We start from the raw sequence: 115,104 nt of genomic DNA on the forward strand, positions 1-115,104 counted from the left end.
CCCCGAGATCGAGAACGTGAGGATCAGGTTGAAGACCAGCAGGGCCATCACCGGGCCGATCGGGCTGCGGGTCCTGATCTGCAGGACGAGCGTCGCCCCGAAGAGGCCGTAGATCGCCCCGGAGGCCCCGACCGAGTTCATCAGGTTGCCGGCCACGAGGAAGGCGAGGGCGCTGCCGGCCAGGCCGGAGAGCAGGTAGAGGCCGAGGAAGCGCGCCCGGCCGAGCACCGCCTCCAGCACCGGTCCGGTCCACCAGAGCGCCAGCATGTTGACGCCGACGTGCCAGACCTGGACGTGCAGGAAGGTCGCGGTCAGCAGCCGGTACCACTGGGCCGGGCCGTCGGCCACGCCCCCGGGGCCGCCCGGGATCGCCCGTCCGGCGCTGAACAGCGACCAGTCCTGGACCAGCCACGGCGAGAAGACGTAGGCGGCGAGCACGAAGACCGCGAGGTTGATCCCGATCAGGACCTTGGTGACGAGCGCGCCGTCGGCCGTCAGCGCCCCGCCGAAACGGGTGGTCGGCCGCCGCGTCTCGGCGTGCGCGCCGCTGACGCACTCCGGGCACTGGAAGCCCACCGAGGCCGGCACCATGCACGACGGGCAGATCGGGCGCCCGCAGCGGGTGCACGAGATGCCGGTCGGCGTCTGCGGATGGCGGTAGCACCCGGGCGGAACGGCCTCGGGCGTCGACGCCTGGACCCCATCGGCCGGCGGCCTCGGCTCGTCCGGGAGCATCAGCGGTTCCCCTTCCCGTACACGACCACCGGAGCCGCCCAGCCTACTGCGGCCACCCCGGCGGCGGACGTCGTCCCCACTCCCGATCCTGCCCCGCCGCTCCCCCTCCCCAAGCCCCGCAACCGCCCCCGCTCCGCCCTAGCCCCGGCGCCTCCCCGCGCCTCCCCCCAGACGACCCGCTCCGACGTGCCCCGTCCCGACCCCGGCCCCACAGACGGCCCACCCCGGGTGCCGTCAGACAAATCCGGATGCATGATCAGCATTCAGGTGGATATGTGCATATAGGACGCCACCGAGGAGGAGAGAACCCGTGACCCGTTTGGACTCAGCTCGTGAGACGGCCGTCAAGACCCGGGACACCGCCGCGCACCTCGCGGACGGCGCCAAGCAGCGCCTGGGCCCCGCCCTCGACGCGCTCGGGCCGAAGGCCTCCCAGGCCGCCCAGAGCCTCCGCGTCCAGTACGACCGGCACCTTGTCCCCCAGTTCGGCCATGCCTTCGCCAGCCTCCCGCCGGACGCCCAGGAGAACGTCCTGAAGGCCTTCCACCGGGCCCAGGAGGCCGCACTGGCCGCCCGCCTCTCCGCCGCCCGCGCCGCCGACCAGGCGCGCTCCACGGTCGCCCCCAGGGTCGTCCAGGCGGTCGGGGAAGCCCGCGCCGCCGTCGTCCCGGTCGCGCAGGAGGCCCAAGCCCGCGGCGCCGCCGCGCTCACCGCCCTCCAGGGGCACGTCAGCTCCGCCGAGATCAGCGACCTCGCCGCCCGCAACGTCCGGAAGGAACAGCACAACGGCTGGGCCACCGGCCTCGCCGTGGCGGGCGCGGTGGCGATCGGCGGCGGGCTCCTCGCCTGGCAGTGGTGGCGCCGGCACAGCAACCCGGAGTGGCTGGTCGAGCCGCCGGCGCCGCAGGCCCCTGAGCCGTCCGGCGCCCACGCCACGGGCGTGGCCGCAGCCCCGGTCAACGGCACCGACCCCGAAGAGGCCGCCGCCGAGCCCGCTCCCCCGGCCGAGGACCACCCCAAGCCGCACGACCCGCGCAAGCCGCACTGACGCCGCGAACGCCGATCGGCCGTTGACCCGGACTCAGGTCAACGGCCGATCGGCTGGTACTGCGAGCTGTGGAGCATAGGAGACTCGAACTCCTGACATCTGCCTTGCAAAGGCAGCGCTCTACCAACTGAGCTAATGCCCCTCTACGGCACCGCCGGTGCCGACGGGCACTAGCGTACCGGGTTCCGACGGCCTGCTGCCGCCGTCCCCCTGCGGGAATCGGCCGGCCCGGTCTGGGACCGGACCGGCCGACCCGAGGAGGCGCCGTGAGCGCCCCCGAAGATCGTCAGATCGCCAGGAGGTCAGCGACCGGCCGGAACCGGGTCGGTGGCCTCGGTCCACAGGTCCTGCTCGGCGCGGTCCGCCTGGACCTGACGGTAGACAAAGAAGCCGCCGAGGGCGACCAGGGCGACCAGGAGAAGCTTCTTCACCGCGGGACCTCGTCCTTCTTGCATAAGTGGACTCAAGAGCCGGGATCCGGCCGGATTGACCGGGTCGACGAGTCCAGTTCGTTTCGAACGCCTACGGGGCCGCCGGGTGCCAGACTGCCCTTGCGGCCGATGATACACACCGGTGTCCCAATCGTGACCAGCCACCGCTGCCGTCAACGCGGCGCCCGGGCGGCGGGTTTGACGCCGGGAAACGCCGAAGGGCCCGGAGTGATCCACTCCGGGCCCTTCGGGGAGGTGGGCCTAACAGGACTTGAACCTGTGGCCTCTTCCTTATCAGGGAAGCGCTCTAACCGTCTGAGCTATAGGCCCTCGCACACGCAGAGGTTACCGGAACCCGGCCGCGGAACGAAAACCGGGAAACGCCGAAGGGCCCGGAGTGATCCACTCCGGGCCCTTCGCGGTGGTGGGCCTAACAGGACTTGAACCTGTGGCCTCTTCCTTATCAGGGAAGCGCTCTAACCGTCTGAGCTATAGGCCCTTGCCGCACTGAAAGATTAGCGGACCGACGGCCGATCCCCCAAATCCGTTCCGGCGGGGATCGCGGCGGGGACCCCGGCGCCGGGGCGCGACGACCCGGCGGAGCGCCGCAGCAGCCACTCCTCGCGGGTCGCCGGCAGGCCGGCGGCGCCCTCCTCGGTGCTGCGGACGGCGAGGACCTGGTTGATCCCGATCCGGTTCTGCTCGAAGGCGAGCGCGGAGGCCGCCATGTACAGCCGCCACACCCGGGCCCGGCCGCGGCCGACCAGCCGGACCGCCTCCGTCCAGTGCGCCTCCAGGTTGGCCACCCATTCGCGCAGCGTCAGCGCGTAGTGCTCGCGCAGCGCCTCGACGTCGCGGACCTCGAAGCCCGCCTCCTCCAGCCGGGCCACGGTGGAACCGACCGGCGAGAGCTCGCCGTCCGGGAAGACGTAGCGGTCGATGAAGGGGCTGGTGCGGTGCTCCTCGCCGGGGTGGTCGGGGCGGCGCGCGATCTGGTGGTTGAGCAGCCGCCCGCCGGGCACCAGCAGCCCGTAGAGGCCCTCGGCGTACACCCGGTACTGCTCCTCGCCGACGTGCTCGGCCATGCCGACGCTGGAGATCGCGTCGAAGGGGCCGTCGACGACCTCCCGGTAGTCCTGGAGCCGGACCTCCACCCGGTCGGCCAGCCCGGCCTCCTCGACCCGTCGGCGGGCCAGTGCGACCTGCTCCTGCGAGATGGAGATCCCGACCGCCGTGACGCCGTAGTGCCGGGCCGCGTGCAGCAGCAGCGAACCCCAGCCGCAGCCGACGTCCAGCAGGCGCATGCCGGGCCGCAGGCCGAGCTTGCGGCAGATCAGGTCGAGCTTGGCCGCCTGGGCGTCCTCCAGGCTCTTCGACGCCGGCGTCCAGTAGGCGCACGAGTAGACCATCGAGGAGCCCAGGACGAGCCCGTAGAAGTCGTTGCCGACGTCGTAGTGGTGGCTGATGGCGGCGCGGTCCCGGCCGCGGCTGTGCCGCCGCCCCCGGGCCGCCACGGCCTCCTCGGGGGGCGGCGTGGGCCGCGGACCGACCGCGCCGGCCCGCAGGGCGGCGGCGAGCACCCGGCGGCCCTCGGGGCCGACGACGTCGCCCGGGCCGAGCTTCAGGGTGCGGATCCGCGGCAGCTCGGAGAACCGGCCGACGGCGTCGAGCACCTCGTAGAGGTCACCGCCGGGGGCGACGTCGAGGTCCCCCGAGACGTAGGCGCGGGCCAGGCCGAGCTCGCCGGGGGCCCAGAGGAGGCGGCGCAGCGCGCGGCGGTTGCGCAGGACGATCGTGGGGGCCCCGGGCGGGCCGGCGACGCTGCCGTCCCAGGCCTGGACCCGCAGCGGGACCGGGACCTCCAGCAGCCCTTCCAGGGCCCCGACCAGTTGACCCGCGAGCTGTGCCATCGAGCGCGCCTCCGTCCAGTCGTCCTGCACGACCCGGTCGGGCGGACCGGGGGCGGCCTGTGGCACTCCCTGCCGCGGAACGGGCGGCACCCAGCTAATCCCACCGCGGCCGGCCCGGATCCGGGCGGCACGCCGCGGGTGGCCGGCTGTCACCCGAAATGCCGACGGGCCCCGCACGCTGCAACAGCCTGCGGGGCCCGTCCATTCCGTCCGCGGACGGAGTTCTGACCGTGGATCAGGATCCAGGCCGGGTCAGTCCTCCTCGGCGAGGGTCAGCTCGACGCCGCCGGTGAAGCCGGCCGCGGCGTTGTAGATGAACGCGGAGAGCGTGGACAGTGCCGTCAGCAGGACGACGTCCACCACGGCGATCAGCGAGGTGAAGGTCATCACCTTGCCGAAGCCGATGTAGTCCATGATGTTGATGCCGCCGTTGGTGTCCGACCCCGTGACGTCCTTCAGGGTCTTGGACAGCGAGTCGAAGACGCCGAGCGAGTCCAGGGTCATCCACAGCACGGCCGCGGCCACGATGATGATGATCCCGACCGCCAGCGACAGCAGGAAGCTGACCTTCATCACGGACCACGGGTCGACCTTGGTCACCCGCAGACGGGCCTTGCGCGTGCGGCCCAGGCCCGGGCCGGCGGCCGGGGCGGTGCCGGGACGGCGCGGGGCCCCGGGCACGGGCGTGCCGCCGGGCGGCGTGTTGCCCGTCCGGGTGCCCCGGGCCGGGGTCGGCTGCCCCTTGGCGTAGGTGGTCGGCTGGGAGAACCCGCCGGCCCCGCCCTGGTTGCCCGGCGCCGGCGGCTGACCGCCGTACGTGGCACCGCTCTGGCCCGCCGCGCCGACCGGTGGCATCAGCGAGGTGGACGCGGCCGGGTGTTCGGCCGGCGGCTGCGGCACGCCGTACCCACCCCCGCCCTGCGCGCCCGGACGGCCGCCGGAGGCTCCTCCCGCAGCACCCGTGGCTCCACTCACCTGGTCCTCCCGCACTTCCCGCCAGGACGGGGGAACCGCCCTGCTCGTCACTCGACATCCAGCGCCCGGCGGGATTGCCCGGAACTGGTCGGCGGCCGGGGCCGCCGCATCCCCTTACCCAGGACGCGGCGGCACCGGCCGACGGTTCGGTCAGGCGCCGGCTTCGCCGCCGGCGGCCGTCTGCGCACCCTCGGCCGTCTCGGTGGACTCGGTGCCCTCGACCTCGTCCTCCGACATCTCCTCGTCCTCGGCCTCCGCGTTGCGGGCCATGCCCACGACCGCGTCGCGCTTCCCGAGGTTGATCAGTTGGACGCCCATGGTGTCACGTCCGGTTTCACGAACCTCGGAAACCCTCGTGCGGATCACCCCACCCGACAGGGTGATCGCCATGATCTCGTCGGTGTCGTCGACCACCAGTGCGCCGACCAGCGACCCCCGGCCCTCGACGATCTTCGCCGCCTTGGTGCCGTAGCCACCGCGTCCCTGGACACGGTACTCGTCCACCGCCGTGCGCTTGGCGTACCCGCCGTCGGTGGCGGTGAAGACGAACGTGCCCGGGCGGACGACGTTCATCGAGAGCAGTTCGTCGTCCTCGCGGAAGGCCATGCCCTTGACGCCCGAAGTGGCGCGGCCGGTGGGGCGCAGGGCGTCGTCGGTCGCGGTGAAGCGGATCGACTGGGCCTTCTTGGAGACCAGCAGCAGGTCGTCCTCGGCGGAGACCAGCTCGGCGCCGATCAGCTCGTCGTCCCGGCCCGCCTCGTCCTGGCGCAGGTTGATCGCGATCAGGCCGCCGGAGCGCGGGGAGTCGTAGTCCTTCAGCGCGGACTTCTTGACCAGGCCGGCCCGGGTCGCGAGCACCAGGTACGGCTTGTCCTCGTAGGTGCGCACGGCCATCACCTGGGTGATGTGCTCCTCCGGCTGGAAGGCCAGCAGGTTGGCCACGTGCTGGCCGCGGGCGTCGCGGCCGGCGTCCGGCAGCTCGTAGCCCTTGGCGCGGTAGACCCGGCCCTTGTTGGTGAAGAACAGGATCCAGTTGTGGGTCGTCGTCACGAAGAAGTGGTCGACGATGTCGTCCTGCTTGAGCTGGGCACCGCGCACGCCCTTGCCGCCGCGCTTCTGCGAGCGGTAGAGGTCGGAGCGGGTCCGCTTCACGTAGCCGCCACGGGTGATCGTGACGACGATGTCCTCCTCGGCGATGAGGTCCTCGATGGAGAGGTCGCCGTCGGACGGGATGAGGGTCGAGCGCCGCTCGTCGCCGTACTTCTCGACGATCGCGGTGAGCTCCTCGGAGATGATCTCCCGCTGGCGGGTCGGCGAGGCCAGGATCGCGTTGTACTCGTCGATCTTGCGCTGGAGCTCGTCGTGCTCGTCGGTGATCCGCTGGCGCTCCAGGGCGGCCAGGCGGCGCAGCTGCATCTCGAGGATGGCGTTGGCCTGGAGCTCGTCGATGGACAGCAGCTCCATCAGGCCGGTGCGGGCCGCGTCGGCGCTGGCCGAGGCCCGGATCAGCGCGATGACCTCGTCGATCATGTCGAGCGCGCGGAGCAGCGCGCGCAGGATGTGGGCGCGCTCCTCGGCCTTGCGCAGGCGGAACCGGGTGCGCCGGACGATGACCTCGACCTGGTGGTTGACCCAGTGCCGGATGAAGGCGTCGAGCGACAGGGTGCGCGGCACGCCGTCGACCAGGGCCAGCATGTTGGCGCCGAAGTTGGTCTGCAGCTCGGTGTGCTTGTACAGGTTGTTCAGCACGACCTTGGCGACCGCGTCGCGCTTGAGCACGACCACCAGGCGGGTGCCGGTGCGCGAGGAGGACTCGTCGCGGACGTCGGCGATGCCGGCGACCTTGCCGTCCTTGACCAGGTCGGCGATCTTCAGCGCGAGGTTGTCCGGGTTGACCTGGTACGGCAGTTCGGTGATCACCAGGCACTGGCGGCCCTGGATCTCCTCGACCTCGACGACGGCGCGCATGGTGATCGAGCCGCGGCCGGTGCGGTAGGCGTCCTCGATCCCGCGGTGGCCGACGATCAGCGCGCCGGTCGGGAAGTCCGGGCCCTTGATCCGCTCGATCAGGGCCTCCAGCAGCTCCTCGTTGGAGGCGTCCGGGTGCTCCAGCGCCCAGAGCGCGCCGGAGGCGACCTCGCGGAGGTTGTGCGGCGGGATGTTGGTGGCCATGCCGACCGCGATGCCGGTGGCACCGTTGACCAGCAGGTTGGGGATGCGCGCGGGCAGGACGGTGGGCTCCTGCGAACGGCCGTCGTAGTTGGCGGCGAAGTCGACGGTCTCCTCGTCGATGTCGCGCATCATCTCCATGGCCAGCGGCATCATCTTGCACTCGGTGTAGCGCATGGCCGCGGCCGGGTCGTTGCCCGGGGAGCCGAAGTTGCCGTTGCCGTCCACCAGCGGCATCCGCAGCGACCACGGCTGGGCCAGGCGGACCACGGTGTCGTAGATGGAGGTGTCGCCGTGGGGGTGGTAGTTGCCCATGACGTCGCCGACGACGCGGGCGCACTTGTAGTAGCCCTTCTCGGGCCGGTACCCGCCGTCGTACATCGCGTAGAGCACGCGGCGGTGCACCGGCTTGAGGCCGTCGCGGACCTCGGGGAGCGCCCGGCTGACGATCACGCTCATGGCGTAGTCGAGGTAGGAGCGCTGCATCTCGGTCTCGAGCTCGACCGGCTCGATCCGCATCGTCGCCTGGGCGGTGGCCTCGGCGGGCACGGGGGTCTCGGGCTGTTCGCCGTCGGGACGGTTGTCGTCGACCACTGGTGGTCAGTTTCCTTTCACGCGGACTGGTACGTGCGGCTGCCGGTCGGGCGGCGTCACACGTCCAGGAAGCGGACGTCCTTGGCGTTGCGCTGGATGAAGGAGCGGCGGGCCTCGACGTCCTCGCCCATCAGCACGGAGAACAGCTCGTCGGCGCGGGCGGCGTCCTCCAGGGTGACCTGGAGCAGCAGCCGGTGCTCGGCGTCCATGGTGGTGATCCGGAGCTCCTCGGCGTTCATCTCGCCGAGACCCTTGAAGCGCTGGATCGCGTCGTCCTTGGGGAGCCGGCGCCCGGCCTCCACGCCGGCCGCGATCAGCGCGTCGCGCTCGCGGTCGGAGTAGGCGTACTCGAAGTCGTCCTTGCCCCACTTGATCTTGTACAGCGGCGGCATGGCCAGGTAGACGTACCCGGACTCGACCAGTGGCCGCATGAAGCGGAACAGCAGGGTCAGCAGCAGGGTGCGGATGTGCTGACCGTCGACGTCGGCGTCGGCCATCAGGACGATCTTGTGGTACCGGAGCTTGGACTCGTCGTAGTCCTCCTGGATGCCGCAGCCGAAGGCCGAGATCAGCGCCTGGACCTCGGTGTTCTGCAGCACCTTGTCGATCCGGGCCTTCTCGACGTTCAGGATCTTGCCGCGGATCGGCAGGATGGCCTGGGTGCGCGGGTCGCGGCCCTGCTTGGCCGAGCCGCCGGCGGAGTCACCCTCGACGATGAAGATCTCGCACTCGGACGGGTCCTTGGACTGGCAGTCCGACAGCTTGCCCGGCAGCGACGCGGACTCCAGCAGGCCCTTGCGGCGGGTGAGGTCGCGGGCCTTGCGGGCGGCGACGCGCGCGGTGGCGGCCTGGATGGACTTGCGGATGATGTCCGCGGCCTCGTTGGGGTTGCGGTCCAGCCAGTCGTTCAGGTGCTCGTGGACGACCTTCTGGACGAAGGTCTTGGCCTCGGTGTTGCCGAGCTTGTCCTTGGTCTGGCCCTCGAACTGCGGCTCGCCGAGCTTGACCGAGATGATCGCGGTCAGGCCCTCGCGGATGTCCTCGCCGGAGAGGTTGTCGTCCTTCTCCCGGAGCAGCTTCTTGTCGCGGGCGTAGCGGTTGACCAGACCGGTCAGGGCCGAGCGGAAGCCCTCCTCGTGGGTACCGCCGCCGTGGGTGTGGATGGTGTTCGCGAAGCTGTAGACGCCCTCGGTGTAGGAGGTGTTCCACTGCATCGCGATCTCCACCGAGATCGACTTGTCCTTGTCCTCCGCCTCGAAGTCGATCACCGAGGGGTGGATGACCTCGCCCTTGCGGGAGTTGAGGTGGGCGACGAAGTCGGCGATGCCGCCGTCGTACTTGTACGTGACGGTGAGCGGCTTGCCCTCCTCGTCCACGTGCTCGGGGCGCTCGTCGGTCAGCGAGATCGACAGGCCCTTGTTGAGGAACGCCATCTCCTGGAAGCGCCGGGAGAGCGTCTCGAAGGAGTAGACGGTGGTCTCGAAGATGTCCGGGTCGGCCCAGAAGGTGACGGTCGTACCGGTCTTGTCGGTGGTCTCGCCCTTGACCAGGGGGGCGGTCGGCGCGCCCATCTTGTAGTCCTGGGTCCAGCGGTGGCCATCCTTGTGGATCTCCACCGACAGCCGGGTGGACAGCGCGTTCACCACGGAGACGCCGACGCCGTGCAGACCGCCGGAGACCGCGTAGCCGCCGCCGCCGAACTTGCCGCCGGCGTGCAGGACGGTGAGCACGACCTCGACGGCCGGCTTGTCCTGACCGGGGACGATGTCGACCGGGATGCCGCGGCCGTTGTCGACGCAGCGGATCGCACCGTCGGCCATGATCGTGACATCGATGGTGTCGGCGTACCCGGCCATCGCCTCGTCGACGGAGTTGTCCACGACCTCCTGCACCAGGTGGTGCAGGCCGCGCTCACCGGTGGAGCCGATGTACATGCCGGGGCGCTTGCGGACGGCGTCGAGGCCTTCCAGCACCTGGATGTTGCTACCGGTGTAGGAAGCCTGGTCGGTCTGGTCTGGGGTCTGGCTGGGGTTGCCGGAATCGGCCACGAAGCGCCCTCTCTGGCACAGCGCGGGCCGCATCCCCGCCCCGTGTGGGCGGGCGTGCGACCACGGCGTTTCGACTCGGTTGCCACTAGCAACAGTGTTTGGCTCTCAGTCTACCGGTACGACTGACAGAGATGGGCGTTTGGCAGCCCTTGAGGGCAGATATGCCGCCCTGAATCCCCTCTGCACATGTCCCGATACTCGACCGGGGGGCCCAGAGCGCCTGGAAGGGCCGTCAGGGGTTCCGGAAGATCGTGGTCCGGTCGGCACCGTTCCGGTGCGCGGCCGCGCCCGCGATCAGCCCCAGGTGTCGCCCGGTCCCTTGCTGCCCGGGGCGCGCAGCCGGCCGTAGCCGCGGGCCGGTGCGGCCGGTCCGAGCACCTTGATGGTGCGGACCGTGCCGTGGCCCAGCTCGTGGTTCAGACGGGCCACCAACTGCCTTGCCAGCCAGCGCAGTTGGGTGGCCCAGGCGGTCGAGTCGCACTGCACCGTGAGCACCGCGGCCTGGTCGTCGTAGGAGGACGGGTGGCAGTGCGCGGCGATGTCCGGGCCGACGATCTGCGGCCACCGGCCCATCACCCCGCCGACCGCGGCCGAGGACTCCCAGCCCCGCTCGGTCAGCAACCGGTTCAGCGCCGCGCCCAGCGGCACCGGGTCGCGGCCGTCCGAACGGGCCCCGCTGCGCAGGCCGTGCCGTTTCGCCTCGCGCTTCTGCTGGACCTGCTCGCCACGCTGGCGCGCCTGCGCCCGGGCCGCCCGGAGCGCCGAGCGTGCGAGGTCGGCACCGGTCGGCTGGGCCGTGCCGGGCTGCGGGGAGGTCTCCGCGGACTCGCTCACGGCGATCTCCTTTCCCCAGCCTGTGGACAACGGTCGAGCGGTCCAGCGTACGGGAGCGGTGGGACGGTCGGGATCCGCCCACCGGCGGGGTCGGTCGGGGGGCTCTACGGAGGAATCGTGAAGGTCCGGCGGGTGGTCGCAGCGGTGTGCGGGCGGCTCAGGCGTCGACGCGGCGCACGGCGCCGTCGGCCACCGCGAAGCGGGCGCCGGCCAGCGCCTTCGGCACGTCCTCGGCGACCGCGGCGGTCACCAGGACCTGCTCGCCGTCGGCCACCAGCTCGGCCAGCCGGTCCCGGCGGGCCGCGTCGAGCTCGGCGAAGACGTCGTCAAGGATCAGCACCGGCTCGCCGCCGTCGGCGCGCAGCAGCTCGTACGAGGCCAGCCGCAGCGCGAGCGCGAACGACCAGGACTCGCCGTGGCTCGCGTAGCCCTTGGCGGGCAGCGGGCCCAGTTTCAGCCCGAGTTCGTCGCGGTGCGGGCCGACCAGGGTGATCCCGCGCTCGACCTCCTGCCGGCGCACCGCCTGCAGGGCCTGGAGGAGCTGCTCCTCGGCCTGCTCGCGGCTGGTCGGCAGCTCGCCCTCGAAGGAGCTGCGGTACTCCAGCGCGGTGTCGCCGCCGCCGGGCGCCAGTTGCCCGTACGCGGCCGCCACCAGCGGCTGCAGAGCCGTCACCAGCTGGATCCGGAAGGCCGTCAGCTCCGCCCCGGCGCGGGCGAGGTGACCGTCCCACACCTCCAGGGTGGAGAGGTCGGCGCCCTTGCCGCCGCCGGCCCGACGGGCCATCGCGGCGGTCTTCAGGAGGGCGTTGCGCTGCTTGAGCACCCGTTCGTAGTCCTGCCGGACCCCGGCCAGGCGGGGCGCGCGGGCGGTCAGCAGCTCGTCGAGAAAGCGCCGGCGCTCGCCCGGGTCGCCCTTGACCAGGCTGAGGTCCTCGGGGGCGAACAGCACGGTGCGCAGCAGGCCCAGCACGTCGCGCGGGCGGACGTTGTCGGAGCGGTTGATCCGGGCCCGGTTGGCCTTGCCCGGGGTGAGCTCCAGTTCGACCAGGGTGGAGCGGCCGCGGTCCACCACGGAGGTGCGGATCACCGCGCGCTCGGCGCCCAGCCGGATCAGCGGCGCGTCCGTCGCCACCCGGTGGCTGCCCAGCGTGGCGACGTAGCCGATCGCCTCGACCAGGTTGGTCTTGCCCTGGCCGTTGGGACCGACGAAGGCCGTCACACCCGGGTCGAGGGGCACCTCGGCCCGGGCGTACGACCGGAAGTCGGCGAGCGACAGGTGCGCGACGTGCATGGCTGTGGACTGCGCTCGCCTTCTGGTGGGGGGACTACTTGGACTCGACCGCGTGGCCGCCGAACTGGTTGCGCAGCGCGGCGATCATCTTCATCTGCGGCGAGTCGTCCTGGCGCGAGGCGAAGCGGGCGAACAGCGAGGCGGTGATCGCCGGCAGCGGCACGGCGTGGTCGATGGCGGCCTCGACCGTCCAGCGGCCCTCGCCGGAGTCGGCGGCCCAGCCGCGCAGCTTCTCCAGGTGCTCGTCGTCGTCCAGCGCGCGGACGGCCAGGTCCAGCAGCCAGGAGCGGATGACGGTGCCCTCCTGCCAGCTGCGGAAGACCTCGCGCACGTCGGTGACCTCGGGGGCGGCCTCCAGCAGCTCCCAGCCCTCGGCGAAGGCCTGCATCATCGCGTACTCGATGCCGTTGTGGACCATCTTGGCGAAGTGGCCGGCGCCGACCTTGCCGGCGTGCACGTTGCCGAACTCGCCCTCGGGCTTGAGCGCCTGGAAGATCGGCTGGACCTTGGCGACGTGCTCGGCGTCGCCGCCGTACATGAGGGCGTAGCCGTTCTCCAGGCCCCAGACGCCACCGGAGACACCGCAGTCGACGAAGCCGATGCCCTTGGCCGCCAGCGCCTCGGCGTGCTTGATGTCGTCCGTCCAGCGGGAGTTGCCGCCGTCGACCACGACGTCCCCGGGGGAGAGCAGCTCGGCGAGCTCGTCCACGGTCGCCTGGGTGGCGGCGCCGGCCGGGACCATCACCCAGACCACGCGCGGGCCCTGGAGCTTGGTGACGAGTTCCTGCAGGCTCTCGACGTCGGAGACGTCCGGGTTGCGGTCGTAGCCGATGACGGTGTGGCCGGCGCGGCGGATCCGCTCGCGCATGTTGCCGCCCATCTTGCCGAGACCGATGAGGCCGAGCTCCATGACCAAGTCCTTACCTGTGGTGACGTGCCTGCCGGCGGCGCCGTTGCCGCACACCCCCTGAGCCTACGCGCTGAACGCACAGGGCCTCCCCCGGTCCGGGCCGACCGGGGGAGGCCGTCCACAGGCTGTGGGTACGGCCTGTGGGTATCGCTCGCGAAGGTCAGCCGGAGAGGCGGACCGGCATGATCAGGTACTGGTACGCCTTGTCCTCCTCGGCGTCCACCGAGGCCTTGCCGCTGAGGAGGGCGGGCTTGGTCGGGGTGGTGAAGCTCAGCTGGGCGTAGGCGGAGTCGATGGCCTTGAGGCCCTCCTCCAGGTAGCCCGGGTTGAAGGCGATCGAGATGTCGTCGCCCTCGAGGTCCGCGTCGATCCGCTCGGTGGCCTGAGCGTCGTCGCCCGAGCCGGCCTCCAGGGTCAGCACGCCCTGCTCGAAGCTGAGCCGGACCGGGGTGTTGCGCTCGGCGACCAGCGAGACGCGCTTGAGCGCCTCCAGGAACGGCTGGGTCTGGATCGCGGCGACGGCGCTGAACTCGGTCGGGAAGAGGCTGCGGAACTTGGGGAACTCGCCCTCCAGCAGCCGCGTGGTGGTGCGGCGCCCGGCGCCCTCGAACCCGATCAGGCCCTCGCCCGCGCCGCCCGAGGACAGCGCGATCGAGACGTTGTCGCCGCTGCCCAGGGACTTGGCGATGTCCTGCAGGGTCTTGGCCGGGACGAGCGCGACGGCGGAGATGTCCGACTGCTCGGGCTTCCACAGCAGCTCGCGCACGGCGAAGCGGTAGCGGTCGGTGGCGGCCAGGGTGATCCGGTCGCCCTCGATCTCGACCCGGACGCCGGTGAGCACCGGCAGGGTGTCGTCGCGGCCGGCGGCCACGGCGGCCTGGCTGACCGCGGAGGCGAAGACGTCACCCGGGACGGTGCCGGTGGCGGTGGGCATCTGGGGCAGCGCCGGGTACTCGTCCACCGGGAGGGTGGGGAGGGTGAACCGGGAGCTGCCGCAGACCACGCTGACCCGCTGGCCGTCGGTGGAGATCTCCACCGGCCTGTTGGGGAGGTTGCGCGAGATGTCGTTCAGCAGGCGGCCGGAGACCAGGACGGTGCCGGCCTCCTCGACGTCCGCCTCCAGCTCGACCCGGGCCGAGACCTCGTAGTCGAAGCCGGACAGGGCCAGGCTGCCGTCCTGTGCCGTCAGCAGCAGGCCGGCCAGCACCGGCACCGGCGGCCGTGCCGGGAGGCTGCGGGCAGCCCAGGCCACCGCCTCCGCGAGGACGTCACGCTCCACCCGGAACTTCACCGGTAACCGCCTCCTGGATCGAGCGCTCCCGCTCGCACTCTGGTTCGTCTGATCTTGATCGTCGGGCCGGCCGTCCGCCGAGCTCTGCCACTCCGCTTCCAGCTTGCCGAGGACAGTCTGACGTACTCCGCCGACAGACGGGGCAGACGGGCGGAAGCAACCCGAACAGATGTCGGGCGAGCGTTGTCCACAGATTTCGGGCCCACCTGCTTTGAAACGCATCGATGGGTCTAACTGTGTAGTGGTAGTAGTAGGGCCTGTGGAAACCGTGGATAACCCCGTTTCCGCAGGTCAGCCCCCGAATTTTGTCCACAGTGGGTGTGGACGGCGGCTGTGGACGGACACGGCCCGCTGTGGACGGCGGAGCGTTACCCACAGGGCACCGAACGTATCCACAGGTTTTCCCCAGGGCCGTCCCCAGATCCGGGCCCGGTTATCCACGGGGCCCGGTCAACTTTTCGTGACGCCTTTCACACCAGGGCGTGAACGCCGCCCCACGGTTGTCGAACTGTGGACGCCGCTGTGGACAAGCTGGGGATAACCCGTCCGATCCTGGGGACAAGCGGTGGATAACCCGAACGGCCCACTGGCGGCCCCTCAATTGTCCACACCCTGTGGATAACTGTTGTGCACAAGTCCACAGGCACCTGACCTGCGCGGAAGAGCGTAGCGGCGCCCCGCCTGTGGAGGAATTCTGGATAACTCCGGGCCCTGTGGCCTGTGGACGGCGGAGAAAGCCCGTCATCTGTGGACGAGTGCCGTCCCCGCCGCCGGTTTTCGAATCGGCGGTCAGATGTTCGACGCCGACCGTGGACTGGCGCACCGTCCGTCGGGGAATCCATGCCCCGCATTCGGGTGACGCACACCTGTGGATACGCCGAGAGGGCGTCAGGATCGCTCCTGACGCCCTCTCGCCGGGTCGTGCTGCGGCCGGCCTCCGCAGCGGTGGCTGCGCAGGGCCCAACGGCCGTGGAAGGACTAGCTCTTGATGCGGTTGGTGAGCTCGGTGACCTGGTTGTAGATCGAGCGCCGCTCCGCCATCAGCGAGCGGATCTTGCGGTCCGCGTGCATCACGGTCGTGTGGTCCCGGCCGCCGAACTGCGCGCCGATCTTCGGCAGCGACAGGTCGGTGAGCTCCCGGCACAGGTACATCGCGATCTGACGTGCGGTCACCAGCACGCGGCTGCGCGAGGATCCGCAGAGGTCGTCCACGCCCAGCCCGAAGTACGCGGCGGTCTGCTGCATGATGACCTGAGCGGTGATCTCCGGGCCCGCGTCCTCGTCGCCGCCCGGGATCAGGTCCTTGAGGACGATGCCGGCCAGCTCCAGGTCCACCGGTGCCCGGTTGAGGTTGGCGAAGGCGGTGACCCGGATCAGGGCCCCCTCCAACTCCCGGATGTTGCGGGTGATCCGGGACGCGATGAACTCCAGCACGTCGGCGGGGGCGTTGAGTTGCTCCTGGATCGCCTTCTTGCGGAGGATCGCGATCCGGGTCTCCAGCTCCGGCGGGGTGACGTCGGTGATCAGGCCCCACTCGAAGCGGTTGCGCAGCCGGTCCTCCAGCGTGGTCAGCAGCTTGGGCGGCCGGTCCGACGAGAGGACGATCTGCTTGTTCGCGTTGTGCAGGGTGTTGAAGGTGTGGAAGAACTCCTCCTGCGTGGACTCCTTCTGCGCGAGGAACTGGACGTCGTCCACGAGCAGGATGTCCATGTCCCGGTAGCGCTTGCGGAAGGTGTCCGCCTTGCCGTCCCGGATCGAGTTGATGAACTCGTTGGTGAACTCCTCCGAGGACACGTACCGCACGCGGGTGCCCGGGAAGAGGCTGCGCGAGTAGTGCCCGATGGCGTGCAGCAGGTGGGTCTTGCCCAGCCCGGACTCGCCGTAGATGAAGAGCGGGTTGTACGCCTTGGCCGGGGCCTCGGCGACCGCGACCGCCGCCGCGTGCGCGAAGCGGTTGCTCGCGCCGATGACGAAGGTGTCGAAGAGGTACTTGGGGTTCAGTCGGGCGGCCGGCTCGTCCTTGCGCGAGCCGCCGGCCGGGGGAGCCCCGGGGGGCGCGGGGACGCCCGGCACCGCGGGGCGGTCGGTGGCGCGCTCCGGCGCGGGCTTGTCGGACGGGCGCCCGCCACCGGGACGCGCGCCGGGGGAGCGGCGGCCGCCGGTGGTGCGGGGCTGCTCGTTCGGGCCGGGGCCGTAGGCGCCGCCGAAGAGGTCGCCCTGGGTGGTCGCGGGCGGGCCGGGCATCGGGCGCGGCGCCGGCCGGGAGACCGGCTCGTCGTCGACGTCGTGGTACTGGCCGCCGTCGTGGTCCTGGTAACCGGACCACGAGTGGGGCGCCGCCGGACCGCCGTAGGGCGCGGGGCGCTGCTCGTAGCCGCCGGTGTCGTACCGGGGGCGGTCGTAGTCCTGCTCGTACTGCTGCTGGTATCCCTGGCCGCCGTAGCCGCCGTCGTCCTGGACGGGACCCGGGTAGGGCTCCACGGGGGCGTGGGGGGCTGGTGCGGGGGTGGTGGGGACGGCGTTGGCGTCGACCATCACGGCGATGCGCACCGGGCGGCTGAGCTCGCGGCTGAGGGCCTCGGTCAGCTGCGGCAGCAGTCGGCCCTCCAGCACCTGCTTGGCCCGCTCGTTCGGGGTCGCCAGCAGGGCGGTGTCGTGCATCATCCACATCGGCTGGGTGCGCTGCACCCACTGCTTGTCCATCTCCCCGACGTCCGGGTCGCTGACCAGCCGCTCGACGACCCTCGCCCAGACCGGGACGAGGTCGCTGTTGACATCAGCCACTGGTGCACGCTTTCCAAGAACAAAACCAGACAAGTCCTGCAACGGTAGTCAGCGAACAGAGCGGGATCAAGTCGTTGTCCACAGGCTGTGGGCAAACCGGACGAGCCGGGCCCCCGGGACGGCTGGTTTGACCCTCGTGCCCCGTCCCGCGTACCGTAACCAGGTCGAGTTGTCGATGGCCGCTGCCGCATGTCCGCGGGTCCACCCGCTCCATAAGGCGCGCAGCACGGGCGCCGTGGATTGCCTCATACCCCAGCCGAACTGGGGGAACGGGCCGGATTTCCGAATCAGGGGAGATCACGCGGACGCACGGTGACGGCCAAGCGACTCCCCGTCATCCTACGATTCACCTCAGGAGCCCCCGAGTGAGCAAGCGCACCTTCCAGCCGAACAACCGTCGCCGCGCGAAGACCCACGGCTTCCGGCTGCGTATGCGTACCCGCGCCGGCCGCGCCATCCTGGCTGCCCGCCGTGGCAAGGGCCGCGCCAGTCTGTCCGCCTGATCCACGACAGAGTCTGTTGTGCTGCCCTCCGAGAATCGGCTGCGGCGGCGCCAGGACTTCGCGACCGCGGTGAAACGCGGTCGTCGGGCCGGCCGGCCCCTGTTGGTCGTCCATCTCAGCAGAGACGGTGACCCCAAGGGCCAGGCCGACCGGACCAGCGACTCCCGCCCGCACGTCGCCGAGGGGACTCCTTCGGCGCGTGCGGGTTTCGTCGTGAGCAAGGCCGTTGGCCCCGCGGTCGTTCGCAACCTGGTCAAGCGCCGGTTGCGCCACCTCGTACGTGATCGTCTGTCCGGGCTGCCCGCCGGTAGCCTGATAGTGGTGCGTGCGCTGCCCCAGGCCGCGTCCGCCTCGTACCAGGACCTCGAACGTGACCTGGACGCGGCGCTCAAGCGGTTGCTGAAGGCGGAGCCCGCCACGACGGCGCCGACGGGAGCAGGGCGATGAAGTACCTGCTGATGGGTCTGATCAGGGTCTACCAGTGGACGATCAGCCCACTGCTCGGTCCGGTCTGCCGCTATTACCCCTCCTGCTCGCACTACGGCTTCGAGGCCGTGAAGGTGCACGGAGCGGTCAAGGGCGGCGGGCTGACCGTCTGGCGCATCCTGCGCTGCAATCCGTGGAGCCCCGGCGGGGTCGATCACGTCCCGCCGCGCAAGCACCCGGTGTGGCACCGCCGGTTGCGGGACCGGCTGAGCAGCCGGTCCACCACCGGGGCGCCGGTGGCCACCACCCCCGCCGGTCCGGCCCCCGAGGGCCCGGCGACCATTGGCCCCGAGCGGCCGATCCACTTGTCCAAGGAGCCTGACCGGTGACCTTCTCCTTCCTGAACCCCCTGTACACAGCGGTGTCCTGGATCATCGTCCAGTTCCACACGCTGTACAGCAACGTCTTCGACCCGGACGGTGGCTGGGCCTGGGGTCTTGCCATCGCCTCGATGGTGGTCGTCATCCGGATCTGCCTGATCCCGCTCTTCGTGAAGCAGATCAAGGCGACCCGGGCCATGCAGGCGATCCAGCCGAAGATGAAGGCCATCCAGGAGCGCTACAAGAACGACCGGCAGCGCCAGTCCGAAGAGATGATGAAGCTGTACAAGGATGCGGGTACCAACCCGTTCTCCAGCTGCCTTCCCATCATCGTCCAGGCGCCGTTCTTCACCGCCCTCTACGGCGTGCTCGCCAATGTGGCCAAGGGCCACGACATCGGCGTCATCCACGGCGACCTGCTGACGAGCGCCGGCAAGGCGCACATCTTCGGTGCCCCGCTCTCCGCGACCTTCGTCAGCAGCAGTGAGACCAGCGTCAAGATCGTCACCGCGGTGATGATCCTCATGATGTCGGCGTCGCAGTTCATCACCCAGCGCCAGCTGATGACCAAGAACGTCGACCTCACGGTGAAGACGCCGTTCATGCAGCAGCAGAAGATGCTGATGTACGTCTTCCCGATCATGTTCGCCGTCATGGGCATCAACTTCCCGGTCGGTGTCCTGGTCTACTGGCTGACCACCAACGTCTGGTCGATGGGCCAGCAGCTGATCGTCATCCGCAACAACCCGACTCCGGGCAGCAAGGCCTGGGACGAGCGGCAGGTGCGCCTCAAGAAGGCCGGTCGCCTGAACCCGGACGGCTCGGAGATCAAGGGCGCCCTGTGGGGCATGCTGCCCCCGTCGAAGGCGGCCCTCACCGCCGCCGCCGAGGCCTCCGCGACGGTCGAGGAGTCGGTGCAGGCGCGTCGCCAGCAGCCCCGCAAGCAGACCAAGGCCCAGCGCCAGCACACCGGTGGCCAGACCGGGAGCCTGATCAAGGACGCCCCGGCGGAGGAGGAGCCCGCGGACACCGTCGCGGCCGACGCCGGCGGCGCCAAGCCGACCGCGGCCAAGCCCGGCACCTCCCGCCCCGGTGGCGCCAAGCCCGGTGCCGCCCGTCAGCAGCCGAAGCGCGGCGGCCAGCGGCCGAAGAAGAAGTCCTGACCGGCTTCGTCCAGAGCTTCGTTCCCGGCCCACCCAACCTGGGCCTCATCTCCGAAGGAGTCCATCAGTGACGGAAGGCACCACCTCCGCCGTCGAGGCCGAGGCCGCCGCCAGCGCCGACGAGAGCCTCATCGCCCGTCTGGAGCAGGAGGGCGACATCGCGGCGGACTACCTGGAGGGTCTGCTCGACATCGCCGACCTCGACGGTGACATCGACATGGACGTCGAGGGCGACCGTGCCCTGGTCTCCATCGTCAGCGACGGCAACGACCGGGCGATCCAGCGCCTGGTCGGCCAGGACGGTGAGGTGCTGGAGGCCCTGCAGGAGCTGACCCGGTTGGCCGTCCACCGGGAGACCGGTGAGCGCAGCCGCCTCATGCTGGACATTGCCGGCTTCCGGGCCCGCAAGCGCGAGGAGCTGGCCGCGCTCGGTGCCGAGGCCGCCGAGCAGGCCAAGCGCACGGGCGAGCAGATCAAGCTGCGGCCGATGACGCCCTTCGAGCGCAAGGTGGTCCACGACGCGGTCGCCGCGGCGGGTCTGCGCAGCGAGTCCGAGGGCGAGGAGCCCCAGCGGTGCGTGGTCGTGCTGCCGGCCTGAGGCCGGCAGGTCGACGACCGGTCGCCGCGGTGACCGGTGCGCTTCACAGGACGCGACCCCGTCCGCCTCGTGCGGGCGGGGTCGTCGTCCCTTCGCGGGGCGGTGGCCCGGCGACAGATGTTTCACGTGGAACTGTGCGGGAGAGCGGGTCGGTGGATCCGGGGATCGGAGAGGTCGAGATGGACACGGAGAGCACGGCTGACGGCCAGCCGGGGGCGGGTGCCGTCAATCCGGCCGCTGAGGGCGAGGGCCCCCCGGCGCCCGCCGCGGTCGAGTCGGCCGAGGCGCCGGCCGTCGCCCGGGAGGTCTTCGGCGAGCGCTTCGACGCCGCGGTCCGCTACACCGAGCTGCTGGCCACCGCGGGCGTCCAGCGCGGGCTGATCGGGCCGCGCGAGGTGCCCCGGCTCTGGGACCGGCACGTGCTGAACTGCGCGGTGCTCGCCGAGCTGCTGCCGGTCGGCACCACGCTGTGCGACGTCGGCTCCGGCGCCGGTCTGCCGGGCATCCCGGTGGCGCTGGCCCGTCCGGACGTCTCGGTGACGCTGCTGGAGCCGCTGCTGCGGCGGACCACCTTCCTGGAGGAGGTCGTCCGCGAGCTGGCCCTGGAGAACGTCACCGTGCTGCGAGGCCGGGCCGAGGAGATGGTCGGCAAGCTCGCGGTGGACGTGGTGACCGCCCGGGCGGTGGCACCGCTGGACCGGTTGGCCGGCTGGGGCATGCCGCTGCTGCGCCCGCACGGGCAGATGCTGGCGCTCAAGGGCGACAGCGCCGAGCAGGAGCTGGCCGACTCGCGGGCCGGTCTGGCCAGGCTGGGCGCGGTCGAGTGGAGCGTCATCTCGGTCGGCGAGGGCACTCTGGAGACCTCGACCCGGGTGGTCCAGGTCAAGGCCGGGGAGAGCCCCGGCGGGGTGAAGGCGGCGACCCGGCGGGCCAAGGCGGCGCGGGCCGGCCGGACCGCCGCTCCCCGCACCGGGGAGCGCGGCCGGGGCGGGCGGCGCCGGAGCCGCTGACGCCTGGGTGACGCTCGACACTCGCCACGACGGGCGGGTGGCCCTCCCGAACGGGGAGGGCCACCCGCCCGTCGTCATCGAGGTGAAGAGCGGGCCACTGTACCGTCACCGGAGTGTCGCAACGTCAGATTTCCGACAAAGCGGGCATGGTGTTTCACGTGAAACGTCGCTCCCTGCTCTCCGGAATCCTGAGTCGCGGCCGGGCCGCGACTGTTGCCGCTCCGGTTTCACGTGAAACACTGACCCCCATGCAGGACTCGGAGACCATCGACCAGATCGATGACACGCCCATCGCGCGTGCTGCCCAGGCTGCGGTCCAGGCGATCGGCCGGGCCGGTGAGGGTCTGCCCCGGCCCGCCGCGACCCGGGTGATCGTGGTCGCCAACCAGAAGGGCGGGGTCGGCAAGACGACGACCACCGTCAACATGGCCGCCTCGCTCGCGATGCACGGACTGCGCGTCCTGGTCGTCGACCTCGACCCGCAGGGGAACGCCTCCACCGCCCTCGGCATCGACCACCACGCCGAGGTGCCGTCGATCTACGACGTCCTCGTGGAGGGCAAGCCGCTCGCCGACGTGGTGCAGCCGGTGCTGGACGTCGAGGGGCTCTTCTGCGTGCCCGCCACCATCGACCTGGCCGGCGCGGAGATCGAGCTGGTGTCGCTGGTGGCCCGGGAGAGCCGCCTCCAGCGCGCCATCGCCGCCTACGAGCAGCCGCTCGACTACATCCTGATCGACTGTCCGCCCTCGCTGGGCCTGCTGACGGTCAACGCCCTGGTGGCCGGCCAGGAGGTGCTGATCCCGATCCAGTGCGAGTACTACGCACTGGAGGGCCTCGGCCAGCTGCTGCGCAACGTCGAGCTGGTGCGCGCGCACCTCAACCCCTCGCTGCACGTCTCGACCATCCTGCTGACCATGTACGACGCCCGGACCAGGCTGGCCGCCCAGGTGGCCGAGGAGGTCCGGACCCACTTCCCGCAGGAGGTGCTGAGCACGGCGATCCCGCGCTCGGTGCGCATCTCGGAGGCACCCAGCTACGGTCAGACGGTGCTCACCTACGACCCGGGTTCCACCGGTGCGCTCTCCTACCTGGAGGCGGCCCGGGAGCTCGCGCTGCGTGCGGTGGGCCAGGCCGGGGGCTCGCTGGTGGGCCAGCAGCGCAGCGGCAGCGGTACGGGGCACGGCGCCCCGGTGGCACAGCACGGTACGACGGAGGGTCAGCAGTGAGTGGTGGTCGCAGGGGTCTGGGTAAGGGGCTCGGGGCGCTGATCGGCCCCGCGGCGCCGACGGACGGCGGGGCTGCGGCGCAGCCCGTCACGGCCGTGCCCGCGCCGGCCTCGGTGGTGGCGACCGGAGCCGTCTCGCCGACCGCCGTGCCGGTGCTGCCGGGCGGTCGCGGAACGGTGGCCGCCAGGGTGGCCGTGGAGAGCCTGCGGGAGCAGCCGGCCCCGGTGCCCGGGGCCTTCTTCGCCGAGCTGCCGATCGACGCGATCACGCCCAACCCGCGCCAGCCGCGTGACGTCTTCGACCCGGACAAGCTGGCCGAGCTGGTCTCCTCCATCAAGGAGGTGGGTCTGCTCCAGCCGGTCGTGGTGCGCCAGATCGGGCCGGAGCGCTTCGAGCTGATCATGGGCGAGCGCCGCTGGCGCGCCTCCCGGGACGCCGGGCTGGACCGGATCCCGGCGATCGTCCGGGCCACCGAGGACGACAAGCTGCTGCTGGACGCCCTCCTGGAGAACCTGCACCGGGCGGAGCTCAACCCGCTGGAGGAGGCGGCCGCCTACGACCAGCTGCTGCGGGACTTCTCCTGCACCCACGACGAGCTCGCGGACCGGATCGGCCGCTCGCGTCCGCACGTCACCAACACGCTGCGGCTGCTGAAGCTCCCGCCCGCGGTCCAGAGCCGGGTGGCCGCCGGGGTGCTGTCGGCCGGGCACGCCAAGGCGCTGGTGAGCCTGGCGGATCCGGAGCGGCAGGAGGAGCTGGCCGCACGGATCAACCGCGAGGGCCTCTCGGTGCGGACCACCGAGGAGATCGTCAAGTTGATGGGCCTGGAGGAGAAGCCGAAGCGCCCGGCGCCGAAGGCGGGCAAGCTGAACTCCCCGGCCTTCAACGACCTGGCGAGCCGGCTGTCGGACCGCTTCGACACCCGGGTCAAGGTCGAGGTGACGCAGCGCGGCGGGAAGCTCGGCAAGGGCAAGGTGGTGCTGGAGTTCGGTTCGGTCGAGGACCTGAACCGGATCCTGGACAGCCTGGCCCCGGGCGAGGACGGACTGCGGCTGTCGCAGGGCTGAGGCCGGCCGAAGAGGCGTGACCCGATGGGTGCATGTTCCGCGTGAGCGCTGTTTCACGTGAAACATGCACCCATCGGCGTTCGGGGGGAATGCTCGACTGTGGAGTGGACGAGGAGGTGCGGGGCATGGGACGCCGGATCGCTCCGCTGACGCTGGACAACCTCGCGGATCTGCCGACGACCTGCCGCTCCTGCGTGTTCTGGGAGCTGGACCCGGTGAGCGGGAAGGCGGCGGTGGAGTCCGGCAAGCCCGAGCTGGAGAAGGAGGGGTGGATCTCCGCGGTGCTGCTGGAGTGGGGCTCCTGCGGCCGGATCGTCTACGTGGACGACCAGCCCGCGGGATTCGTGCTCTACGCGCCGCCGGCCTACGTGCCGCGCTCGCAGTCCTTCCCGACCAGTCCGGTGTCGCCGGACGCCGTCCAGCTGATGGTCAGCCGGGTGCTCCCGGGCTATCAGCGGCAGGGGCTCGGCCGGGTGCTCGTGCAGACGGTGGCCAAGGACCTGGTGGGGCGCGGCGTGCGCGCGATCGAGGCCTTCGGCACGACGGGACGGTTGCCGACGAGCTGCGTGCTGCCGGCCGACCACCTGCTCGCGGTCGGCTTCAAGACGGTGCGGCCGCACGCCCGCTACCCGCGGCTGCGGCTGGAGGCGCGGACCACGCTGTCCTGGCGCGGCGACGTGGAGGTGGCATTGGAGCGCCTGCTCGGCGGCGGCCGCAAGGAGCCGGCCCTGCGGCCGTTCTGAGCCGCTCGGCAGGGCCCGGAACGACGGAGGCGGGGCTCCCCGGTGATGGGGAGCCCCGCCTCCGCGGGCGGTCGAGGACCTAGATGTACTCGGCCAGCTCGCGCAGCAGCGCGGCCTTCGGACGGGCACCGGTGATGGACTTCACCGGCTCGCCGCCCTTGTACACGATCAGGGTCGGGATCGAGATGACGTTGTACTGGGCGGCCGTCACCTGGTTGGCGTCGACGTCGAGCTTGGCGACGGTCAGCTTGTCGCCGTGCTCGGCCGCGATCTCCTCCAGGATGGGGGCGACCTGGCGGCACGGGCCGCACCAGGTGGCCCAGAAGTCGACCAGGACGGGCTTGTCGCTGTCCAGGACGTCGGCCTGGAACGTCGCGTCGGTGACGGTGGTGGTGGCGCCGGCCACGGGGACTCCTCGGGTTCGGACGGAGAGGGCTGCTGCCAGGAGAACAACGGGCGGACCCGTTCTGTTTCTGCCTGGCCGGGGGCGGGGTGTTCCACGTGGAACACAGTGTGGCGCCCCCGCGGGGGGATCGGTCGGTGCGGCGGGGCTCAGACCGCGACGGCGGCGGCCTTGGCCTCCAGGTCGTCCAGCGCGGCGAGGTAGCGCTCGGCGTCCAGGGCGGCGGAGCAGCCGGTGCCGGCCGCGGTGATGGCCTGGCGGTAGGTGTGGTCGACGACGTCGCCGGCGCCGAACACGCCCGGGATGTTGGTCCGGGTGGAGGGGGCCTCGACCTTGAGGTAGCCCTCGGCGTCGAGGTCCAGCTGGCCCTTGAACAGCTCGGTGCGCGGGTCGTGGCCGATCGCGATGAACAGGCCGGTGACGTCCAGCTCGCGGGTCTCGCCGGTGGTGGTGTCGCGCAGGGTCACGCCGCTCAGCTTCGGGTCGCCGTGGATGGCCTCGACCGCGCTGTCCCACTCGAAGCGGATCTTCTCGTCGGCGAAGGCGCGCTCCTGCATCGCCTTGGAGGCGCGCAGGGTGTTCCGCCGGTGGATGATCGTGACGCTGCGGGCGAAGCGGGACAGGAAGGTGGCCTCCTCCAGGGCGGTGTCACCGCCGCCGACGACCGCGATGTCCTGGTCGCGGAAGAAGAAGCCGTCGCAGGTCGCGCACCAGGAGACGCCGCGGCCGGAGAGCTTGTCCTCGTTCGGCAGGTCCAGCTTGCGGTGCTGGGAGCCGGTGGTGACGATCACCGCGCGGGCCTTGTGGACGTTGCCCTCGGAGTCGGTGACGGTCTTGATGTCGCCGGTGAGGTCGACCGCGACGATGTCGTCCGGGACGAGCTCGGCGCCGAAGCGCTCGGCCTGGGCGCGCATGTTGTCCATCAGCTCCGGGCCCATGATGCCGTCCCGGAAGCCCGGGAAGTTCTCGACCTCGGTGGTGTTCATCAGCGCGCCACCGGCGGTGACGGCACCCTCGAAGACCAGCGGCTTGAGGGAGGCCCGGGCCGTGTAGAGCGCGGCGGTGTAGCCGGCGGGGCCGGAACCGATGATGATCACGTTACGGACGTCGCTCACTGCATCTCCTGGTTCGCATCGCGACCCGCGTTTGCTGCGGGGAGGGCGGTCCTGCTCCGCCGCCCGGGACAACGACTGACCAGTGTCTCGCATTCCCAGGCGGATCAGTACCAGGCGCCCGCACTCCGGAAGCGGCGCGGCGGCCACGGCGTCGATCGCACGGGAACCGGCGGGCATCCGGAAAGGGTTCCGGGGGCACCGCCGGGGCACCGCCGGTCAGCGGGCGGGGACCTCGCGGTGCAGCACGGTCACGCAGTCGGGGGAGCGCAGGTAGACGTCGACGTCGCCGGGCTTGCCGGGCGCCGGGTAGACCAGGACGTCGACCGGGGAGCCGGCGTAGCTGCCGTGGTCGGTGGCCAGCGGTGTGCCCGTGGCGGGGGCCGGGCAGGTCCGGCCGGCCTGGGGCGCCGGCTCGGAGGTGAGCGGCTGCCGGCCTTCGTCCGGTGCGGCGGCGGAGGGCTTGGCGGCGCCGTTCGGCGGCGAGCCCACGACGGCGCCGGAGCGGGCCAGGAGCTTCTGGACCTGGTCGGCGAGCTGATCGTCGCTGTACCGGGTGCCCCCGCCCAGGGCGTGTTCGGCCTTGGAGCTGTGCCCGGCGTCGGCGGTGGCCGGCGTGGCGGCCGAGGAGGCCGTGTCGTGGGAGCCGGAGTCCGCCGGGAACAGCAGCGCGCCGCCGAGGCCGAGCGCGGCGAGCGCGGCGGCGGCACCGAGCAGGAGACCGACGCGCCGCCGTCGGGAGCGGGGGCGGCCGGGACCGGTGGCCCCGGCGCCCCGGGCGGGCGGCGCCGCGGGGGCCGTGGCGGGACGGGGCGCCGGGGCCGGGGCAGCCGGTCCGCGGGTGCTCGCGGGGGCCTCGTGCGGTCCGTCGGCGGCGTCGCGCCGGGCGGCCTCCTCGGCGAGGGCGGCGTCCAGCCGGGCGACGACGTCGGCCGGCATCGTCGGGGCCTCGCCCCCGCCCAGCAGCGCGCGGACCTCGCCGAGCGCGTCGAAGGTCTCGTGGCACTCGGCGCAGCCGCTCAGGTGCCGGTGCAGGACCTCGACGGCGGCGGCGTCCTCGATCAGCTCCTCGGCGAGGTCGGCGAGCTCGTCGACGGAGGGGTGGGACCCGGGGGCGCCGGGGCGATCGGTGGGGTCGGACGGGTCGGGGAAGGAGAAGGGGACCGTCATCGCGTGCTCGCGTCTCCTTCCAGAATCGTCCGGCCGTTGTCCGGGCCTGTTCCTGTGACGGTGCGGGTGCCGCTCGGGTTCCCGGGGGCGTTCCCCGGCCCGCTGCCCGGGGCCTTCCGCCGTGGTGGTGCGGCGCCGGGGGCGGACGTGGTTCCACGTGGAACGTCGCCCCCGCCGCCCTCGCGGAGGTGGCGGACCAGCGGCAGCAGCCGGGCCCGGCCGCGGGCGCAGCGGCTCTTCACCGTGCCGACCGGCACGCCCAGCAGCTCGGCGGCCTCGGCGACCGGGTAGCCCTGCATGTCGACCAGGACCAGGGCGGCCCGCTGGTCGGCGGGCAGTTCGGCGAGCGCCGCCGTCACCTCGCGGTGCACCTCGGCCCGGACGACGGGGGAGTCGGCGGGCTCGGCGGAGCCGACCAGGGTGTCCAGCCGATGCGGGTCGTCGTCCAGCGGGCTGGTGCGGCGGGTGGCGCTGCGTCGGGCGCGGTCCAGGCAGGCGTTGACCACGATCCGGTGCAGCCAGGTGGTGACGGCGGAGCGGCCCTGGAAGCCCGGCGCGGCGCGGAAGGCGGAGACCAGGGCGTCCTGGAGCGCGTCGGCCGCCTCCTCCCGGTCGCCCAGCGTGCGCAGGGCGACCGCCCACAGCCGGTCGCGGTGGCGGGCCACCAGCTGCCCGAAGGCGTCCGGGTCGCCGGCGACGTGCCGGGCGAGCAGCGTCGCGTCGTCGTCCGCCACCGTCACCCCTTGACCCCTTGCCGTCGTTCCGCAGACCGGACGCCGGTCAGCCGAAGACCTTCACCTCGGCGACGTGGCCGTGGTACCTGCCGTCGCTGACATCCTTCGTCAGGGCGGTCAGCCAGAGCAAGAGGTACCGCGTGGTGACCGGAGTCCCGGGGGTGTACGAGACGTTGGTGCCGCTCTGCTTGTCGAGGACCGTGAAGGCGTCCGGCTTCAGGTCCAGGGGGTTGGCCGCACCGGCCGGGGGCACGCGCAGCTCCGCGGTCTGCTCGCCGCCCGCGAACTGGACGGTCACCGACGAGACGGTCTGCACCGAGCCGAGGTCGATCATCAGTCCGGTACCCGACTTGAGGGCGGGTTTCGCGGGGCCCAGCTGGTCGACGTACCAGCCGGTGTCCCAGGAGGTGCGCGGATCGCCGTCGTAGGCGTTGGGGAGGCTGTCCTTGCCCTCGGGCTCCCCGGGGTTGCGCCCGAGCGGGTTGTACGACTGGGCGTCCTTGATCTGGATCGGGACGGGCGGGTGCGTGGCCGCGTGCGCGCTCGGTGCGGCGGTGCTGACCGAGGGCTGGGGGGCCGCGACGGCCGAGCCGTTGTTGCGCAGGTGGTCGACGGCCTGCCAGGAGGCGACGCCGATGGCGCCCAGGGCGACCGTCCAGGCCGTCGCCTTGACCACCCGGCGAAGCCGCCGCCGGGTGCGCCGGACGGCGGACGGACGGGGGCGGGCCTGGGGCGGCAGCGGGGGTACGACGGGACCGTCGACGACCCGGGTCGGGTTGGGCGCGGTCGGCAGGGCGTGGGTGTTGTGCCGGGGCGGCGGGGTGAAGACGGGCAGCTCGGGCTCGGGCTGGCGGATGCGGGGCATCAGCGAGATCGCCTTGGCCAGCTGCTCCGGCGTGGTGATCGGCTCGGCGTGGTGCGGCGGGTGGTCGAAGAGGGCGCGCGCGGCGAGCTCGGACAGGCCCTTGTGGACGCCCGCCCGGACCTGGTCGGGGGCGGCGTTCTGGAGGCCCTTGGGCAGGCCCTGGAGGTCGTAGCGGTCCTCCGGGTAGGGCCAGCGGTGGGTGAGCGCGGCGAAGAGCAGGGCGCCGATGGCGCGGGTGTCGGCGCGCTCGGCGTCGTCGGTGGCGCCCTCGGCGGGCAGCCCGCGCAGGGCGGCGTCCACCGCGATGCCGTTGATCCGGTACTGGCCGCTGTCGGTGCGCAGCACGCAGCGGGGGGTGAGCCGCAGGTGGGCCTGGCCGCGCCGATGGGCGGCGGCGACCGCGTCCGTCACCTGGCGGACCATCTGGTACGCCTCGTGCGGCTCCATCGGGCCGTCGGCGAGCAGCTTGGCGAGGTCGGAGGCGTGCGGCAGCCACTCCCGCACGACGTAGACCAGCTCGCCCTCCTGGACGGCGTCCAGGACCTGGACGAAGCGCGGGTCGCCGAGCAGGGCGGCGGACTTGGCGGCGGCGAGCACCTTGCGGGCGCGCTGGTGGCCGGAGGCCATCAGGTGGACGCCGACGGCCCGGCGCAGCTTCTCGTCGACGGCGCGCCAGCTGCTGAAGGTCTCGGTGTGGGAGATGCACTCCTCCAGCCGGTACCGGTGGCCGATCTTGTCGCCGCTGTGCCGCATCGGGGCGGGGAGGGTGCGGGGCAGGGCGGAGGTGTCGCGGGGGTCGACGGTGGGCTGCGGGTCGGTGGGGGCGCGGCGGGGGGTGCCGTTGGCCGGCTGCGGGGCCGCGGCGGGTTTCTTCGCCGTGCCGCCGGCGGCGAGTTCGGCGGCGATCTCGTCGACCGAGAGCGGCGCGGTGATCTCCGAGGTCTCCTCACCGACCGAGGCGTCGTCGGGGGAGCCGGAGCCGGCGGAGCCCGCCGGGGTGTCCGGGGTGTCCGGGGAGGAGGTGCCGGAGGAGGGGGCGTCGTCGCCCGGGGCGCTCTTCGCGCCCGCGAGCTCGTCGATCGCCGCGGCCAGCGCGGCGTCGTCCGCCGCCCCGTCAGCTGCTGACGTGTCGACGACCGCCTTGGTGCCATCAGCCACCGTGGTCCTGCCTCCCCTTGTTTCGCCCCGGCTGAGAGAGTCGCTGGAGCCCGCGGGTTGGCGGCCCTGTGCTCCAGGACAATTGTGCCCACTCTTCTCCACCGGGTACGACCGCTGAGGGGGCCGCTCGGTTGCGTGGAGGTGGAGAGATGTGGTGCAGAACCGACACCGGGCCGCCACCTGCGGGGCCGGGCGGTCCCGGTGCGGGTGGCGGCCCGGTGCCGGGCCGGACCGGCTCGTGAGCCGGTGGTCGCGGTTGACGCCCGGTCAGGGCGTCGGCCGGTCCGGGCGGTTGGTGCGTCGGGTCAGCGGCCGAGCCGGCCGCGCACCATGCCGAGCATGGCGTTGAGCTCCTCGATCCGGAGCCTTTTCGCGATGAGCACGAACACGGCCAGCTGGAGGCCGCCCGCCGCGACGACGGAGGCGACGCTGCCCGGCCAGCCGCCGAGTGCGCGCTGGACCGCCAGGCTGACGCCGAGCCCGACCAGGGCCGCCGGGACGGACGCGGCGGCCAGGCGGCTGTAGGTGCGGCCGATGCTCTTGGTGTCCAGCCCGCCGATCTTCTTCTTCAGCTTCGGCACCGCGACCGTCACTCCGACGGCGTAGGCGAGGCCGTAGCCGAAGGCCATGCCGGTCACCGTCCACTGCGGCGGCAGGGCGAACCAGCAGATCAGCGAGAAGCCGGCCTGGCAGGCCGCGACCCAGACGGTGTTGGAGAACGGCGTCCGGGTGTCCTCGTAGGCGTAGAAGCCGCGCAGCATGACGTACTGCGCCGAGTACGGGATCAGGCCGAGCGCGAAGGCGGACAGCATGAGGCCGACGTTGGTCGCGTTCTCCAGGGCCGAGGTCCCGCCGCCGACGGCGTAGATCGAGCGGCCGATCACCGGGCCGAGGGACAGGAACAGGAACGCGGCCGGGACGACGGCCACCGCGGTGGTGCGCAGGCCGTAGGAGAGGTCGTCGCGGACGGCGCCGGCGTCCTCGTCGGCCGCCGCGCGGGACAGCCGGGGCAGCACCGCGCTCATGATCGAGACGGTGATGACGGCCTGCGGCAGCTGCCAGATCAGCAGCGCGTTGGAGAAGGCGGAGAGGCCGACGCCGCCGTGGCCGCCGTGCTCGGCGGCGCTGCCGGCCGCGGTGGCCAGCTGGGTGATGACGAGGTAGCCGGCCTGGTTGGCGAGGACGAAGAAGAACGTCCACTTGGCGAGGCGGGCGGCCTTGCCGAGGCCGTGGCCGCGCCAGTCGAAGCGCGGGCGGAAGTGGAACTCGGCCGCCCGCAGGTACGGGATCATCGCCAGCGACTGGACGACCAGGCCGATCAGGGTGCCGAGGCCGAGCAGCCGCACGCCCTCGGGGGTGATGTTCTCCGGCGTCACCTGGGTGGAGTCGAAGCCCCCGTAGACCCAGATGTAGGCGGCGAAGGTGAAGATCACGACGACGTTGTTGAGGACCGGGGTCCACATCATCGCGCCGAACCGGCCGCGGGCGTTGAGGATCTGGCCCATCACCACGTGGATGCCCATGAAGAAGATGGTGGGCAGGCAGTACCGGGCCAGTGCGACGGTGGTGTCGGCGCGGGCCGCGTTCTCCATCATCGGGTGGGCGATCAGCTGCACGAGGATCGGGGCGCCGAGCACGGCGAGGAACACCACGCCGCCGAGGCCGACCATCACCAGGGTGAGCAGCCGGCTGGCGTAGGCGGTGCCGCCGTCCTCGTCGTTCTTCATGCTGCGGACGAGCTGCGGCACGAAGACGGCGTTCAGCGCGCCGCCGCCGATCAGGATGTAGAGCAGGGTCGGCAGGGTGTTCGCCGCGTTGTAGGAGTCGCCCATGACGGCGATGCCGATGGCGCCGGCGATCACCATCGTGCGCAGGAAGCCGGTGCCGCGGGAGACCAGCGTGCCGGCCGCCATGATCGCGCTGGAGTTCAGCAGGCTCGCGACCTTGCCGCCGCCGCCCCCGGCCGCCGGGGCGGACTCGGCGGGCGGCGCCGGTGCGGCGTGCTCCTCGGCGGCGAAGTCCTCCAGCGGTTCGACCGCGGGCGGCAGTGCGACCGCGGCCACCTGCATGGTGGCCTCTTCCTCGGAGAGCGGGGGGTCGAACTCGATCGGGGGCACGAACGGTCGCGGCCCGTCGCCGCCGCCGTCCTGCGCCGGATACCCGCCCACGGGCGGGAACGGCGCGGGGCCGGACGGCACCGGGGCGACCGGCGGGACGGGCGCGGGCCGGGGCGCCTGCGGCGGGGCCGCGGCCTGCGCCCCCCCGCCGCCGAACAGCGCGTCCACGCCGACGTACTCGGTGGTCTCGGAATCCCACCGGGAGTGCGCCGGACCGGGCTCCCACTGCTGCTGCGGCTGCTCCGCGCCACCCCACTGACCGCCGGCCGCCGGGGCCTCCTCGCGGGGCTCCCGCCAGCCGACCGGGGTGTCCCAGCCGGGCTGCACCGGCGGCACCGGCGGCGCGAACGGCGTCGCCGGGACCGGCGCGGGGTAGCCCCCGGCCTGCGGCGGCAGCTGCGGCGGCACGTCGTACGCGGCGGTCTGCTGCTGGGGTGCGGCGGGCCCGGAGGCCTGGAGGCCGTACGGGTCCCGGCCGTCCTGCGGGGCCCCGTACGCGTCGGCCGCGTACGGGTCCTGGGCGTAGGTGTCGGCCACGTACCAGTCGCCGGACGGCGACTCGGCACCCGGCCGGTTCTCACCGCGGCCCGGCGGCCGCTCCTCGCTGCGCCCGGTCATGTCACCTCTTCGCGTTCGTGGGGGAGGCCGGCCCGGTCGGGTGCGGGGTCGGCGGTATCAAGGACCAACCTTCTCATCACTGGAGGCCCTATCCCGGCCACCGGCGCTGCTGCCGCGCGGTGTCTGCGCGGGATCGTCACCGGTGGGGCCGTCCCCGTCGGCGTGGTCCCCGTCGCCGTGGCCCCCGGAGCCCCCGTGCTCCGCGTCGTCCGCGCCGTCGGTGTCATGGGTGTCGTCGGTGTCGTCAGGGTTCCCGGCCGGGCCGGCCGTCCCGGCGGCGCCGACCGGCTGGTCGCCGTCCTCGTGCGGCTGCCCGGCCCGGCGCTTGCGCTGGCGGAAGAACCGCAGGGCCGCCAGCAGGAGCAGCAGCACCCCGCCCGCGAAGACGTACAGCACGCCGTTGGTCACCGAGGTGACCTCCACCTGGAAGTTCTGCGCCTGGCCGTACGGGCGCGGGTTGGGTCCGGTGGTGTAGAGCTGGGCGGTCATCTGGACCGGGCCGTTGTTGCGGGCCTGGGCCTGGAAGCGCACGGTGACGCCCTGCGCGGCCGGGATGACGAGGTCCTCCTGCGGGGCGACCGACAGCCGGTTCTGCTGGTGCGAGATCAGGTGCAGGCTCAGGTTGGTGACCGTCTGGGTGAGGTCGTTGCGGACGCTGACCTGGAGCTGGCCGGTGTTGCCCGCGAGCGTGACGACCGTCTTCTTGGGCACCTGAACCGCGCCGGTCAGCTCGCCGAGGTACGTCTTCACCCCGTCGCGGTACGCGTCCCCCCCGGACGCGTCGGAGCGCCACTCGGTGGACAGCGAACGGACCATGGCGGCGCTGAACGGGCCGCGCACGCGCTGCGGCAGGGTGAGCACCTGCATCAGGGTGTCGAGGTCGTACTGGACCTTGTCGGTGCCGCTCAGGTCGCTCGCCGACAGCTCGGAGGCGCGGGCCTTGGCCGGGTAGTCGGTGGCGGCCGGGACGGCGGTGGCGGCCCCGGAGTCTGGCGCGGCCTGGGCCACGGTGTCCAGCTTGACCGGCTCGACCCACTTGCCGTTCGCCGCCGTCTGGAGGGCGTTCGCCAGCACCTTGGCGGTGGCCACGGTGAGGTCGCGCGGGGGCAGGACCAGCAGCCCGCGCTGGTTCTGCGGCTGCTCGTGGGTGATCGCGTAGGTCTCGGCGAGGAAGCGCTGGGTGGCCAGGCTCTGCGCCTGCGGCGTGCTCAGGTCGCCGTCGAACAGGGAGGAGACGGTCTCGTCCGCCACCACGGCGTTCTGCCCGTTGCCGACCGGGCGCACCGCGCTCGGCGTGTGGTTGAGCGCGTCCGGCTCCGGCATGCTCGCGCCGTTCACCAGCAGCAGGCCGCTGCCGGCCTGCTTGGCGACGCCGGCGATCTGCTGGTCAACGTAGCCCTGGTAGGGCCAGGCGACGTCGGACCGGGTGTCCACGGACAGCCGGCCCTCGACGGTCAGCCGGCCGGCGGTGGCGGCCTTGTTCAAGGCGGTGCCCATGCCGCCCAGGTCGGCGCCGTTGTGGGCGATCGAGGCCACGTCGGGGTCGGCGTACGGCAGCGACACGACCTGGTCGCCGGGCTTGGCGACGGCGGACCGCAGCTTCTCCAGCCAGGCCGTCGCGGCCGCCTGCCCGGTGCCGTTGACGACGTTGTCGTCCTTGGCCGGCTTGCCGTTCTTCTCGGTGCCCGGCTTCTGGACCTTGTACCCCTTGGTCATCGCGAACGCGGTGTCCAGGAGGTCCGGGTCGATCGTCCAGGTCAGGCCGGTCAGCTTCGAGCCGGTGTCCACCAGCTCGTACAGCCGGCCGCCCGGGGCGAACTCGGTCGCCAGGCTGTCGTCGCGCAGCACCGAGAGCGTCTGCTCGCCCTCGGTGACGGTCTGGGCGGCCAGCTCCGGCCCGTGCACCAGCGGCCAGACCGTGGCGACCCTGGTCGGCTGGGCGTCCGCGTTCGAGGTGTACGTCAGGAAGGTGCGGGCGATGCCCAGCGCCCGCTCGTGCTGGTTGTCGGCCGTCGAGCCCCAGGCGTCCACGGCGAGCTCGTAGACGCCGTCGCCGTTCAGCTGGAGGTCGTTGACGGCGACGCCCAGGGTGTACGCCTGGCTCTGGCCGGGGGCGAGCTCGGGCAGCGCGTACTGCGGGCTGTCCAGCTCCGTGCCGTCCGCGCCGAGCGGGGCGGTGCGGGCGAGCACGTTCTGCAGCTCGCTGCGCCGCTGCAGCGGCTTGCCCTGCGACGGCTTGCGGACGGCCGCGTGGGCGCCCTTGAGCACGGACTTGCCGCCGTTGGTCACGTGCCCGGTGATCGTCACCGTCCCGTTCGGGCTGGCCACCTGCGGGGCCACCGTGTCGATCGTCATGATCACCGGGGACTCGGCCGAGACCGCCGCGTCGCTGGCGGGCACGTCGCCGCCGGCCGGCAGCGCACCGGCAGGGGTGGCCGCGACCACCGCCAGCGCGGCCCCCAGGGCGGCCGCGAGCCGCCGGGCCGTGCGGCGGCCGGGGCGCCGCACGGCGGCGGGATCCGCGGGCCGTCCAGGCCGTCCGTACGCCCCCAGGCCCGAGTGCCGTGCCGGCTCACTCACTCGTTTCGCCCTCGCCGTTCTCGCTCGCTCGCTGCTGCTGTTGCTGTTCGCCTGACGCTGTTCGCCGCTCGGTGCCGCGACCGCCGCCGCGGGCCGAGAGGATCAGCCGTGCGAAGCAGCCGGGGCGTGGCAGCCGTGACGAGTGCGGCCTCCGGTCGCCCGGCCGGCCGTGGTGGCACGCGGCACCGCAATCCCCTGTCCGGTGCCCGAGAACTCGTTCACCGGCATGGTAACGATGCGGCACCGGGTGCGGTGTTGCGGGTCTTGGGGTGAGACGCCGAAAACGCGCGGGCGGTTGACCCGCGCGGGCACGTACCCTTGTGAGCCGTGTCCACTGCCAATGAGCCCGCCGCCCGCACCCATCCTTCCAGCACCGCGACCCAGGTCGTACCAGGCCTGAGCGAGGCCCAGACCCTGGGCCTGCAAGAGCTGCTGCGGGTGTCGCCGGTCGCCGACGAGATCGCCCGCCGCTTCCAGGCGGCCGGGCACCGGCTGGCGCTGGTCGGCGGCTCCGTGCGCGACGCGCTCCTCGGCCGGCTCGGCAACGACCTGGACTTCACCACCGACGCCCGCCCGCAGCAGGTCCTCAAGCTCGTCAAGGGCTGGGCGGACGCGGTCTGGGACGTCGGCATCGCCTTCGGCACCGTGGGCGCCCGCAAGGACACCCCGCAGGGCTCGTTCCTGATCGAGATCACCACGTACCGGTCCGAGGCCTACGACCGCACCTCCCGCAAGCCCGAGGTCACCTACGGCGACACCATCGAGCAGGACCTCGTCCGCCGCGACTTCACCGTCAACGCGATGGCCGTCGACCTGCCCGGGCGCGGCTTCGTCGACCCGCACCACGGACTGGACGACCTGGAGGCCCGGGTGCTGCGCACCCCCGCCACCCCCGAGGAGTCCTTCTCCGACGACCCGCTGCGGATGATGCGCGCCGCCCGCTTCGCCGCCCAGCTCGACTTCGACCCGGCCCCCGAGGTCGTCGCCGCGATGACGGCGATGGCCGAGCGGATCACCATCGTCTCGGCCGAGCGGGTCCAGGCCGAGCTCAACAAGCTGCTGCTGGCCGCCCACCCGGTGAAGGGCCTGCGGCTGCTGGTGGACACCGGCCTGGCCGGGCACGTCCTGCCCGAGCTGCCCGCGCTGCGTCTGGAGCGCGACGAGCACCACCGGCACAAGGACGTCTACGAGCACTCGCTGACCGTCCTGGAGCAGGCCATCGACCTGGAGCAGCATGGTCCCGACCTGACCCTGCGGCTCGCCGCGCTGCTGCACGACATCGGCAAGCCGCGCACCCGCCGCTTCGAATCGGACGGCCGGGTCTCCTTCCACCACCACGAGGTGGTCGGCGCGAAGATGACCCGCAAGCGGATGCGCGAGCTCAAGTACTCCAAGGAGCTCACCGAGGACGTCTCGCGCCTGGTCGAGCTGCACCTGCGCTTCCACGGCTACGGCGGCGGCGAGTGGACCGACTCCGCGGTGCGCCGCTACGTCGCCGACGCGGGGCCGCTGCTGGAGCGCCTGCACAAGCTGACCCGCTCCGACTGCACCACGCGCAACCGCAAGAAGGCGGCGACGCTGTCGCGCACCTACGACGGCCTGGAGCAGCGGATCGGCGAGCTGAAGGCCAAGGAGGAGCTGGACGCCATCCGCCCGGCGCTGGACGGCAACCAGATCATGGAGCTGCTCGGCCTGCGGCCCGGCCCGCAGGTCGGCAAGGCCTACAAGCACATGCTCGAACTCCGGCTGGAGCACGGCCCGATGGAGCACGACGAGGCGGTGGCGGCCCTCCGCGCCTGGTGGGCGGAGCAGCCGCAGGGCTGAGCCGACGCGCGGAGGGGCGGTCGATGCCCGGGACCGCCCCTCACGCGTGCCCGGTCAGCTGTGGATCGACTGCAGGCACAGAACGTAGCTCAGCGCCGGCATCCCGGAGTTCGTGCGGGTGTAGCTGCTGTCGGCCTTCGGCTGGGCGTCGCAGGCCTTCTCGTCCGAGGTCGCCAGGTACTTCCAGATGACCTTGTACTGGGCGCGCTGGTCGGTGCACGGCAGCATGGTGATCCGGGGGTTCGGGTCGTGCGTCGCGCCGGTGCCGTTCTCGTTGCGCAGGCAGTCGCCGATCTTGGCGGAGTCGATGCTCGCCGGCGCCGGCACGGGTGCCTGCGGCTTGCCCGAGGTGTCCGGCGGCAGCGAGAAGGTCGGGGTGGGGATCGGCGGCATGCTGAAGCTCGGCATCGGCGGCACCGACACGGTGGGCATGACGATCGGGTGGGGCACGTACGGGTCGTTCTTGGGGGCGAACGCGCCCGTGGCGATCAGCGCGATCACCGTGATGATCCAGCCGACCGGCAGCAGCAGCATGAAGACGTGCGGGCGCTTGGACAGCGGGACGCCCGGGTCGAGCTGCGGACCGTGGGTGCCGGGAGCGGGCGGCGGCAGTTGCTTGAGCTTGTTGTGCGGGCCCAGGTTCAGCAGCAGCGTGATGATCGTCATCGGCGCGCCGAGGTAGCTCCACCAGCCCTGGACCAGGGTCTTCGCGGACATGTCGCGCACGGTGGCGTCGCCGCAGACGCGGCAGAACGGTCCCCGCAGCTTCAGGAACCGCATGACCACGATGATGCCCTGGTGACCGCGGACGGTGGCCTCCACGGCGGGGAAGCCGCCGCAGAAACGGCAGACCGGTCCCTGCGGGACGGCGCCGCCGGGGTAGCCGTAGCCGTACGCCGCCGGGTCGGGCGCCGGCGCGGCGGGCGGGTAGCCGTAGTTCATCGGCGGCGGGGGCGGGGCGGGCTGACCGTACGGGTTGCCGCCGGCGTACGGGTTGGCGTCGTTCGGCGGCGGGGCGCCGTAGGGCATCTGGGGAGGTGGAACGGACAAGGGGTCCCCCGGGGAAACGGTGACGGACGAGTGGGACGGGCCGGACGGGACGCCCGGCGGGAGGTCAGGAGGCGCCGACGGGCGCGGTGCCGGCGGGCTTCAGCGGGCCGAGGCAGAGCACGTACCGCTTCTTGCTCCAGCGGCGGCCGCTGGAGCCCGAGACGGCGCTGGTGGACTGCGGCGTCTGCCGGCAGCGGCTGGTGTCGGTGGTGCCGTCGAACTTCGACAGGACTCGGTAATTCGCCTTGCTGTCGGTGCACTTGACGACCTCGACATCGCGGGTGCCGCCCACCCGGACGCAGTCGCCCGGCTTGGCGCTGCTGACGCTCGGGCCGCTGAAGAAGTAGCCGACGCCCACCACGGCGGCGGCGATCAGCACACCGACGGCCTTCAGCTTCGAGCGGGTGGTGCGCTTGGCACCCGGCGCACCGGCGGCCGGGGCGGGCTGCGGGTAGCCGTACGGCCCGGCGGGCGGGTACGGCTGCGCCGGCTGCGGGGGCCCGGCGTACGGCTGCTGCGGCGCCCCGTACGCGGGCGGCGGCGGCCCGTACCCGGGCGGGCCGGGCTGGGCGGGCACCTGCGGGGGCGGCGGACCGTACCCCGGCGGCGGGCCGTACTGCGGGCCCGGTGGGGGTGGCCCGTACTGGGGTGGAGGCCCGTAGGGGCCGGGTGGCGTGCTCATCAGGTAGTCCCCCGTGACCGAGTGCTGTCGCTCCGACAGGTCTGACGTACCTTAGCGACCCTCTCCGACGCCCCGGTTCCGAGCCCCCGTGGAACCTCAGGAGGCCTGGTCACCGGGCAGCGGCCCGTGCCGCCGGGCCGCGCGGAAGTACAGGAGCGCCGACAGCGCGTACACCGCCGCCACCCCGACGACCACCACGACCGACCGTCCGGACAGCGGCAGCACCAGCGCGGTGACGGCCGCGGCGGCCACGAAGGCGACGTTGAACAGCACGTCGTAGATGGCGAACACCCGGCCGCGGTAGTCGTCCTCGACGGACTCCTGGACCACGGTGTCCGCGCAGATCTTGGTGCCCTGGGTGACCACCCCGAGCAGCAGCGCGGCCACCAGGCACGGCACCAGCGAGAAGCTCAGCCCGAGCGCCGGGACGAACACCACCGGCGCGACCAGGCAGGCGGTCATCCAGCCGGCCAGGCCGAGCCGGCGGGAGCACCAGGGGCTGACCACCGCGGCGATGAAGAACCCGGCGGCGGACAGGCCGACCGCCTGGCCGAGGGTGACCAGCCCGGCCGCGCTGTTCCCCGGATCGTTGAAGGTGTAGCGGGCCAGCATCACCACGACGACGATCAGCACGCCGTAGCAGAACCGGGCCGCGGTGACGGCGGCCAGCGCGTGCACGGCGGGCCGGCAGTCGCGCACCAGGTGGCGGACGGCGGCGCCGAGCTCGACCGCGGCCCGCACGAGGGCCTGGCCGAGCGCCGGGCGCTCGCCGTGGTGCTCGGGGCCGAGCAGGTCGCGGTCCATCCGGCGGGCGGCCAGCGCGGCCGACAGGTAGAGCAGCGCCGCCACCGTGACGAGTGCGGCGTCCGCCTTCGGCCCGGGCGTCATCACCTGGTGCAGCAGGAAGCCGACGCCTCCGCCCAGGGCGGCGGCGACCGTCCCGAGGGTGGGGGAGAGCGCGTTGGCGGTGACCAGCTGGTCCTGGCGCACCACCCGGGGCAGGGCGGCGGAGAGCCCCGCCAGGATGAACCGGTTGAGCGCCGTGACCAGCAGGGCCGAGGCGAAGAACAGCCAGGCCGGCGCCTCGGCGAGGAGCAGCGCCCCGGTCACCAGGCCGAGCCCGAAGCGGGCCAGGTTGCCGATGTAGAGCACCTGGCGGCGGCGCCAGCGGTCCAGCAGGACGCCGGCGAACGGGCCGATCACCGAGAACGGCAGCAGCATCACGGCCAGTACCGAGGCGATGTCGGTGGGGGAGGACTGCTTCTCCGGGGAGAACACGACGTAGGCGGCCAGCGAGACCTGGAAGACGCCGTCCGAGAGCTGGGAGAGCACCCGGGCGGTCAGCAGTCTGCGGAAGTCGCGGCCCCGGAGCAGGTGGAGGAGCGTGGCGCGCTGCGCGGACTGGTGGGTGCTGCCGTTCTCGGTGATCGCCACCCGCCCAGGGTGCCACGGAAACGGTCGCCGTTTCACGTGAAACATTCGCCGGGAAACGGTGAAGGGCCCACGATCGCGTGATCGTGGGCCCTTCCGGGGAGCTATGAGCGGTTATGAACCGTCACAACCGTCGGTGCTCGGCGCTCAGCGCTCGACCTCGCCGCGGATGAACTTCTCGACGTTCTCCTTGGCCTCGTCGTCGAAGTACTGCACCGGCGGCGACTTCATGAAGTACGAGGAGGCGGACAGGATCGGGCCGCCGATGCCGCGGTCCTTGGCGATCTTGGCGGCGCGCACGGCGTCGATGATGACACCGGCGGAGTTCGGGGAGTCCCAGACCTCGAGCTTGTACTCCAGGTTCAGCGGGACGTCGCCGAACGCGCGGCCCTCGAGGCGGACGTACGCCCACTTGCGGTCGTCCAGCCAGGCCACGTAGTCCGAGGGGCCGATGTGGACGTTCTTGGCGCCCAGCTCGCGGTCGCGGATCTGCGAGGTGACGGCCTGGGTCTTGGAGATCTTCTTCGACTCCAGGCGCTCGCGCTCCAGCATGTTCTTGAAGTCCATGTTGCCGCCGACGTTCAGCTGCATGGTGCGCTCGAGGATGACACCGCGGTCCTCGAACAGCTTCGCCATCACGCGGTGCGTGATGGTGGCGCCGACCTGGGACTTGATGTCGTCACCGACGATCGGCACGCCGGCCTCGGTGAACTTGTCCGCCCACTCCTTGGTGCCCGCGATGAACACCGGCAGGGCGTTCACGAAGGCGACCTTGGCGTCGATGGCGCACTGGGCGTAGAACTTCGCCGCGTTCTCGGAACCGACGGGCAGGTAGCAGACCAGGACGTCGACCTGCTGGTCCTTGAGGACCTGGACGACGTCGACCGGGGCCTCGTCGGACTCCTCGATGGTCTCCAGGTAGTACTTGCCCAGGCCGTCGAGGGTGTGGCCGCGCTGCACGGTGACGCCGGTCGGCGGCACGTCGCAGATCTTGATGGTGTTGTTCTCGCTGCTGCCGATGGCGTCGGCCAGGTCGAAGCCGACCTTCTTGGCGTCGACGTCGAACGCGGCGACGAACTCCACGTCACGGACGTGGTAGTCACCGAACTGGACGTGCATCAGCCCGGGGACCTTGCCGGCCGGGTCGGCGTCCTTGTAGTACTCGACACCCTGCACCAGCGACGCGGCGCAGTTGCCCACGCCCACGATGGCTACGCGAACCGAACCCATTCCGGTTGCTCCCTGTGATCTCATGAGGGCCGCCGGGGTCGGCGGCACTCGTCCTGCTTCTTCGAATGACTGCTTGTACGGGCGCGAGGCGCCCACTCCTGCCGCGCGGCTGACGCGGGCTCAGCGCTCCTGGGCGGAGCGCCCCGGGCGGTCGTACGGTGGCCCGGACGGGTCGGAGGACCCGGTCTCCCGGCCACGGCCGTCCGAAGTCTTGGGGTGTGCGGCGGGGTTGGCGCCGGTGGCGGGCCCGGTCCGGCCGGTGCGGTTGGCCCGCTCGGTCTCGATCAGCTCGTTGAGCCACCGGACCTCGCGCTCCACCGACTCCAGTCCGTGCCGCTGCAGCTCGATGGTGTAGTCGTCGAACCGCTCGCGGGCGCGGGCCAGCGAGTTGCGCATCCGCTCCAGGCGCTCCTCCAGCCGGCTGCGGCGGCCCTCCAGGACGCGCATCCGCACGGCCCGGTCGGTCTGGCCGAAGAACGCGAAGTGGACGCCGAAGTGCTCGTCCTCCCAGGCGTCGGGGCCGGAGTCGGCGAGCAGCTCCTCGAACCGCTGCTTGCCCTCGGGGGAGAGCCGGTAGACGGTCTTGGACCGCTTGCCGTTGAGAGCCGTGGCCGGGACGTACTCGACGTCCGGATTGTCCTCGACCAGGAAACCCTGGGCGACCAGGTTCTTCAGGCAGGGATAGAGCGTCCCGTAGGAGAGGGCCCGGAACGTCCCGAGCAGGATGTTGAGCCGCTTGCGCAGCTCGTAGCCGTGCATCGGGGCGTCGTGGAGCAGACCGAGGACGGCGAACTCCAGCACTCCTGAGCGCCTGCCCATGCCGTCGTCCTCCTTCCCCGCGACCGGTGTCCGGCCGCCGTGTCCAGCAGTATGCCGCTTCGATGTATCGGCTCGATATATCGAGAACAGTAAACCCGACCCCCCGAACCGGCAAGGGGGGCACGCGTGAATGTGATCACAAGCCGACGCGCGGGGATGGTTGGCAACGGCCGTGTAATGATCTGCTGCCTTTTTGTGGCAATTGGTGACTGATGCCCGATTAGGTGTACTTCAGGTCTGCGTACGCTGTCGCGTGTGCACGAGGACCACCTCCGGGGTTAGGGCGGTTGGCGGGCATCGAACGTGAACCCTGCCTTCAGGCTGGAACCGCCTGGCGAGGAGTGGCTGGAACATGAGCGAACGACGGCGGAGGACGCCGGGCCCGGGTGGAGAAGGGCAGCAGCCCCCGGGTGACGGAGCCCGCCGGGGTGGGCCCGGCCCGGACGAGCTGCGCTCCGACGGTGTCGGCCGCCGGCGCCCGTCGGGTGTCCGGGAGACCGCTCAGCAACCCCGGATGGGCCGCGCGGAGATGCGCAAGGCCGCGCAGAAGAAGGGCAAGGGCGGCCGTGGCGCCGCTGCCGCGGCGGCCGGGCCCGGCAAGAAGCGCTTCATCGACTACCCGCGGTTCGGCAAGACCGGGGTCCGGCGCTGGCTGCCGTCCTGGAAGCAGTGGCTGAGCGGCTTCCTGCTGGTCTTCGGCTGCTTCGTCGGCCTGGTGTTCTACATGTACCAGACCACCCAGGTCCCCAACGTGAACGACCTGGTCAAGGACCAGAACACCATCTACTACTGGGCCGACGGCACGGAGATGGTGCGCAAGGGCGAGACGAACCGTCAGATCGTCGAGCTCAAGGACATCAGCCCCAACCTGCAGAACGCCGTCATCGCCGCGGAGAACCAGGACTTCCGCAACGACAACGGGATCGACCCCAAGGGCATGCTCCGCGCCGTCTACAACATGGCGAAGGGAGGTGAGACCCAGGGCGCCTCGACGATCACCCAGCAGTACGTGAAGAACGCCTACCTGAGCCAGGAGCAGACCCTCAGCCGCAAGGTGAAGGAGTTCTTCATCACGCTGAAGATCAACCAGGTGAAGGGGAAGGACGAGATCCTCACGGGCTACCTGAACACCAGCTGGTTCGGCCGCGGCGCGAACGGCGCCCAGGCCGCCGCCCAGGCGTACTACGGGGTGGACGCCAAGGACCTCAACCTCTGTCAGAGCGCCATGCTGGCGGGCCTGCTCAAGGGCGCGGCGTACTACGACCCCACCAACCCGGCCAACAAGGACCGGGCCCAGGGGCGGTGGTCGTGGATCCTCGACAACATGGTGAAGATCAAGGCCGTCACCCCGGAGGAGCGGGCCAAGTGCGCGACGTTCCCGGAGCCGGTCCAGCGCAAGGTCTCGTCGAACATGAACGGTGAGATCAGCTACCTGGTCGACACCGCCAACCGGTACGTCACCAGCAAGGACCCATCGATCACCCAGCAGGTGATCGACAAGGGCGGCCTGAAGATCTACACCACCTTCGAGAAGGACAAGGTCGACGCCCTGAAGAAGGCCGTGGACGACGTCAAGGCCGGGGCGCTCGACCCGCAGAAGCGCCCCGACAACGACAAGTTCGTCCAGTTCGCCTCCGCCAGCATGCGCCCCGGCGACGGCGCGCTCGTCGCGATCTACGGCGGTGACGGCGTGGAGAACGGCCACTTCGACAACAACGCCGAGGCCACCGGGGTCCAGGTCGGCTCGACCTTCAAGCCCTTCGTGCTGGCCACCGCGATGCAGGTCGGCGTCCAGACCGCGAAGGACGACAGCGGCAAGCCGAAGCGGATCAACGCCGACAGCCGCTACCTCGCCGACGACCTGTCCGAGATCCGCAAGCCGGACGGCTCGCTGGTGATCGGCGACGACGGCAAGCCCTACCGGCAGAAGAACGAGGACGCCAGCAAGCACGGCTACGTCTCGCTGCGCCAGGCCATGCAGTTCTCGTACAACGTGCCGTTCGTCCAGCTCAACCAGGACGTCGGCGGCCAGAACGTGGCCGACATGGCCGTGCAGATGGGCATCAAGAAGGAGAGCCTGGCCGACCCGAAGACCCCGACCTTCCCGCTCGGCACCTCGACCATCAGCCCGATCCGGATGGCCACCGCCTACGGCACGCTCGCGGCCAGCGGCAAGGAGACCGAGCCCTACTCGGTCACCAAGGTCGAGGTGAACGGCATCGAGAAGCCCGGCTTCACCAAGCCCCAGCCCAAGCAGGCGCTGGAGGCGCCCGTCGCCGACAACGTCACCGACGTGCTGGTGAACGTGGCGAAGAACGGTACCGGTTCCAAGAGCAAGGAGCTGGGCCGCCCGGTCGCCGGCAAGACCGGTACCACCGACCAGAACAAGTCGGCCTGGTGGGTCGGCTACACCCCGCAGCTGGTCACCAGCGTCGCGATGTGGCGCGAGGACCCGAACAACCACGTGCGGCTCTCGCTCAACGGCACCGGCGGCAAGGAGTCGATCCACGGTGGTGACATCCCGACCGACATCTTCACCCGCTACATGAAGGTCGCGCTGGCGAACGAGAAGAAGCTGGACTTCCCCGCTCCGACCGCGATCGGCAGCGAGGTCGACTCCTCGGGCGCCCCGGTGTCGCCGACCGCGACGCCCACGCCGACCATGACCGACACCCCGTCGGCGCCGCCCACCCAGGCGCCGACCAACCAGCCCCCGTCCAACGGCGGCCAGCCGCAGCCCCCGCAGCCCAGCCAGGGCGGCGGCTGCGTCCCGGGCGTCGACTGCCCGAACCCGCAGCCGACCCAGCCGCCCAAGACCCACCCCGGCCCGACCAGCACCTGCTTCCTGGGCCTGTGCCCGACGCAGCAGCCCTCGTCGACGCCGACGGACACCACCCAGACGCCGACCAAGCCGGGCAAGCCCACCCAGTCTCCGTCCGCCGTGGCAGGCGCTCAGGGCGGCTAGCCGGCAGCGGCCCAACCGGACGAGCGGTGACGGCGGTGGCGGTCCTCCGACGGAGGGCCGCCACCGCCGTTTCGTCATGATTCGCCACGGCCCGGACGGCCCCGCCGCGGGGGCCTCCTCGTCCCGGCGGGGCCGGTGCGGCAGGATGTCCGGCATGACGTCGAGCGCACCTGACGAATCCGCCGGCCTGACCGGGCCCAGCGACGCCGTCGGGCCTGCCCCGGCGCCCGTCACCGCCGCCGGACCGCCGGCCAACACCGTGGTGGTCCCGGCCGACGAGGACCCGGTGGCGGCCGCCGGCAGCGAGGTCTTCGGCGGCCCGCCCGGCCGCCGGGCACTGCTGGGCGTCTCGTGGTGGATCCCGGTGCGCGTCCTCGCACTCGCCGTCATCGTCGTCTCGGTGCTCGGCATGGTGCAGAAGGCGCCCTGTTACAGCCACGCGTGGTTCCAGGCGGGCTCGCCGCAGTACATCCACGCCTGCTACAGCGACATCCCGCACCTGTTCGCCGGACGCGGCTTCGCCGCCGGGCTGCACCCGTACGTCGACCGCATCCCGGGCAGCTCGGGGGACCTCCAGTACCTGGAGTACCCGGTGCTGACCGGTCTGTTCATGCAGATCGCGGCCTGGCTGACGCCGGGCGGCGGCAGCCAGCAGGACCAGGAGCAGTGGTTCTGGGCGATCAACGCGGGCCTGCTGATGGCCTGCGCGGTGGTCGCCGCGGTGGCGCTCTCGCGCACCCACCGGCGCCGCCCGTGGGACGCGATGCTGTTCGCGCTCGCGCCCGTCCTGCTGCTCAACGGCACCGTCAACTGGGACCTGCTCGCGGTCGCGCTGGCCGCCGTCGCGATGGCCTGGTGGGCGGGCTCCCGGCCGGTCTGGGCCGGCGTGTTCATCGGCCTCGCCACCGCCGCCAAGCTCTATCCGCTCCTGCTCCTCGGCCCGCTGCTGGTGCTGTGCTGGCGGGCCGGGAAGTGGCGCGAGTTCCGTGCGGCGCTGGGCGGCGCGGTGGGCGCCTGGCTGCTGGTCAACCTGCCGATCATGATCGCCAACTGGCAGGGCTGGTCGACCTTCTACGTCTTCAGCAACCACCGCACCGAGGACTACGGCTCGTTCTGGCTGATCGTCATGCAGAACCGCGGGAGCGGGCTGGAGTACCTCAACTCCTACATCGCGGCGCTCATGGTGCTGGGCTGCGCGGCCATAGCGTGGCTGGGCCTCTCGGCGCCCCGCCGGCCGCGCTTCGCGCAGCTGGCCTTCCTGGTCGTCGCCCTGTTCATCGTGGTCAACAAGGTGTACTCGCCGCAGTACTCGCTCTGGCTGCTGCCGCTCGCGGTGCTGGCCCGGCCGCGCTGGCGGGACTTCCTGGTCTGGCAGGCCTGCGAGGTGCTGTACACCCTGGGCATCTGGTCCCACCTGGGCTTCGTCACCGGGACCAAGCAGCACGGCATCGGCGAGTCCTGGTACCACTTCGCGATCGTCCTGCACCTGCTCGGCACGCTCTACCTGGTCGCCCTGGTGGTCCGCGACATCCTGCTGCCGGACCGCGACCCGGTGCGCTGGGACGGCAGTGACGACCCGTCCGGCGGGGTGCTCGACCGGGCCCCCGACGTCGTCGTGATCGGGGCCGCCCGCCGGCTGCGCGAGGACGAGAGCTACGCGGAGTACGCGCCGGCCGGCCCCGGGCAGTGGCTGGAGGAGCCGGAACTGCCGGAGCCGGCCGAGAAGGGCTAGCGGAGAGGGGGCCTCCGGGAGGAGGTCCCCTCCTGGCTTCAGGGCCGCAGCGTGAGGACCTTCAGCGGGAGGGCCTCAGCGGTCCACGACGCGGTCGAAGTGCGTCGTGGTGTGCCGGACCTGGAGGCCGAGCTCGTCGCCGATCACCGGCGGCTTGGTCTCGCCGTCCAGGAACAGCAGCGACACCTGCATGTGCGGCGGCTCGGCGAACCAGAGCTGCTTGCCGGCCCAGTGGAACGGCGACTTGGTCTTGTTGACGGTCGCCAGACCGGCCCGCGCGATGCCCTTGGCCCGCGCGCCCATGCTCGCCACGTACTTGGGCGCCTCCAGGCCGATGCCGTGCGCGGTGCCGCCGGCGACCACGACGATGTGGCCGTCGGAGGGCGCCGGGTGCTGGCGGTAGCCGTAGCGGTCGCCCTTCTTCACCGGGGTGACGTCCAGGACCGTCGCCCGGACCTCCAGCGCGCCGTGGTCGCCGAGCCAGAGCCGGGTGCCGATCCGGGCGCGGAAGACGGTGCCGGGGTAGCGCTGGGCCAGCTGGTCCATGCCGGCCGAGCCGAGGTGGCTGACGAACACGGTGTGCACCGGGATCCCGGCCGCCCGGGCGGTGTCCACCCAGTACGCGACCTCCTCGACCGGGCTGGAGCCGTCCGGCCGGTCCATCGGCAGGTGCAGCGCGAGGCCCTCGAAGGAGACGCCCTCCAGCTCGGCGGCCACCGCCGGCAGGTCGGCCGCGCTCACGCCGTGCCGGCGCATGGTGGTCATGCACTCCACGACCACCCGGGCGCCGTGCAGCGCGCGCAGCGCGTCCACGTTCGCCACCGTCCGGATCACCCGGGCGTGCGGCAGCGGGAGCACCTCCTCGCCGACCCGGTAGGGGGTGAGCACCAGCAGCTCGCCGCCGTACCACTCGGCGGCGTCGGCCGCCTCGTACGCGGTGCCGACGGCCAGCACACCGGTGCCCAGCAGCGTCGCCTCCTCGGCCAGCCGGTGGTTGCCCAGGCCGTAGCCGTTCCCCTTGGCGACCGGCACCAGGCCGGGGAACTCGGCGAGGACGGAGCGCTGGTGGGTGCGCCAGCGGTCGGTCTCGAGGTAGAGCGACAGCGTCATCGGGTCAGCCTCCTCAGCGGCGGGACATGTAGAGGTCGAGGGCCTTGTGCAGCAGCTTGTTGAGCGGGAAGTCCCACTCGCCGAGGTACTCGGCCGCCTGCCCGCCGGTGCCGACCTTGAACTGGATCAGGCCGAACAGGTGGTCGTTCTCGTCCAGGGTGTCGCTGATGCCGCGCAGGTCGTACACGCCGCCGCCCAGCGCGTACGAGTCGCGCATCATCCGCCACTGGATGGCGTTCGACGGCTTGACCTCGCGCTTGTGGTTGGCCGAGGCGCCGTAGGAGTACCAGACGTGCTCGCCGACCACGAGCATCGTGGTCGCGGCCAGCGGCTCGCCCTCGTGGTAGGCGATGTAGAGCCGCATGCGGTTCTGGTCCTCGGCGGTGAGGGCCTTCCACATCCGCTGGAAGTAGGACAGCGGGCGCGGGGTGAACTTGTCGCGCTCGGCGGTCACCAGGTAGAGCTGGTGGAAGATCGGCAGCTCGTCGTAGCCGCCCTGGTACACCTCGACGCCGCTCTTCTCGGCCTTCTTGATGTTGCGGCGCCAGAGCTGGTTGAAGTTCTTGTGGATGTCGTCCAGCGAGCGGTTGGCCAGCGGCACCTGGAAGACGTAGCGCGGCTGGACGTCGCCGAAGCCGGCGCCGCCGTCCTCGCCCTGCAGCCAGCCGGCCTTGCGCAGCCGGTCGGCCACCTCGAAGGCGCGCGGCTCGTACCAGTCGGCCTCGACGTCGCGCAGGCGCTTGGCCTGCTTGCCGGCGATGGCCTCCTTGATGGTGGGGGCGTTCCAGCGGCGGATGACGATCGGCGGGCCCATCTTCACCGAGAACGCGCCCTGCGACTTCAGGTGGGCGAGCATCGGGGAGAGCCAGCGGTCGAGGTCGCGGTCGAACCAGTCGATGACCGGGCCCTCGGGCAGGTAGGCCAGGTAACGCTTGACCTTGGGCAGCTGGCGGTAGAGCACCAGGCCGGCGCCGACGAGCTGGTCGCCCTCGTCGAACCAGCCGATCGACTCCGAGCGCCACTCGGCCTTCACGTCGCCCCAGGACGGCACCTGCATGTGGCTGGCCGAGGCGCGGCTCCTGATGAAGGCGAGGTGCTCCTCGCGGGTGATCGTCCTCAGGCGCAGGCTCATGCTCGGTGCTCCTCGTCGGTCGGGCTGTGGTGGCCCCGGGTTCTCGGGGTGACCCTATCGTCCGGTGGCACCGGCGCCCGTGGGCGCGGGCGTGGCGGCGCCCCCGTGCGTACCTGTCTCCTGCAGATACGCGACGGGGGCGCCGAGGGTTCCTGGCACGGGGGCGGGAAGCGGCCCCGCAGGCCCCGGGATCAGCCCCAGAGACCGCCGCGGGCGACGCCGAGGTAGAAGCCGACGGCGGAGGCGGCGAGCGTGATCATCAGGATGAAGCGCTCGGCGGTGGTGACCGAGACGAACACGCCCCAGAACCCGGTGACGATGCCGAGCAGGCCCGTCCACGAGGTCAGCACGTGCAGGTTGTAGAAGAAGGACGTGGTGAAGGAGACGATGCCCAGCAGCGCGGTCAGCGCCACCAGGGTGTTCTCCCGCGGGTGCGGGTGGCCGTCGGTGTTGAGGGTGAGGGCGGGCATGCGGTGGACGGACTGGGCCATGTGTCCCACCTCCTGGCGTGGAGACGTACGGGCAGGAATCCCGTTCCGTCCAGATTGCGGCGGTTGGACTGGTCTCACAACCCCTATGCGTTTTGTTCGGCCGTACGGGTGCGGGTAGGCTGTGCCGTCTGCACTGGTGTAGTTGTGCCCCCTTGCGCCCTCTCACGGGCGGCCGCCCGATCGGGTGAGCGGGGCCCGACTGTCGGACCCGGCCGCTACGGTGGGCCGGTGTCGTCACACGCTCCGGTGCCGACGCTGCACAACCCTCCTGCCACGGAGAGACCGTGGCCGTTGAGTCCAAAGGAGGTGGGTTACCCATGCGTCACTACGAGGTGATGGTCATCCTCGACCCCTCGGTCGAGGAGCGCGCTGTCTCCCCCCTGATCGAGAACTTCCTCACCGTCGTCCGCAACGCCGGCGGCAAGGTGGAGAAGGTCGACACCTGGGGTCGTCGCCGTCTGGCTTACGAGATCAACAAGCAGTCCGAGGGCATCTACTCGGTCATCGACCTCAAGGCCACGCCTGAGGTCGTCAAGGAGCTCGACCGCCAGATGGGCCTGAGCGAGTCGGTTCTGCGGACCAAGGTCCTGCGCCCGGACACCCACTGAGCCACCTCTGAGGCCTTCGGGTCTCGGGTAGCTCGCGTCCGCTGTTTCACGTGAAACAGCGGTGAACGGACATCTTCCCGAGAGGTCATCACCACCATGGCAGGCGAGACCGTCATCACCCTCGTCGGCAATCTCGTCGACGACCCCGAGCTGCGCTTCACCCCGTCGGGTGCGGCGGTCGCGAAGTTCCGCATCGCGTCCACCCCCCGCACCTTCGACCGCCAGACGAACGAGTGGAAGGACGGCGAGAGCCTCTTCCTCACGTGCAACGTGTGGCGGCAGCCGGCGGAGAACGTGGCCGAGTCGCTCCAGCGCGGCATGCGCGTCATCGTGCAGGGCCGACTGCGCCAGCGGTCTTACGAGACCAAGGAAGGCGAGAAGCGGACGGTCTTCGAGGTCGAGGTCGACGAGGTCGGCCCGAGCCTGCGCTCGGCGACTGCCAAGGTCACCCGGGCCAACCGTTCCGGTGGCCCCGGCGGCCCCGGTGGCGGCTTCGGCGGCCAGCAGGGCGGCCAGGGCGGCGGTGGCAACTGGGGCGGCGGTGGCGGCCAGCAGGGCGGCGGCTGGAGTGGAAACTCCGGCGGCCAGTCCGGCCCCTCCGACGACCCGTGGGCTTCCGGCACCCCGTCCGGCGGCAACCAGGGCGGCGGCGGCTGGGGTGCCCCGTCCGGTGGCGGCTTCTCGGAAGAGCCTCCGTTCTAAAGAGCTGACAGATTTCGTGCGGCCCGGCCGCAGGCGTCCCCGGACGCCCGCCGGGTCGTGAACCCCAAATGGAGCACACAATGGCGAAGCCGCCTGCTCGCAAGCCGAAGAAGAAGGTTTGCGTCTTCTGCAAGGACAAGGTCAACTACGTTGACTACAAGGACACGAACCTGCTGCGGAAGTTCATCTCCGACCGCGGCAAGATCCGTGCCCGCCGGGTCACCGGCAACTGCACCCAGCACCAGCGTGACGTCGCCACGGCCGTGAAGAACAGCCGTGAGATGGCGCTGCTGCCCTACACCAGCACCGCGCGCTAAGAGAGGGTGACCGAGTAATGAAGATCATCCTCACGCACGAGGTGCCGGGTCTCGGCTCCGCCGGCGAGGTCGTCGAGGTCAAGGACGGCTACGCCCGCAACTACCTGGTCCCGCGCGGCTACGCCATCCGCTGGACCAAGGGTGGCCAGAAGGACGTCGACGCCATCCGTCGCGCCCGCAAGATCCACGCCATCCAGACGCTCGAGGCCGCCAACGAGGTCAAGGGCAAGCTCGAGGGCGTCCAGGTCAAGCTGGCCGTCCGCTCGGGCGACGCCGGCCGTCTGTTCGGCTCGGTGACCCAGTCCGACGTCGTCGAGGCCATCAAGGCCGCGGGCGGCCCGGCCGTGGACAAGCGCGCCGTCGCGATCGGCTCGCCGATCAAGACCGTGGGCACCCACAAGGTCTCGGTCAAGCTGCACTCGGACGTCGTGGCCAACCTCGACGTCGCCGTCGTGGCTGCCTGAACCGCATAGCAGTGGCCCGAGGGCCGGACTCCTCCACGGAGTCCGGCCCTCGGCGCTTGCCCGGACCGGGCTCAGCCCCGGACCGCCCCGGTGACCAGCCACCTGCCGCTGCGGGTCCGCAGGACCATGAACCCGGCGCGGACCAGCATGAACAGGTTCATGGCCCACCACAGCCCGGCCAGCCCGGCGCCCGTCGCCGGGACGGCGAGGGCCGCCGGCGCGAACACGGCCAGGGTCGCGAGCATCGCCCACGCCAGGTACGGGCCGTCCCCGGCGCCCATCAGGACCCCGTCCAGCACGAACACCAGGCCGCTCAGCGGCTGGGTGAGCGCGAGCAGCAGCAGCGCGGTGTCCAGTTGCGCCCGCACTACCGGATCGGGCGTGAACAACGGGACGTACAGCGGGCGGGCCACGACGACCAGCAGGCCCAGCACGACGCCGGCCCCGATGCCCCACTCGACCATCCGCCGGGTGGCGGCCTTCGCCCCCGGGACGTCCGAGGCGCCCAGGTAGCGGCCGATGATCGCCTGGCCGGCGATCGCGATCGCGTCCAGCGCGAAGGCCAGGAAGCTGAACAGCGTCATGGCGATCTGGTGCGCGGCGACCTGGGTGTCGCCGAGCCGGGCGGCCACCGCGGTGGCGATCATCAGCACGGCCCGCAGGCTCACCGTCCGCACCAGCAACGGTCCGCCCGCCCGGGCGCTCGCCCGGATGCCGGTGAGGTCCGGCCGCAGCGAGGCCCGCTCCCGGCGGGCGCCGCGGACCACCACGACCACGTAGACGGCGGCCATCCCGGTCTGCGCCAGCACGGTGCCCCAGGCCGAGCCGGCGACGCCGAGCCCGGCGCCGTACACCAGGCCGACGTTCAGGCCGATGTTGGCGGCGAAGCCCGCGACGGCGACCACGAGCGGCGTACGGGTGTCCTGGAGGCCGCGCAGCACGCCGGTGGCGGCCATCACCATGAGCATCGCGGGGATGCCGAGGGAACTGATCCGCAGGTACGTCACGGCGTAGGGCGCGGCCGTGTCCGAGGCGCCGAGGACGTCCGCGGCCCAGGGGGCCAGCAGGAGGGTGAGCGCGACCACCCCGACGGACAGGCCCAGGGCGAGCCAGATGCCGTCGACGCCCTGCTGCACGGCGGCCCGGCGGTCCCCGGCGCCGATCCGGCGGGCCACGGCGGCGGTGGTGGCGTAGGCGAGGAAGACGAACACACCGGTGGCCGTGGAGAGCGCGGCGGCGGCGACGCCGACGCCGGCCAGCTCCGGTGTGCCGAGGTGGCCGACGATCGCCGAGTCGGCCATCAGGAAGAGCGGCTCGGCCACGAGCGCGCCGAAGGCGGGGACGGCGAGGGCGAGGATCTCGCGGTCGTGCCGGCGTCGGGAGGGTCCGGTGGTGGCGGCGGTCATGCGCTCCAGGTTACTCATCCACAGGTAACGACTGCTAGTCCTGATTGGCTATTACTCGAACTGGTGAGTGGCGAGCCTGGTGGGTTGTGCGCCCACAGCCATCCGGTGGTGTGTGAAGAATTTCTCATGCACAGACCCCGGAAGAGGTAACTCCAGGTCAGAGAGTTGACGTGGGGCCGATGGTCCGGTTATCCACAGGACCTTCCACAGGGGCGTCCACAGCTTTGCGGCAGTTCTCCACAGCCCAGGGCCGCTCGTCCACACCCCCTGTGGATAACCATGTTGGCTGAAGGGCGCCCGGCCCCTTAGCGTGGGCTCTCCGCCCGACACTCCCACCCGCCCCGGCGTCCGTTTTGTCGGCCCCGTGGCGTACAAAGAGGAGCGGCTCCGCTCCAACTCGCACCACTCGCTGATCGGGGAACACGCGTGACCGGCCCCCAGTACGACGACCACGACGCCCCGCCGCCGGAGGACGACTGGCAGACCGCCGAGGACCCCTTCCCGGCCGGCGCGTTCGACGACGCGCCGTTCCCGGACGGGCCCGGCGACCGGCTCCCGGTCTCGCGGGGTCGCGGCGGGGGCCAGGGCGACGGCTTCCAGAAGGGCGGCGGTGGTTTCCAGGGCGGCTCCCAGAAGGGCTCCCAGAAGGGCGGGGGCTTCCAGAAGGGCTTCCAGAACGGCAAGGGCGACCGCCGGGACGACGAGGGCCGGGGTGGGGCCGACGGCTTCGAGCGCGTCCCCCCGCAGGACCTGGCGGCCGAGCAGTCCGTCCTCGGCGGCATGCTGCTGTCCAAGGACGCGATCGCCGACGTCGTCGAGGTGCTCAAGCCGGCCGACTACTACCGGCCCGCGCACGAGATGATCCACGGCGCGATCCTCGACCTCTACGCCCGCGGCGAGCCGGCCGACCCGATCACCGTGGCCGGCGAGCTCACCAAGCGCGGAGAGCTCCAGCGCGTCGGTGGCGCCCCCTACCTGCACACCCTGGTCAACTCCGTCCCGACCGCGGCGAACGCCGAGTACTACGCCCAGATCGTCCACGAGCGCGCCGTGCTGCGCCGCCTGGTCGAGGCCGGCACCCGGATCGCGGGCATGGGCTACGCGGCCGAGGGCGACGTCGACGAGATCGTCAACGCGGCGCAGGCGGAGATCTACGCCGTCACCGAGCAGCGCACCAACGAGGACTACGCCCCGCTCGCCGACATCATGGAGGGCGCCCTCGACGAGATCGAGGCCATCGGGTCGCGCAACGGCCAGATGTCCGGCGTGCCCACCGGCTTCGCCGACTTCGACCAGCTCACCAACGGCCTGCACCCCGGCCAGATGATCGTCATCGCGGCCCGTCCCGCCATGGGCAAGGCCCTGGCCCTCGACACTCCGCTCCCGACCCCGGACGGGTGGACCACCATGGGCGAGGTGCGGGAGGGCGACCTCCTGCTCGACGCCTCGGGGAATCCGACCCGCGTGGTGGCGGCTACGGAGGTCATGACGGGCCGGCCGTGCTTCGAGGTCGTGTTCGACGACGGCACGTCGGTGATCGCGGACGCGGATCACCAGTGGCTGACCGAGACCCGGGCCTCGCGCAGGTCCGCCCGGGCCGGCGAGGTCAGGACGACCAAGGAGATCGCCGCGACGCTGCACTGCCTCACGGCCGATCGGCGGAACAACCACTCGGTGCGAAACGCGGCCCCGCTCGCTCTCCCGCACCGGGACCTGCCCGTCCCGCCGTACACGTTGGGTGCCTGGCTGGGAGACGGTCACGGCGATGCCGCAACGATCACCCCGGCGGACCTGGCGGCGCTGCGGAGCATGGGTGTCCTCGGGAACAAGCACATTCCCCGGGAGTACCTGCGTGGCTCCGTCGCACAGCGCCGGGCACTCCTGGCGGGTCTCCTGGACACCCACGGGACCGTCACCCGCACGGGATCGGTGCAGTTCGCGGTCACCAACCGGACGCTGGCCGAAGGTTTCCAGGAACTCGTCGTCGGCCTCGGCCACCGCTGCGGCATGACCACCAAGCGTCTCAAGGGGCGTTCCGAGGAGTCGTCGACGGCGTACGTCCTCACCTTCACGCCGACTGAGGACGTCTTCGGACCGGCGCGGAAGCGACAGACGCACGCGGATCGGCGGCGTCCCGCCACCGCGAGGCTGAAGCAGCGGTTCATCGTCGCCGTCCGTGAGATCGAGAGCGTGCCGGTCCGCTGTGTTCAGGTGGACAACCCGGAACACCTGTACCTGGCCACCCGATCGATGGTCCCCACGCACAACTCCACGCTCGCGCTGGACTTCGCCCGCGCCTGCTCGATCCACAACAAGCTGCCGAGCGTCATCTTCTCGCTCGAAATGGGGCGCAACGAGATCGCGATGCGCCTGCTCTCCGCCGAGGCCCGGGTGGCGCTGCACCACATGCGCTCCGGGAACATGACGGACGACGACTGGACGCGGGTCGCCCGCCGCATGCCGGACGTCAGCGAGGCGCCGCTGTTCATCGACGACTCGCCGAACCTGTCGATGATGGAGATCCGGGCCAAGTGCCGCCGGCTCAAGCAGCGCAACGACATCAAGCTGATCGTCATCGACTACCTCCAGCTGATGCAGTCCGGCGGCTCCCGCCGGGCCGAGAACCGCCAGCAGGAGGTCTCGGACATGTCGCGGAACCTGAAGCTGCTGGCCAAGGAGCTGGAGGTGCCGGTGATCGCGCTGTCCCAGCTGAACCGTGGTCCCGAACAGCGCACCGACAAGCGGCCGATGGTCTCCGACCTGCGAGAGTCCGGCTCGATCGAGCAGGACGCCGACATGGTCATCCTGCTGCACCGCGAGGACGCCTACGAGAAGGAGTCCCCGCGTGCGGGCGAGGCCGACCTGATCGTCGCCAAGCACCGTAACGGCCCGACGGCCACGATCACCGTCGCCTTCCAGGGCCACTACTCGCGCTTCGTGGACATGACCCGGGACTGATCCCGGACCGCCCGGCCCGGCTCAGGCGTCGGTGGTCGGTGCCCGGGCCGGCTCGGTGGGGAGGACCTCGCGGTCCCGCTCGCCGCCGAGCTCGGCCACCGGGCCGGTTGAGCCGGGGTGGCGCCCGGACGGCCGTGGCAAAATCGGCGGGTGCAGATCGGGATGCTGGGGACGTTGCAGGTTCGCACGGATGCCGGCGACGCGGTCGACGTGCCCGGGGCGCGGTTGCGCGGCCTGCTGGTCGCCCTCGCGCTGCGGGCGGGGCACGTCGTCCCGAAGTCCTCGCTGGTGGACTGGATCTGGGGCGAGCACCCGCCCGCCGACGCGACGAACGCCCTGCAGCGCCTGGTCTCCCGGCTGCGGAAGGTGCTGCCGGACGGGGTGCTCGAAGGGCGGACGGACGGCTACCTGCTGGCCGTGGAGCCGGACACCGTCGACGCCGTGCGGTTCGAACGCCTCGTCGGCGCGGCCCAGGCCCGCTCCGAGGACGGCGCCGGCCGCCTGCGGTTGCTGCGCGAGGCCCTCGAACTCTGGCGCGGGGCCGCCCTGCAGGACGTCGGGTTGCAGGACAGCGGCGCGTTCGACGCCGTCGTCGTCCGGTTGGAGGGGCTGCGCCTGACCGCCGCGGAGGAGCGCTTCGAGGCCGAAGTCGCCCACGGGCGCGGGGCGGAGCTCGTCACCGAATTGACCGACCTGGTGGCCGCGCACCCCGTGCGGGAGCGGCTGGTCGCCTCGCTGATGCGGGCCCTGGTCGCGGCCGGCCGCGACAGCGAGGCCCTGCAGGTCTTCCAGAGCGCGCGGGAGGCCCTGGCCGGGGAACTGGGCGTCGACCCGTCGCCCGAGCTGTCCGCCCTTCATGTCGCGCTGCTGCGAGGAGAGTTGGGCCGCCGGAAGGAATCGCTGCCGACCAACCTGCGGGCCGAGCTCACCACCTTCGTCGGCAAGGACGCCGATGTCGCCGCCGTCCGCGGACTCGTCGCCGAGCACCGGCTCACCACCCTGATCGGACCGGGCGGCTCCGGCAAGACCAGGCTCGCCACCGAGACGGCGCGCGCCGTGCTCGCCGAACTGCCGGACGGAGCCTGGCTCGTGGAGCTCGCCCCGATCGGCGGCGACGGGGACCCGGCCCAGGCGGCGCTCGCTGCCCTCGGCCTGCGCGACGCCCTGCTCGGGGAGAACTCCGGCGCCGGCGCGGTGGACCGCCTCGTCGCCGCGATCCGCGAGCGCGAGGCGCTGCTCGTCCTGGACAACTGCGAGCACGTGATCGAGTCGGCGGCGGTCTTCGCCCACCGGGTGCTCGGCGAATGCCGGAAGCTGCGGATCCTGGCGACGAGCCGGGAGCCGCTCGGCATCACCGGCGAGGCGCTGTGGTCGGTCGAACCGCTGGCCCTGCCGGCGCGGGACGCGGGCCCGGAGGAGATCGCGTCCTCGCCCGCCGTCCGGCTGCTGCGGGACCGGGCCGGCGCGGTGCGCCGGGACCTCGCGGGCGACCCGCGGACGCTGGCGACGATGGTCCGCGTCTGCCGGGCCCTGGACGGGATGCCGCTGGCGATCGAACTGGCCGCGGCCAGGCTGCGCACGATGACCGTGGACCAGCTCGCCCACCGCCTCGACGACCGGTTCCGCCTGCTGACCGGCGGCAGCCGCACGGCGCTGCCGCGGCACCGGACACTGCGCGCGGTCGTCGACTGGAGCTGGGAGCTGCTCACCGACGCCGAGCGGACGGTCCTGCGACGGCTCTCGGTGTTCGCCGGCGGCGCAGCCCTGGAGGCGGCCGAACGCGTCTGCGCGGACGGCGTGGTGGGGCAGGGACAGGTGCTGGAACTGCTCACCTCGCTCACCGAGAAGTCGCTGCTGGTGGCGGACGGCGAGGCCCGGGCCGGTGGCACGAGTGGCGCGCCGCGCTACCGCATGATCGGCACGATCCGGGAGTACGCCGCGCACCGTCTGGCGGAGGCGGGGGAGGGGGACGCGCTGCGCCGGGCGCACCTCGCGTACGTCACCGAGCTCGCCGAGCTCGCCGACCCGCACCTGCGCCGGGCCGAGCAACTGGAGTGGCTCGCCGTGCTGGAGGCCGAGCACGACAACCTCGGTGCCGCGATGCGCGGCGCCCTCGCGGCCGGCGACGCCCAGGCGGCGATGCGGCTCGCGGCGGGGGCCGGCTGGTACTGGTGGCTCGGCGGGCGCCGGGCCGAGGGCATGGAGCTGATCGCCGCGGCCGCCGCCCTGCCCGGCGAGGTGACCGACGAGGTCCGGGCCACGGTGTACGCGCTCCTCGTGATGTTCGTGAGCTCCGGGCGGGGCGACGAGCACCAGGCCGCGGAGTGGATCCACAAGGCCCACCGGTACGCCCGGGGCGCTCGCACGCGCCACCCGGCACCGGGGCTGGTCGCGCCGCTGGAGCGCATGCTGCGGGAGCCCGGCGCGGTCCTGGCCGCCTGGGAGCCGCTGCTGGAGCACGAGGACCCGTGGGCGCGGGCGCTGGCCCGGCTCCAGCTGGGCAAGATGCGGATCATGATCGGCCACGGGGGGCGGGACGCGGACGCGCACCTGGAGGCGGCGCTCGACGAACTGCTGGCGCTGGGTGAGCGGTTCGGCATCTCGTTCGCGCTGACCGAGCTCGCGGACCGGATCGCCGTGCGCGGGGAGTTCGCTGCCGCCTGCGAGCACTACGAGCGGGCCGTCGCGGTGGTCACCGAGCTCGGCGCGACCGAGGACGTCATCCGGATGCGCTCGCGGCAGGCGCTGCTGTACCGGCTGCTGGGCGACCGGGCGGCGAGCGCGGCGGCGCTCGCCGAGGCGCAGCATTGCGCGGAGCGGGTGGCCTGGCCCGACGCGCTGGCCGAGCTGGCCCTCACGAGGGCCGAACTGGCCAGGTGGGACGGCGACGTCGGGGCGGCATACGAGCAACTCGGCTTCGCGACGGCCCTGTTGGGCGAGGAGGCGGAGCGGGCGGGGCTCCGGGCGCTGCGGCACGACCTGCTGGGGTACCTCGCCGAGGGTCTCGACGAGGCCCGCGAGCACCGTGCGGTGGCCTGCGCGGCGGCGGCCGAGGCGGGGCACGCGCCGCTGATCGCCCAGGTGCTGGTGGGGGTCGCGGACCTGGCGCTGCGCCGGGGCGAGTACGGGCAGGCAGCGCGGCTGCTCGCGGCGAGCACGGCCGTGCGCGGCCTGCCGGACCTCTCCCAGCCGGACGCGGTCCGGGTCGAGGGGACGGCGCGGAGCCGCCTCGGCGACGCGGGGTTCGCCGAGGCGGCTCGGGAGGGGGCGGGGAGCGACTGGTCCCGGTTGGCCGAGGCCGCGCTCGCGTTCTGAGGACGAGTTCCGCGCTCGCGTGGTCAGGCCCGCTTCCGGAAGGTGGAGACCGCCCACGCGTAGCCGACGGCCGCGAAACCGACGCACCAGGCGACGGCCGTGAGCGCGGTGCCGGTCGAGGCCGTGCCCGTCAGCAGGCCGCGCAGGGTCTCGATGATCGGGGTGAAGGGCTGGTACTGCGCGAACTGCCGCACGCCGGCCCCCATCGTGTGGGCGGGCACGAACGCGCTGCTCAGGAAGGGCAGCATGATCAGTGGCACGGTGGCCATGCCCGCGGACTCCGCGGTCTTCGAGGCCAGGCCCATCGCGACGGTGAGCCAGGCGGCACCGAAGGAGAGCAGCAGCATGAGGCCGATCGCGCCGAGCCAGCCGGGAACGCCGGCGTGCGGCCGGAACCCCATCGCGAAGCCGACGCCGACGATGGCCGCGTCGGCGATCAGGCCGCGGACCGTCGTGGCGACGACGTGGCCGGCCAGGACGGCGCCGTGGGAGACGTCCATGGCCCTGAACCGGTTGATGATGCCCTTCGTCATGTCGCCGTTGACGGCGGTGGCGGTGGGGCCGAGCCCGTAGCTGATGGCCATCACGATCAGGCCGGGCATGGCGTAGTCGATGTACCTGCCGTGGACGTCGAAGCCGCCGCCCAGGACGTAGACGAACATGAACATGATCACGATGGGGAACAGCACGGCCTGGAACACCGTGACCGGGTTCCGCAGGGTGTGCCTGACGTTGCGGCGCAACATGATCGCCGAGTCGCCCAGTGCGGTCCGAGTGCTCATCGCTGGGTGTCCTCCGTGCTGGTGTGTCCGGTGAGGGCGAAGAAGACGTCGTCGAGGTCCGGCGTGTGCACGGAGAACTCCTCGGCGTCGATCGCGTGGTCGTCGAGGCGGTCCAGCAGGGCCCGTACGGACCGGGAGCGTCCGTCGCCGGGCACCCGCAGGGTCAGTTCCTGGTCGTCCCGGATGGAGCCGGGGAGGAGGCGGGCCGCCGCGTCGAGGTCCTGCGGGGTGGCGAAGCGGAAGCGGACGTGGGTGCCGGGAACCTGGCGCTTGAGCTCCGCGGGGGTGCCGTGCGCGGCGATGCGGCCGCGGTGGAGCACCGCGATCCGGTCGGCGAGCTGGTCGGCCTCCTCCAGGTACTGCGTGGTGAGGAAGACCGTGGTGCCGTCGGTGACGAGCTCGCGGACGATCTCCCACATCGTGCGCCGGCTGCGCGGGTCGAGCCCGGTGGTGGGCTCGTCCAGGAAGATGATCCGCGGGTCGCCGACCAGCGTCATCGCCAGGTCCAGCTTGCGGCGCATGCCGCCGGAGTACGCCGCCGCCGCCTTGTCCGCGGCCCCGCCCAGGTCGAAGCGCTCCAGCAGCCGGTCCACCACCCGGTCGGCGGGGCGTACCCGCTTCAGGTCGGCCATGAGCCGCAGGTTCTCCCGCCCCGACAGGAGCTCGTCCACCGCCGCGAACTGGCCGGTGACGCCGATGGCCGAGCGGACCTGCCGGGTCCCGGTCACCACGTCGTGCCCGGCCACGCGCACCGTGCCGGCGTCGGCCCTCGCCAGGGTCGTCAGGACGTTCACCGTCGTGGTCTTGCCGGCCCCGTTCGGGCCGAGCATCGAGAAGACCGATCCCTCGGTGACCTCGAAGTCGATGCCGTCGAGCACGACCCGGTCGCCGTATGCCTTCCGCAGTCCTGAGACCGCGATCGCCGAATTCCTCATGCCGGGAACGATCCCGGGCGGACCTGACACCCCCCTGTCACCCCCCTGACACGGCCTCTGACGCGAGGTGATCAAGGAATCGTGAAAGGGTTGTGTTCGAATGGGCTAACCTCCAGCGCGTGACGATTATCAGACCGTTGCCTCGGTGGGGGGCACACAAGGAGCGTCGAGCGGATCGTGCCGCCGCGCCGGCGAGCAGACTCGGCTGGCTGGACGCCCTGCGGGGCATCGCGGCGCTGGCCGTGGCGGCCCACCACTTCGAGATCTTCCGGCTGATCCCCGAGGGCGATGTCATCGCCGCCCACTTCGACCTCGGTTTCTACGGGGTCATCGCGTTCTTCGTCGTCAGCGGCTACATCATCCCGGCCTCACTGGAACGCCGCGGTGACGTCCGGGCCTTCTGGATCGGCCGGGTCTTCCGGATCTACCCGGCGCTGATCGTGACCGTGCTCTTCGCCGAGTTCGTGCTGCCGCTCAGCTACCAGGTCGTCAGCTACGACGGCGTCCCGTACCACAAGCTCTGGCTGGCGGCCAACGGCCTGCTGCTGTCGGACATGCTGGGCGTGGTGAACGCGCTCGGCATCTCGTGGACGCTCGCGTACGAGATGCTCTTCTACTTCTTCGTCAGCAGCCTCTTCACGATGGGCTGGCACCGGCGCAGCACGCCGATCGCGGTCGCGGCGGGGGCGATCGCGCTCGTGCTGGGCGTCTGGATCCCGTCGTACAGCCTGAACCACACCCTCACGGAGACCGACAACCTCGTCGCCGCCACCGTGGTCGTCGTGGTCATGGGCGTGCTCTGCATGGTCAGCGGCAACGCGTCGCTGGCCCGGACCGGCGGTCTGCTGCTGGGCGGGCTCGGCCTGCTGCTGGTGTTCACCAACGGCCGGGACCCGGCGTACGAGAGCTTCACCATCCTCGCGACGATGTTCGCGGGCACGGTGATCTACCGGGCGCAGCACGGGCAGATCGAGCGCATCGAGGCCTGGCTGTCCGTCGGTTTCGTGGTGGTGGCGGGTGCCATGGTCGGGTGGATGTACAACCGGGACGCGATGGGCCGCGCGACCTCCACCTTCACCTGGCAGGCGTGGACCAACGCCTACCTCGCGGCGTGGGCGTCGTTCGGGCTCTTCTTCCTGCTGCGCAACCGGCGGCTGCCGCGCGTGCTGACCTGGCTGGGAGCGGTGAGCTTCTCGGTCTACCTGCTGCACTGGCCGGTGAAGAAGTTCCTGCTCTGGCGGCTCGGCTGGGACAGCAATCACTACTACGTCAAGCTGGCCGCGATGCCGTTCGCCGAGCGGTGGTCGTGGGTGGCCGGGTACGTCGCGGTGCTGCTGGTGGTCTGCTGGGTGGTGTACCGGCTGGTGGAGATGCCGTTCCAGGACCTGGGCCGCAAGCTGACCAAGGCGATGAACCGGCGCTGGCCGCCGCAGCCGCTGGAGCCGTCCGCACCGGGAGCGCCGTCGGCCGCCGTGTCGGCGCCGCGCCAGGAGCCGGAGCTGGTGGGCGCGGGTCCGTCCGGCGGGGCGGACCGCTCCGGCTGATCCGGGGGACGTCAACGGCCGGGGCCGGATCACGGGTGCGCACCCGTGATCCGGCCCCGGCCGCTTTCCGCTCCGTCGGCTGCCGCCTTCTAGATCGTCACGGTGGCGCGGAACAGGGTGGTGGCCGTGCCGGAGAGGCGGGTGGGGGTGCCGGTGGCGGGGAGGAAGGCGGACTCGCCCCGGGCGAGGTCGAGCGTGGTGCCGTCGGGGGCGGTGAGGCGCGCGGTGCCGGCGGTGCAGAGGAGGATCTGCGGGGTGCGGCCGTCGATCTCGCGGTCGGTGCCGTCCAGCCGGAAGCGGGAGAGGCGGAACTCGTCGATCGGGACGGGGTAGAGCTCCTCGCCCGGGGTGCCGGCCACCGGGGTGGGGTGGAGGACGCCCGGGGCGCCGGCCTCGAAGACGACCACCTTCATGAGCTCCGGCACGTCGATGTGCTTGGGCGTGAGGCCCGCGCGCAGCACGTTGTCGGAGTTGGCCTGGAGCTCGACGCAGACGCCGTGCAGGTAGGCGTGCGGCACGCCGGCGCCCAGGTAGAGGGCCTCGCCCGGGCTGAGCCGGACGTGGTTGAGCAGCAGGCCGGCGATCAGGCCGCGGTCGCCGGGGAAGTCACGGGCGAGCCGGGCGTACGGGGCGAGGACGCCGTCGGGAGCGCGCTCGGCCTGGTCCCGCACGACCTCCGCGGTCTCCCGGACGGCCTCCTCGGCGGTCTTGTCGTCCATCGTCAGGACGGCGTTGAGCGCGCTGCGCAGCGCCTCGGACTCGTCCTCGACGCACAGCAGGTCGATGACCGGGTCGAGTGCCGGCACCGAGATGCGGGCCAGCAGCTCGGCCGCCTCGGCGGCCGGGCGGAAGCCGCACAGGCCCTCGAACTCGTCGAGCGCGCAGATGAGTTCGGGCTTGTGGTTGGCGTCGCGGTAGTTCCGCCGGGGGGCGTCCAGCGGGATGCCGAGCGCGTTCTCGGCGGCGAAGCCGGCCCGGGCCTGGTCGAGCGTGGGGTGGGCCTGGATGGAGATCGGGATGCCGGCCGCGAGGATCTTGAGCAGGAAGGGCAGGGTGGGGCCGAAGCGCGCGACGGTCGCGGTGCCGAGCTCGCCCTCGGGGTCCGCGGCGATCAGCTCGTCCAGCGGGCGCGGCCCCGCGCCCCGGTCCGCACGGGAGGGGTCGCCGGGGTGGGCACCCATCCAGAGTTCGGCCTGCGGCTCGCCGGTGGGGTCCTGCCCGAGGAGTTCGGGGAGGGCGGTGACCGATCCCCAGGCGTACGGGCGGATGGTGTTGACGAGCCTGTCCATGCGCGCGGTCCTACTCCTTCGCTGCGGTGGCGGGTGTGCCGGATCGTCGGGAAAAGGGCCGGGCGGGCGGTCCGGGCCGGGGCGAGGCATCGACCCTAGCCGACGCGTGTCACGTGAGGGGAAACGGCGGGCGTCCGGTGCGAGTGCCGTGGTCGCGGCGGCGATCGGGCGGGTGTCCGGCGGGCGCGGTAGTAGGATGCCAGGACCCAGTTGTTTCCACCGTGCGCAGCGGTTTCCGCCGCGGAGCCCCTCGGCGGGCCGCCGACGGGAGCGGCGCTCCGGAGTGCGGGCGCCACGGTGACCGGCACTCCCGCCATTGGCCGAGAGGTTTGTACGTGACCGTGAACCAGCCGCGTTTTGCTGATCTCGGCAAGGTGCTGGTGATCATTCCGACGTTCAACGAGGCGGAGAACGTCGAGCGGATCGTCGGACGGGTCCGCGCCTCGGTGCCCGAGGCCCACGTCCTGGTGGCCGACGACAACAGCCCCGACGGCACCGGCGAGCTCGCCGACAAGCTGGCCGCCGAGGACCAGCACGTGCACGTCCTGCACCGCCAGGGCAAGGAGGGCCTCGGCGCCGCCTACCTCGCGGGCTTCCGCTGGGGCATCGACAACGGCTACGACGTCCTGGTCGAGATGGACGCGGACGGCTCGCACCAGCCCGAGGAGCTCGACCGGCTGCTCGCCGCGCTGCGCGGCGCCGACCTGGTGCTCGGCTCCCGCTGGGTGCCCGGCGGCCGGGTGGTGAACTGGCCGAAGTCGCGCCTGCTGCTCTCGCGCGGCGGCTCCACCTACTCGCGCCTGATGCTGGGCGTGCCGATCCGCGACGTCACCGGCGGCTACCGCGCCTTCCGCAAGGAGACGCTGCTCGGCCTCGGCATGGACGAGGTCGCCTCGGCCGGCTACTGCTTCCAGGTCGACCTGGCCTGGCGCACGGTGAAGGCCGGCTTCAAGGTCGCCGAGGTGCCGATCACCTTCGTCGAGCGCGAGCTGGGCGCGTCCAAGATGAGCCGCAACATCGTGGTCGAGGCGCTCTGGCGGGTGACTTCGTGGGGCATCGCGGACCGGGTGGCCCGGCTGCGGGGCGCGAAGCGGCGCTGATCCCCTGATCTTTCCGGGCGAAGGGCCCGCCTGCTGTGTGAACAGCGGGCGGGCCCTTCGTCGTGTGTACGGGTGGGTGTGACCCTCAGCAGCCGCCCTTGAGGGCGCTCTCCGGGAGGTACTGGTCGGCCCAGACGGCCAGCTCGTTGAGCGCGGGCCGCAGGGCCGCGCCCGCGTCGGTGAGGCGGTAGCTCACGCGCAGCGGGGGGCCCGCGTCGACCTCGCGCAGGACCAGGCCGGCCTCGGTCAGCTCGGTGAGGCGGTCGGAGAGCATCCGCTCGCTGATGCCCGGGACGGCGCGGCGCAGCTCGGAGAAGTAGGCGGGGCCGCCGTGGTTGAGCACGCCCACGAGCAGGCCCGTCCAGCGCTTGCCCAGCAGCGTGAACACGCGGGTGAGGGCCAGCTCGACGTTGAAGCAGGTGCGCTGCTCGGCGCACGCGTCGGAGGCGGCCGGTTGGCGCTCGGTCACTACCTCGTGCTCGGACATGGCTCCAGCGTACCTGACCGATCCCTAGTGACTGCAGAAAAGTAAGCTGCTACGTTAGTTGCAGCTGCGGTGGAAACGGCAGCTACTTATCCGATGGAGGTACCGTCATGCCCACCCTGCTCCACATCGACTCGTCCGCCGTCGCCGACGGCTCCGTCTCCCGCGAGGTCTCGGCCGCGTTCCGGGCCGCCTGGCAGGCCCAGCACCCCGAGGGCACCGTGGTCTACCGCGACCTCGCCGCCGATCCGGTCCCGCACCTCGACGTGCACGGGATCTCGGCGACCTTCGTCCCCGCCGGGGGCCGCACCGCCGAGCAGGACGCCGCCCTCGCCCTGCGCGACGAGCTGATGACCGAGCTGGAGCAGGCCGACGCGATCGTCATCGGCAGCCCGATGTACAACTTCACGATCCCGTCCACGCTCAAGGCGTGGCTCGACCAGGTCATCCTGATGGGCCGCACCGCCGGCGAGACGCCTTCCGCCAAGGGCACCCCGGTCACCGTGGTCGCCGCCCGCGGCGGTTCGTACGCGCCGGGGGCGCCGCGCGAGCCGTACGAGTTCGTCACCACCTACCTGGAGAAGGTGCTGACCGGGATGCTCGGCCTGGAGGTCGACTTCATCGTCCCCGAGTTCACCCTGGCGCCGAAGGTGCCGGCGATGGCCGACTTCGTCCAGAACGCCGCCGCCTCCAAGGCCCGCGCGCTGGAGGACGCCGCCCGCAAGGCCAAGGAGCTCGCCGCCTGAGGCCCGCCCGGGCCGCCGACGTGCCCCTCGCCGGAAGGCGCGCCCCGCACGGGCGCGCCTTCCGCGCGTTCGGGCGCCCGTTCTCCCATGCTGTAGGGCGCAGACAGGTGGGGCGCAGAGAGTCCGACCGCCGACCAGAGGGAGCAACCCGTGACGTCGTCCCCGTCCGAGGAGACCGCCGACGCGGAACGTGCGGAGACCGGGGAAGAGGTCGTCCGGCCGTTGGAGATCGACGTCTTCACCGGCCCCGAGTCGGCCTTCTTCGCCACCTCCACCCTGATCCTCGGCGAGCGGACCGCGATCCTGGTCGACGCCCAGCTGACCCGCAGCGCCGGACGCGAACTCGCCGAATGGGTGGCCGGCAAGGGGCGGCGCCTGCTCGCCGTCGTCGTCACCCACCACCACCCGGACCACTACTTCGGCGCCGAGGAGGTGCTGAAGCTCTTCCCCGCGGCCCAGTTGCTCGCCGCACCGGCGGTCGTCGAGGGCATCCACCGCACCGTCGCCGCCAAGGTCGCCCAGTGGAAGCCCGTGTACGGCGACGACATCCCCGACCACCCGCTGGTCCCGGCCCCGCTGCTGCCGCAGCCGCTGATGCTCGACCGCCAGGTGATCCCCGTGCTCATGCTCGGGCAGGGCGACTGCGGGAACTCCACCGTCGTCCACGTGCCCAGCGCCCGCACCGTGATCGCCGGGGACTTCGCCTACAACGGCACCCACGTCTGGACCGCCGACACCACCCCCGCGCAGCGCGTCACCTGGGGGCACAACCTCGGGCGGATCGCCGACCTCGACGTCGACCGGGTGATCGCCGGGCACCGGGCGCCCGAGCAGGGCGACGACGCGACCCGGGTGCTCGCCTTCACCGGCGAGTACCTGCAGGACTTCGACCGGCTGCTCGCCGAGCACCCGGACGACGCGGAGGCGCTGGTCACGGCGGTGAACGAGCGGTACGGGGAGCTGACGCTGCCGGTCGTCCTGGAGCTGAGCGCGGCGGCGAACATCGGGCGGGCGGCCGAGGGGCCGCGGGACGAAGAGGCGGGGGACGAACAGGCGGGGGACGAAGAGGCGGAGGGCGAAAGGGCGGAGGGCGAAGGGGCGGAAGGCGAGGCCTAGGGGGCGGCCGGTAGGGCGGATACTGGCCGCATGACGCCGTACGACGTGATCGTCCCGGCGGGCGGGGCCGCCCGGCGCCTCGGCGGGGCCGACAAACCCGGGCTCACCGTCGGCGAGACCACCCTGCTCGACCGGGTGCTCGCCGCCTGCGCCGGAGCCCGCACCACCGTGGTGGTCGGCCCGGACCGGCCCACCGCCCGCACCGGCGTCCGCTGGACCCGCGAGCAACCGCCCGGCGGCGGGCCGGTCGCCGCCGTCGCGGCCGGGCTCGACCTCGTCGACGCCGGGACGGTCCTGCTGCTCGCCGCCGACCTGCCCTTCCTCGACCGGCGCACGGTCGAACGGCTCGTCACCGCCCTCGACGACGCGGAGCCGGCCGTCGAGGCGGCCGTCCTCGTCGACGCCGGCGGCCGCGACCAGCCCCTCGCCGCCGCCTACCGCACCGCCGCCCTGCGCAGCGCCCTGGCCGACCTCGGCGACCCGGCCGGCCTCCCGCTGCGCCGCCTCACCGGAGGCCTCGGCCGGCTGCTGGTCGCGGACACGGACAACGTGGCGTACGACTGCGACACCTGGGAGGACCTGGAACGGGCCCGCGAGTGGGACCGGGACGGGAGGTAAGGGGGAACGCGCGGGGTGTTCACCACCGGACGGACGGGGGCGTGAGGGAAACGACGCGCCCCGCACACCGGGGGAACATCCCGGGGAAACCGCCGATCAGGCAGCATGGGGCGCATGGAGCGCACGCTGGATGACTGGATCGCGGAGGTCCGCGCCGAACTCGGGATCGACCTGGACGTCGATGTCCGCGGCCTGCTGGACCTCACCCGGGTGGTCGCGCACGGGGTGGCCCGGCCGGCCGCGCCGCTGACCGCCTTTCTGATCGGGTACGCGGCCGCCCAGCAGGGCGGCGGCCCCGAGGCCGTCGCGGAGGCGGCCCGCCGCACCGCCCTGCTCGCCGAGCGCTGGAGCGCGCCGGACGGGCCGGGCGAGCAGTGACGGCCGTCGAGGAGACGCCCGTGACCGCGCCCCCGGCCGGCCCCGGCCCCGGCCCCATGGCCTGGCCGCTGGCCCGCGCGACCGCCCGCCGGGCCGGATCGCGCCCGCTGCCGCCGGTGGTGCTGCCGCTCGCCGCCGCCCTCGGCCACACGCTCGCCGAGCCGCTGGCCGCCCTCACCGACCTGCCCGCCTTCGACACCTCCGCCATGGACGGCTGGGCGGTCGCCGGTCCCGGTCCCTGGCGGGTCGCCGGGCGGCTGCTGGCCGGGCGGGTCCCCGTCGCGCCGCTGGCCGACGGCACCGCCGTGGAGATCGCCACCGGCGCCCAACTGCCGCCCGGCGCCACCGCCGTGCTGCGCCGCGAGCACGGCTCGACGGACGGGGCACTGCTGCGGGACTGCGGCCCCCGGCCGGCGACCACCGGTCAGGACGTCCGTCCGCGCGGCCAGGAGTGCCGCCGGGGCGAGGCCCTGCTGTCCGCCGGCACCCCGGTCGACGCGGCCGTGCTCGGGCTCGCCGCCGCCTGTGGCCACGACCGGCTGGCGGTCCGCCGCCGTCCGGTCGTCGAACTCCTGGTCCTCGGTGACGAGTTGATCGGATCCGGGGTGCCCGGCCCAGGGCTCGTCCGGGACGCGCTCGGGCCGATGCTGACGCCGTGGCTACGGGCGTGCGGCGCCGAGGTGGCCGAAGTCCGCTCCGTCCGGGACGACTTCGGGATGCTGCGGGACGCGCTCAGGCACTCCACCGCCGACGTCGTCGTCACCACCGGCGGCACCGCGGCCGGCCCGGTCGACTTCCTGCACCGCGCACTCGACGAGGTCGCTGCCCGGCTGCTGGTCGACGGGGTCGCCGTCCGCCCCGGCCACCCGATGCTGCTCGCCGAACTGCCACCGGACGGCCACCCGGGCGAACTCCCCGGCGGGCGCCACCTGGTGGGCCTGCCGGGCAACCCGCTGGCCGCCGTCGCCGGCACCGTCACGATCGCGCTGCCGCTGCTGCACGCCCGCAGCGGCCGGACCAGCGGCGGCCCGGCCCCCGCGCCCGCCGCCGTCACGCTGGCCGGGCACCCGACGGACACCCGGCTGCTGCCCGTGCGGCGCACCGCCGACGGCGTCGTCCCGCTCGCCTTCGACGGGCCCGCCATGCTGCGCGGCCTGGCCCGGGCCGAGGCGCTCGCCGTCGTCCCGCCCGGCGGGGCGGAGGCCGGCGACCCCGTCGAGCTGCTGGAGGCTCCGTGAGCGAGCGGAGCGAGGGAACCGAAGAGGTGCGCGCGGGGGCGAATGTCCTCGCCGAGCGGAGCGAGGCGCGCGCATGAGCAAGCTCCTGCGCGGGCCGGCGCCCGGGACGGAACCGTGGGCTGACGCCGGGATCGTGCTGCCCGCCCGGCGCAGCGCGCCCGCCGTCCGGCAGGTCGGCTCGCGGCTGCTGCTCGCGCTCGCCGTCCTGGTCGCCACCACGGTGATCGTCTACCTCGACCGGGACGGCTACAACGACAACGCCGGCGGCGGGCTCGACTTCCTCGATTCGGCGTACTACGCGACCGTCACGCTCTCCACCACCGGGTACGGCGACATCACGCCCTACAGCTCGGGCGCCCGGCTCGCCAACATCCTGGTGATCACCCCGCTGCGCGTGCTGTTCCTGATCATCCTGGTCGGCACCACGCTCGAGGTGCTCACCGAACGCACCCGCCATCAGTGGCGGTTGAACCGCTGGAGGTCCTCCGTGCGCGAGCACACCGTCGTGATCGGGTACGGCACGAAGGGCCGCAGCGCCGTCGACACCCTGCTCGGCCAGGGCGTGAAGAAGGACGAGATCATCGTCGTCGACCCGCAGCGCAAGGTGATCGAGCACGCCTCCCAGCACGGGCTCGTCGGCGTCGTCGGCGATGCCACCCGCACCGACACCCTGCTGCGCGCGGCCCTGCCGACGGCCGCCCGGGTCGTCGTCGCGCCCGAGCGGGACGACACCGCCGTCCTGGTCACGCTGACGGCGCGCCAGCTCAACAAGGCCGCCACCGTGGTCGCGGCCGTCCGCGAGGACGAGAACGCGCCGCTGCTGCGGCAGAGCGGCGCGGACGTCGTCGTCACCAGCTCCAGCTCGGCCGGGCGGCTGCTCGGGCTGTCCATGCTCAGCCCGCACGCCGGGGCGGTCATGGAGGACCTGCTCACCTACGGCAAAGGCCTGGACGTCGTCGAGCGGCCGGTCACCCGGACCGAGGCCGGGCACGGTCCGCGCGCGTGCGAGGACCTCGTGGTGGCGGTGGTCCGCGGCCGACGGGTGATCAACTACACCGAGCCGGAGGCCGCCGTGCTCCAGCTCACCGACCGGGTGATCGTCATCAAGTCGGCCGGGTGACGCAGTCGTCGCGCCGGGCCGGGAGCGGCGCGCAGTAGGTTCGGGGCATGCATGCGATGACGATTCCCGTACCCGGCGGTCCCGAGGCGCTCGTCTGGGCGGAGGTGCCGGACCCGGTGCCCGGCGAGGGCGAGGTGCTGGTCGACGTGGCGGCCACCGCCGTCAACCGGGCCGACCTGCTCCAGCGGCAGGGCTTCTACAACCCGCCGCCCGGCTCCCCGGTGTACCCGGGGCTCGAATGCGCCGGGCGGATCGCCGCCCTCGGGCCGGGCGTGTCCGGCTGGGCGGTCGGCGACGAGGTGTGCGCGCTGTTGGCCGGCGGCGGGTACGCGCAGCGCGTCGCGGTGCCGACCGGGCAGCTGCTGCCGCTGCCGGCGGGGCTCGGCTTCGAGGAGGCCGCCGCGCTGCCCGAGGTGGCCTGCACGGTGTGGTCCAACGTCTTCCTCACCGCGCACCTGCGGCCCGGCGAGACCCTGCTGGTGCACGGCGGCGCCAGCGGCATCGGGACGATGGCGATCCAGCTGGCCAAGGCCGTCGGCGCCCGGGTGGCGGTCACCGCGGGCAGCGCCGGGAAGCTGGCGCGGTGCGTGGAGCTCGGCGCGGACATCGCGATCGACTACCGGGAGCAGGACTTCGTCGAGGTGCTCCGGGAGGCCACCGGCGGGGCCGGGGCGGACGTCATCCTCGACATCATGGGCGCCAAGTACCTGCAGCGGAACGTCGACGCGCTCGCCGTCAACGGCCGGCTGGTGATCATCGGGCTGCAGGGCGGCGTGAAGGGCGAGCTGGACCTCAACACGCTGCTGCGCAAGCGCGGCGCGGTCGTCGCCACCAACCTGCGCGGGCGGCCGCTGGCCGAGAAGGCGGCGATCGTGGCGGCGGTGCGGGAGCACGTGTGGCCGCTGGTGGAGTCCGGCGTGGTCAAGCCGGTGGTCGACCGGGTGCTGCCGCTGACCGAGGCCGGGGACGCGCACCGGGTGCTGGAGCGGGGCGAGCAGGTGGGCAAGGTCGTGCTGAAGGTCTGAGCGGGGCCGGGCCTGGTGGGAGCGGCGGCCGGGGCGCACGACATGCTCTGATCGTAGGAGTGTGTGAGGCTGGTTCCGAGCTGTCCCGCCGCCGACCCCGCCCCGCGCGGTCGGCCGTCGGAAGGACCTCCGACCGTGGCCGCACCAACGCACGCGCACCTCGGGCCGCTGACCGCCGCGCCCTCCCGCCGCCCCGCCCTGGCCCGCCGGCTGGCCGCGGCGGCCGTGCTCGGGCTGGTCCTGCCGCTGGCCGCCGCGACGGCGGCCGTCGCGGCCCCCGGCCCGGGGGCGGCGAGCCCGGCGGGGGCCGCGGTCCGTGCCGACGGCTCCGACGGCTCCGACGGCTCGGACCGGCCGGACCGGCCGGACCGGCCGGACGGATCCGCCTGGTCCAGGGGCGCCGTACCGTCCGCCGCGCCGCCGGAGCGTGCGGTCACCCGCGCCCGTCCGGACGGCTGGGACCCGCGCGCCCACCGCCACCGGCCCGCCGCGCCGGAGCAGGCACCGGAGCAGGCGCCGCAGCAATCCCCACAGCAGGCGCCGGACCAGGTGCCCGCCCAGGTGCCCGAGCAGGTGCCCGACGGGGCCGTCGAGCAGGCCCCGGAGCAGCCCGCCGAACAGGCCCCGGAGACCGGCGACGCCGAGGCCCCGGACGCCCCGGCCGACGACGCGGCCCCGGAGACCGCCACGACGGCCACCACGCAGGCCATCGCCGCCCCCACCGTGGTCCCGGCCCGCTGGGGCGACGCCTCCACCCTCCAGCTCCCCCTCGGCGCCGGCCTGGGCCTCATCGGCTGCGGCCTCGGTCTGGTCGGCCTGCGCCTGCGCAGGGGCTGGTAGCCGGCGGGGCGCCGCGGCGCGCGTGGGTGTGGGGGAGGTTGTGTGCGGGCTTGCGGTGGATCGCGGGGTGGTGCGGCGTTGCGGCGCGCGAGAACTGAGTATCCGTACGGATTCCCGAGGGGCCGGCCGGGGCGTACCGTCGGGACCGGCCGTGCGGGCCGGGGGCTTCCGCCCGACCAACCCCAGTGAGAGAGAATGTTGTTCATGACGAATCCGATGAACGAGAGCTCGTCGCAGGACGGCCAGAAGGTGCTGATCCTCGGACCGGACGGGATGCCGGTGGGCCAGGGGTTCGCGGGCCAGGCGGGGGACGAGGGCGAGGGGCCGCGCGAGCTCCCGGTGACCGAGATGGTCGAGCAGCCCGCCAAGGTCATGCGGATCGGCAGCATGATCAAGCAGTTGTTGGAGGAGGTGCGGGCGGCACCCCTCGACGAGGCCAGCCGGGCGCGGCTGAAGGACATCCACGCGAGCTCCATCAAGGAGCTGGAGCTGGGCCTGGCCCCCGAGCTGGTCGCGGAGCTGGAGCGATTGTCGCTGCCGTTCACCGACGACTCCATCCCGACCGAGGCGGAGCTGCGGATCGCGCAGGCCCAGCTGGTCGGCTGGCTGGAGGGCCTGTTCCACGGGATCCAGACCGCGCTGTTCGCGCAGCAGATGGCCGCGCGGGCGCAGCTGGAGCAGATGCGCCGGGCGCTGCCGCCCGGTCTGCACGGCGGCGAGCCGGACGAGGACGAGCCAGGCCAGGGCCGCGGCATCCGCTCCGGCCCGTACCTGTAGGCCCGGCCGCGGGCCACGGACCGCACGGCAGGCGGTGCCGGCCCGGCCGCGCCCGCGGGTCGTACCGGGACGGCCCGCCTCCGGGCGGGCTACCGACGGGTAGCCCCGGGGATCGGGACCGAGGACCGGCCCTGGACCGATCACCGTCGGCGAGAGCCGATACCCTGGCCCCCTGTCGCAGGCCGGTGCAGCCGCCACGGCAGGGGGCCGGGCCGGCCGACGGGCCCGGACCGCAGCACGCACGGACGAGACCGAACGTCACGGTCGCGGCGATGACGCCCGCGCCGAGGGGGAGCAGCAGATGAGCGAGCACGGCAACGCGGCGGTCGAGGGCTACTCCCTGGGCAACGGCCGCTACGTGTTGCAGCGGCTGCTGGGCGAGGGCGGCATGGCCTCCGTGCACCTCGCCTTCGACAGCGTGCTGGGCCGACAGGTCGCGCTGAAGAGCATGCACAGCGAGCTGGGCCGGGACGACTCCTTCAAGGAGCGGTTCCGCCGCGAGGCGCAGGCGGTGGCCCGCCTGGAGCACCCGAACATCGTCACGGTGTACGACAGCGGCGAGGACGTCGCCCCCGACGGTTCCAGCACGCCGTACATCGTCATGCAGCTGATCGACGGCAAGGGCCTGCGCGAGACGATCAACGAGGCGGTCGCGCAGTACGGCGCGATGCCGACCGAGGAGGCCCTGCGGGTCACCATCGGCGTGCTGAACGCGCTGGAGGCCTCGCACGACATGGGCCTCGTGCACCGCGACATCAAGCCCGGCAACGTCATGTTCGACCGCAAGGGCAACGTCAAGGTCATGGACTTCGGCATCGCCCGGGCGCTGGAGTCCGGCGTCACGTCGATGACCCAGACCGGCATGGTGGTCGGCACCCCGCAGTACCTGTCGCCCGAGCAGGCGCTCGGCAAGCCGGTCGACGCCCGCTCCGACCTGTACTCGGTCGGCGTGATGCTCTTCGAGATGCTCACCGGCCAGCTGGTCTTCGACGGCGACTCGGCGTTCTCGATCGCCTACAAGCACGTGCAGGAGGAGCCGCCCGCGCCGTCCACGATGAACCCGTCGCTGCCGCCGGCGGTGGACGCGTTCGTGGCCCAGGCGCTGCGCAAGGACCCGGCCCACCGCTTCGCGAGCGCCGAGGCCATGCGGGACGAGGCCGAGCGGCTCATCGCCGAGCTCAAGGGCGGCGGCGGCCACTCGCTGCAGGCGAGCACGCCGCTGGTGATCAACGAGGGCCCGCGCTCGGTGCACGCCGCGCCGCAGAACCCGCAGACGCCGCACCCGCAGTACCTCCAGCAGGGCGGTGCGCCGCAGCAGCCGCAGTACCAGACGCCGCCGCCGGCCTACCAGACCCCGCGTCCGCAGGCCCCGCAGACGCCGCATCCCTTCCCCCAGCAGCCGCAGTACCAGACGCCGCCGCCGGCCTACCAGACGCCGCAGCCGTTCCAGCGGCCCGCGCACACCCCGCCGCCGCAGTCCGTGCCGCCGTACCGGCCGAACCCGGCCCCGGCGGCCAGTGGCGGCGGCTGCTCGACGGCGGCCGTGGTCATCATGATCATCATCGGGGTGCTCGTCCTGGCGGGCATCATCATCGCGATCGTGATCAACAAGGCGAACAACACCCACAAGACCACCTACGGCAGCTCCGCGCCGTCCGCCGCGGTGCTGGTGCTGGACGCCCCCGACCGCTCCGGGCTGCTCTGACCGGTCACGGCCGGATCGGGCGTGTCACGCCGCTCGCCGGAGGCGGTAGCGTTCGGGGATACGAAAGCGACAGGGCACCGCGATCCGAGCGAACGCCCGGGGCGAGGAGCGATGGCACAGACGCAGCATCCGGACGACGACGAGGGCGCCCGGGCGGCCGGCCGGACCGGCGGGGCCCCGCAGCCGAGCGCGCCCGGGAGCGACGCCGCGACCAGCGCGTTCCAGCCGGTGCCGCCCGGCGGCCCGCAGACCCCCGGGCGCGGCACCGCCGCCCCGCTGGGCACGGTCGGTGACGGCCGCTACCGGATGACCCACCGGCTCGGCCGTGGGGGCATGGCCGAGGTGTTCGCCGCCGAGGACATCCGGCTCGGCCGGACCGTCGCGGTCAAGCTGCTGCGCGGCGAACTCGCCCAGGACGACATCGCCCGGGCGCGGTTCACCCGCGAGGCGCACGCCGTCGCCGCGCTGAACCACCACTCGATCGTCTCGGTCTACGACACGGGCGAGGAGTACTTCGGCGACGAGTCCACCCCGTACATCGTGATGGAGCTGGTCGAGGGCCGGACCGTCCGCGAGCTGCTGGTGGACGAGGCCGCGCCGCCGGTCGACCAGGCGCTGATCATCATCGCCGGGGTGCTGGAGGCGCTCGCCTACAGCCACCGGCACGGCATCGTGCACCGCGACATCAAGCCCGCCAACGTGATCATCACGACCAACGGCGCGGTCAAGGTGATGGACTTCGGCATCGCCCGCGCGCTGACCGGCGGGGCCACCACCATGACCCAGACCGGCATGGTGATGGGCACCCCGCAGTACCTGTCGCCCGAGCAGGCCCTCGGCAAGCCGGTCGACCACCGCTCCGACCTCTACGCGGCCGGCTGCATGCTCTACGAGCTGCTGACGCTGCGCCCGCCGTTCACCGGCGACACCCCGCTCTCGGTGGTCTACCAGCACGTCCAGGACCCGCCGGTGCCGCCCTCGCAGGCCAACAGCCGGGTGCCGGTCGGCCTCGACGGGATCGTGCTGCGCTCGCTCGCGAAGAACCCGGACGACCGCTTCCAGGACGCCGACGAGTTCCGCGCGCACGTCCAGCACGCGCTGCGCGAGATGCACGGCGCGGCCGGGGCCGGCTGGGCCGGCGCCACGGCCGGGCTGCTCGTGGCGGGTCCGGGCGACACCGGCGCCACGCAGGTGCTCCGGCCGGACCAGACGGCGGCCACCGCGGCCTTCGGCGCGATCGGTGCGAGCGACGCGACCTCGGTGCTGCCTTACCACGGCGGCCAGCCGCCCGTGGGCCCGCACACGCCGTCCTCGCCCTACCAGGGCCCGGGTGGCCCGTACGACGGCGGCCACGACGGCGGGGACGACGACGGGTACGGGCGGCGGCGCGGTCCGTGGGGCTGGGTGGCCGGCATCGCGGCCGTGCTGGTCGCGGCCGGCGTCGGCATCGCCCTCGCGCTCAGCGGCGGCGGTGGCGGCGGGGGCGGCGGCACCGACCTCGGTCCCAGCTCGCCCGCCCCGGCGGTGAGCACCACCGACGCCACCACGCCGCCCGCGAGCGGCAGCCAGAGCCCGCCGGCCTCCAACACCAACAGCCGGAGGCCCTCGCAGCCGACCGACAACGGCAACTTCGGCGGCGGCAACGGCGGCAACAACACGTCGCCGCAGCCGACGAACAGGCACACGCAGAGCCAGACGCCGACACCGACCTCGACGCACTCGCCGTCGGCATCGGCGTCGTCGAGCAACTCGCCGACGTCGGCACCGTCGACGCCGAGCGGCGGCGGGAGCACGCCGACGGGCGCGAACCCGGGCACCAGCCAGCCGGCGCCGCCGAGCAAGCCCCCGATCACGGCGCCGCCGACGCTCAGCTGATCGGGGGCTGAACCGGCCTGCGGCCGGGGTCAGTTGGCGAAGGCGTCCAGGACCTGTTCGTACTCCTGGCACCACCAGGCCAACTGGCCCGCCGAGGCGGGGTAGAGCGGGTCGGCCCGGTGGTCGCCCCGCTGGTAGCGCCACTGCAGCATCCAGAAGTCGTTCAGCCGCTCCCACCAGACCCGGTGGGCGGCGGCGGCGAGGTGTTCGGCGGTGGCGGCGCCGGTGGCCCGGTAGGCCTGTGAGTAGTGCCGCACCCGGACGAGGTCCAGCGTGCCCGTCGTCCGGTCGTTGAAGAGCAGCGTGGCGGCCCGGACGGCCTCCTCGGCGCGCGGCTGCGGGCCGAGCTTGTCCCAGTCAAGGACGGCCACGACGCCGTCCGCCCCGGGGGTGCCGGGGGCTTCCGGGTGGAGCAGGTTGAGACCGTGGAAGTCGCCGTGGGTCCAGCCGGTGGGCGGGGCGGCCTGCGGGGCGGGGCGGCGGTGGGCGTGGTCGGCGAGCAGTTCCAGCCGTTCGGCGAGCCGTCGTTCGGCCAGGGCGTCGAGGTCGCCGTACGGGCGGTGGGCGCGGGCGTGCGCGAGCAGGTCGCGGGCGAGGACGGCGCTGTCCAGGGGGTCGGCGCTGCGGTAGCCGTCGGGCTGGTCGAGCGGGGCGCAGACGTCGTCGAGCGCGCCGTGCAGGTGGCCGAGCAGCGCGCCGAGCGCGTCGCACTGCGGCAGGGGGAGCTCCGTCCCGTGCCGGTGTCGGCCATCGACCCACGGGAAGAGGGCGAACAGCCGGCCGCCGTAGGAGGCCACCGTCCCGGCGCCGTCGGTGCGGGTCAGCGGAGGTGCGACGGGCAGGCCGAGGGCGTGCAGCGCGGCCATGGCGCGGTGGTGGGCGACGATCTTCGGGCGGTTGGCGGTGGCGGCGTCGACGTAGCACTTCAAGAAATGGGGACCGGCCTCGGTCACGACCCGGTAGCCGCGGTTGAGCAGGCCCTCGGCGACCGGTTCGGCGGTCAGTATCCGTCCGATCGGGTAGCGGCGCAGGACCTCGGCCAGGGCTTCTCGCGGGACGGGTGGACTGAGGGTCCCTATCGGCGGTGCGGAGAGGTCGGGGCGGGCCGGGGCGCAGGCGAGGGTCTGGCTGAAAGTCACAGCCAGAGGTTATGGCCCCCTGGCGGGGGCCCTTGACAACGCGTCAGAACTGTGCTGCTGCTTGGGCTCAGTGCTGCTGGTCGGCCTGGTGCCGAGCCACGAAGGCCGCCGCCTGGGTGCGTCGCTCCATGCCCATCTTGGCGAGCAGACTGGAGACGTAGTTCTTCACCGTCTTCTCGGCCAGGTGCAACTCGTTGCCGATCTGACGATTCGTCATCCCCTCGCCGATCAGGTCGAGGATCCGGCGCTCCTGCCTGGTGAGCTGGGCGAGCCGTTCGTCCTCCTTCTCGCCGCCGTCGCGCAGTCGGGCGAGCACCCGGCTGGTGGCGACCGGGTCGAGCAGCGACTTCCCGGCCGCGACGTCCCGCACCGCGGTGATCAGGTCGGTGCCGCGGATGGCCTTCAGGACGTAGCCGGAGGCCCCGGCCATGATCGAGTCGAACAGCGCCTCGTCGTCCGAGAAGGAGGTGAGCATCAGGCACTTCAGCTCGGGCAGCCGCGAGCGGACCTCCCGGCAGACCTCGACCCCGTTGCCGTCCGGCAGTCGCACGTCGAGCACCGCCACGTCCGGGTGGACGGCGGGGATCCGGGCGATCGCCTCGGCGGCGGTTCCGGCCTCCCCGACCACCTCGATGTCGTCCTCGACCGAGAGCAGGTCGTGCACGCCCCGTCGGACCACCTCGTGGTCGTCGAGCAGGAAAACTCTGATTTGTCCGTTATCACTCACGCCCAAAACCTCCCATATCACCCTACAAGTGGCCTCTCGTGCGTACCGCCCCAGGGGTGTGTTCCGGCCAGACCGGTCCGAAACCGATACCGAGAACCCCCTTACGTACGGGCCGTCGCCCGGATAACGTGCGCTGGTGTCCTGAAGGCGCCCGAATTGAGAGCTGCGTCACGCGGTCCGTCACTCCACCCAACCGACGGCGAGCCGAGCGCGGCACCCTCTGGGTTGTAGACCCCGAACAAGTAGGACGTCCTAGCGCAGGCGCGCCAAGGGCGGACGCTGGGTAACGTTCTCGTGAGGGACGCCGTCGGAACAGGATCACCACCTGCCCCGCAACAGGTGCGCATACCCACGCGCCCCGCGAGGCGGTGACCGGACCGGTCACCGGCGACCCCGGGCGGCCGGACAGACCGAGGAGTGAACGTGACCGTCAAAAGCACGGCGAGGGCCCGCAAGAAGGCGGCCCCCTCCGTCCCTGACACCCTGCGCGCCACGGGTACGGACGCCCAGCCGGAACTCGTCCAACTGCTGACGCCGGAAGGCGAGCGGGTCGAGCACCCGGACTTCCCGCTCACCACCACTCCGGAGGAGCTGCGCGCCCTCTACCGCGACCTGGTGCTGGTGCGCCGGTTCGACGGCGAGGCCACCGCGCTCCAGCGCCAGGGCGAGCTGGGCCTGTGGGCCTCGCTGCTCGGCCAGGAGGCCGCCCAGGTCGGCTCGGGTCGCGCCATGCGCACCGGCGACTACGCCTTCCCCACCTACCGCGAGCACGGTGTGGCCTGGTGCCGCGACGTCGACCCGCTGAACCTGCTCGGCATGTTCCGCGGCGTGAACCACGGCGGCTGGGACCCGAACGAGAAGAACTTCCACCTGTACACCATCGTGATCGGCGCGCAGACCCTGCACGCGACCGGCTACGCGATGGGCATCACCAAGGACGGCGCGGACGACGCGGTCATCGCGTACTTCGGCGACGGCGCCTCCAGCCAGGGCGACGTCAACGAGGCCTTCACCTTCGCCTCGGTCTACAACGCCCCCGTGGTGTTCTTCTGCCAGAACAACCAGTGGGCGATCTCCGAGCCCACCACCACCCAGACCAAGATCCCGCTGTACCGCCGCGCCTCCGGCTTCGGCTTCCCGGGCGTCCGGGTCGACGGCAACGACGTGCTGGCCTGCCTGGCCGTGACCCGCTGGGCCCTCGACCACGCCCGCAGCGGCAACGGCCCGGTGCTGATCGAGGCGTTCACCTACCGGATGGGTGCCCACACCACCTCCGACGACCCGACCCGCTACCGGCTCGCCGAGGAGACCGAGGCCTGGAAGGCCAAGGACCCGATCCTGCGGCTGCGCACCCTCCTGGAGAAGGAGGGCATCGCGGACGAGGAGTTCTTCGCCGCGATCGACGCGGAGAGCGAGCAGCTGGGGCTGCGGGTGCGCGAGGGCGTGCGCGGCATGCCGGACCCGGACCCGACGCTGATCTTCGACCACGTGTACAGCGAGCCGCACGGGCTTGTCGATGAGGAACGGGCCGAGTACGTCGAGTACGCGGCCTCCTTCGAGGCGGGGGAGAACCTCTGATGGCCGGTCAGCTCAGCATCGCGAAGGCGCTCAACAGCGCCCTGCGCAAGTCGCTGGAGGAGGACCCGAAGACCGTCCTGATGGGCGAGGACATCGGCAAGCTCGGCGGCGTCTTCCGGATCACCGACGGCCTGCAGAAGGACTTCGGCGAGGGCCGGGTCATCGACAGCCCGCTCGCCGAGTCCGGCATCGTCGGCACCGCGATCGGCCTGGCGCTGCGCGGCTACCGTCCCGTCGTGGAGATCCAGTTCGACGGCTTCGTCTACCCGGCCTTCGACCAGATCGTCTCCCAGCTGGCCAAGATGCACGCCCGCGCGCTCGGGCACGTCAAGATGCCGGTCACGATCCGCATCCCCTACGCGGGTGGCATCGGCGCGGTCGAGCACCACAGCGAGTCGCACGAGGCGTACTTCGCGCACACCGCCGGCCTGCGCGTGGTCACCCCGTCCAGCGCGCACGACGCGCACTGGATGCTGCGGCAGGCCATCGCCTCCGACGACCCGGTGATCTTCCTGGAGCCCAAGCGCCGTTACTGGGACAAGGGCGAGGTCGGCGACGCCGCCGACCTGGGCCTGTACGACGCCCGGATCGTGCGCCCCGGTGCCGACGCGACGCTGATCGCCTACGGCCCGATGGTCAAGGTCTGCCTGGAGGCCGCCGCGGCAGCCGAGGAGGACGGCCGCCGCCTGGAGGTCGTCGACGTGCGCTCGCTCTCCCCGGTGGACTTCGCCACCCTGGAGGAGTCGGTCAAGCGCACCGGCCGGGCCGTCGTGGTGCACGAGGCGCCGGTCTTCATGGGCATGGGCGCCGAGCTGGCCGCCCGCCTCACGGAACGGTGCTTCTACCACCTGGAGGCGCCGGTCCTGCGGGTCGGCGGCTACCACGCGCCGTACCCGCCGTCCAGGGTCGAGGAGGCGTTCCTGCCCGACCTGGACCGCGTGCTCGACGCCGTCGACCGCGCGCTCGCGTTCTGATCCGGGAGAGCGAAGATGGCCACCGAAGTTCGCTCGCTCCGCGAGTTCAAGATGCCCGATGTGGGCGAGGGCCTCACCGAGGCCGAGATCCTCAGCTGGTACGTCAAGCCGGGTGACACGGTGACGGACGGCCAGGTCGTGTGCGAGGTGGAGACCGCCAAGGCCGCGGTGGAGCTGCCGATCCCGTTCAACGGGGTCGTCGAGCAGCTCTTCTTCCCCGAGGGCGCGACGGTCGACGTCGGCACCGTGATCATCTCGGTCGCGGTCGCCGGGGAGGGCGGGGCCCCGGCTCCGACCGCCCCCGCCGCTGCTCCGGCTCCGGCCCCGGCCGCCGAGGCGCCCGCCGCACCGGCCGAGCCCGAGCGGCGCGAGGTGCTGGTCGGCTACGGTCCGCGGACCGGCACCGCCCAGCGCCGGGCCCGCCGGACCACCACGACCACGGTCGTGGCCGCTCCGGCCGCCCCCGCGGCGCCGGTCGCCCCGGCTCCGACTCCGGCCGTGGCTCCCGCCGTGGCCGAACAGCCCGTCGGCGACCGGCCGTTGGCCAAGCCGCCGGTGCGCAAGCTGGCCAAGGACCTCGGCATCGACCTGCGCGCGGTCATCCCGACCGGCCGGGACGGCGTCGTCACCCGCGAGGACGTGCACGCGCACGCGTCGGCGCTGACCGCCGCCACCTCGGCTCCGGCTCCGGCCGCGGTCGCCGTCGCCGAGCCCGTCGCGGTCGAGTCGGTCGAGGCCCCGGTCGTCGTGTCCGGGTCCGGCACGGGCGACGTCCGGGTGCCGATCAAGGGCGTCCGCAAGGCCACCGCGCAGGCCATGGTGGCCTCGGCGTTCACCGCGCCGCACGTCACCGAGTTCGTCCAGGTCGACGTGACCCGCACGATGAAGTTCGTCCGCAAGCTCAAGGAGAGCGGCGAGCTGGGCCGGGACGTCCGGGTCAGCCCGCTGCTGATCGTCGCCAAGGCGCTGCTCACCGCGATCAAGCGGCACCCCGAGATCAACGCGCAGTGGGACGAGGCGGCCCAGGAGATCGTCATCAAGGGCCAGGTGAACCTCGGCATCGCCGCGGCCACCCCGCGCGGCCTGATCGTGCCCAACATCAAGGACGCCGGCGCCAAGACCCTGTCCGGGCTGGCCACCTCGCTCGGCGAGCTGGTCGAGACCGCCCGCCAGGGCAAGACCTCGCCGGCCGACATGCAGGGCGGCACGGTCACCATCACCAACGTCGGCGTCTTCGGCGTCGACACCGGCACCCCGATCCTCAACCCGGGCGAGGCCGCGATCCTCGCCTTCGGCGCGGTCCGGGAGCTGCCGTGGGTGCACAAGGGCAAGGTGGTCCCGCGTCAGGTGACCACGCTGGCGCTGTCCTTCGACCACCGCCTGGTGGACGGGGAACTGGGTTCCAGGGTGCTGGCCGACGTGGCCGCCCTCCTGGAGCAGCCGAAGCGCCTGATCACCTGGGGCTGACCGGCCGGTAGGACCTGAGAAGGGGCCCTCCTGCGCACCATCGGTGCGCAGGAGGGCCCCTTCGTGCCGCCCGCTCGTCGACTAGCGCCGGGGACGGAGGCGGCGGACGGCGATCAGGACGCCGGCGCCGAGTGCGAGGAGGGCGGCGGCGGAGCCGGCGAGGAAGGTGTTGGCGGAGGAGGAACCGGTCTGGGCGAGCTCGGGGGTGCCGGCCGGCGCGGTGGTGGCAGGGGCGGAGGGCGCCGCGGAAGTGGCCTTCGGCTCAGGCGACTTGAGCGCCTGCGTGGCGGCCTTGGTCTCGTCGGCGGCGGACTGGGCCTCGTGGGCGGGCTTGGCCGGCTTGGCGGTCTTGCCGGGCGCGGGCTTGCCGCTCCGGGTGGGCTCCGCGGTGGGAGTGGCCGCGGGCTCGGCGGGGGTGTGGCGGATCTTGACGGTCGTGCTCGCGGACTTGCCGGTGCCGCTGACCTCGGCCCAGGCGGACGTGGTGATCGACAGCGAGGCGAGCTCCTTGGGGGCGTCGGCCGCCAGGCTGACCCGGAACGTCACTCGGCTCGCGCGGCCGTTGGCCAGGTGCTGCAACAGCGGCGAGGTGTCGACCCGGATGGCCTCGCCGAGGCAGCCGTTGTCGATGGTGAGCTGCTTCCAGGAGCCGTCATGCATGGCCTCGACCGTCAGGTACTTGAGGAGGGGGCGGTTCGCGACACCGCTGGGGCTCAGCAGGGTGAGGCTGGGGGCTGCCTCGTCGTAGTCGGCACCGGTGAAGTTGCCGAATTCCACACCCAGTTCGGCACTCGAACCGGCGGTCAGCGAGGCCGGGGCCGGTGCGACGAAGCCGGCGACCGGAGCACCGTCGTGGTGCCGCGCCTGGGCCTCCTCGGAGATGGTGGGGTTGTTCGCCTGGTACGGGCCGGCACAGGCCCAGGCGGTGTCGGTGGCGAGGATCTGGACGCCGCCGGCGAGGACGACGGTGGTGGCGACGGCGGCGAGGCCGCGGCGGGTGGAGAGCGAGCGGGTGTTCTTCGCAAAACGGGTGATAACGGACGTGCGCATGACGTGACTCCCCAGGGTCATGGGTCTGACGGTGTGGTGGGTGAAGACGACCGGCTCCGCTCTTCCTGAGCAAAAGCGCCCCCCGGCTCCGCCGGTCTCGCTCTCCGTGCCTTCATCCGTATAGACGCGCGTCCCCGGCGGTGGTTGCAGGTGACTTCACAAGTTTTTTCGGAGGCCTCCCGGAGCCGTGCTTCGGGATACTGCCGGAATGACGGATGAGCTGACTTTCCGTCCGGAAACGGTGCCGGGCGAGGGTGGGGAGCGGCGGTCGCTGCGGCGGGACGCGTCGGGGACGGCGTTGCTGGCGGGGCTGGTGTGCATCGCCGTGTCGTTCTCGGGGCCGCTGGTGGTGGTGCTCGCGGCGGCCTCGGCGGGGCGGCTGGACGCGGCGCACACGGCGTCCTGGATCTGGGCGGTGGGCGTCGGCAGCGGGGTGAGCGGGTTCCTGCTGAGCTGGTGGACCCGGACGCCGGTGATCACGGCCTGGTCGACACCGGGGGCGGCACTGCTGGTGACGAGCCTCGGGGCGTACCCGTACCGGGAGGCGGTCGGGGCGTACGTGGTGTGCGCGGTCGTGGTGACGCTGTTCGGGGTGACGGGGTGGTTCGGGCGGCTGATCGCGGCGGTTCCGGTGGGGATCGTCAACGCGATGCTCGCGGGCATCCTCTTCTCGTTCGGCGCCGGGATCTTCGGGGCGGTGCACACCGCACCGGTGCTGGTGGTCGGGAGCTTCGCGGCGTTCCTGCTGGCCAAGCGGTTCGCGCCGCGCTACGCCGTGCCGGTGGCGCTGCTGGTGGGCGGGGTGCTGGCGGCGGTCACGGTCGGCCTGCCGCTGCGGGTGGGGTCCGGCGGGCCGACGGTGCCGGTGCCGACGCTGCCGGCGTTCTCCTGGTCGGCAGCGGTGGGGCTCGCGCTGCCGCTCACGATCGTCGTCCTGGCCTCGCAGAACGCGCCGGGTCTCGGAGTGATGCGGGCCTTCGGCTACCGGGCGGACGACCGCCTGCTGATCGGGTCGACCGGGGTGGTGTCGCTGCTGATGGCGCCGTTCGGCTCGCCCGGGGTCAACCTCGCGGCGATCACTGCGGCGATCTGCTCGGGCCCGGAGGCCCACCCGGACCCGCGCCGGCGCTACGTCGCGGGGATGTCCTCGGGGGCGCTGTACGTGGTTGTGGGCAGCTTCGGCGGGGTGCTGGTGAGCCTGTTCACCGCGCTGCCGAAGGAGCTGATCGCGGTGATCGCCGGGGTCGCGCTGCTGGCGTCGCTGCAGGGCAGTCTGGCGGCGGCGGTCGCGGAGGAGCGGGGGCGGGACGCGGCGGTGGTGACGTTCCTGGCGAGTGCGTCGGGGATGAGCCTGTTCGGGATCGGCTCGGCGTTCTGGGGGCTGCTGTTCGGGCTCGGGACGCACCTGGTGCTGGGCCTGGCGCGGAAGCCCGGGTGAGATTCATTGGTATGAGTGGTCCGATGTGGATCGTTCGGCCAGGTCGGTGACTTTTTCGTCCGCCGGTGGGGGCGACACGCCGGGTCGGGTACGTCTCCGCTCCACCACCCGGGCGACGCCGGGTGACCGGAGCCCCGAGGACGCACCCGTATGCCGCCTGGCAACCCTGGCCGTCTCGTTCGGAGTCTGGCCGCGCTCGTGCTGGTGTCCACCGCCGTACTCCCGGCCGCCCTGGAGCTGGTCGGTCCCTCGCCGTTCGGCGTGATCGGTGCGGGCGCCCCGGTCGACCGGGCGGTGCCGCCGCACACGGCGCAGCGCGCCGACCTGCGCGGCGCCGCGCCCGCCCCGACCGTCGACATACGCCGCACCGGTGACCCGGCCAACCGGATCACCCTGGTGCTGCTCGGCGACGGCTACACGGCGGCCGAACAGGACCTCTTCCAGCAGCAGGCGGACCGGGCCTGGCATTCGCTGATGGACATCGAGCCGTTCCGCAGCTACCAGGCGTTCTTCAACATACGGCGGGTCGAGGTGGTCTCGCCGGTCTCCGGGATAGCGGAGACGGAGAGCCGCGGCCGCAACCCCTCGACCCCGCTCGGCATGCACTTCTGGTGCGAGGGCACCGCCCGGCTGCTCTGCGCGGACGAGGCGGCCACCGCCCGGCTGGCGGGGGACAGTGCCGGGCCGCAGTACCTGATAGCACTGGCCAACTCGACCGAGTACGGCGGCGCCGGGGGCACCGGGGTGACCACCCTGGCGGGCGGCAGCCCGGACGCGGGGCGGATCATCCAGCACGAGATCGGCCACACCGTGGGGGACCTCGGGGACGAGTACGACTCCGCTCCGGACGACGCCGACTACCCGAACCTCTCCACCCTCAACGCCGACGACATGCGCAAGAAGCAGACCAAGTGGTGGCGCTGGCTGGGCGCCGAGTCCCCGGACGGCGCCGGGACGATCGGGGCGTACCGCAGCGCCAACGGCCTCTACCGGCCGACGCAGGACTCGGTGATGCGCACCCTGGGCAGTGCCTACAACCTGCCCTCGCGGGAGGCGATCATCGAGGAGCTGTACCGCCGGATCCGCCCGACCGACCCCCCGGTGCCGCCGCCCGGCGAGGTCGCCGGCCGCCCGCAGCTGGACGCCCGCCCGCTGCCGCTGTCCGGGCCGCGCCAGCTGCGGGTGGACTGGACGGTGGACGGCGTCCCGGCGGATCCGCAGACGGTGAACGGCGGGCGGCTGGACACCGCGCGGCTGAACATCCCGGCCGGCCGCGCCGCCACCGTGACGGCGACCGTCCGGGACACCACGGACTGGGTGCGGGACGAGGGCTTCCGGGACAAGTACATGACCCGCACGGTGTCCTGGACGGTCACCGGCTGAGCGCAGGTCCCGGGGAGATCGGCCGTACCCCGCTCTGGGCGTCCAATCATGGGATGACTACCCTGGACGCACTATGACCGTGGAGCCAGACCGTTCAGTCCGTCCCCTGTCCGCCCCCGCTCCCCGTTCCTCCGTCGAGTCCCCGGCCTCCGTCGCGTCCCCGCCCGGCGGGCGCGCCGCGTGGCTGGCGTGGTCCGTCGGCGTCAGCGTCTACGTCCTCGCGGTGATCCACCGCACCAGCCTCGGCGTGGCCGGGCTGGACGCCGCCGAGCGCTTCGGGATCGGCGCCTCGGCGCTCTCCACCTTCTCGATCCTCCAGGTGCTGGTCTACGCGGCCATGCAGGTACCCGTCGGGCTGCTGGTGGACCGGTTCGGGCCGCGGCGGGTGCTGCTGCTCGGCGTCCTGCTGCTGAGCACCGGGCAGCTGGCCTTCGCGTTCAGCTCCTCGTTCGCCCCCGCGCTGGCCTCCCGCGCGGTGCTGGGCTGCGGGGACGCGATGACCTTCATCAGCGTGCTGCGGATCGCCGCGCGCTGGTTCCCGGCGGCGAAGAACCCGTTCGTCGCGCAGCTGACCGGCCTCGTCGGAATGGGCGGCAACCTGGTCACGACGGTGGTGCTCGCGCAGGTGCTGCACAGCGAGGGCTGGACGCCGACCTTCGCGGCGATCGCGCTGCTGGGCGTGGCGGTGTTCTCGCTGGTCGCGCTCCTCCTGAAGGACGCTCCCGCCGTGGTCCGGCCGGTGGAGCAGGTGGCGGGGCAGCACCGGCCGCGGACGGGGATCGGGCAGCAGATCCGGGCCTGCTGGCAGGAGCCGGGCACCCGGCTCGGGCTCTGGGTGCACTTCACCACGCAGTTCCCGGGCAACGCCTTCGGTCTGCTCTGGGGCCTGCCCTACCTGGTCGAGGCGCAGGGCATGTCGCGCGCCGGGGCCGGTGGGCTGCTGACCCTGCTGGTGCTCAGCAACATGACCTTCGGCTTCGTGTTCGGACGGGTCCTGTCCGTCTCGGCGCGGGCCCGGATGCCGATCGTGCTCACCGTCATCACGGCCACTGCGCTCGGCTGGGCCCTGGTCCTGGCCTGGCCCGGCGGCCACCCGCCGGTCTGGCTGCTGGCCGGGATCGTCGTGGTGATGGGCAGCAACGGTCCGGCCTCCCTGGTCGGCCTGGACTACGCCCGCGCCCGCAACCCGGTGGAGCGGCTCGGGACGGCCTCCGGGATCGTCAACATGGGCGGGTTCATCGGCACGATGATCACTCTGTTCGGCATCGGGGTGCTCCTGGACGCCCTGGCCCCGGCGGGCGCGGAGACGTACTCCGCCGCCGCCTTCCGGTGGGCGTTCTGCTGGCAGTACGTGCCGCTGGCGGTGGGGACGGCGATGATCCTGCGGCTGCGGCGGAAGGTCATTGCGTAGGGTCTCCGACCTGGGGAAATGCCAATACCCTCAGAATTTCTGAGGGTATTGGCCGACGGATCGGCGACCGTACTCCCGGATCATCTCGGCCATCTGCGGCGGTGTCCCGCAGAGCCGGGTGATTCGGCCGCCATCCACCTCTGCGTACATGAGCCCGTCATCGGGTGGCGCGGCCTCGTGCTGTGCGGCGCGCCGCAGGCGGATCAGGTCCACGAGCTTCAGCTTCGGGCAGCCCGGGACGACCCTGCTGCCCCGGATCCCGACCCGCTCCGCGGACGGACAGGCGTAGTAAGCGCCGAAGGGCGGGCCGCTGTCCTCCTCCTGGGTCGGCATGTGGAAAACCATCTCGCCGTGCCGGCAGTGCACCGTCCCGTCCGAGTGGATGGTCACGCCCGGCCAGTCGTCGTGGTCGATCTCGGCGACGATCTGCACCTGCTGGCCGATCGCCTCGGTGAGGGTCTCCGCCATCCGCCGCTGCTGGGTGGGGACGTCGGTGTCCCCCCGGCGGACGGAGGGGAGGAGGTCACGGGTGACCCACTCCTGGAACGGGCGGGCATTGGGTTTCCTCGACCTCATGACGAGGAGGTAGAGCCCTGCCTCACTGACGAGGCTCAGCAATGGGTTTCCTCGGATGGATCCATTCCCACCTGCGGAAACGTCGTGTGGATGAGTTGAACTCACCCATACCGAGCGCATGTCGATGGTCCGCTTGTCGTCGGGGCCGACCATCTTGCTGGCCCAGCCCGGGCTGCCCCGGTCGAGCACGGCGCACACGTCCTTGATCGCGAACCACGGCTCGCCGTCGATCACCACCACCCTGATCGGCTGCCCCGTGAGCGGGAAGCTCGACCGCACCAGCACCATCTGTTCCTGCTGTTCCTGTTCGTCCTCCATGGGGACGCCCCTCCTTCTTCCGAGTGATGGCAGGACTGCTCGGAACAACGAGGTCGAACGAGTGGGGTACTGGCCCCACATTGACGCACGGATGCACGAGGCGTACCGCCCCGGCGCACGGTCGTACGTGTACGCCGGGTGGTGCGCGCCTTGTCGTTCAGATGGTGACCGCGAACGTCGCCAGCACCCGTTCGGCCAGTTCCTTGTCGCCCTCGACGGTCACCGGGCCGGGGCGGCCGCGGCCGCAGGCGAGGCGGACGTACGTCTCCCAGTCCATGGTCAGCTGGACGTCGGGGGCCAGGCTGACCGACTCGTCCACGGCGCCGCGGCCGGCCGCGTCGACCCGTACGGTGCGCAGGAACTCGACCGGGCCGGTGACGTCCAGCACGAGGGTCGTCCCGGCGGGGACGCCCGCGTTGTGGGCGACGGCCTTGGGCAGCTGCTCCAGCAGGAAGTCGCGGGTGACCAGGGCGGCCGGGGAGTCCAGGTTGCCGGGCGCGGCCAGGGCGCGGCGCAGGTCCTGCTCGTGCACCCACACGTCGAAGGCCCGCAGGCGCAGCAGCTCGTGGTAGGGCACCTCCCGGGCGAACGGGCCGGCCGGCCACCGCACCGGCTCCTGGGGTGTCTGCCGGGCGTTGCGCAGGGCCCGCGACCGGCGGATGATCGTGTACTCCAGCTCGCCGGTCATCTCCAGCGCGGTGTGGCAGCGGCGCTTGTCCACCGGCAGCTCGACGTAGCGCGCGAACTCGCTGGTGACGTGGCGCAGGTCGCGCGGCAGCGCGTGGATCGGGCGGGGGTCGCCGAGGAGCTCGGACTCGACGGCGATGATGTGCGAGACGACGTCCCGCACGGACCAGCCGGGGCACTCCGTGGCGCGGTTCCAGGAGCCCTCGGGCAGGGGTGCCACCAGTTCGGATATTGACTCGATGCTCTGCGTCCACGCCTCGGTGTACGCCTGCACGGTCTGGTTGTCCGTCACGGGAATCTCCGGCCCTCCGTCAGCTGCCTTGCCGCGCGCACCCTGCCCCGCCGGCCGGCCGGGTTGGTCCGGCCTCCGGGCGCACACGCTAACCGCACGTTACGCTGCCGGGTGACAGCCGGGCAGCGCTTTCGGGTGACGATCGTAGGACTCTTGCCGTGGACGGTGGTACTGTGCGCGCTTCATTGATCCAACTCGCGGTCTCCGACACCGAGCCGCCGGCCGAGCGACGGGCCAGGGCGGCCTCCCTGGTACGGGCCCAGCAGGGCTGTGACCTGGTGGTCCTGCCCGAACTGTGGCCGCTCGGGGGCTTCGCCCACGACCTCTGGTCGGAGGGCGCGGAAACGCTGGACGGGCCCACCTCGGACGCCATGGCGACGGCCGCCCGGGCCGCCGGGGTCTGGCTGCACGCCGGTTCGATCGTCGAACGCGACCCGGATGGGCCGATCTACAACACCTCGCTGCTGTTCGCCCCCGACGGCGAGCTCGTGCACACCTACCGCAAGATCCACCGCTTCGGCTTCGACAGCGGCGAGGCGGTGGTGATGGGCGCCGGGCAGGAGATCGTCACGGCGCCCACCGACTTCGGCACGCTCGGCCTGGCCACCTGCTACGACCTGCGCTTCCCCGAGCTGTTCCGGGCCCTGCTGGACGCGGGCGCGCACCTGCTGGTCGTCCCGGCGGCCTGGCCGGAGCGGCGGCGCGAGCACTGGACGCTGCTGGCCCGGGCGCGCGCGGTGGAGGAGCAGGCGTACGTCCTCGCCTGCAACACCGCCGGGACGCACGGCGGGGTCGAGCAGGCCGGGCACAGCATCGTGGTGGACCCGTGGGGCCGGGTGCTGGCCGAGGCCGGGGCGGGGGAGCAGGTGCTGACCGTCGAGTTCGACCCGGCCGAGGTGGCCAAGGCGCGGGCGGAGTTCCCGGTGCTGCGGGACCGCCTGCTGGGGATCCCGGCGCCGGTCCAGCGCTGAGGGCGCGGGACGGGCGGGACGGGGTGCGGCGCGGGCGGGATCCGGCCGTTCCCGGGGTTGGTTCGTACCTGCTCCGGGTGGGTTTGAGAAGATGAGCACTCGTCGTGTTCCCAGCCGTCGTTCGGCCGGTCCGCCGAGGGGCGGCCGGTCGGCCCGCCCGAGGAGGTCGCGCGCATGGCCGGCAACGGCGCAGGCGACAGCCGTCCCGTCATCCGCCGCAACAGTCTGCGCGAGCAGATCGCGGGCGCGCTGCGTGAGGAGATGATGGCCGGCCGCCTGGAGGCGGGCCGCAACTTCACCGTCAAGGAGATCGCCGAACTGTACGGCGTCTCCGCGACCCCGGCCCGCGAGGCGCTGGTCGACCTCGGCGCCCAGGGCCTGCTGCGGGCCGAGCACCACCGCGGGTTCACCGTGCCCGAGCTGGGCTGGGACGACTTCCTGGAGATCTTCGAGTCCCGGGTACTGCTCACCGACAGCTACTACCGCCAGTACCGGGCCCGCCGGGCCCTGCCCGACCTCACCCGGCTGCCCTCGCTGCGCCGCCGGGCCGACGCGGCCGTGCGGGCGGCCAGGGCCGGGAACCTGGACGTCATGGTGGGCTGCGACCGCCGGTTCTGGCAGGAGGTCGCCGGGCTGCTCGGCAACCGCCGGATCGGCGCCTACCTGGACTGGCTGCGCGTGCAGTCCTGGATGTTCGCGGCGTCCTACCTGCGGGAGCTGCCCGCGCTGGGCGGGGTGTGCTGGGACCGCCACGTCGACCTGGTGGACGCGATCGAGGCCGGGGACCTCGCCGGGGCGCACCGGATCATCTGCGAGTACAACCTGTTCACCGTCCGGCTGCTGGCCGGACTGGCCGGGCAGCCGCTGGAGTCCGTGGCCGTGCTGGGGCTGCTCACCGAGTCCGTGCAGGAGGAGCCCGCCCCGGCCCCCGGGCCGGCCGGGCCGCCGCCGGTCGAGCCGGGTCCCGCGCAGCCGGGGCCGGGCCGCCCGCGGTACGGCGAGGACCTCGGCCGTGAGCTGGGCCGTGAGCTCGGCCTGGGGCTCGGCCTGGTCCCGCAGCCGCGCTCGATCCCCTACGGCCGGTTCGGCCGGCGGCTGCCCGAGCCCCCCGAGCACCCGCAGGGACGGCCCGATCCGCATCGCGCGCCGGGCCGGTAGGGTGGGCGGTCGTCGTACCGGGTGCCCCCGTCGGGGCCCGTCCCGGTGCGGTCACCGCCGCCCGCAGTCGTCCCCGTCCGCGCGGACGACTCCCCGCCCGGAGAGGAAGAGCCGGCCATGGCCTGCGACCTCTGGCTCGTCCCGCTCGTGGACGTGCTGAGCCACAGCCCCGACAACCCCTTCCGGGACGACCTCGCGCTGTACAACGCCGTGCTGACTTCGCGCGGCCTGCCCGAGGTGCCGGTCTACCAGTACGTCCCGGGGATCAGCGGGGCGGTCGAGCCGATAGCCGCCTTCGACTACGACTCCCTGCACTTCCTGCGCCGCGCCTACCTGTTGGGCCTCACCGGCCTCGACATCACCCCGGTCGACTCGCTCGGCGGCGACTACGAGCAGCTCCTGGAGATGTTCGAGAACAGCGCCGAACAGTCCCACCTGGTCTGGCACTTCGACCACGCGGGGGCCTACGTGCCGATCGAGTTCGCGGTGCCGCTGGTGGACGACGCGCTGCTCGCGGTCGGCGGCCCGCTGGGCTCCAGCCACGGGCTGCTGCGCGAACTCCAGGCCGTGGCACCGGCCCTGGGCCTCGACCCGTACAACCCGCCGGCCCCGACCAAGCCGCTCGGGCCGACCGGCCTGGAGCAGCCGTTCGGCCCGCCGCTGGACGACCTGCACCCCTTCGCCCGCGAGCGGCACGCGTGGGCGGGGCTGTACGCGGCGGCGACCCGCAGCGTCTCCCAGGGCTCGATGATCGTCTTCGCCTGAGCCGGGCGGGTGCCGTCCACTCCTTCGACTCACCGCCCGGCCACCCCGGCTACCGCAGCGGCCCCTCCGGCGGCCGCTGGCGCGGCATGGTGGGCCGGGTGCCCGGCGGGGGCAGCACCCGCACCTGGGCGCCCACGCCGGTCTCGGTGCGCCCGCCCCACGCCCCGGGGGCCTGGGTGGGCAGCTGCGTCATCGACGCGCGGAACTCCAGCATCCACTCCGAGGTCTCGGTGCGGACCATGTCCGACACGTCCTCGCAGAAGCGGCGCAGCACGCCCAGGCAGCGCTCGGCGGCCTCGCCCGCGGTGCCCTCGGTCGGGCCGAGCACCTCCCGCACGCACTCCGAAGCCCAGTCGAACTGGAAGGCCTCCAGGCGGCGTTGCAGCGCCTGCGCGGTGCTCACGTCGCGCATCCAGCCGGAGGTGAGGCCGAAGGCCCGGTCGGTGCCGTAGCAGGCCGCCGCGAGGGCCAGGCCGACGTAGCCCCAGCTGGTGCCGTGCGCGACGGCGCCGGTCAGGTCCACCAGCGGGGCGGACACCCCGCCGACCGCGAAGCCGGCCGTGCCGAACCGCAGCAGGCGGGCCCAGCGGCGCTTCCAGACCCGGTCCTTGCGGTACCACTCGATCGCCTCGACCGCCCGCTCCTCGGACCAGCGGTAGAGCTCCTCCAGCCGCTCGGCCGGCTCGCCCCAGTCCCCGAGCGGGAACTGGCGGGCGCTCAGATCGGTCCGGCGGCGGGTGGACGCCCGGCGGGCGACCGCCGCGACGGGCTGGTCCTCCTCGCCGATCTCCTTGCCCCAGGCACTCTCCTCGGGCTGCATTTCCGGCTGGCTCACCTGTGGGGCTCCCTGTGGCGGGCGGCTTGGTCTGGTGCGGGTCGGTCTGGTGACGCGTCCGGCTGACGGATCGTCCGCCGGTGGTTGTCCAACAGCACTTCTTACCGCCAAATGGCTGACCGCGGGGCGCTTCCCCCTTGATCGTTATCGGATTCGGCCACCGGAACACGAGGTCGGAGGGATGCGGGGGTCGGTGAGATTTCACTCGTCCGAGCGAGGCCCCGGTGACCCACCGTCCTGACCCGGACCTCCGACGCCGACCAGCGGGGCCCCGCTTTGGAGGATCCTCCGACATCGTGAGCGTACGGAGCTCACCGATTGGAGGTTCCGACGGGACCGGAGAGCGGCCGGAACGGGCCACCGACTACCCTTGCCAACCGTGAAGGTCCTCGTCATCGGCGGCGGCGCCCGCGAACACGCCCTGTGCCGCTCCCTGTCCCAAGATCCCGCCGTCACCGAGCTGCACTGCGCCCCGGGCAACGCCGGCATCGCGCAGGTGGCGACGGTCCACCCGGTCGACCAGCTGGACGGCGCCCAGGTGGCCGACCTGGCCGGGCGGCTCGGTGCCGACCTCGTCGTCGTCGGCCCGGAGGCCCCGCTGGTCGCGGGCGTCGCCGACGCCGTGCGCGCGGTCGGCATCCCCGTCTTCGGCCCGTCCGGCGCGGCCGCCCGACTGGAAGGCTCGAAGGCCTTCGCCAAGGACGTGATGGCCGGCGCCGGCGTCCCGACCGCCCGCTCCTACGTGTGCACCACCGCGGAGGAGGCCGCCGAGGCCCTCGACGCCTTCGGCGCACCGTACGTCGTCAAGGACGACGGCCTGGCGGCGGGCAAGGGCGTCGTCGTCACCTCCGACCGCGCCGCCGCGCTGGCCCACGCCGCGGCCTGCGAGCGCGTGGTCATCGAGGAGTACCTGGACGGCCCCGAGGTCTCGCTGTTCGCGATCACCGACGGCACCACCGTCCTGCCGCTGCAGCCCGCCCAGGACTTCAAGCGCGCCCTGGACGGCGACGAGGGCCCCAACACCGGCGGCATGGGCGCCTACTCGCCGCTGCCGTGGGCGCCCGCCGGGCTGGTCCAGGAAGTCCTGGAGACCGTCCTGCAGCCGACCGTGGACGAGCTGCGCCGCCGCGGCACCGAGTTCTCCGGCCTGCTCTACGCCGGCCTCGCGCTCACCTCGCGCGGCACCCGGGTGATCGAGTTCAACGCCCGCTTCGGCGACCCGGAGACCCAGGTCGTGCTGGCCCGGCTGCGCACCCCGCTGGCCGCCGTCCTGCTGGCCTCCGCCACCGGCACGCTGGACCAGCTGGAGCCGCTGCGCTGGAGCGAGGACGCGGCCGTGACCGTCGTCGTCGCCTCCGAGGGCTACCCGGCCGCGCCGCGCACCGGCGACCCGATCGAGGGCCTCGCCGAGGCCGAGGCGGACGGCACCGCGTTCGTCCTGCACGCCGGCACCGCGGCGGACGGGGACGGCCGGGTGCTGAGCGCCGGCGGCCGGGTCCTGTCCGTCACCGCCACCGGCGCCGACCTCGCCGAGGCACGCGGCCGCGCGTACGCCGCCGTCGACCGCATCTCGCTCAAGGGCGGCCAGCACCGCACCGACATCGCGCTCAAGGCGGCCACCGCCCAGCCCACCGCCTGACCCCCGTCCGTCAACGGCCCGTCAACGGCCCGTCCGCCGGGCAGCCGCACCCCGCAGGGCGCCGCGTCGTGGGAAACACCCCCATGGACGCAGCGCCCTGCGGCGTTCCCGGGCGGCGGCGGCCGTGGTGGGCGGCGCACCGTTCGGCGGCCGGATTCCAGCCCATCGAGTGACAGCACCCGCATCCGGCTGACGTAACCGGGCGCCCGGCCTTATGGTGCGCTGGATCGCACCGCGCCGTGGCCGCGCGCCGTGGCGGCCGCCGGGTAGCGGCGGTCCCGCGGGGGGATGCTGGACGGCGTCCGGCCGGGCGGTCGCCCGGGTGCTTCGCACCGGACCGGTCGCGAGCGTCCGGAATCCGGACGGCGTCACCGGGACGAGTGGAAACCGGGGCTTTCCGGAACACCCACCCGGACCGGGGCGTCGAACATGGCAGAAGCGCCACGCAGCATGCACTACCGGGATCGGACACCACCGCTTCCCGGTCGGAACTGATCGTTTCGAGTCGGCTCAGGGGCCCACCAGCGGGCACCCGAGGGCTCCGAAGGGGGTGCCGCACCGTATGGCAGCTGCCGACACCGCGCGCGCACACGCCCAGGCGGTCCTGCGGATCCGCGGGCTCGCCCTGGCCACCGCAGCCGTGCCCGCCGCCGTCGCGGTGGTCCTGCTGGCCGGCCGGTTCACCGGCCGCATCGGGGCGCCCGACGCCTCCGACGCGGCCGGCTGGGACGCCGCCCGCTGGGCGGTCGGCGCGGTCGCCGTGCTCGCCCTCCTGGTGGCCGGCCTGGCCGCCCGCGCCTACCGCCGGGCCGTCCCGCCGCGCACCCCCGCCGTCCCGCTGGAGCGCGCCGAGGCCCCCGAGCTGTACCGGCTGATCGGTGAACTCGCCGACCGGCTGGACGTCCCCGCGCCCTCCGCCATCGCGCTCACCCCGGACTGCGACAGCTGGCTGGAGGACGTCGACCCCGCGCACCCGCGCCGCCCCCGGTCCGAGCCGCCCGCGCCCGTCCTGGTGATCGGCTCGCCGTTCCTGTGGTGGATGCGGGCCGACGAGCTGCGCGCCCTGCTCGCGCCCGTGGTGGCCGGCACCGCCGCCTCCGCCGACCCGGACATCGCCGCCGCCCGCCGCTTCCTGCGCAGCCTCGACGCCAGCCTGGACACCGGCCCGTCCCCGGCCGGGCTCGGCGGCGCCGTGTTGGCGGGCCCGCCCCGGGCGCCGCGCCGCGGCCCGGCCCTGCTCACCGACCGGATCACCCGCCGCCTCCTCGGCGCCTGCCGCGGCCACGCGGCCGAGCTGGAGCGGTCCGTCGCCGGCTGGGCCTCCGAGCAGGCCAGGACGGTCGACTACGGCCTGCGGATCGCCGCCCAGGAGCAGGTCGGCCTCGCCTACGCCGGCTGGGACCGCCTGCTCACCCGGGTCGCGCTGCCCGCCTGGCGGCTCGGGCGCCTCCCCGCCCACCTCAACGCCGGCGTGGTCGCCGCCCTCACCGAGCTGTCCCGGCGCGACCGGCTGGCCGGCGGCTACGGCACCCGGCTCGGCGACCGCCCCGCCTGCGACCTGCTGGAGGAGCCCGGCACCGTGGACCGGGCGGTCTCCCGGCTCGCCGCCGAGCTGTTCTTCGGCCGCCCGGCCGCCGGCGCCTGGCACGAGCTGGAGTGGACCGCCTACCCGGCCGACGTCGTCGACGCCGGCTGGCGGGCCCGCGCCGCCGCCCTGCAGAGCGCCCTGGACCGCCTCGCGCCCCAGGCCCGCCCCGGCGCCCCGACGCTCACCCGGCTGCTGGTCCGCCTCGCCGAGGGCGACGGCGAGCAGCTGGCCGCCGCCCTCGCCGCCGAACTGGCCCGCACCACCGCCCCGGCCCCGCTGCTCGAACCCGTCCGCAGCGGCCGCGACCTGCTGGTCGACCACGTCACCGCGATGGTCTGCTGCGCCGCCGTCGACACCGCGGGTGCCACCCCCGGCCTGGACTGGCTGGACGGCCCCGTCCTGCTGATCCGCGGCGTCCGCCGCACCGACCTCGCCGCCCCCGTCGCCCAGGCCGTCGAACAGGGCCAGGACGGCCCCCTGCGCGCCTGGCTCGACGCCGCCGACGTCCGCCTGGAGAAGCCCGTCCGCCTCTGATCCCCAACGGCGCTCGGCCACCGCCCACGCGCCCCCGGCCGGGCCCGCGGGCGGCCGTCCGCGCAGGCCGCAGGGCCCGACGGGGACGGGCCCGAAGATTGTCGCCACCAATTGCTACCACCGGGTGACGCTGCGCCAGCACAGTGTGGTGTATTAGACCGCACGCACATCCGGGGGGCACGTGCCAGCCCGGAGAGGAGTGCACCTGGGAGGGGCGCGTGGGTACCGAGCTCAACCGCCGCTGGGAGTCCGGAACGCTTGCCTACAGCGCCTCCGACCCCTTCGGCCAAGGCCCGCTGCCCTGGCTGCGCAGCCCCGACGAGTACCTGGCCGACGCCGAGGGCACCGTGCCCTGGTACGTCTCCGTGGACGCCCCCGGCCAGCGCCCGCTCGCCGCCGGCGCCCGGCCCCGGCCGCCGGTGGGCACCCCGCGCAGCGCCGACGACGTCGTCCAGCAGATCAAGGGCTTCGCCTCGGCCGGCGTGGTCCGCCCCGGCGGCTCGGTGGACTTCCGGGTCACCGTCAACCCGCCGCGCGAGTTCACCGTGGACGTCTACCGGATCGGCCACTACGGCGGCGACGGTGCCCACCACATGACGTCCAGTCCGCTCATCGCCGGCCTGGCCCAGCCCGCCCCGCTGGTGGTCGGCCGGACGGTCTCCTGCCACCACTGGTGGCACTCCTGGCGGCTGCAGATCCCCGCCCACTGGCAGCCCGGCGCGTACGTCGCCGTGCTGACCACCGCGGACATGCTGCACCGCAGCCACATCCCGTTCACCGTGAGGGACTTCGAGGACCGGGCACACGCCGCCGAACTGCTCCTGGTGCTCCCCGACGTGACCTGGCAGGCCTACAACCTGTTCCCCGAGGACGGCCGCAGCGGCGCGAGCCTCTACCACGCGTGGGACGGCCGGGGCGGGCTGGTCGGCGAGCCGGAGGCGGCCGTCACCGTCTCCTTCGACCGCCCGCACGCCACCGCCGGGCTGCCGCTGCACGTCGGCCACGCCTACGACTTCATCCGCTGGGCCGAGCGCTACGGCTACGACCTCGCCTACGCGACCGCCACCGACCTGCACGCCGGCCTGGTCGACCCGGCCCGGCACCGGGCGCTGGTCTTCCCCGGCCACGACGAGTACTGGTCCGAGCCGAAGCGCCGCGCCGCCGAGCGGGCCCGCGACGGCGGCACCTCGCTGGTCTTCCTGTCCGCCAACACCATGTACTGGCGGGTCGAGCTGAGCGCCGCCGCCTCCGGCGAGCCCAACCGGCTGCTCAACTGCCGCAAGCGCCAGAAGGTCCGGCCGGGCAGTGCGGCGGCCGGCGCGCCCGGCGCCGCGAGCGCCCTGTGGCGGGACGCCGGCGAGCCCGAGCAGCACCTGCTCGGCGTGCAGTACTCGGGCCGGGTCGCCGCACCCGTCCCGCTGGTCGCACGGCACACCGCGCACTGGCTGTGGGACGGCACCGGGCTCCAGGAGGGCGACGAGGTGCCCGGACTGGTGGCCGGCGAGGCCGACCGCTACTACCCGAAGGTGGCGCTGCCCGAGCACACCGAGCGCGTCCTGCTGGCCCACTCCCCGTACCGGGACCCGGCGGGCCGCACCCGCTACCAGGAGACCTCGCTCTACCGCGCGCCCAGCGGCGCGTACGTCTTCGCGGCCGGCACCTTCGCCTGGTCGCCCGCGCTGGGCCGCCCCGGGCTGACCGACGAGCGCATCCAGCGGGCCACCGCCAACCTGCTCGACCGGCTGTGCAAGAACGGGCCCTGAGCCGGGCGCCGCGAGGCCCGGGAGGCCGGGTGGAGCGTTCGTGAAAGACTGCGGGGGCAGTGACCTCCCCTTTCGCGGTGCCCCACGCCCGTGAACGACCCCTGAGGACTGAGACACCTTGAGCGGATTTGTCACCAAGCCCGAGCCGGTCCAGGTATCCGGCCTGGTCCACCTGCACACCGGCAAGGTGCGCGACCTCTACCGCACCGAGTCGGGCGAGCTGGTCATGGTGGCCAGCGACCGGATGTCCGCCCACGACTGGGTGCTGCCGAACGAGATCCCCGACAAGGGCCGCGTCCTCACCCAGCTCTCCCTGTGGTGGTTCGAGCGGATCGCCGACATCGTGCCCAACCACGTGATCTCCACCGAGGTCCCGGCCGGCGCTCCCGCCGACTGGAAGGGGCGCACGCTGATCTGCAAGAGCCTGGACATGATCCCGGTCGAGGCGGTCGCCCGCGGCTACCTGGCCGGCTCCGGCCTGAGCGAGTACGAGGAGAGCCGCACGGTCTGCGGCATCGCGCTGCCCGAGGGCCTGGTCAACAGCTCCGAGCTGCCCGCCCCGATCTACACCCCGGCGCTCAAGGCCGAGGTCGGCGAGCACGACGAGAACGTCCCCTACGAGGAGACCGCCCGCCGGATCGGCGCCGAGCTGGCCAACCAGGTGCGCCGCACCACCCTCGACGTCTACGCCCGCGCCCGGGACATCGCCCGCGACCGCGGCATCATCCTGGCCGACACCAAGTTCGAGTTCGGCCTGCTGGACGGCGAGCTGATCATCGGCGACGAGGTGCTCACCCCGGACTCCTCCCGCTACTGGCCGGCCGACGACTACGAGCCCGGCCGCTCGCAGGCGTCCTTCGACAAGCAGCTCATCCGCGACTGGCTGGTCTCCCCGGCCTCCGGCTGGGACCGCTACAGCGAGGAGCCGCCGCCGGCGCTGCCGGCCGAGGTGGTCGAGCAGACCCGGGCCAAGTACGTCGAGGTGTACGAGCGCCTGACCGGCACCAGCTGGGTCTGAGCCGCGACCGCCCGCGGGTACGGCCTCAGATCCAGCCGTGCTCGCGGGCGATCCGCACCGCCGCGTGCCGGTTCTCCGCGCCCAGCTTGGTGGCCGCCGAGGAGAGGTAGTTGCGGACGGTGCCCTGGGACAGGGCGGCCCGCGCGGCGATCTCGGCGATCGGGGTGCCGTCCGCGGCCAGCTCCAGGACGTCGGTCTCGCGCGGCGTCAGCGGCGTCTCGCCGGCACTGATCGCGTCCGCGGCGAGCTCCGGGTCGACGTACCGGCCGCCGGCCCGGACGGTCCGGATGATCCCCGCGAGGTCGGCCGCCGAGACGGTCTTGGGCAGGAAGCCGCGCACCCCGACCTCCAGCGCCCGCTTCAGGTAGCCGGGCCGGCCGTGACCGGTGACGATCATGCAGCGGCAGTCCGGCAGCAGTCGGCGCAGCTCGGTGGCCACCTCGATGCCGTCCCGTCCGGGCATCTGCAGGTCCAGGACGGCGATGTCGGGCCGGTGCGCCCGGGCCATCGCGAGCGCCTCCGGGCCGGAGCCGGCCTGGGCGACGACCTCGATGTCGTCCTCCAGCGACAGCAGCGCGGCCAGCGCGCCCCGGATCAGGTGCTCGTCGTCGGCGAGCAGGACGCGGACGGGCGGGGTCTCGGTCATCGGTGGGCCTTCCTCCGGGAGTACGGGTCAGAGTGGTACGGCCGCGAGCATGCGGAACGTGCCCGGCGCGGCCGTCGGGACGGTCAGCTCGCCGTCGTGGGCGGCCAGCCGCTCGCGGAGCCCGCGCAGCCCGGTGCCGCCGCCCTGGGAGGGCAGCGGGACCTCCGGCACGCCGTCGTTCTCCAGCTCCAGCACCGCCCGGCCGTCCTCCCGGTGCAGGCGGATCAGGCAGTGGGCGGCCTCGCTGTGCCGCAGCACGTTGGTGGTGGCCTCGCGGATCACCCAGCCGAGCACCGACTGCACCGGGGCCGGCAGCCCGTCCGCGTCCTCGCCGAGGTCGATCTCGCAGGCGACGTCGGCGGAGCGCAGCACCGCCCGGGCGCCGATCGCCTCGGCGTGCAGGTCGGCGGTGCGGTAGCCGCGGATGACGTCCCGGACCTCGCGCTGCGAGTCCTGGGCGATCCGCTGCACCTCGGCCATCTGCTCGGCGGCCTCCGCGCGGCCCCGGCGGGCGAGCTGGACGGCGAGTTCGCTCTTGAGCGCGATCGTCGTGAGGTTGCGGCCCATGACGTCGTGCAGGTCGCGGGAGAAACGCAGTCGTTCCTCGGCGACGGCGAGCCGGGACTGCGCCTCGCGGGCGGCGTCCAGTTCCCAGACGATCGCGGTCACCCAGGCGAAGCTGCGGCAGCTGCCGATCAGGAAGGACAGGCCGATCGCCGCCCCGACCATCAGCCCGGTCGTGATGCCCGGGTCGAACCCGGTCAGCACCATCGCGGGAGCGATCGCCAGGACCTGGCCGAATGCGATCAGGAAGGTCCGGGGCAGGGAGACCGCGACGGCCGTCGGGCCGATCGACGCGCCCATCAGGGCGGTGGCGACGACTGCGGTGAACGGCGGCGCGTGGGGGTTCATCGGCCCGCCGGTGGACGGGCCGAGCAGGATGACGGTCCAGGAGCCGACCAGCGTCAGGACGGCGTTGACGATCAGCCAGCGCCGGTACTCGGACGGCCGCTTCAGGTAGTGGTCGAGCACGGTGCGGTACGCCCGGAGCGTGACCAGCGTGGAGGCGAGCGAGACCACCACGGCGACCTGGACGGCGGTGCCGTGGCCCGGGAGGTTCGCGGGGGAGGCGCTGACCAGGAGGTTGATCGGCAGCATCATCCACGCCATCAGGTACAGCGACCAGCGGAAGTACAGCTCGGCGCGCTGTGGCTTGCCGTAGCCCTTCCAGCGGCGGATCGGCCCCCTGACCTGCATCGACTTGCTCCCCGTCCCGTCACGTTGCTGTCGCTGCCTTCATATCAGAGGGATGGAGGGGGCCGGGCCTTCGGTTGCAGTGGCCATCCGTCAGGAGGACCTGCGCGGGCGTCAGCGGCGGGATTCCCAGCGGAAGTACCGGACCGCGCCCCAGGTCGCCAGGCCCAGCCACACGGCGCCCGTGACGAGGTGCGGCACGGCGGTGGACCAGGTGCCGCCGAAGCCGGTCGCGGCGGCCGAGCCGTCGGTGCCGGTCCAGCCGATCCGGATCAGCTGGAAGCCCGGGGTGGTGGGCAGCAGGCGGCAGAAGTCGGCGACCCGGTCGGGCATGACCTCCAGCGGGATGAACAGGCCGGAGCCGAACTGCGAGACGAGCAGCAGCGGGAGGGTGGTGATGCCGGCGGTCTCGACGGTCTTGGTGAAGGCGCTGGTGAGCGCGGCCATGGCCATCATCGTGCCGATGCTCAGGAGCAGCCCGGCGGCCAGCAGCAGTGGGTTCACCGGGGCGCCGAGGTTCAGGAAGGCGGTGCCGCCGCCCGCGACGACCGCGCTCATCAGCAGCGCGAGGCTCACCGACGGCACGGCCGTGCCGGCCAGGATCTCCGGGTCCCGGGCCTCGCCGGTGCGCAGCCGCTTGAGCACCAGCTCGTTGCGGCGGCCGACGTACGCGGCGGTCAGGTTGTAGTAGACGACGAAGGCCAGGATGCCGCCGATGGTGCCGATGATCAGCAGGGAGTCGACGTCCAGGCCGGGGTGGGACGAGGCCTGCTGCTTCAGCGTGCTGCGGCGCCCGGCGATCATCAGCACCGGCAGCAGCAGGGCGGTGAACAGGGCCGAGCGGTTGCGCAGGAGCAGGGTGGCCTCGGAGCGGCCGAGGGAGGCCAGGCGGCGCAGGGCGGTGCCCTGGGGGCCGGCGGCGGTGCCGGTGGTGCCGGTGGCGCTGGCGGGGGCGGCGGTGGTCATCGGGCGGATCCGATCAGGCGGCGGGAGGAGCGGGAGGGACGGGAGGCACGGCCGGCGGGAGCGGGCGGCCGGGGCTCGTCCTGGTGGGCGGCCTCGGAGGCGATCGCGAGGAAGGCCTCCTCCAGCGAGGCGCTGCGGGCGTCCAGGGCGCCGAGCGCGAGGTCGTGCCGGTGGGCCCAGTCGAGCAGCTCGTGGAGGTCCCGTTGGAGGGCGGAGGTCTGCACGGTGACCTTGCGGCCCTCGACGGCGACCTCGGCCCCGGCCGGCAGCGGCAGCGAGGACCCGGCGGACGCGGGCAGTTCGAAGGTGATCCGGGAGGGCCGTCCGGCGATCACCTCGGCGACGGTGCCGGTGGTGACGACCCGGCCGCCGTGCATGATCGCCAGTCGGTCGGCCAGCTCCTCGGCCTCCTCCAGGTAGTGCGTGGTGAGCAGCACGGTGGTGCCCTGGGCCCGCAGCTCGCGGACCAGCCGCCAGACGGCGGCGCGGGCCTCCGGGTCCAGGCCGGTGCTGGGCTCGTCCAGGAAGAGCACCTCGGGGCGGCCGAGCAGGGCCATCGCGAGGTCCAGCCGGCGGCGCTCGCCGCCGGACAGCTGCTTGACCCGCACGTCGCGCCGGTGGCCGAGGCCGACCAGCTCCAGCGCCTCCTCCACCGGCCGGGCGCCGCTGGTCAGGCCGGACCACGTGCGGCCGGTCTCGGCGACGGTGAGCTCGCCGGGGAAGCCGCCCTCCTGGAGCATGATGCCGATCCGCGGACGGAGCGCGGCGCGCTCGCGGTACGGGTCGTGGCCGAGCACCCGGACGCTGCCGCCGCTGGGCGCGGCCAGGCCCTCGACGAGCTCCATGGTGGAGGTCTTGCCCGCCCCGTTGGTGCCGAGCAGGGCGAAGAGCTCGCCGCGGCCGACGGTCAGGTCGACGCCGCGGACGGCGTGGTAGCCGGTGCTGCCGGAGCCGTAGTGGCGCTGGAGGTCGGTGACCTCGATCACGGGGCCGGGGGAGCCGGCGGACTGGCGCGTTTCCATGGCTCCAGCCTTCCGCCTCCCGGCCCGCGCGGTCAGTGCGCGCCGTCATCGGAAGGGGATGCGGATCCACGGGTCGGCGATGACAAATGTCATCGGTCACCGGCCCGGCCGCGATGGTGGGGAAGGCCGCGGTGGGGAAGGCCGCGGTGCCGCGGTGGGGAACGCACGGGGAAATGCCGAAGGGCCCCTCGATCGAGGGGCCCTTCGCTTTGGAGCGGACGACGAGATTCGAACTCGCGACCCTCACCTTGGCAAGGTGATGCTCTACCAACTGAGCCACGTCCGCAGGTCAAACTATGGAGTTGTGCTGTGCTCGCGCACTGCGAGCGGACGACGAGATTCGAACTCGCGACCCTCACCTTGGCAAGGTGATGCTCTACCAACTGAGCCACGTCCGCACGGTGCCTGGTGGGGCACCGGCCGCCTCTTCGGATCTCTCCGTTGCGGCGACGAGGAATACTCTACAGCATCGTTCGGGGTGGTCGCCCCACCCTTTCGGCGGGCAGGGCGACCGCGGGGCCGCCGGCTCGGGCCGGACGTCCCCGCCGGGGTCAGTTCGCCTCGGCGAACGCCTCGTACACGTGCTTGGGGATGCGCCCGCGGGCCGGCAGCTCCATTCCGCGCGACTGGGCCCAGGCGCGGACCGCGGCCGGGTCGGGGGTCAGCGCGGTGCGGCGGAAGGACTTTCCGGTGCGGCTCTGGCGCCGTCCGGCCGCGACGAACGGGGCGAGGGCCTCCCGCAGCTTTTCCGCGTTGTCCACGGACAGGTCGATCTCGTACGACTTCCCGTCCACGCCGAAGTGGACGGTTTCCGCGGCGGCGCCGCCGTCCAGGTCGTCGGAGAGCGTGACAACTACACGCTGTGCCATGGGTGTCAATCCTCTCGGGCAATTCGGCCGTCGGCGCGCGGGGTGCGCCCCGGGGCCTGATGTGCACCACTCGCGCAAGCGCATACGGGCAGGCCTGGTGGCCGGCCGGATACGCAGCACTTGCCGCGACAGGTGGCCCTATTCTGCACCCGAAGCTGGTCGAAATCGAAGAGTCCGGCATTCTTTTCCGGATATTCACGTCTCTTCGTGGGACTTGCGGATACCGGCGCGCGGGACGGGCGGTTCTGTCCCGGAGTGCCGTATTCGGGTGTTCTTCGGGGGTTCTCCGCCCGGCCGGCCAATCCGCTGATATCGGGTGCCGGGGGTGGGGGTCGGTGGCGCCGGATCCCTTGCGGCGTAAGGGTCTCGGGTCTACGCGCGTCGCCCTCCCCGGCCAGCAATCCCGCCCGAAACCACCGGTAGTCTGGAGTTCCCCCGCCTCACGAAGACACCACCGGGAGTGCCAGTGGCACGCGTCGTAGTCGACGTCATGCTCAAGCCGGAGATCCTCGACCCCCAGGGACAGGCGGTGCAGCGCGCACTGCCCCGTCTCGGATTCACCGGGATCGCCGACGTCCGCCAGGGCAAGCGTTTCGAGCTGGAGCTGGAGGGTCCGGTCGACGACGCCGCACTCGCCCGTATCCGCGAAGCCGCCGAGACCTTTCTCGCCAACACCGTGATCGAGGACTTCACCGTCCGGGTCGAGGAGGCGGCGAAGTGACCACCCGCGTAGGCGTCGTCACTTTCCCCGGTTCACTCGACGACCGCGACGCGCAGCGCGCGGTCCGGCTGGCCGGCGCCGAGCCGGTCTCGCTCTGGCACCGTGACGAGGATCTCCACCAGGTCGACGCCGTCGTCCTGCCGGGCGGTTTCAGTTACGGCGACTATCTGCGCTGCGGGGCGATCTCCCGCTTCTCGCCGGTCATGACCACCATCATCGAGCAGGCGAAGCTCGGAATGCCGGTCCTCGGTATCTGCAACGGCTTCCAGGTGCTGTGCGAATCGCACCTGCTGCCGGGCGCGCTCACCCGCAACGACTCGCTGCACTTCGTCTGCCGCGACCAGAAGCTGCGGATCGAGAACGCCGGCACCGCGTGGACCCGGGATTACTCGGCCGGCCAGGAAATCGTGGTTCCGCTCAAGAACGGCGAGGGCCGGTTCGTCGCCGACGCGCACGTCCTGGACGAGCTGGAGGCCGAGGGCCGGGTGGTCGCCCGGTACCTCGACGTCAACCCGAACGGTTCGTACCGCGACATCGCCGGCATCACCAACGCCGCCGGCAATGTCGTCGGTCTGATGCCGCACCCTGAGCACGCGGTGGAGCCGCTCACCGGTCCGACCACCGAGGGCCTGGGCTTCTTCACTTCCGTCCTGAAGCAGCTGGTGAACGCCTGATGAGCCTCGACACCGTCAAGAACGCCGAGCAGACCCCGGACGCCGCCCAGCCGTGGGCGGAACTCGGCCTCAAGGAGGACGAGTACGCGCGGATCCGGGAGATTCTCGGCCGCCGCCCCACCGGGGCGGAACTCGCGATGTACTCGGTCATGTGGTCGGAGCACTGTTCGTACAAGAGCAGCAAGGTCCACCTGAAGCAGTTCGGCGAGAAGAAGCCCGATTCCGACGCCATGCTCGTCGGCATCGGCGAGAACGCCGGTGTCGTGGACGTCGGCCAGGGCTACGCGGTGACCTTCAAGGTCGAGTCGCACAACCACCCGTCGTACATCGAGCCCTACCAGGGCGCGGCCACCGGCATCGGCGGCATCGTGCGCGACATCCTCGCGATGGGCGCCCGCCCGGTCGCCGTCATGGACCCGCTGCGGTTCGGCGCGGCCGACCACCCGGACACCCGGCGCGTGCTGCCCGGGATCGTCGCGGGCATCGGCGGCTACGGCAACTGCCTGGGCCTGCCGAACATCGGCGGCGAGGTCGTCTTCGACTCCTGCTACCAGGGCAACCCGCTGGTCAACGCGCTGTGCGTGGGCGTCATGAAGCACGAGGACATCCACCTCGCGCAGGCCTCCGGCGCCGGCAACAAGGTCATCCTGTACGGCGCCCGCACCGGCGGCGACGGGATCGGCGGCGTCTCGGTGCTGGCCTCCGAGACCTTCGACGACACCAAGCCCACCAAGCGCCCGGCCGTCCAGGTCGGCGACCCGTTCCAGGAGAAGCTCCTCATCGAGTGCACCCTGGAGATCTTCGGCGAGAAGCTCGTCAAGGGCATCCAGGACCTCGGCGGCGCCGGTCTGTCCTGCGCCACCAGCGAGCTGGCCTCGGCCGGCTCCGGCGGCATGCGGATCGACCTCGACACCGTGCACCTGCGCGACAACACGCTCTCGCCGGAGGAGATCCTCATGAGCGAGTCGCAGGAGCGCATGTGCGCGATCGTCGAGCCGGACAAGGTCGCCCGCTTCCTGGAGATCTGCGAGAAGTGGGACGTCATCGCCAACGTCATCGGTGAGGTGACCGACGGCGAGCGCCTGGAGATCTTCTGGCACGGCGAGCTCGTGGTCGACGTGCCGCCGCGCACCGTCGCCCACGAGGGCCCGACCTACCAGCGCCCGTACGCCCGCCCGAGCTGGCAGGACGCGCTGCAGGCCGACGCCCCCACCGCCGAGCGGCTGGCCCGCCCGACCACCGGCGAGGGCCTCAAGGCCGACCTGCTGAAGGTCGCGAGCCACCCGAACCAGGCCTCCAAGTCCTGGATCACCGACCAGTACGACCGCTACGTGCTCGGCAACACCGTGCTCTCGCACGGCGAGGACTCGGGCATGATCCGGATCGACGACGAGACCAACCTCGGCGTCTCGGTCGCCACCGACGGCAACGGCCGCTACGCCAAGCTGGACCCGTACACCGGCGCCCAGCTGGCCCTCGCCGAGGCCTACCGCAACGTCGCGGCCGGCGGCGCCAAGCCGCTCGCCGTCTCCGACTGCCTCAACTTCGGCTCCCCCGAGGACCCGGACGTCATGTGGCAGTTCGCCGAGGCCACCCGCGGCCTGGCCGACGCCTGCCTGACCCTCGGCACCCCGGTCACCGGCGGCAACGTCTCGCTGTACAACCAGACCGGCGAGGTCGCCATCCACCCGACCCCCGTGGTCGCGGTGCTCGGCGTCATCGACGACGTGACCCGCCGCACCCCGGTCGCCTTCGCCGAGGAGGGGCAGCTGCTCTACCTGCTCGGCGACACGGCGGACGAGCTCGGCGGCTCGGCCTGGTCCCAGGTCGTGCACGACCACCTCGGCGGCCTGCCGCCCAAGGTCGACCTGGAGCGCGAGCGGCTGCTCGGCGACATCCTGATCGCCGCCTCGCGCGACGGCATGATCGACGCCGCGCACGACCTCTCCGACGGCGGCCTCGGCCAGGCGCTCGTGGAGAGCTGCCTCAAGGGCGGCCACGGTGCGCGGATCATCGTGCCGGAGGGCACGGACCCGTTCGTGTTCCTGTTCTCCGAGTCGGCCGGCCGCGCCGTCGTGGCGGTGCCGCGCAGCGAGGAGCTCCGGTTCAACGACATGTGCACCGCGCGGGGCCTGCCGGCCACCCGGATCGGTGTCGTGGACGGCGACAGCATCGAGGTCCAGGGGCAGTTCAGCGTCACGCTGGCCGAGCTGAAGGACGCCCACACCGGCGTCATCGAGGCCCTGCTCGCCTGATCGCAGTACCCAGAGGGGCGGACGGTCCGACACGGAACCGTCCGCCCCTCGGCGTATGTTGGGGCGCATGCCTCCCAAGTCCCGTACGTACCAGCCGCAGAAGGTGGGCGCCGCGCTGGCGGCGCAGAACGAGGCGCTGCGCGCCGCGGTGCACCGGCTGACCGCGCCGGACCTCGACCGGCCGACCCGGCTCGGCTCCTGGCGGGTGCGGGAGTTGGTGGCCCACCTGAGCCTGGCGCTGGGCCACCTGCCGGCCCGGCTGGACGACCCGACGCCGCAGGGGCCGGCGCTCTCGCTGGCCGACTACGCCGGGCTGAGCAGGACGATGGCCGACGCGGTCGACACCGCGGCGACCGCCGTCGCGGCGGACGCGTTCGCTGGCCCGCCCGAGGAGGTGGCTGCCGCGTTCGACCGGTCGCTGGACGCCGTGCGGTCCGTGCTCGACGGCCCGGCGATCACCGAGGCCGGGCGGCGGATCGGGCTGCTCGCCGGGCGGTCGATGCTCCTGACCGACTACCTGGTGACCAGGCTCGTCGAGGCCGTCGTGCACGCCGACGACCTGGCCGACGCCCTCGGCCCCGAGGCCTTCCCCCACGACCGCCAGGCCGTCGCCGCCGTCACCCGGCTGCTCGCCGACGCCCTCGCCGCCCGGGCCCCCGGCGGCGCGGTCGAACTGCGGATCCCGCCGTACGCCGTCGTGCAGGCCGTCGAAGGGCCCCGGCACACCCGCGGCACCCCGCCCAACGTGGTCGAGACCGACCCGCTGACCTGGATCCGGCTCGCCACCGGCCGCACCGCCTGGGCCGCGGCGGTGGACGCCGCCGCGGTCTCGGCCTCGGGCGAACGCAGCGACCTGAGCCCGTACCTGCCGGTCCTCGGTTAGCGCAGTTGCCCCGCCAGGGCCTCCGCGGCCCTGCGGAGGGGCTCGCCGGTGAAGGCCGGGTCCGGGGTGTCGCCGGAGGAGTTCTCGGACAGCATCAGGACGATGTCCCCCTCGCCCCTGGTGACCGGCCGGGCGAGCGCGGCCGTGCCCGAACCGGGCGCGAGCACGGTCTGTCCGGGGCCCGGCTGCTGGGTGGCCAGTTGCCGGAGCTGGCTGACGGAGGCGCGCGCCTGGCGCTGGACCCGCGGCAGCAGGAGGTTGAGGGCCACCCCGGCTTTCGGCACGGCCATCAGCTCGATCTCCAGTGAGCCCCCGCCCGCCCGGTAGGCGCAGGTGATGTCGGCGTGCGGGGGAGTGGCCGGCACCGACGGCATCTCCGGCGGGTGGCTCGCACCCGAGGGCCAGGGCTGGGGCGGCAGGCCGTCGCCGACGTCGCCGTCCACGGCGGACCCGTTCCCGGTGTCGGGGTCGACCGCGTCGGGGAGCCCGGCCGCCTTGAGGGCCTTGCCGAGGTCGAGGCCGAACGGGCAGGTGTTCTGCCGGTCCTGGTGCAGCTTCTGCGCGGTGGAGCGGACGGTGTCGTACGAGAGCGCGCCGGGACCGGGCACGGCCGCCGGGGACGACGAGCAGGCGGCGGTGCCGAGCAGGATCCCGGCGGAGGCGAACACGGCGGTGAGCGTGCGGCGTTGGGCAGCGGTCATGGTCGCAGGGTAGGGCGCGCCCGTCGCGGGCGCGCGCCCGTTGTGTCCCCGTACTGTTCCGACCCGGCTCCGGCGTAAGGGCCTTCGCGCCCGCTACGGCACCGACGGCCCGCTCAGGTACGTCCCGTCCGCCGAGTACGGCCAGGCGTTGGGGGTGCAGCCCTTGAGTCCGTAGATCTGCTGCATCATCGCGGGCGCCGGCTTGCCCGGTCCGGGGCAGGTCTCGTGGCCGTGGCCGATCCGGTGGCCGACCTCGTGGTTGACGATCAGCGCCCGGTACTCGTCCAGCGGGCCGTCGAACTGCGGTGAACCGGTGCTCCAGCGCTTGGAGTTGACGATCACCTGGCTGCCGACGTCACAGTTGACCTCGCCGTGGGTGTCCAGTCCCGCGGCGCCGCACAGCCGGTCGACGGTGGCGGGCGAGGCGATCTTCACCACGAAGTCGTAGGGCCCGCTCGCGACCAGCTGGAAGCCGTCCTTGCGGTCGCTCGTCCAGCCGCGCTTGTCGCCGAGGATGCCGTGGATCTGGGTGGCGGCGGCCGTCGGGTCGATCCCGATGCCGTCCTCGACCTCGACGCGGTAGCGCCGGATGTTGCCCTTCCCGACCGCCTGGGCGGTGGCGGGGGCTACCGTGAAGGTTCCGGACCCCTTGGCGGGGCCCGGATCGGAGGCCGTGGGGGTGGGGGTCGGCGTGGGGGTCGGGGTGGGCGTCGGAGTGGGCGCGGGCGTCGCAGTGGCCGCCTGCGTCGGGGCGGGCGCGCTCAGCTCGGCCGACGGCACGATCCGCGCCTGCGTCGTCGGGCCGGTGACGGGCGCGGCGGAGTGGCGGCTCATCAGCACCACGACCGCCGTGGACAGCACGGCCACCGAGGCGACCAGCGCCACGAGGAACGCGGGGCCTGGGCGGCGCTTCGGCGGGCGGCGTCTGCGGCCTGCGCGGGCACTCCTGCGCGAGGCGGTTCTGGCTGCGGGCACGCTTGACACCCTGGCATGGAGAACGGGTGAATGTCCACATACCCGGTATGCAGCATTCCGCCCGGTTCGGTCCCCCGACCGCGGTTGACCCCGGCGGCTCGGATGGCAGACTGCACCTCATGGCGATCCACAGGAATCTTCTCGACGGCCCCGAACCGACCCTTCTCCCGGAGGACGAGCAGCCGTACCGCATGCTCGCCGAGGAGTCGGCCTCGCCGACCCAGGTCGCGGCCGACTTCCCGACGTTCTGCCTGGCCTGGGCCATGCTCGCCGACGACGCGTTCGCGGCCGGCCGCTACGTCGAGTCGTACGCCTACGCCCGCACCGGCTACCACCGCGGCCTGGACGCGCTGCGCCGCAACGGCTGGAAGGGCCACGGCCCGGTGCCGTGGGAGCACCGCGGCAACCGCGGCTTCCTGCGCTGCCTGGCGGCGCTGGCCCGCGCGGCCGGCGCGATCAAGGAGACGGAGGAGGAGTCCCGCTGCTGGCAGTTCCTGAAGGACAGCAGCCACGAGGCGTACGAGGCGCTCAAGCAGTAGCCGCCCCGACCCGCGTCCATGCGTGAGTGCCCCCGGTGGACGGACCACCGGGGGCACTCACGCTCACGCCGCCGAGATCGGCGCCGCTACCGGGCTCACTTCAGGCGGTTGCCCGCCGAGCGCAGCTGCTGCGCGGCCTCGAGCACGCGGGCGGCCATGCCGGCCTCGGCCAGCTTGCCCCAGGTGCGCGGGTCGTAGGTGTTCTTCTTGCCGACCTCGCCGTCGACCTTCAGCACGCCGTCGTAGTTCTGGAACATGTGGGCCGCGACGGGGCGGGTGAAGGCGTACTGGGTGTCGGTGTCGAGGTTCATCTTCACGACGCCGTTCTCCAGCGCGGTGGCGATCTCCTCGGCGGAGGAGCCCGAGCCGCCGTGGAAGACGAAGTCGAACGGGTCGGTCTTGCCGTACTGCTTGCCGATCGCGTCCTGCAGCTCGCGCAGCAGCTCCGGCTTCAGCACGACGTTGCCCGGCTTGTACACGCCGTGCACGTTGCCGAACGAGGCGGCCAGCAGGTAGCGGCCCTTCTCGCCCAGGCCCAGGGCCTCGGCGGTGCGCACGGCGTCGTTGACGGTGGTGTACAGCTCGTCGTTGATCTCGTGGGTGACGCCGTCCTCCTCGCCGCCGGTCGGGGTGATCTCGACCTCGAGGATGATCTTGGCGGCGGCGGCCTGGGCCAGCAGCTCCTGGGCGATCTCCAGGTTGTCGGCCAGGGTCTCGGCCGAGCCGTCCCACATGTGGGACTGGAACAGCGGGTTCAGGCCCTTGGCGACGCGCTCGGCGGAGACCGCCAGCAGCGGGCGGACGTAGCCGTCCAGCTTGTCCTTCGGGCAGTGGTCGGTGTGCAGCGCGACGGTGATGTCGTACTTGGCGGCCACGATGTGGGCGAACTCGGCCAGCGCGACGGCGCCGGTCACCATGTCCTTGTTGTGCTGGCCGCCCAGGAACTCCGCGCCACCGGTCGAGATCTGGATGATGCCGTCGCTCTCGGCCTCGGCGAAACCGCGCAGCGCGGCGTGCAGGGTCTGCGACGAGGTGACGTTGATGGCCGGGTAGGCGAACTTGCCCGCCTTGGCCCGGTCCAGCATCTCGTTGTAGACCTCGGGAGTTGCGATGGGCATGCGATCCGCTCCTGTCGGGTTGCGGCGTACGGACGGTGATGTCCGACGCTGGGTACGCCTTCGTGACGACTCCGGGGTACCGGCCGCCGACGCGCGGCTCTGCGGATCCGGCACACCGGTACCAAGGTTCGGGGCGACCACCGCGGCAGACAACGAGGGTGTTTTGCGACCGCGGACCGGACGCCTGTGTCATCTTCCCAGACTCGTGCGCGCAGGTCAGCAGGAGCCCGCCAGTCGGAACGGCGCCCGGGGGGGCGCACGCGGAGACCGCCGTCAAGGTACGACCGCTATCCTGCGCCCGTGGACTACAACCAGCTGGCCGTCAACCTGCTCGACGCCAAACAACTGATCTCGTCCCTCGGCGCCATCGGGCTTCTCGCGATCATCTTCGCGGAGACCGGCCTGCTGGTCGGGTTCTTCTTCCCGGGCGACTCACTGCTGATCATCGCCGGCGTGGCCGCCTCGAACGCCGCCTCGTCGGTGCTCGGCGACGGCGCCAAGCTGCCGATCGCGCTCCTGCTGACCGGGGCCCCGATCGCGGCGATCGCGGGCGCCCAGCTCGGGCACCTGATCGGGGCGAAGGTCGGGCCCAGGATGTTCGACAAGCCCGAGTCGAAGATCTTCCGCCGCGAGTACGTGCTGAAGGCGGAGGAGTACTTCACCAAGTTCGGACCCGGCAAGGCCGTCGTGCTGGCGCGCTTCATGCCGATCGTCCGCACCTTCCTCAACCCGGTCGCGGGCACGCTGGAGATGCCGGCCCGGACGTTCTTCCTGTGGAACGTCGTCGGCGGTGTGCTGTGGACCGAGTCCATGCTCCTGATCGGCTACTTCTTCGGCGACGCGCTCGCCCCGGTGATCGACAAGTACCTGATCCCGGCGGTCCTGCTGATCGTCCTGCTGTCGGTCTCGCCGATCCTCATCGAGGTCCTGCGGGAGCGCAGGAAGAAGAAGGCCGGCGGCGTCGAGGCCGTCGCCGACTCCGCGCAGAGCGGCGGCCGCCACCGCCGCGGCTGATCCCGCACCCGCGCGACGTCAGAGGGGCCCGGTCCTCGTTCCACGTGAAACACGTGGGACGGGACCGGGCCCCTCTGACGTCCTCGGGGAGCTGCCGGGGTCCTGCAGGGCGGGTTACAGGCCCAGGTCGGCCGCGGTGTAGGCGGTCACGTAGGGCAGGCCCTGCGCCTCGACGGCGGCGGCGCCACCGCGCTCGACGATCACCGCGACGCCGACCACCTCGGCGCCCGCCTCGCGCAGCGCCTCGACGGCGGTCAGCACCGAGCCGCCGGTGGTGGAGGTGTCCTCGACCGCCAGCACCCGGCGGCCCTTCACGTCCGGGCCCTCGATCCGGCGCTGCAGGCCGTGCGCCTTGCCCGCCTTGCGGACCACGAAGGCGTCCAGCGTGCGGCCGCGCGCGGCGGCGGCGTGCAGCATCGAGGCGGCGACCGGGTCGGCGCCCAGGGTCAGCCCGCCGACGGCGTCGTAGTCCAGGTGGGAGGTCGCGTCCAGCATCACCCGGCCGACCAGCGGGGCGGCCACGCCGTCCAGCGTGATCCGGCGGAGGTCGACGTAGTAGTCGGCCTCCTTGCCGGAGGAAAGGGTGACCTTGCCGTGCACGACGGCCTTGTCCTTGATCTGTGCCAACAGGGCGTCGCGGTCGTTGCTCATGAGCGTTCAGTCTAGGGCCCGGCCCGCGGCCCCCGCCCGCCGGGAGCCGCGAGTCGGGCCGCGCCCCGAGGTCCTACCTGCGGCGCAGGGCCCGCACCAGCACCACGGCGCCGCCCAGCAGGGCCACCCCACCGCCGATCACCCACGGCATCGTGCTGCGGCCGCCCGGGCCGGGCACGACGATCCCGCCGGCGTCGCCGCCCCAGCGGGACGCCGCGCGGGCGCGGGCGCTGCGGGCCGGCAGGGCGGGGGCGTAGCGGCCGCGCGGCGGGGCGTGGTCGACCTCCTCGGCGGAGCGGCCGACGATGCTGCGGCGCACCGGGCCGGTCAGCGCCGGCTCCTCCTCGTACTCGAACGGCGGCTCGGCGGGCAGCTCCTCGGCCACCCCGTCCTCGTGCTCGTCGGTGCCGCCGGTGGGGAGGCCGAAGCGCTCGGCGTCGGCGTCGGAGAAGGCGATCAGGTCGGAGAGGTCGTCGTCGAGGTCGTCGCCGGGCTGGTCCTGGTGCTCCTCGATGAACAGGACACTGCCCTCGTCCTCCGACTCCTCCGATTCGTCCGGCTCCTCCGCCCCGCCCGTCTCGTCCGGCTCCTTCGTGTCCTCCGCTGCCTCGTCGGGGGAGACCAGCGCCGCGGCGAACCGGTCCAGCAGGCGGCGGCCGGTGGCGGCGAGGGTCTCGTCGTCGCACTCGGTGAGGCGGCCGGTGGCGCTCAGGTCGCCGGTGAAGCGGACCACGGCGGTGCCCTCCTCGGCCCCGGCCGCGACGCTCACCCGGACGGTGGCCGTCGCCTCGCCGCTGCCGCGGG

General features: G+C 72.7%; 97 protein-coding genes, 5 tRNA genes and 1 pseudogene (2 of these 103 running past the window's edge). 51 read left to right on the forward strand and 52 right to left on the reverse strand.

Translation table 11 applies throughout. The features are described 5' to 3' along the window. Positions 1-735, reverse strand: the 5' portion of a protein-coding gene (locus PUR71_RS35020; RefSeq protein WP_329931264.1) for a rhomboid family intramembrane serine protease. 171 nt of this gene lie to the left of the window's left edge; only the first 735 of its 906 coding nucleotides appear in the window; it begins with the start codon at positions 733-735; its stop codon lies beyond the left edge, outside the window. 310 nt (positions 736-1,045) lie between these two features. On the opposite strand from PUR71_RS35020, the gene PUR71_RS35025 reads away from it, so the two are divergent. Then, entirely contained in the window at positions 1,046-1,783 is a 738-nt protein-coding gene (locus PUR71_RS35025) for a DUF5324 family protein (RefSeq protein WP_329931265.1), read from the forward strand. Between the two features lie 69 nt (positions 1,784-1,852). Here PUR71_RS35025 and PUR71_RS35030 read toward each other — a convergent pair. From PUR71_RS35030 to dnaA, 13 genes are all read right to left on the reverse strand, one after another. Beyond that, a tRNA-Ala gene (locus PUR71_RS35030) sits at positions 1,853-1,925 on the reverse strand. A 160-nt stretch (positions 1,926-2,085) separates the two neighbouring features. Then, a complete protein-coding gene (locus tag PUR71_RS35035) occupies positions 2,086-2,214 on the reverse strand; it encodes a DLW-39 family protein (RefSeq protein ID WP_014137031.1) in 129 nt (42 codons plus the stop codon). Between the two features lie 256 nt (positions 2,215-2,470). Continuing rightward, positions 2,471-2,544: transfer RNA gene (locus PUR71_RS35040), tRNA-Ile, on the reverse strand. 92 nt (positions 2,545-2,636) lie between these two features. Then, positions 2,637-2,713 (reverse strand) — tRNA-Ile (locus tag PUR71_RS35045). Positions 2,714-2,729: 16 nt separating this feature from the next. Continuing rightward, positions 2,730-4,124, reverse strand: a complete 1,395-nt coding sequence (locus PUR71_RS35050) for a cyclopropane-fatty-acyl-phospholipid synthase family protein (RefSeq protein ID WP_329931266.1) — start codon at positions 4,122-4,124, stop codon at positions 2,730-2,732. 252 nt (positions 4,125-4,376) lie between these two features. Beyond that, positions 4,377-5,099 carry a DUF3566 domain-containing protein gene (locus PUR71_RS35055; RefSeq protein ID WP_329931267.1) on the reverse strand — a complete coding sequence of 241 codons (723 nt, stop codon included), beginning with the start codon at positions 5,097-5,099 and terminating at the stop codon, positions 4,377-4,379. Between the two features lie 150 nt (positions 5,100-5,249). After that, positions 5,250-7,787, reverse strand: coding sequence for a DNA gyrase subunit A (gene gyrA / locus PUR71_RS35060; protein WP_329931375.1), 2,538 nt, complete (start codon positions 7,785-7,787; stop codon positions 5,250-5,252). Positions 7,788-7,918: 131 nt separating this feature from the next. Then, positions 7,919-9,943 carry a DNA topoisomerase (ATP-hydrolyzing) subunit B gene (gyrB, locus tag PUR71_RS35065; RefSeq protein ID WP_329931268.1) on the reverse strand — a complete coding sequence of 675 codons (2,025 nt, stop codon included), beginning with the start codon at positions 9,941-9,943 and terminating at the stop codon, positions 7,919-7,921. A 261-nt stretch (positions 9,944-10,204) separates the two neighbouring features. After that, positions 10,205-10,744 (reverse strand): DUF721 domain-containing protein, encoded by a 540-nt coding sequence (locus tag PUR71_RS35070; RefSeq protein WP_329931269.1) that lies wholly within the window; start codon positions 10,742-10,744, stop codon positions 10,205-10,207. 157 nt (positions 10,745-10,901) lie between these two features. Beyond that, complete coding sequence (recF, locus tag PUR71_RS35075) at positions 10,902-12,035, reverse strand: DNA replication/repair protein RecF (RefSeq protein WP_329931270.1); 1,134 nt, start codon at positions 12,033-12,035, stop codon at positions 10,902-10,904. A 34-nt stretch (positions 12,036-12,069) separates the two neighbouring features. Further along, entirely contained in the window at positions 12,070-12,945 is an 876-nt protein-coding gene (gene gnd, locus PUR71_RS35080) for a phosphogluconate dehydrogenase (NAD(+)-dependent, decarboxylating) (RefSeq protein WP_329931271.1), read from the reverse strand. A gap of 160 nt (positions 12,946-13,105) precedes the next feature. Then, positions 13,106-14,236 carry a DNA polymerase III subunit beta gene (gene dnaN, locus PUR71_RS35085; protein WP_329931272.1) on the reverse strand — a complete coding sequence of 377 codons (1,131 nt, stop codon included), beginning with the start codon at positions 14,234-14,236 and terminating at the stop codon, positions 13,106-13,108. A 978-nt stretch (positions 14,237-15,214) separates the two neighbouring features. Next, positions 15,215-17,020, reverse strand: coding sequence for a chromosomal replication initiator protein DnaA (dnaA, locus tag PUR71_RS35090; protein WP_329931273.1), 1,806 nt, complete (start codon positions 17,018-17,020; stop codon positions 15,215-15,217). Between the two features lie 365 nt (positions 17,021-17,385). On the opposite strand from dnaA, the gene rpmH reads away from it, so the two are divergent. The 9 genes from rpmH (at position 17,386) to PUR71_RS35135 (ending at position 24,136) form a co-directional block, all read left to right on the forward strand. Continuing rightward, complete coding sequence (rpmH, locus tag PUR71_RS35095; RefSeq protein WP_030059672.1) at positions 17,386-17,523, forward strand: 50S ribosomal protein L34; 138 nt, start codon at positions 17,386-17,388, stop codon at positions 17,521-17,523. An 18-nt stretch (positions 17,524-17,541) separates the two neighbouring features. Then, positions 17,542-17,970 carry a ribonuclease P protein component gene (rnpA, locus tag PUR71_RS35100; protein ID WP_329931274.1) on the forward strand — a complete coding sequence of 143 codons (429 nt, stop codon included), beginning with the start codon at positions 17,542-17,544 and terminating at the stop codon, positions 17,968-17,970. Next, entirely contained in the window at positions 17,967-18,338 is a 372-nt protein-coding gene (gene yidD / locus PUR71_RS35105) for a membrane protein insertion efficiency factor YidD (RefSeq protein WP_329931275.1), read from the forward strand. Before rnpA ends, yidD begins: the two co-directional genes overlap by 4 nt. Next, positions 18,335-19,492, forward strand: a complete 1,158-nt coding sequence (gene yidC, locus PUR71_RS35110; RefSeq protein ID WP_329931276.1) for a membrane protein insertase YidC — start codon at positions 18,335-18,337, stop codon at positions 19,490-19,492. The genes yidD and yidC overlap by 4 nt, the downstream gene beginning before the upstream one ends. Before the next feature lie 67 nt (positions 19,493-19,559). Then, positions 19,560-20,090, forward strand: coding sequence for a Jag family protein (locus PUR71_RS35115; protein WP_329931277.1), 531 nt, complete (start codon positions 19,560-19,562; stop codon positions 20,088-20,090). Between the two features lie 179 nt (positions 20,091-20,269). Beyond that, complete coding sequence (gene rsmG, locus PUR71_RS35120) at positions 20,270-21,100, forward strand: 16S rRNA (guanine(527)-N(7))-methyltransferase RsmG (RefSeq protein ID WP_329931278.1); 831 nt, start codon at positions 20,270-20,272, stop codon at positions 21,098-21,100. Positions 21,101-21,375: 275 nt separating this feature from the next. Then, the gene (locus PUR71_RS35125) at positions 21,376-22,326 is read left to right on the forward strand and encodes a ParA family protein (protein WP_329931376.1); all 951 of its coding nucleotides are present in this window, start codon (positions 21,376-21,378) and stop codon (positions 22,324-22,326) included. Next, positions 22,323-23,393: a ParB/RepB/Spo0J family partition protein gene (locus PUR71_RS35130; protein WP_329931279.1), complete on the forward strand. Its 1,071-nt coding sequence runs from the start codon at positions 22,323-22,325 to the stop codon at positions 23,391-23,393. The genes PUR71_RS35125 and PUR71_RS35130 overlap by 4 nt, the downstream gene beginning before the upstream one ends. A gap of 125 nt (positions 23,394-23,518) precedes the next feature. Then, entirely contained in the window at positions 23,519-24,136 is a 618-nt protein-coding gene (locus tag PUR71_RS35135; protein ID WP_329931280.1) for a GNAT family N-acetyltransferase, read from the forward strand. A 79-nt stretch (positions 24,137-24,215) separates the two neighbouring features. Here PUR71_RS35135 and trxA read toward each other — a convergent pair whose 3' ends face one another. The 7 genes from trxA to PUR71_RS35170 all read right to left on the reverse strand — a co-directional run bounded on the left by trxA (position 24,216) and on the right by PUR71_RS35170 (position 34,821). Continuing rightward, positions 24,216-24,542, reverse strand: coding sequence for a thioredoxin (gene trxA / locus PUR71_RS35140; RefSeq protein WP_329931281.1), 327 nt, complete (start codon positions 24,540-24,542; stop codon positions 24,216-24,218). A 146-nt stretch (positions 24,543-24,688) separates the two neighbouring features. After that, on the reverse strand, positions 24,689-25,654 hold the full coding sequence (gene trxB / locus PUR71_RS35145; protein ID WP_329931282.1) for a thioredoxin-disulfide reductase: 966 nt from the start codon (positions 25,652-25,654) through the stop codon (positions 24,689-24,691). 216 nt (positions 25,655-25,870) lie between these two features. Continuing rightward, complete coding sequence (locus PUR71_RS35150; RefSeq protein WP_329931283.1) at positions 25,871-26,821, reverse strand: hypothetical protein; 951 nt, start codon at positions 26,819-26,821, stop codon at positions 25,871-25,873. Beyond that, complete coding sequence (sigM, locus tag PUR71_RS35155) at positions 26,818-27,555, reverse strand: RNA polymerase sigma factor SigM (protein WP_329931284.1); 738 nt, start codon at positions 27,553-27,555, stop codon at positions 26,818-26,820. Before sigM ends, PUR71_RS35150 begins: the two co-directional genes overlap by 4 nt. 46 nt (positions 27,556-27,601) lie before the next feature. Beyond that, on the reverse strand, positions 27,602-29,578 hold the full coding sequence (locus PUR71_RS35160; protein ID WP_329931285.1) for a protein kinase family protein: 1,977 nt from the start codon (positions 29,576-29,578) through the stop codon (positions 27,602-27,604). Between the two features lie 305 nt (positions 29,579-29,883). Continuing rightward, positions 29,884-32,313: a murein biosynthesis integral membrane protein MurJ gene (gene murJ / locus PUR71_RS35165; RefSeq protein WP_329931286.1), complete on the reverse strand. Its 2,430-nt coding sequence runs from the start codon at positions 32,311-32,313 to the stop codon at positions 29,884-29,886. A gap of 57 nt (positions 32,314-32,370) precedes the next feature. Continuing rightward, on the reverse strand, positions 32,371-34,821 hold the full coding sequence (locus PUR71_RS35170; protein WP_329931287.1) for a DUF6049 family protein: 2,451 nt from the start codon (positions 34,819-34,821) through the stop codon (positions 32,371-32,373). A gap of 468 nt (positions 34,822-35,289) precedes the next feature. Here PUR71_RS35170 and PUR71_RS35175 point away from each other — a divergent pair, with 468 nt between their 5' ends. Beyond that, positions 35,290-36,717, forward strand: a complete 1,428-nt coding sequence (locus PUR71_RS35175) for a CCA tRNA nucleotidyltransferase (RefSeq protein ID WP_329931377.1) — start codon at positions 35,290-35,292, stop codon at positions 36,715-36,717. Between the two features lie 54 nt (positions 36,718-36,771). Here PUR71_RS35175 and PUR71_RS35180 read toward each other — a convergent pair whose 3' ends face one another. The 5 genes from PUR71_RS35180 to PUR71_RS35200 form a co-directional block, all read right to left on the reverse strand. After that, positions 36,772-37,746, reverse strand: coding sequence for an LppU/SCO3897 family protein (locus PUR71_RS35180; RefSeq protein ID WP_329931288.1), 975 nt, complete (start codon positions 37,744-37,746; stop codon positions 36,772-36,774). An 85-nt stretch (positions 37,747-37,831) separates the two neighbouring features. Further along, positions 37,832-38,449 (reverse strand): LppU/SCO3897 family protein, encoded by a 618-nt coding sequence (locus PUR71_RS35185; RefSeq protein WP_329931289.1) that lies wholly within the window; start codon positions 38,447-38,449, stop codon positions 37,832-37,834. A 96-nt stretch (positions 38,450-38,545) separates the two neighbouring features. Further along, on the reverse strand, positions 38,546-39,883 hold the full coding sequence (locus PUR71_RS35190) for an MFS transporter (protein WP_329931290.1): 1,338 nt from the start codon (positions 39,881-39,883) through the stop codon (positions 38,546-38,548). A 144-nt stretch (positions 39,884-40,027) separates the two neighbouring features. Then, a complete protein-coding gene (locus PUR71_RS35195) occupies positions 40,028-41,110 on the reverse strand; it encodes an inositol-3-phosphate synthase (protein WP_329931291.1) in 1,083 nt (360 codons plus the stop codon). 120 nt (positions 41,111-41,230) lie between these two features. Next, positions 41,231-41,929, reverse strand: a complete 699-nt coding sequence (locus PUR71_RS35200) for a PadR family transcriptional regulator (protein WP_329931292.1) — start codon at positions 41,927-41,929, stop codon at positions 41,231-41,233. A gap of 514 nt (positions 41,930-42,443) precedes the next feature. Here PUR71_RS35200 and PUR71_RS35205 point away from each other — a divergent pair. Both PUR71_RS35205 and PUR71_RS35210 read left to right on the forward strand, forming a co-directional pair. Continuing rightward, positions 42,444-44,894 (forward strand): transglycosylase domain-containing protein, encoded by a 2,451-nt coding sequence (locus PUR71_RS35205; RefSeq protein ID WP_329931293.1) that lies wholly within the window; start codon positions 42,444-42,446, stop codon positions 44,892-44,894. 154 nt (positions 44,895-45,048) lie between these two features. Beyond that, positions 45,049-46,626, forward strand: a complete 1,578-nt coding sequence (locus tag PUR71_RS35210; protein ID WP_329931294.1) for a glycosyltransferase family 87 protein — start codon at positions 45,049-45,051, stop codon at positions 46,624-46,626. Positions 46,627-46,701: 75 nt separating this feature from the next. Here the strand turns inward: PUR71_RS35210 and PUR71_RS35215 are convergent, their stop codons facing one another. The 3 genes from PUR71_RS35215 to PUR71_RS35225 form a co-directional block, all read right to left on the reverse strand. Beyond that, positions 46,702-47,736 carry an alanine racemase gene (locus tag PUR71_RS35215; RefSeq protein WP_329931295.1) on the reverse strand — a complete coding sequence of 345 codons (1,035 nt, stop codon included), beginning with the start codon at positions 47,734-47,736 and terminating at the stop codon, positions 46,702-46,704. A 13-nt stretch (positions 47,737-47,749) separates the two neighbouring features. After that, positions 47,750-48,868: a lipid II:glycine glycyltransferase FemX gene (locus PUR71_RS35220; protein ID WP_329931296.1), complete on the reverse strand. Its 1,119-nt coding sequence runs from the start codon at positions 48,866-48,868 to the stop codon at positions 47,750-47,752. Between the two features lie 191 nt (positions 48,869-49,059). Then, positions 49,060-49,359, reverse strand: coding sequence for a hypothetical protein (locus tag PUR71_RS35225; protein ID WP_329931297.1), 300 nt, complete (start codon positions 49,357-49,359; stop codon positions 49,060-49,062). A 317-nt stretch (positions 49,360-49,676) separates the two neighbouring features. Between PUR71_RS35225 and rpsF the strand changes: the two genes are divergently transcribed. The 4 genes from rpsF (at position 49,677) to rplI (ending at position 51,450) form a co-directional block, all read left to right on the forward strand. Beyond that, entirely contained in the window at positions 49,677-49,967 is a 291-nt protein-coding gene (gene rpsF / locus PUR71_RS35230) for a 30S ribosomal protein S6 (protein ID WP_063348486.1), read from the forward strand. Between the two features lie 96 nt (positions 49,968-50,063). Then, complete coding sequence (locus tag PUR71_RS35235; protein WP_329931298.1) at positions 50,064-50,669, forward strand: single-stranded DNA-binding protein; 606 nt, start codon at positions 50,064-50,066, stop codon at positions 50,667-50,669. 80 nt (positions 50,670-50,749) lie between these two features. Continuing rightward, positions 50,750-50,986 carry a 30S ribosomal protein S18 gene (gene rpsR, locus PUR71_RS35240; RefSeq protein ID WP_030304537.1) on the forward strand — a complete coding sequence of 79 codons (237 nt, stop codon included), beginning with the start codon at positions 50,750-50,752 and terminating at the stop codon, positions 50,984-50,986. Positions 50,987-51,003: 17 nt separating this feature from the next. Beyond that, positions 51,004-51,450, forward strand: coding sequence for a 50S ribosomal protein L9 (gene rplI, locus PUR71_RS35245; RefSeq protein ID WP_329931299.1), 447 nt, complete (start codon positions 51,004-51,006; stop codon positions 51,448-51,450). A 71-nt stretch (positions 51,451-51,521) separates the two neighbouring features. Here rplI and PUR71_RS35250 read toward each other — a convergent pair whose 3' ends face one another. After that, the gene (locus tag PUR71_RS35250; protein WP_329931300.1) at positions 51,522-52,856 is read right to left on the reverse strand and encodes an MATE family efflux transporter; all 1,335 of its coding nucleotides are present in this window, start codon (positions 52,854-52,856) and stop codon (positions 51,522-51,524) included. A gap of 426 nt (positions 52,857-53,282) precedes the next feature. Between PUR71_RS35250 and dnaB the strand changes: the two genes are divergently transcribed. Next, complete coding sequence (gene dnaB, locus PUR71_RS35255) at positions 53,283-55,814, forward strand: replicative DNA helicase (RefSeq protein ID WP_329931301.1); 2,532 nt, start codon at positions 53,283-53,285, stop codon at positions 55,812-55,814. Positions 55,815-55,964: 150 nt separating this feature from the next. Further along, entirely contained in the window at positions 55,965-59,129 is a 3,165-nt protein-coding gene (locus PUR71_RS35260; RefSeq protein WP_329931302.1) for a BTAD domain-containing putative transcriptional regulator, read from the forward strand. A gap of 23 nt (positions 59,130-59,152) precedes the next feature. Here PUR71_RS35260 and PUR71_RS35265 read toward each other — a convergent pair whose 3' ends face one another. Beyond that, the gene (locus PUR71_RS35265; RefSeq protein ID WP_329931303.1) at positions 59,153-59,911 is read right to left on the reverse strand and encodes an ABC transporter permease; all 759 of its coding nucleotides are present in this window, start codon (positions 59,909-59,911) and stop codon (positions 59,153-59,155) included. Then, positions 59,908-60,846, reverse strand: a complete 939-nt coding sequence (locus PUR71_RS35270; protein ID WP_329931304.1) for an ATP-binding cassette domain-containing protein — start codon at positions 60,844-60,846, stop codon at positions 59,908-59,910. Before PUR71_RS35270 ends, PUR71_RS35265 begins: the two co-directional genes overlap by 4 nt. A 119-nt stretch (positions 60,847-60,965) precedes the next feature. Here PUR71_RS35270 and PUR71_RS35275 point away from each other — a divergent pair, with 119 nt between their 5' ends. After that, positions 60,966-62,390, forward strand: coding sequence for an acyltransferase family protein (locus tag PUR71_RS35275; RefSeq protein WP_329931305.1), 1,425 nt, complete (start codon positions 60,966-60,968; stop codon positions 62,388-62,390). 89 nt (positions 62,391-62,479) lie between these two features. Here PUR71_RS35275 and manA read toward each other — a convergent pair whose 3' ends face one another. Further along, positions 62,480-63,679, reverse strand: coding sequence for a mannose-6-phosphate isomerase, class I (gene manA, locus PUR71_RS35280; RefSeq protein ID WP_329931306.1), 1,200 nt, complete (start codon positions 63,677-63,679; stop codon positions 62,480-62,482). Positions 63,680-64,014: 335 nt separating this feature from the next. Between manA and PUR71_RS35285 the strand changes: the two genes are divergently transcribed. After that, positions 64,015-64,779 (forward strand): polyprenol monophosphomannose synthase, encoded by a 765-nt coding sequence (locus PUR71_RS35285; RefSeq protein WP_443077683.1) that lies wholly within the window; start codon positions 64,015-64,017, stop codon positions 64,777-64,779. 85 nt (positions 64,780-64,864) lie between these two features. On the opposite strand, the gene PUR71_RS35290 is transcribed toward PUR71_RS35285, so the two are convergent. Then, on the reverse strand, positions 64,865-65,266 hold the full coding sequence (locus PUR71_RS35290; RefSeq protein ID WP_329931308.1) for a winged helix-turn-helix transcriptional regulator: 402 nt from the start codon (positions 65,264-65,266) through the stop codon (positions 64,865-64,867). Between the two features lie 107 nt (positions 65,267-65,373). Here PUR71_RS35290 and PUR71_RS35295 point away from each other — a divergent pair, with 107 nt between their 5' ends. From PUR71_RS35295 to PUR71_RS35345, 11 genes and pseudogenes are all read left to right on the forward strand, one after another. Beyond that, the gene (locus PUR71_RS35295; protein ID WP_329931309.1) at positions 65,374-66,009 is read left to right on the forward strand and encodes an FMN-dependent NADH-azoreductase; all 636 of its coding nucleotides are present in this window, start codon (positions 65,374-65,376) and stop codon (positions 66,007-66,009) included. Positions 66,010-66,159: 150 nt separating this feature from the next. Next, entirely contained in the window at positions 66,160-67,125 is a 966-nt protein-coding gene (locus PUR71_RS35300; RefSeq protein WP_329931310.1) for an MBL fold metallo-hydrolase, read from the forward strand. 30 nt (positions 67,126-67,155) lie between these two features. Further along, positions 67,156-67,743 (forward strand): molybdenum cofactor guanylyltransferase, encoded by a 588-nt coding sequence (mobA, locus tag PUR71_RS35305; protein ID WP_443077684.1) that lies wholly within the window; start codon positions 67,156-67,158, stop codon positions 67,741-67,743. 92 nt (positions 67,744-67,835) lie between these two features. Next, positions 67,836-68,121, forward strand: a pseudogene (locus PUR71_RS35310) (DUF6457 domain-containing protein); the annotation flags it as partial. Positions 68,122-68,177: 56 nt separating this feature from the next. After that, positions 68,178-69,359: a molybdopterin molybdotransferase MoeA gene (locus tag PUR71_RS35315; protein WP_329931378.1), complete on the forward strand. Its 1,182-nt coding sequence runs from the start codon at positions 68,178-68,180 to the stop codon at positions 69,357-69,359. 73 nt (positions 69,360-69,432) lie between these two features. Then, the gene (locus PUR71_RS35320; RefSeq protein WP_329931311.1) at positions 69,433-70,479 is read left to right on the forward strand and encodes a potassium channel family protein; all 1,047 of its coding nucleotides are present in this window, start codon (positions 69,433-69,435) and stop codon (positions 70,477-70,479) included. A gap of 47 nt (positions 70,480-70,526) precedes the next feature. After that, positions 70,527-71,504, forward strand: coding sequence for an NAD(P)H-quinone oxidoreductase (locus tag PUR71_RS35325; protein WP_329931312.1), 978 nt, complete (start codon positions 70,527-70,529; stop codon positions 71,502-71,504). 135 nt (positions 71,505-71,639) lie between these two features. Then, positions 71,640-72,344, forward strand: a complete 705-nt coding sequence (locus PUR71_RS35330; RefSeq protein WP_329931313.1) for a hypothetical protein — start codon at positions 71,640-71,642, stop codon at positions 72,342-72,344. Between the two features lie 204 nt (positions 72,345-72,548). Continuing rightward, positions 72,549-73,121, forward strand: a complete 573-nt coding sequence (locus tag PUR71_RS35335) for a bacterial proteasome activator family protein (protein WP_329931314.1) — start codon at positions 72,549-72,551, stop codon at positions 73,119-73,121. A gap of 301 nt (positions 73,122-73,422) precedes the next feature. After that, the gene (locus PUR71_RS35340; protein WP_329931315.1) at positions 73,423-74,826 is read left to right on the forward strand and encodes a protein kinase domain-containing protein; all 1,404 of its coding nucleotides are present in this window, start codon (positions 73,423-73,425) and stop codon (positions 74,824-74,826) included. Between the two features lie 111 nt (positions 74,827-74,937). Beyond that, positions 74,938-76,701 carry a protein kinase domain-containing protein gene (locus tag PUR71_RS35345; RefSeq protein ID WP_443077685.1) on the forward strand — a complete coding sequence of 588 codons (1,764 nt, stop codon included), beginning with the start codon at positions 74,938-74,940 and terminating at the stop codon, positions 76,699-76,701. Between the two features lie 29 nt (positions 76,702-76,730). Here PUR71_RS35345 and PUR71_RS35350 read toward each other — a convergent pair whose 3' ends face one another. Continuing rightward, on the reverse strand, positions 76,731-77,840 hold the full coding sequence (locus PUR71_RS35350; RefSeq protein WP_329931316.1) for a phosphotransferase enzyme family protein: 1,110 nt from the start codon (positions 77,838-77,840) through the stop codon (positions 76,731-76,733). Positions 77,841-77,907: 67 nt separating this feature from the next. Beyond that, a complete protein-coding gene (locus PUR71_RS35355; RefSeq protein ID WP_329931317.1) occupies positions 77,908-78,567 on the reverse strand; it encodes a response regulator transcription factor in 660 nt (219 codons plus the stop codon). Between the two features lie 423 nt (positions 78,568-78,990). On the opposite strand from PUR71_RS35355, the gene pdhA reads away from it, so the two are divergent. The 3 genes from pdhA to PUR71_RS35370 are packed head-to-tail and all read left to right on the forward strand — an operon-like array spanning position 78,991 to position 82,586. After that, the gene (pdhA, locus tag PUR71_RS35360) at positions 78,991-80,145 is read left to right on the forward strand and encodes a pyruvate dehydrogenase (acetyl-transferring) E1 component subunit alpha (RefSeq protein ID WP_443077686.1); all 1,155 of its coding nucleotides are present in this window, start codon (positions 78,991-78,993) and stop codon (positions 80,143-80,145) included. After that, positions 80,145-81,119 carry an alpha-ketoacid dehydrogenase subunit beta gene (locus tag PUR71_RS35365; RefSeq protein ID WP_443077687.1) on the forward strand — a complete coding sequence of 325 codons (975 nt, stop codon included), beginning with the start codon at positions 80,145-80,147 and terminating at the stop codon, positions 81,117-81,119. Before pdhA ends, PUR71_RS35365 begins: the two co-directional genes overlap by 1 nt. 15 nt (positions 81,120-81,134) lie before the next feature. Then, on the forward strand, positions 81,135-82,586 hold the full coding sequence (locus PUR71_RS35370) for a dihydrolipoamide acetyltransferase family protein (RefSeq protein WP_329931318.1): 1,452 nt from the start codon (positions 81,135-81,137) through the stop codon (positions 82,584-82,586). Positions 82,587-82,667: 81 nt separating this feature from the next. Here the strand turns inward: PUR71_RS35370 and PUR71_RS35375 are convergent, their stop codons facing one another. Further along, complete coding sequence (locus tag PUR71_RS35375; RefSeq protein ID WP_329931319.1) at positions 82,668-83,636, reverse strand: LAETG motif-containing sortase-dependent surface protein; 969 nt, start codon at positions 83,634-83,636, stop codon at positions 82,668-82,670. 208 nt (positions 83,637-83,844) lie between these two features. On the opposite strand from PUR71_RS35375, the gene PUR71_RS35380 reads away from it, so the two are divergent. From PUR71_RS35380 to PUR71_RS35390, 3 genes are all read left to right on the forward strand, one after another. Further along, positions 83,845-85,074, forward strand: coding sequence for a benzoate/H(+) symporter BenE family transporter (locus PUR71_RS35380; protein ID WP_329931320.1), 1,230 nt, complete (start codon positions 83,845-83,847; stop codon positions 85,072-85,074). Between the two features lie 204 nt (positions 85,075-85,278). Next, the gene (locus tag PUR71_RS35385; RefSeq protein WP_329931321.1) at positions 85,279-86,457 is read left to right on the forward strand and encodes a M64 family metallopeptidase; all 1,179 of its coding nucleotides are present in this window, start codon (positions 85,279-85,281) and stop codon (positions 86,455-86,457) included. A 73-nt stretch (positions 86,458-86,530) separates the two neighbouring features. Next, positions 86,531-87,868: an MFS transporter gene (locus PUR71_RS35390; protein WP_329931322.1), complete on the forward strand. Its 1,338-nt coding sequence runs from the start codon at positions 86,531-86,533 to the stop codon at positions 87,866-87,868. A gap of 30 nt (positions 87,869-87,898) precedes the next feature. On the opposite strand, the gene PUR71_RS35395 is transcribed toward PUR71_RS35390, so the two are convergent. Then, positions 87,899-88,762, reverse strand: a complete 864-nt coding sequence (locus PUR71_RS35395) for a BRO-N domain-containing protein (protein ID WP_329931323.1) — start codon at positions 88,760-88,762, stop codon at positions 87,899-87,901. A 157-nt stretch (positions 88,763-88,919) separates the two neighbouring features. Then, positions 88,920-89,741: a maleylpyruvate isomerase family mycothiol-dependent enzyme gene (locus PUR71_RS35400; RefSeq protein WP_329931324.1), complete on the reverse strand. Its 822-nt coding sequence runs from the start codon at positions 89,739-89,741 to the stop codon at positions 88,920-88,922. Between the two features lie 173 nt (positions 89,742-89,914). Between PUR71_RS35400 and PUR71_RS35405 the strand changes: the two genes are divergently transcribed. From PUR71_RS35405 to PUR71_RS35415, 3 genes are all read left to right on the forward strand, one after another. Next, entirely contained in the window at positions 89,915-90,712 is a 798-nt protein-coding gene (locus PUR71_RS35405) for a carbon-nitrogen family hydrolase (protein ID WP_329931325.1), read from the forward strand. Positions 90,713-90,886: 174 nt separating this feature from the next. Further along, the gene (locus PUR71_RS35410; protein WP_329931326.1) at positions 90,887-91,870 is read left to right on the forward strand and encodes a GntR family transcriptional regulator; all 984 of its coding nucleotides are present in this window, start codon (positions 90,887-90,889) and stop codon (positions 91,868-91,870) included. Between the two features lie 117 nt (positions 91,871-91,987). Next, the gene (locus PUR71_RS35415; protein WP_329931327.1) at positions 91,988-92,635 is read left to right on the forward strand and encodes a hypothetical protein; all 648 of its coding nucleotides are present in this window, start codon (positions 91,988-91,990) and stop codon (positions 92,633-92,635) included. A gap of 49 nt (positions 92,636-92,684) precedes the next feature. On the opposite strand, the gene PUR71_RS35420 is transcribed toward PUR71_RS35415, so the two are convergent. Further along, positions 92,685-93,470, reverse strand: coding sequence for an SLATT domain-containing protein (locus PUR71_RS35420; RefSeq protein WP_329931328.1), 786 nt, complete (start codon positions 93,468-93,470; stop codon positions 92,685-92,687). A 379-nt stretch (positions 93,471-93,849) separates the two neighbouring features. Between PUR71_RS35420 and purD the strand changes: the two genes are divergently transcribed. From purD to PUR71_RS35440, 4 genes are all read left to right on the forward strand, one after another. Further along, positions 93,850-95,109: a phosphoribosylamine--glycine ligase gene (gene purD, locus PUR71_RS35425; protein ID WP_329931329.1), complete on the forward strand. Its 1,260-nt coding sequence runs from the start codon at positions 93,850-93,852 to the stop codon at positions 95,107-95,109. Positions 95,110-95,671: 562 nt separating this feature from the next. Next, positions 95,672-97,231 carry a hypothetical protein gene (locus PUR71_RS35430; protein ID WP_329931330.1) on the forward strand — a complete coding sequence of 520 codons (1,560 nt, stop codon included), beginning with the start codon at positions 95,672-95,674 and terminating at the stop codon, positions 97,229-97,231. Positions 97,232-97,449: 218 nt separating this feature from the next. Beyond that, positions 97,450-98,994 carry a N,N-dimethylformamidase beta subunit family domain-containing protein gene (locus PUR71_RS35435; RefSeq protein WP_329931331.1) on the forward strand — a complete coding sequence of 515 codons (1,545 nt, stop codon included), beginning with the start codon at positions 97,450-97,452 and terminating at the stop codon, positions 98,992-98,994. A 118-nt stretch (positions 98,995-99,112) separates the two neighbouring features. After that, the gene (locus PUR71_RS35440) at positions 99,113-100,012 is read left to right on the forward strand and encodes a phosphoribosylaminoimidazolesuccinocarboxamide synthase (protein WP_329931332.1); all 900 of its coding nucleotides are present in this window, start codon (positions 99,113-99,115) and stop codon (positions 100,010-100,012) included. 25 nt (positions 100,013-100,037) lie between these two features. On the opposite strand, the gene PUR71_RS35445 is transcribed toward PUR71_RS35440, so the two are convergent. The 7 genes from PUR71_RS35445 to PUR71_RS35475 all read right to left on the reverse strand — a co-directional run bounded on the left by PUR71_RS35445 (position 100,038) and on the right by PUR71_RS35475 (position 104,769). Continuing rightward, positions 100,038-100,658: a response regulator transcription factor gene (locus tag PUR71_RS35445; RefSeq protein ID WP_329931333.1), complete on the reverse strand. Its 621-nt coding sequence runs from the start codon at positions 100,656-100,658 to the stop codon at positions 100,038-100,040. Positions 100,659-100,685: 27 nt separating this feature from the next. After that, positions 100,686-101,915, reverse strand: a complete 1,230-nt coding sequence (locus tag PUR71_RS35450) for a sensor histidine kinase (protein WP_329931334.1) — start codon at positions 101,913-101,915, stop codon at positions 100,686-100,688. Positions 101,916-102,026: 111 nt separating this feature from the next. Continuing rightward, entirely contained in the window at positions 102,027-102,878 is an 852-nt protein-coding gene (locus tag PUR71_RS35455) for an ABC transporter permease (protein ID WP_329931335.1), read from the reverse strand. Next, positions 102,875-103,900: an ABC transporter ATP-binding protein gene (locus PUR71_RS35460; RefSeq protein ID WP_329931336.1), complete on the reverse strand. Its 1,026-nt coding sequence runs from the start codon at positions 103,898-103,900 to the stop codon at positions 102,875-102,877. Before PUR71_RS35460 ends, PUR71_RS35455 begins: the two co-directional genes overlap by 4 nt. Before the next feature lie 210 nt (positions 103,901-104,110). Then, a tRNA-Gly gene (locus PUR71_RS35465) sits at positions 104,111-104,186 on the reverse strand. Between the two features lie 39 nt (positions 104,187-104,225). Then, positions 104,226-104,298 (reverse strand) — tRNA-Gly (locus PUR71_RS35470). A 153-nt stretch (positions 104,299-104,451) separates the two neighbouring features. After that, complete coding sequence (locus PUR71_RS35475; protein WP_030304494.1) at positions 104,452-104,769, reverse strand: histone-like nucleoid-structuring protein Lsr2; 318 nt, start codon at positions 104,767-104,769, stop codon at positions 104,452-104,454. Between the two features lie 466 nt (positions 104,770-105,235). Between PUR71_RS35475 and purS the strand changes: the two genes are divergently transcribed. The 4 genes from purS to PUR71_RS35495 all read left to right on the forward strand — a co-directional run bounded on the left by purS (position 105,236) and on the right by PUR71_RS35495 (position 109,302). Continuing rightward, positions 105,236-105,490, forward strand: a complete 255-nt coding sequence (purS, locus tag PUR71_RS35480) for a phosphoribosylformylglycinamidine synthase subunit PurS (RefSeq protein ID WP_030278336.1) — start codon at positions 105,236-105,238, stop codon at positions 105,488-105,490. Further along, positions 105,487-106,164, forward strand: coding sequence for a phosphoribosylformylglycinamidine synthase subunit PurQ (gene purQ, locus PUR71_RS35485; protein WP_329931337.1), 678 nt, complete (start codon positions 105,487-105,489; stop codon positions 106,162-106,164). The genes purS and purQ overlap by 4 nt, the downstream gene beginning before the upstream one ends. Continuing rightward, positions 106,164-108,419, forward strand: coding sequence for a phosphoribosylformylglycinamidine synthase subunit PurL (purL, locus tag PUR71_RS35490; RefSeq protein ID WP_329931338.1), 2,256 nt, complete (start codon positions 106,164-106,166; stop codon positions 108,417-108,419). The genes purQ and purL overlap by 1 nt, the downstream gene beginning before the upstream one ends. 67 nt (positions 108,420-108,486) lie before the next feature. Beyond that, the gene (locus PUR71_RS35495; protein ID WP_329931339.1) at positions 108,487-109,302 is read left to right on the forward strand and encodes a sterol carrier family protein; all 816 of its coding nucleotides are present in this window, start codon (positions 108,487-108,489) and stop codon (positions 109,300-109,302) included. Here the strand turns inward: PUR71_RS35495 and PUR71_RS35500 are convergent. Further along, complete coding sequence (locus PUR71_RS35500) at positions 109,299-110,003, reverse strand: hypothetical protein (protein ID WP_329931340.1); 705 nt, start codon at positions 110,001-110,003, stop codon at positions 109,299-109,301. The genes PUR71_RS35495 and PUR71_RS35500 overlap by 4 nt on opposite strands. Before the next feature lie 93 nt (positions 110,004-110,096). Continuing rightward, a complete protein-coding gene (locus PUR71_RS35505) occupies positions 110,097-110,978 on the reverse strand; it encodes a DUF3152 domain-containing protein (protein ID WP_329931341.1) in 882 nt (293 codons plus the stop codon). Positions 110,979-111,097: 119 nt separating this feature from the next. Here PUR71_RS35505 and PUR71_RS35510 point away from each other — a divergent pair, with 119 nt between their 5' ends. Continuing rightward, positions 111,098-111,517, forward strand: coding sequence for a DUF3151 domain-containing protein (locus PUR71_RS35510; RefSeq protein ID WP_329931342.1), 420 nt, complete (start codon positions 111,098-111,100; stop codon positions 111,515-111,517). Between the two features lie 95 nt (positions 111,518-111,612). Here PUR71_RS35510 and fbaA read toward each other — a convergent pair whose 3' ends face one another. After that, on the reverse strand, positions 111,613-112,635 hold the full coding sequence (gene fbaA / locus PUR71_RS35515) for a class II fructose-bisphosphate aldolase (protein WP_329931343.1): 1,023 nt from the start codon (positions 112,633-112,635) through the stop codon (positions 111,613-111,615). A 300-nt stretch (positions 112,636-112,935) separates the two neighbouring features. Here fbaA and PUR71_RS35520 point away from each other — a divergent pair, with 300 nt between their 5' ends. Continuing rightward, positions 112,936-113,649 (forward strand): DedA family protein, encoded by a 714-nt coding sequence (locus PUR71_RS35520; protein WP_329931344.1) that lies wholly within the window; start codon positions 112,936-112,938, stop codon positions 113,647-113,649. Positions 113,650-113,763: 114 nt separating this feature from the next. Here the strand turns inward: PUR71_RS35520 and pyrE are convergent, their stop codons facing one another. Together pyrE and PUR71_RS35530 are read right to left on the reverse strand one after the other, a co-directional pair. Further along, positions 113,764-114,300: an orotate phosphoribosyltransferase gene (pyrE, locus tag PUR71_RS35525; RefSeq protein WP_329931345.1), complete on the reverse strand. Its 537-nt coding sequence runs from the start codon at positions 114,298-114,300 to the stop codon at positions 113,764-113,766. Positions 114,301-114,373: 73 nt separating this feature from the next. Next, on the reverse strand, positions 114,374-115,104 hold the 3' portion of the coding sequence (locus tag PUR71_RS35530) for a hypothetical protein (RefSeq protein WP_329931346.1). The gene runs 250 nt beyond the window's last position; only the last 731 of its 981 coding nucleotides appear in the window; the start codon falls outside the window, past its right edge; its stop codon occupies positions 114,374-114,376.

This window comes from Streptomyces sp. SP17BM10 (assembly GCF_036322405.1).
GTDB lineage: Bacteria > Actinomycetota > Actinomycetes > Streptomycetales > Streptomycetaceae > Kitasatospora.

What these genes read in the sequence shown, in the direction of transcription:
- PUR71_RS35495 (WP_329931339.1), top strand. Translation starts at nt 108,487, where the DNA reads ATGCCTCCCAAGTCCCGTACGTACCAGCCGCAGAAGGTGGGCGCCGCG.
- manA (WP_329931306.1), bottom strand. Translation starts at nt 63,679, where the DNA reads ATGGACAGGCTCGTCAACACCATCCGCCCGTACGCCTGGGGATCGGTC.
- PUR71_RS35370 (WP_329931318.1), top strand. Translation starts at nt 81,135, where the DNA reads ATGGCCACCGAAGTTCGCTCGCTCCGCGAGTTCAAGATGCCCGATGTG.
- PUR71_RS35390 (WP_329931322.1), top strand. Translation starts at nt 86,531, where the DNA reads ATGACCGTGGAGCCAGACCGTTCAGTCCGTCCCCTGTCCGCCCCCGCT.
- PUR71_RS35450 (WP_329931334.1), bottom strand. Translation starts at nt 101,915, where the DNA reads ATGCAGGTCAGGGGGCCGATCCGCCGCTGGAAGGGCTACGGCAAGCCA.
- PUR71_RS35250 (WP_329931300.1), bottom strand. Translation starts at nt 52,856, where the DNA reads ATGACCGCCGCCACCACCGGACCCTCCCGACGCCGGCACGACCGCGAG.
- rsmG (WP_329931278.1), top strand. Translation starts at nt 20,270, where the DNA reads ATGGACACGGAGAGCACGGCTGACGGCCAGCCGGGGGCGGGTGCCGTC.
- PUR71_RS35395 (WP_329931323.1), bottom strand. Translation starts at nt 88,762, where the DNA reads ATGGAGGACGAACAGGAACAGCAGGAACAGATGGTGCTGGTGCGGTCG.
- rpsF (WP_063348486.1), top strand. Translation starts at nt 49,677, where the DNA reads ATGCGTCACTACGAGGTGATGGTCATCCTCGACCCCTCGGTCGAGGAG.
- PUR71_RS35150 (WP_329931283.1), bottom strand. Translation starts at nt 26,821, where the DNA reads ATGACGGTCCCCTTCTCCTTCCCCGACCCGTCCGACCCCACCGATCGC.
- PUR71_RS35195 (WP_329931291.1), bottom strand. Translation starts at nt 41,110, where the DNA reads ATGGGTTCGGTTCGCGTAGCCATCGTGGGCGTGGGCAACTGCGCCGCG.
- PUR71_RS35380 (WP_329931320.1), top strand. Translation starts at nt 83,845, where the DNA reads ATGACGGATGAGCTGACTTTCCGTCCGGAAACGGTGCCGGGCGAGGGT.
- PUR71_RS35410 (WP_329931326.1), top strand. Translation starts at nt 90,887, where the DNA reads ATGGCCGGCAACGGCGCAGGCGACAGCCGTCCCGTCATCCGCCGCAAC.
- PUR71_RS35510 (WP_329931342.1), top strand. Translation starts at nt 111,098, where the DNA reads ATGGCGATCCACAGGAATCTTCTCGACGGCCCCGAACCGACCCTTCTC.
- PUR71_RS35375 (WP_329931319.1), bottom strand. Translation starts at nt 83,636, where the DNA reads ATGCGCACGTCCGTTATCACCCGTTTTGCGAAGAACACCCGCTCGCTC.
- PUR71_RS35430 (WP_329931330.1), top strand. Translation starts at nt 95,672, where the DNA reads ATGGCAGCTGCCGACACCGCGCGCGCACACGCCCAGGCGGTCCTGCGG.
- purL (WP_329931338.1), top strand. Translation starts at nt 106,164, where the DNA reads ATGAGCCTCGACACCGTCAAGAACGCCGAGCAGACCCCGGACGCCGCC.
- PUR71_RS35225 (WP_329931297.1), bottom strand. Translation starts at nt 49,359, where the DNA reads ATGGCCCAGTCCGTCCACCGCATGCCCGCCCTCACCCTCAACACCGAC.
- PUR71_RS35340 (WP_329931315.1), top strand. Translation starts at nt 73,423, where the DNA reads ATGAGCGAGCACGGCAACGCGGCGGTCGAGGGCTACTCCCTGGGCAAC.
- PUR71_RS35265 (WP_329931303.1), bottom strand. Translation starts at nt 59,911, where the DNA reads ATGAGCACTCGGACCGCACTGGGCGACTCGGCGATCATGTTGCGCCGC.
- yidD (WP_329931275.1), top strand. Translation starts at nt 17,967, where the DNA reads ATGAAGTACCTGCTGATGGGTCTGATCAGGGTCTACCAGTGGACGATC.
- PUR71_RS35270 (WP_329931304.1), bottom strand. Translation starts at nt 60,846, where the DNA reads ATGAGGAATTCGGCGATCGCGGTCTCAGGACTGCGGAAGGCATACGGC.
- PUR71_RS35185 (WP_329931289.1), bottom strand. Translation starts at nt 38,449, where the DNA reads ATGAGCACGCCACCCGGCCCCTACGGGCCTCCACCCCAGTACGGGCCA.
- murJ (WP_329931286.1), bottom strand. Translation starts at nt 32,313, where the DNA reads ATGACCGGGCGCAGCGAGGAGCGGCCGCCGGGCCGCGGTGAGAACCGG.
- PUR71_RS35295 (WP_329931309.1), top strand. Translation starts at nt 65,374, where the DNA reads ATGCCCACCCTGCTCCACATCGACTCGTCCGCCGTCGCCGACGGCTCC.
- recF (WP_329931270.1), bottom strand. Translation starts at nt 12,035, where the DNA reads ATGCACGTCGCGCACCTGTCGCTCGCCGACTTCCGGTCGTACGCCCGG.
- PUR71_RS35365 (WP_443077687.1), top strand. Translation starts at nt 80,145, where the DNA reads ATGGCCGGTCAGCTCAGCATCGCGAAGGCGCTCAACAGCGCCCTGCGC.
- PUR71_RS35210 (WP_329931294.1), top strand. Translation starts at nt 45,049, where the DNA reads ATGACGTCGAGCGCACCTGACGAATCCGCCGGCCTGACCGGGCCCAGC.
- PUR71_RS35455 (WP_329931335.1), bottom strand. Translation starts at nt 102,878, where the DNA reads ATGACCACCGCCGCCCCCGCCAGCGCCACCGGCACCACCGGCACCGCC.
- PUR71_RS35180 (WP_329931288.1), bottom strand. Translation starts at nt 37,746, where the DNA reads ATGCCCTACGGCGCCCCGCCGCCGAACGACGCCAACCCGTACGCCGGC.
- rpsR (WP_030304537.1), top strand. Translation starts at nt 50,750, where the DNA reads ATGGCGAAGCCGCCTGCTCGCAAGCCGAAGAAGAAGGTTTGCGTCTTC.
- gyrA (WP_329931375.1), bottom strand. Translation starts at nt 7,787, where the DNA reads ATGCGGATCGAGCCGGTCGAGCTCGAGACCGAGATGCAGCGCTCCTAC.
- PUR71_RS35320 (WP_329931311.1), top strand. Translation starts at nt 69,433, where the DNA reads ATGAGCAAGCTCCTGCGCGGGCCGGCGCCCGGGACGGAACCGTGGGCT.
- PUR71_RS35235 (WP_329931298.1), top strand. Translation starts at nt 50,064, where the DNA reads ATGGCAGGCGAGACCGTCATCACCCTCGTCGGCAATCTCGTCGACGAC.
- PUR71_RS35345 (WP_443077685.1), top strand. Translation starts at nt 74,938, where the DNA reads ATGGCACAGACGCAGCATCCGGACGACGACGAGGGCGCCCGGGCGGCC.
- fbaA (WP_329931343.1), bottom strand. Translation starts at nt 112,635, where the DNA reads ATGCCCATCGCAACTCCCGAGGTCTACAACGAGATGCTGGACCGGGCC.
- mobA (WP_443077684.1), top strand. Translation starts at nt 67,156, where the DNA reads ATGACGCCGTACGACGTGATCGTCCCGGCGGGCGGGGCCGCCCGGCGC.
- rplI (WP_329931299.1), top strand. Translation starts at nt 51,004, where the DNA reads ATGAAGATCATCCTCACGCACGAGGTGCCGGGTCTCGGCTCCGCCGGC.
- PUR71_RS35415 (WP_329931327.1), top strand. Translation starts at nt 91,988, where the DNA reads ATGGCCTGCGACCTCTGGCTCGTCCCGCTCGTGGACGTGCTGAGCCAC.
- PUR71_RS35200 (WP_329931292.1), bottom strand. Translation starts at nt 41,929, where the DNA reads ATGGGCAGGCGCTCAGGAGTGCTGGAGTTCGCCGTCCTCGGTCTGCTC.
- PUR71_RS35220 (WP_329931296.1), bottom strand. Translation starts at nt 48,868, where the DNA reads ATGAGCCTGCGCCTGAGGACGATCACCCGCGAGGAGCACCTCGCCTTC.
- PUR71_RS35135 (WP_329931280.1), top strand. Translation starts at nt 23,519, where the DNA reads ATGGGACGCCGGATCGCTCCGCTGACGCTGGACAACCTCGCGGATCTG.
- PUR71_RS35215 (WP_329931295.1), bottom strand. Translation starts at nt 47,736, where the DNA reads ATGACGCTGTCGCTCTACCTCGAGACCGACCGCTGGCGCACCCACCAG.
- PUR71_RS35050 (WP_329931266.1), bottom strand. Translation starts at nt 4,124, where the DNA reads ATGGCACAGCTCGCGGGTCAACTGGTCGGGGCCCTGGAAGGGCTGCTG.
- PUR71_RS35460 (WP_329931336.1), bottom strand. Translation starts at nt 103,900, where the DNA reads ATGGAAACGCGCCAGTCCGCCGGCTCCCCCGGCCCCGTGATCGAGGTC.
- PUR71_RS35315 (WP_329931378.1), top strand. Translation starts at nt 68,178, where the DNA reads ATGGCCTGGCCGCTGGCCCGCGCGACCGCCCGCCGGGCCGGATCGCGC.
- gyrB (WP_329931268.1), bottom strand. Translation starts at nt 9,943, where the DNA reads ATGCGGCCCGCGCTGTGCCAGAGAGGGCGCTTCGTGGCCGATTCCGGC.
- PUR71_RS35500 (WP_329931340.1), bottom strand. Translation starts at nt 110,003, where the DNA reads ATGACCGCTGCCCAACGCCGCACGCTCACCGCCGTGTTCGCCTCCGCC.
- PUR71_RS35335 (WP_329931314.1), top strand. Translation starts at nt 72,549, where the DNA reads ATGACGAATCCGATGAACGAGAGCTCGTCGCAGGACGGCCAGAAGGTG.
- PUR71_RS35475 (WP_030304494.1), bottom strand. Translation starts at nt 104,769, where the DNA reads ATGGCACAGCGTGTAGTTGTCACGCTCTCCGACGACCTGGACGGCGGC.
- PUR71_RS35325 (WP_329931312.1), top strand. Translation starts at nt 70,527, where the DNA reads ATGCATGCGATGACGATTCCCGTACCCGGCGGTCCCGAGGCGCTCGTC.
- PUR71_RS35205 (WP_329931293.1), top strand. Translation starts at nt 42,444, where the DNA reads ATGGGCCGCGCGGAGATGCGCAAGGCCGCGCAGAAGAAGGGCAAGGGC.
- gnd (WP_329931271.1), bottom strand. Translation starts at nt 12,945, where the DNA reads ATGGAGCTCGGCCTCATCGGTCTCGGCAAGATGGGCGGCAACATGCGC.
- PUR71_RS35445 (WP_329931333.1), bottom strand. Translation starts at nt 100,658, where the DNA reads ATGACCGAGACCCCGCCCGTCCGCGTCCTGCTCGCCGACGACGAGCAC.
- pyrE (WP_329931345.1), bottom strand. Translation starts at nt 114,300, where the DNA reads ATGAGCAACGACCGCGACGCCCTGTTGGCACAGATCAAGGACAAGGCC.
- PUR71_RS35290 (WP_329931308.1), bottom strand. Translation starts at nt 65,266, where the DNA reads ATGTCCGAGCACGAGGTAGTGACCGAGCGCCAACCGGCCGCCTCCGAC.